Here is a 115343-nt window from a genome sequence, read left to right as displayed (position 1 = left end):
TGCTTTTGTATTTTTGGCAGCTCAACCAGTTTGGGCACAAATTAGTCAAGTTACTGATGTCCAGTTAAATCCAGTTAATGGTGGAATTAACGTCGCTTTGAAAACTTCTTCCGGATCGCGCCCCCAAGTTTTCACTACAAAAAGAGGCAAGGCTTTAGTCGCTGATGTTATCAACACTCAATTACGATTACCACAAGGTAATAGCTTTCGTCAAGATAACCCAGCACCAGGAATTGCCTCTGTTGAGGTTAGTCAGCTTGATGCTAATAGTATTCGGGTGACGGTAACTGGGAGCAACAATGCACCTGGCAGTCAACCCGTGATGCGATCGCCAAATGGAATTACACTCAGCTTTAGCCCTTCAACAGGCTCTACAGCATCAGTGCCAACGCCAACAGCCCCAACAACCCCAACATCCACAGCACCACCTGTTACAACTCCAGCCCAACCTGGTCAAAATCCAGGTGTTCTCGTTCCTAACCCGGAAGTCACCATTGACGGACAACCTGCACAAGCTGCTGGGCCAGGTCAACCTGTGAGTCAGGCTCCACCGTTCTTACCTCGAGCCGTCGCCCCACCAGTGGGAGATATTGCTATTTCTGCTACTGATGCTTCTCCTAGTACCGTTGACTTAGCAACTCAGGAACGTGTACCTCGTCTAGTACTGCGAGATGCCCCAGTACGTGAGGTTTTATCATTGCTTGCTCGTGCTGCTGGTTTGAACCTGGCTTACGTCGGAGGTGAGCAAGGTGGTGGAGGTCAGCCAGGTGGCGGTGCTAATGCACCAGCAGTTTCTCAAACTATTTCTTTAGACATAGAAAATGAGCCAGTGCAAGATGTATTTAACTACGTTTTGCGCTTGAGTGGTTTAGAAGCTAACCGTAGTGGTCGTACAGTTTTTGTCGGAGCTAAATTACCTAATGCAACGCGTGACATGGTTATGCGTAGTGTGCGACTCAATCAGGTAACGGTGGGAACCGCACTAAATTTTTTGGTTGGCTTAGGAGCAGAAAGTGCCGTCAGCCGCGAACGACAAGTTACCAGTGTTAGTGCAGTAGCCGTGGGTAATACGGCTGCTCCCATCACTCAAACTCAGACGACCACGGAAACCAAACTGGAAACTCAACGCGCTGATTTTAAAGACTCTAGCCCATTACTAAGAGGTTTACAGGCATTAGGAGACGAGCGCACCAATTCCCTAACCTTAATTGGTCCTCCTAGACTAATTGAGATTGCGATGGCTCAACTAACTCAGCTTGATATCCGCCGTCGTCAAGTGGTAGTCAACGTCAAGATTATTGATGTCAACCTCTCGAACATTCAAGACTACAACACTAGCTTTTCTTTTGGGGTTGGTAACAACTACTTTAGCAATGATGGTGGTATCGCCTCTCTGAATTTTGGAGGTAAAAGACCAGCTACTAGTGATGAAGTAAGAACTAGCTTGACTAGTACACCGATCGTGAATGATGTCTTTAGCACTGTTGCAAAGCCAATAACATTTACTAAAAGTCTTCTCGCTAGCTTGCAGGCTCAAGTGACAAATGGCAATGCCAAGATTTTGACCGACCCAACCTTAATTGTGCAAGAAGGTCAGCAGGCTCTGGTGAATCTGACTCAAGAAGTAGTGGGAAATATAACCCTGGAAACAACGGATACTTCTGGTGGTTCTAGAACAGAAAGAACAATTGAGAAACAAAAAGTTGGCTTAACCTTGAGTGTCAAAATTGAGCGGATTGACGATAATGGGTTCGTTTCTTTATCGGTTGCTCCTACTGTCAGCGCTCCTTCCGCCTCAGAAAATACAGGAAATGGACAAATTATTTTAGTGTCTGAGCGCTCTCTTACTTCTGGCTTAATTCGCTTACGAGATGGTCAGACACTAATCCTAAGTGGTATTATTCAAGACCAAGATCGGACAGCTGTCTCCAAAATTCCTATCTTAGGCGATCTTCCGCTGATTGGTTCGTTATTTAGAAGTACAAACCGACAAAACCAGCGTCAAGAGGTGATTGTGTTGCTTACACCTCAGATTATGGATGACTCTGAGAACTCCTCTTACGGCTATAACTACGCCCCTAGCCCAGAGGTGCGGCAAATCCTTGAGCGTCGTGGGTTGAAGGTTCCTGGTAGATAAGGAGCAGGTAAGTTATCTCTGACAAAAACTCAGATCCCCGACTTCTTTAAGAAGTCGGGGATCTTCTTATTCATAAATAGGATTTTAAATGTCATTTTAGAATAAGAATACTCAATCACAATAAAAGTAGTAATACTAGTGGGTGAATACTAATGAGTCCAGAACAAGAGTTATTAACAAAATGGCGTTCTCTTCACAAGACAAACAAGAGGAAGTTTTAAAATGTCCTCAAACTATTTCCGGGGAAAATGTTTTACCTGATTTTGTACTCAATATAATATAACGAATTTGGTAATAGGTTCGTAGGGATACGGTACTGGAAAAAGTTTTGTTGCAAAGAAATGAACTATGGTGGCAATAACAACATCCGCAGAAAATAGGGTTTTACTTCAAAATATCAGCTGGCAGACATTTAAAACCATGTTGGCTGAAATGGGTTCGGATCGTAACTCCCGACTGGCTTATGACAATAGAACCGTAGAAATTATGACCCCACAAATGCCGCATGAGAACTCAAATCGCTTAATAGAGGTTTTTGTTGGCGTGTTGTGCGAGGAGTTGGGCTGGGAAATTAGACGCGCTGGTTCATTAACTTTAATGCGGGATGATTTGCAGCGGGGAGCCGAACCAGATAGTAGCTATTACATCCAAAATGAAGCGCTAGTTCGAGATAAAGAAAATATTGACATAGCTATCGACCCGCCCCCTGACCTAGTGCTGGAAGTGGAATATTCTAGGTCTGCAATAGACAAGCTGAGGCTTTATGCTGCGATGGAAGTCCCTGAATTTTGGCGCTATAACGGCAGTGTGTTGCGAGTCTACACGCTTGCAGATGGGCAATACTCAGAAGTCGAAACCAGCCCTACTTTTGCACCTGTGTCGGTCAAGGAGATTCCTCGGTTTATCCAAGAAGCTAAGAAGAATGGGGAAATTGATACTACCCGTGCTTTTCGGGCTTGGGTGCAACAGAAAATTTCTGCTAAGGAATAGGTTTGTTCAGTGCCTACGTTCGTTGTACCCCTACGGTAAGCTACGCGTAACGGATGCACCAGAAAAAGTTTTTGCAGCGTAGTTTACCGCCGTAGGCATCGCCCCATAAATGTTAAGAAACATGTAACTAATGGATAGCCTTCTAGGGGAGAAGTTTTAATTTTTCCCTCTTCGCTACTAAAGAAGCTTGCTATGGGGTTAAATTTCGCATTGGATTTTCCACATCAGATAAAAAGTGAGCAAAATCTGCGACTTTTTAGAGAAATTGGGAATCTGAGCCTTCAATTTCCATAAAAATTGGTTAATCTCAGCAATAACTCTTCAACATCGTTAATCAATGCCAACAAACATTGACCATCTTCCACCTCCTACTCCCCTGTTTTCTTTGCAATTGCGGGATTTACTAAGTATTTTTTCCTACTTTTGGGGTGGTTTTTAGTGAAACAAGTACCCTAAAATTACAAAAAATCCTGAAATCTATATAAATTAATGGTTTCATCTATCCACATCAGGCTACTACACCTTAGAATGATTCATTGAAAAGTCGAGCCGATGGGATGTACAGCCGTTTTGAGAAAAAATACTCCCAAAGGATGATTTTTGTATTTCCGCAAACACAGATTTCAGTACGGATGTATTAATGTGTATCCGTACTGAAATCTCAAGTAAACCTTCAGGAGTTTGACATGAACAAAGGTGAATTAGTTGATGCCGTAGCTGAAAAGGCTAGTGTTACCAAGAAACAAGCGGATGCAGTCTTAACTGCTGCTCTAGAAACGATTATTGAAGCGGTTTCCTCTGGTGATAAGGTGACATTGGTGGGATTTGGCTCATTTGAATCACGGGAACGTAAAGCTCGTGAAGGTCGCAACCCGAAAACAAATGAAAAAATGGAAATTCCAGCGACGAGGGTTCCTGCCTTCTCCGCAGGAAAACTGTTTAGAGAAAAGGTAGCACCCCCAAAAGCATAGGTTCTGTCTTCGGGAACCCTTTTTTAATGCGGCAACCTGCACACGGGGGAAATTTAGCCTGGGCAGCAGCACTGGCTGGCTGTCCCCCTGATGCTATTCTGGATTTTTCTGCTAGCATCAGCCCGTTGGGGCCTCCAAACAGCGCGATCGCTGCTATTAAGTCCCAAATTGGTAATCTTAAGCACTATCCAGACTCAAACTATAGTGAACTGAGACTAGCTCTCAGTCACTTCCATCAATTGCCGTCAGAGTGGATTCTGCCGGGTAACGGCTCCGCAGAATTACTCACTCTAATCGGTAGGGAATTAGCTCAATTAGCCGCAACAATTTTGATTACTCCAGCCTTTGGCGATTACTACCGAACCTTGGCAGCGTACAACGCTAATGTGCTGGAGTGTCCTTTGTCATTGGTCATTGACAAAGGACATAGACGCCCCAGCGGCTTCCCGCAGGGTAGGACGAAGGACAAAGGACTATTGCTGAATAATCCGCACAACCCAACCGGAAAACTATTTTCACGGGAGTCTATTTTGCCCTACCTGGAGCAATTTGCTTTGGTTGTGGTGGATGAAGCATTTATGGATTTTGTGCCGCCCAATGAGGAACAAAGCCTGATTCCGGTGGTGCAGGAATATCCGAATTTAGTAGTGTTGCGATCGCTGACCAAATTTTACAGTCTCCCAGGACTGCGATTGGGATATGCGATCGCACACCCCGACTGCCTAGCTAAGTGGCAGCTATGGCGTGACCCTTGGCCTGTAAACACGCTAGCGGCAGCAGCGGCAATTGCGGCACTCCAAGATACGGAGTTTCAGCAGCAAACCTGGGCATGGCTACCACCTGCACGAAACCAACTGTTTCAGGGTTTAGCTGAAATCCCAGGATTGCAACCCCAAGCAAGTGCTGCTAACTTTTTACTGGTTGAGTCCCAAGAATCTACTTCCCATTTACAGCAACAATTACTTAAGTATCACCAGATTTTAATCCGCGATTGCCTTAGTTTTAAAGAACTAGGCGATCGCTTTTTCCGGGTTGCTGTACGTCAAGAGTCTGATAACCAACGCTTACTAACAGCGCTAAAAGAGAGTTAGGAGTTATAAGTTATAAGTTAGGAGTTATAACTTATAAAAGGTTTTAATTCTTAACTGTTAATTCCTAACTCTTAACTCCTAACTCCTAATTCTTAACTCCTAACTCTTAACTCCTAACTCTAATCTAAATTCACGTGACCGTTGACTACGATGTTGTAATTATTGGTGGCAGTCTTGCTGGATACTATGCTGCACTTGCTGCAACCCAACTACATGCTACAGTTGCCCTGGTACAACCCAAAGTAGACTACGGGTTTACTCATCACCATGCTCTTACCGAAATTGGTAAACTAGCGCAGAAGTTGAAGGATGCGGCTGGTTTTGGTATTCATGCCACACACACTGATACCTCACAAGAATGCCAAATATCTATGGCATGGCAAGAAGCGATGCTGTATGCTCAATGCGTCGCTTCAAATCTCCAAGAACAGTATTCCCCAGCCATTCTAGCTGCGCAGGGAGTCGATGCGATCGTTGGCAGTGGTCAGTTTCAATCTTCACCTCAATTGGCATTTGCCGTTAACAATCGCCTACTACGCGCCCGTACTTATTTGCTAGCCAGTGGTTCGCGTCCAGAAATTCCAGAGATTGAAGGATTACAAGCCACTGGCTATCTAACCCTTTCTAATATTTGGCAATCGTTCCAGGGAACGACATTACCCAAAAATTGGGTAATTATCGGTGGAATTCCCCAAAGCATTGAAATTGCTCAAACTTTAGCAAGGTTTGGTTGCAGTGTGACGCTGGTAGTCAAGCATCCTTATGTTCTTCCATATCTAGACCCTGAGATAGCTACATTGCTTCAGGCGCAGCTAGAAGTCGAAGGTGTGCGCGTACTCACCGAAAAACCAGTAACTCAGGTGAGGGTAATTGAAAATAAAAAGTGGATTCAAGCAGGAGATAAGGCCATTGAAACTGATGAAATTTTAGTGGCGACTGGCCAACAGCCGAATCTTGAATTTCTAAATTTGGCAACAGTAGGTGTGAAATGGCATCGGCGTAGCTTAGTAGTAAATGATAAACTGCAAACCACTAACCACCGCATTTATGCTTGTGGTGATGTAATTGGTGGTTACGACTTTGCCAATATCGCTAATTATGAAGCAAAAATTGCCCTGAACAATGCACTATTTTTCCCTAGATTACGAGTAAATTATTCCTCAATTCCTTGGGCGATATTTTCTGCGCCGATGCTGGCGCAAGTGGGTTTGACAGAGGCACAGGCAAAACGCCAATTTCGTCGAGATGAAGTTTTAGTTTTGCGACAGTATTTTAAAACAGTGGCAGCAGCCCAACTTCGGGATGAAACCACTGGTATGTGTAAATTAATTGTGCTACGCAATGGAGAAATTTTAGGGGCTTCGATATTGGGGGCAGAAGCTGGAGAATTAATTAATTTGATTGCCTTGGCAATATCACAAAAAATTAAAGTTAAACACCTAGCAAATTTATCTCCTGCCTATCCCAGTTTCTCAGAAATTCTGGAACAAACTGCAAGAGAGTGGAGTAAGCAAAAGTTAAATACCAACATTCCTTTGCAAGAGTTTTTAGAAGGCTTCTTCCATGTCCGTCGCAATTGGAATTAGCACTTACGTACGGAGTTGTCACTATAATAACTTAAACAAGGTATTGATATAGGACTCCAATTTAATTTCTGAAAACATTTTGAAACTGAAAACCCCGTTTTCTAAGGGTTTTATCTAAAATATCGTTCAAAAATCAGATATTAGTCCTATATCATTACTGACTTTGCAGTTCTCGCTGCCTTTGCTAATATTGACAGCACCTCGATCGCAGACCAACCTCATCAGAATTGGGGAGCATTCCTCAAAATTGAGCTTATTATTTTTGTTGAAGTGTAAATTTGAAATCTGTCAACTCTAATTCTCCTCCGGTTGTTGTTAATACTAAATTAATGCCTAAAACACTTTTTCCTGTAGTTGTATAGTTAGTTGGAAGTATTTGCTTGGTCAAATCAAAATTTATAGTACTTTCATATCTTATTTGATATGGAGTTGGTTTATCGCCAAGTAAAAACGATGTGATAGCTACTTGTGCTGGTGCTTTCTTGACTACACCTTTTACAGCTAAAGGCACGAGTCTAAATTGCTTTTGAGTATTAGAGGTATCAATTCTAATGATACATCTAGCCCTTGACGATTGTGCCTTTACAGTTATAGGAGCGCGAAGCGTAAACTGATTTATTTGCGGATTGAAGCTTATATTACATCCTCTGTTAACCGAAAATCGCGGCTGGTCGTTTACTGGAGCAGCAGTGCTAGATGAATTGGCATCATAACAGAAAAAAAACAAGCACATTAATATGAAAAAATTACGTGCATTACTCAATCTCAACATAACTTCGTCTCCATGAACAGAAATTTGTAATTTTAAAGAAGAATACATTCGGTAGATTCAATGAGTGGGGGATTTAGACTCACCACTCATTGAAGACCACTAAATTTGGAATTTGGTGCGTGTATCACCATCTATCCCCAGAATCGCTAAAAGCAACTATTAACAACGCTTTAGGTCAAAAGAAAGTATCACATCTCCAGCATTGAGATCGGCTGTATCAACAAAAATAGAACTTCCTGCTGAGGATTGTGCAGTCAGATTAATACCTAATAATCCTTGTCCACCACCACTACATAAACCTGTAGCAGCTAAAACAGTAATCTCATCTTGCTCTGCAAATGCCTTACTAGATGTAAACTTGCTAGTTTTAGGGGAAGCTACGGCTTGACCAAGAGCACCACCACTAAAGCTATAAGTTCTGCTTAAGCTGGTACCTTTACTCTTGCTATTAATATCAGTAGTTCCTTGGTACAGTACTTGTACATTTTGGATGATGAAACCACTTGGAATAAAACTTTGAACGCGTAAAATACACTTTTTACGGTCACCACTGAATGCACTAAAGTTATCCAAGATGAGCGATAAGGTTCTACCATCCTCTCCAACAAGCTGATCGGCAACCTTACATCCACCAGACCCGATTGCATCTCCAAAAGTAATACTAGGCTCATCAGCCAAAGCTTTGTTCGCGATCGCGTTGATTCCAAGAATTGTAGATAGAGACAGTAATACACCAAATTGTTTAAAGTTCATATTGATTGTACCTATGTTGCTAGAGTTGTTTTTTGATGAAAAATGCATTCAGAAGCTAGAAGGTACGAGATATGAAGGCATTTCTGCTTTAATCCCACCCTTAAAAGCATGAGATTGAAGCAAGGATGCTTTGTGTCTGTGTTATATCTCGACACAATTTTGTTCTAGTAATGGGCAATCACCCACAACTAAAGTTTTGATTGATACTTACAGGCTTCTGCCTTCTTCAATTGTGGGAAATCCTTTCAGGTATGCTTTGACAATTTCTGCTAAATCAGAAAATGAAGCATAACAGTGTATCGCTGGAGTTAAGAGAAACAAGATGGAAATCAGGCTACAAGATGTATTCTTGCTGTATTGCCCATGTGGGGAAGATCATATAGTTGTCTCAATCAAAAAATATGTGTTCTCGATCACAGATATCTTGTGTTTACGAACACTGCCAATTTCAAAATAGTAGTATTGTAGTATGAAGTAGCAGTACTCCAAAGTTAGGTGCTAAAAATTAGGGGTATAAATCGCCGAATTAATAGTGCGATACCGATAGCGCAGCGTTAGTGAGCCGTCAAGCGTCACAGCCCGCCGCAGATATCGCACTGAAATAGCTATTTTTATTGAGAATCTATATTATGAGTGGCTGAAATTCTAGTTGTAGATTGGGAACGAAGTAATTAAAAGTGCCTTAAAAACCCTGCATGAAAATCCAAACTACTCCCGCCGCTGTTAGAGGTACGCTGAGGTTATCTGTGCCGTGGGGCGAGACTGCCTCTGCTAAGGTTGCAAAAGTAGCAGTTATCACCGCCGTCAACAATGCCCATCCGAAACTTAAAGGCTTTGCTAGGGGACTTAGCAAAGAACCAGGTAGCAGTAACAGCACCAAGAAAATCACTACTGTACTCGCTACAAACATTGCTGCTGAACCTTCCCAGGAACGCACAGAACTTCCCACTTGGTATTTATGCTGCCCAAAACGTTTACCGATTAATGCTGCTAGTGCGTCACCCCAGGTCATTGCCATTATCCCAGCTACGGCGATCGCAACGCTATCTACTGGCCCATCTGGTCGCCACAGTAGCCCGAACAGTAGTGTCACTGAGATAGCAAAATAAACCGTACCAGGTGAGCTATCCTGAGTATCCATTGCGCCGATGATTCGGTAGCGGTAAAACAAGTAGTTCAGTCCGATAAAGGTAGCAAAAGGTATAATTCCGATTTCCCAATTCTTAAACAGTAGCAGAACTCCGAAAGCCCACATCCCTGCACCAATATGGATTACTTTGCGGGTCAAATCCGGCTTTACACCAAACAGCCTACGTAGTCCCTCGCCAATCACAAGCAGACTGATAGCGTAAACATAAGAAATTGCTAGTCCGATAAAATCATTTGTCATTTGTCATTTGTCATTTGTCATTGGGCACTTGTACTGAGCGAAGTCGAAGTATTGGGCATTGGGCATTGGGCATTGAGTTATTTCCCTTGTCCCCTCCTTCTCATCTTTGCCTGCTGGTTCACTTAGATCGATCGCTATTTCGTCTAAAGTTCTTTTCTACTGACGAAACGCTACCAATACCTTGAAGAATACCACGACCGATTAAACCTAAACCCCGACCAACTATTTGGGTAAGGATAAAAACTATACCGCTACCGAAAACTGCTAATAGTGATTTTAAACGCGGTGCGATCGCATCACTAAATTCTAGGAGCAATGTCACTACTAAGGGAATATTAGAAAGTTTTACTAACTCCTGATTTCGAGGGGCATAAACTGAAGTATTAGCAATGCCACGAGACGCAATTACAAATAGCTCATAACGACTTTCAAAAATGGCTTTTGGTTCATTGATATAATTTCTTAATCTATATTTCCACGACAGATCATTTCTAAATCGTTCAATTTCTCTTGTAGAAATCAATTGGCGTCCATAAAATTTTTGCTTAATCTCTTCTACATCTGCTAAATAATTTAAGAGTGGTTGCACTACTCCATTCGCGACCTGAATCAATAGGTTCTCTAAAATCATTAATGCTTGGGACTTAGCTTCGGCACTTACTACTGGATAGGAGGTATTATCAATGTTTAATTCTGTTTGAAATAAAAGATAAGAATAAAACTCACAAACCAGCGGAATTTGATTGAGAATATCTCTTTGCACAATCTCTGTATTTTGCAACAACAAATTAACAATTTCTATTTTTTGATTAGTTATTTTTAGCCGAGAGAATTTTCCAAAAAAATCTGTAATTGCTGCTTGCCATAAATCACATAGCAAAGTATTTTGTAGTTCATATAATTGATTTATCTCTATTTGAGAAGTACGCAGTTCATCCAACTGTTCAGCTAATTTTTGTAGGATTAGATAAAGTAATTCTCGTTTTTTATCTTCACGAAAGATATCAATTTCTAAAGGTATATCTGTGATATTTCGTAAAGGAAATTGAAGTTTAGCAACACAAGATGTAAACAAGGCAGATTGTAGGGTTCCCGGACTCAGTAAAGGTAATACAGTTTGCCTTTTCTGAATGTCACCACTTAATAAAGGAGTTAAAGGTGGCTCATCTGCAAGCGGAATCTGTTCCTCTTGCCTTTCTTGTGATGAAACCAACAACCGATTTAGCAACCAACGAGCCGCTAACAGTTCTCGCCGCTGTCCAGCTAGAGTGGCTCGATCTAGTAATGGCAGTCCAGGAGTTTGTAATTGTGCTGTTACTGCGGCTAGGGTAGCATCAATGTTAGCGATTCCTGACAAACGTAAATTATTTCGCAGTTTAAAGAAGGGGAGTGAGGAGTAGGGAGTAGAGACGCGATTAATCGCGTCTGTACAGGAGTTAGGAGTTATTACTGCTTCTGTGTCCTGGAACCAATAAGAACCACCATCTGCAACTTCTTGGATGGCGGCGATTAACTCAGGAAGTGGTGTACCTTTGGAGCAGTAGCCATTGATACCAAGAGATTTCGCAGCTAATAGCAGTCCTTGTTCTTGAATAGAACTGAGGAGCAGGATTGGTAGGTTGGGATATAAGGCTCTGAGTTGCCGACAGAATTGTAAACCTAGCTGTTGACTGGTGGTAGAGCGACCATTGCCAAATTCTAAAACTATCAAATTTACCTGGTTAGGGTCTTTTTCGGCAATTTCTGCTAGAATCTGCAAGGCAATGGTATCAGTTTCTACAACTGCGATCGCTTCCAGGTTAGGAATCGCTTCCAGAGCTACCCGTAATCCCAGACGAAAAATCGGGTCTTGGTCGATTAACAATAATTTTAAAGGGCGATCGCTCATAATCCACTCAATTAGATCGGCACTGTTTTTTACCAATCAGAAAACAACTTTGATATAAAACTTTGTCTTCCCCATTGTCATCTGTTTTCGCAAACTGATAAATCGATCGTAATTGCCATAAACAGCTTTCACTGTGTGATTAAATGAACCTGAGTATTCGGCACTGGTTGGCAGAACGCCATATTGCAATCAATCAAATCAGAGAGTTTTCTGAGGGGCAATTGGCAGGTATTGCCTACCGTATTGTTCAGGATATGGAACTCAAAAGCCTGATGCCTTTTGATATCTGTATCTTGGTAGAGGTTTTAGAACTGCCCTTAAGTATTGTTTGGGAAGAAATTAGTGTCATTTCCCAGTTGACAGAAAAACTGTTGCGTAGCCTCAGCCAAAAAAAACCGTTAAAACGTAACGAAGGGACATGGCTAGCGTTTCAAATTGCCTATCTCCAAGCTTTGCAAGCAATTCTAGAGCAGGAAGCAAGCCTACAAAAACCGTGGTTAGACCGAGCAATTATACCCATACAAGCACACATACTTAAAGAAGATGTGGGTAAACTCATTTTCCAAGATTCGCAACTACAAGGATTGCTAAAAACTCTCAGCCCAGGTAAATTGACTGATACTCAAGCTGAACAAGCACTGTCTTCGGTTGCAGATTCATTACTAGTGCAACAAATAAATAATGCTACTATCGCTTGGTTAGTTGCCAATGGTGCAGAGGAACCGGAAGCAAAACTTCTAACACAGCGTTTAGTCAACTCACTTCCTGGTGACATACTAGTAGTCGTCACTGAGAATGCTGCACCTTTAGCCCAACTGCAAAAATTTTTCCGTTTGGGGATCTCATTATCTCCCAGTTTCATTACCCCAGAAGTTGGTTCTACAGTCAGTGAAAAAATTGATTTGCACCGAGAACATTACCGTGCAAGTTTGATTAAAAACCTCAGTATCCCTTTACTGATGGAATCCTTTGCTCTTAAGGATATCTATGTGCCACAAAAAGGCTTACCAATAGAAGAAAATATTTCTGAACAAGATAAAAAAGCTGTTAAACCAGTTGATTTAAAAACATGGGCGCAGCAACAGTTAACTGATTTAGAAACGATCGCTGTTATTGAGTCAGAACCAGGTTATGGAAAAACTAGTTTTTGCCAACTTTGGGCAGCACAGGTAGCACAGGAATTTTACCCTACTTGGATGCCTATAGTAATTAGGTTGCGAGATGTAAAATACGGTAAAACTTTAATCGAAACTCTAACTTCTGCCTTTGGTGTTAATCTTTCAACTTGGTTAGAGCAAGAAAATCTCCCTTGTCTGTTGCTGCTGGATGGTTTGGATGAACTGCCCCATTCTGTCCAGGGTATCAGGGCACAAGCAATTTTTATTCAGCAATTACTAAACCTTCAATCTCAGCACCGCCACAAAATTGTGTTGACAAGTCGCTCAACGACTTTACCAGAAATCGTCTCGGAACTACCGCTATTGTTGAAGCGAATTATTATTCAGCCATTGGATGTAGACGAATTCAAGCAATGGTTTCAACAGTGGGCAAAAGTGCAATCATTACCCATTGCTCAAAATTTATTTACATTATTAAAACAGGCAGGGTTATTTAATAGCCAATCAAAGTTAAGCGAATTATCTCCCCTTATCCGTCAACCCCTAATGCTGCATTTATTGGGCCTCTTGCACCGCGAGGGATTGCTAGATGATGAACTATTGCAGTTAGCAGCTAATACCCAAAAGTCTTTTCTGTTATGGGAAATTCATCATCGTCTGAGTCGATGGTTGTTGGGTTATCCGTTAATTGGTGGGATCAAGACGATGTTACTGCGTTCGGGTACAGCTCATATTCATCGGACTCCAGAAGCGATCGCTAATCTACTCGCTAATCGTCATCCCCAAGATTTACTCGATCGGATGCAAGCGATCGCTCTCAAAATTTTACACTCGCAACGTCATCAAATTAATCTAACTGGTGAATTTAATACTTTACCAGCGTTTTATTTTAAAATTTGGGATGTAAAAAGCTCAGGTGAAAGCGCAGCGAAAAGTAGTTTAATTGAGTTTTCGCATCTTAAGTTAGGAGAATCTCTTTGTGCAGATGCTATTGTTGCCCAACTTAAACTTCTGACTCAGTACCAAGATGAGGCTTATGGTACGCACACTTTTGTACTTGATTCCAGTAGCGTAGCTCAGAATATTTATAATTTATTAGGTTACGGGATACTTAGCCAAGAAATAGAAGAACTAGCGATCGCCGGATTGCGTCGCCAGCAAAAGCACAAATTTTCGTTTGAAGTTTTATTTCAACGTCTTTTATCTTTCTGGCGTGCTTACTGTCAAGGACGTTGGTTAGATGAGGGGATAGCGCACAACGCTTTGACTAATTTTCATGCACTGCAAAACCCTGTGAATGTTGAACAGGTGAATGCTGCGGTGGGACTGAATGTATTTTTATTGCTTTGTGCTTGCTACCGAGAAACAAAAGTTCCATTTTGGCCTTGTGGGAATCCAGTCAATTTGACAGAATTCAATCCAGAAGTGTTGAGTGTGCTAATTGCTAGGACAACGGTTTTACATAAAAGTGCTTTCGCAACCCGAATCAAGTCTCTGGCTGGACTGAATTTATCGGGAGCCTCTTTATTGCAAGTGATGTTAACTGGGGTAAATCTTGAGCAAACAAATTTATCTAATGCGGAGTTAACAGGGGTGAATTTGGCTGGAGCCAATTTGCAACAGGCGAACCTCGCAGGTGCTAACTTACAACACGCAAACCTTGCAGGTGCGAATTTACAACAGGCAAATCTCACAGGCGCAAACCTGCAACAGGCAAACCTGATGGGGACAAATCTTAATTCTGCCGATCTCACCAACGCCTGCTTATTTGACGCTATCCTTGCTGCGACTGACAAAAAATTGGCTGCTGATAATGGAGCCTTGTTCTCTAAAGAGTTGTTTCAAAAACTGAAACATTTGCGTAGTTTACCGCCGCAGGCATCGCAGCAGCGCTTTTTAAACACTGTGAAAATCACGCCAAACACAAACGTTAATTGGAACGAAACCCCTGCGATCGGACTAATTGAAAGCTGTGAAGGCGCAATTTTATCAGTAGATTTAGATGATGATGATGCCGATGATGAGACAGTTTTTGGTAAGAATTCAATTGGAGAATAGGGTATGGGGCATTGGGCATTGGGCATTGGGCATGAAGAAGAGACAAAAGAAACAAGGGAGAGATTTTCAATAATTCCTGCTTGCCCCCCTGCTCCCTGCTCCCCTGCTCCCTGCTCCCTAGACCTCTTGCGGATTGCGGTAGCCAAAAAAGTTAATACTGTACTCAGTAATCCGCACTCCTGTTTCTTCTTCAATTTTGCGGATCAAATCTTCTGGTAGTTCCACATGAACATCAAGAATTTGATTTGTATCCACACAGTTTATGTGACTGTGAGAGTCACTAATGTTGCCGTACAAACGTCCATCACAGCGTTCAATACACTCAATAATGCCTTGACTGGATAGTGCTTCTAAATTTTGATAAACAGAGGTATGACCGATCTCTTTGCCTTGTTGGTTCAAGCGATCGTAAATCTCTCTTGCAGCAAGATGTTCATTTGCTTGCCAAAGTAATTCCAGAATAAAGCGACGCTGACGACTGACGCGCATACCCAGGATTTGACAGCGCTCAAGTGCATCTTCTAAGGAACGAATTGGTTTTGTAGTAATTGTTTGTTTTTGCATATTACAGCTTGTTAACTGTTGGGGGGAATTTTCCCGTCTAAATGTTTATTGGTTATTTAATATATGCAATGATATTGCACACCGCTGTCTCACCTGTACTTATGTTTTGGCTTTTGATGCTGTGAAAGTGACAGGTGGCGATTATGATTTTTTTTGCTTGTTGACGGCTACTTTGTCAGACCTTAATCTAAAACAAACTCATTACAACTTTAACTTAAAATTGCTGTAAATGTCCACCTTGGGGCAGCCATTGCCTTGCCCAAGTAGGCTAATTCTAATGGCGTACCATATTAATCGTGTAGTAATTATTTAATTAGATGCGAGTAATTATAGCAATGATAAAAGTAACATTTAATTTTAGTAAAAATCAGTGAAGTGAATAGCGATAGCCAGTGGCTCATATCAAAGCTAGTAACTAAATGTATATTTGTTATAATCACCGAAAATTAAGCAAAAGTATCAAATAAATTTGATCGAGGTCAGACTTGTGTTTAAACCTTGTATGGGTTGACGAAATTATCAGCAAAAAGTATCAGTAAATACTAATTTATTTATGAAAAAGACATTGTGCGATCAAAAGTCAATGTAGCGTCAATCCCTGAAAGCTGCTACTGTATATTCTCGATCCTACAGTTGAGCATCAAGAAAGTGGCTGCTAAATCAATGACAATTGCGATCGCACTCAATAATGACTTCATTAACAATCTGGATCTGTCCCCTGCATCAACGGTGATTGAAAAAATGCTGCAAGATGGGGTTGTATCCCACGAACAGCAGCTACGCTTTGATGTCAATTACGATCTCCAGCCTGGAGACCCACGGGAACTCTCAGAAATTCCAGAGGTGCGCCTGTGGTTTGTGCGTCTAGATGCCAAATATCCCTGGTTGCCATTTTTACTAGATTGGAAAGCTGGGGAATTTGCTCGTTATGCCGCCATGCTTGTACCACACCAGTTTAGTTCTCAAGAAGGTATTCAGTACAATCCTGAAGCCTTAGAGATATTTTTGATGCACAAAATCTTTATTTTAGGTGATTGGCTGAAACAACAAAACATACCCAGCCTCTCGCGCCTAAAGTCTATGGCGCAAATTCTAGGTTATGAATTAGATGATGCTTTTTTTGAAATATTTTAAATAGCTAATAGGTGATGGAAGAGTTTTGAGAAAATGTTCTTTGTTTTAGTAAACTGTGTGAGGTTATTCTGATATTGCAATATCGTTCAGTTAAACCCTAAATCTTCTGTAGAGAAGCGTTAGCGCATTGACCGACACGAAGTATAATTTCGCGCCTCTATTTGCCGAAATCAATACCAGAAACTTAATTGAATCGTATTGAACTATAGTATATTTTTAAGGATTTTGGGTTTAACTCAACTTTATTGTGGTATAACGCACTAGAATACGATTTGTCTAAATAAAAACTGAAAGCCGTTGTCACAAGTTGGCAACGGCTGAGTGATAAATTATAGAGCTTTTCATTTGTATGCATTATATATTCACCTCTCTCTTTCCAGGAGAGAGGTTTTGAGGCTTACTGTCTGTTCTAGGTATCTAAGTTTGGGAAAACTACTGGTTTAGCCACCCCAAATTTTCTCTAAAACTGTGTTTGGTGAAATATCCGCCGTTTTTCCCGTAAGGGATTCAATAGCTAGGAATTTATCGTTTTTCGGCAACAACTTAGCTGGATTGCTGGGCCCAAAGATGGCAATGGTATAAGTTTGAACTGCAACACTCAGTTGTAGGGCCGCGCTATCAGTAGATAACATCAAATTTGCCCCAGCAATTATGGCAGTTAACTTACCAATATCATCTGGGGCAGTCACCTTGATATCTGGAGAAGACTCCAGAAGCGATCGCACAAACAGCTCATCATCAAGCCCCTTAATAAGCACCACAGGTAAATCCGGCTGCTTTTGTTGGAAGGCTTGAATAATTTGTTGCCAATTCTCGACAGGGTAGATTTTATCCAGTTCTTTAGCCTGGGATAACTGGCCAGAACCCCCATGAATCAAGATATAGCCTGTTTCATGAACCCCTAAACGTTTTTGTTCCTTTTGTGCCCATTCAATATCTGGTTTTGGTACATTTACTGCTAACTCTGGGACAGGGCTATTTATTTCCAACGGTTGCAGCAAGTCGTGATAAACTGCTGCGACATATTGGGATGATTTCAACGGCACAGTATGGGTAAGAAAACCCGATCCTTTGCCTTGGTAGCCAATGCGTATAGGAATTCCCGTCAACCAGAGTAAAAGACCCACCAACCAATTTTGCTTAACAGCAATGGCAACATCGTATTCGCGATCGCGAATTGTCCCAACTAAATTACCCCAATCTGCCAGACTGTTACGGTCATTAAAATCAAAGTTCAGCACCTCGTGAACTGACTTGCTCACTCGGTAGGCAGCCTTTGACCGGGGTTCAACAACGACATCTATCTGAGCATCAGGGTAATGGCGCTTCAGGTCATCTAGAGTCGGAAAGAAGAGAATTTGGTCGCCAATTCCGCCAGGTACAAGGGCTACTACTCGCATAATATTTATTGACGCTTACTCGCTCCCTATTTTAGGGGAAAATATATAGCTTAAAGATTGAGGAATTCTGTGTATTTACTAATTCCAGCTGCGGGAATCGGAAAAAGAATGGGTAGTAACCGCAATAAACTCCTGCTAAGAGTGCGATCGCAACCAATTATTGCTTGGACTTTATTAGCCGCAGAAGCCGCCAGTACAATCAGTTGGATCGGGATCATTTCTCAGTCTAGCGATTGGCCAGAGTTCAATGCAATTCTCGCCGATCTGAAGCTGACTAAACCAGTAGAATTGATTCAAGGCGGCTCCACTCGCCAAGAATCTGTTTACAATGGCTTGCAATCTCTGCCAATAGCCGCAGAACAAGTGTTGATTCACGATGGTGCTAGATGCCTGGTAACATCAGATTTATTTAACTCTTGTGCCGAGGCCATTCGCCACTGTCCCGGTTTAATTGCTGGTGTACCCGTCAAAGACACCATCAAAATTGTCAACGAACAAGGCATAATTCAAGAAACACCCGACAGACGACAACTATGGGCAGCACAAACTCCCCAAGGATTTGATGTCAAGTTGTTGAAACAGTGCCATGCTGAAGGAGTCCGTCAAGGTTGGGAAGTAACTGACGATGCTGCTTTATTTGAAAAGTGCGGCATTGAAGTCCGAATTATCGAGGGAGAAGAGACAAATTTAAAAGTGACCACTCCCCAAGATTTAGCGATCGCAGAATTTATTCTCACAAATAGAGGGACTGGGGATTAGGGACTGGGGACTGGGGGAGCAAGGGAGCAGAGGAGCAGGGGGAGAATAACTCCTAACTCAGCACTCATTACTCATTACTCAACACTGTTTTGCCCAATGCCCAATGCCCAATTTTAAAAAATACTTTGACAATTTACGATATAATGCCACACACTTGTTGATTGTTAGTTGTCATGTACTAATGACCAATGACTAATGACCAATGACAAACGACTAATGACTAAATGATTACAGCCACAGCGACGAAGATAGAAGCAATTCTCTATTTAAAGGGTAAACCCTTGTCGCTCGGCGAAATCGCCGAGTATGCCGCGTGCGATCGCGCCACTGTCAAAGAAGGCATAATTGAACTAATGGACAACTATGCCCACCGAGATAGTGCCCTAGAGGTAGTAGAAACTCCAGATGGTTACAGTTTGCAACTCCGGTCTGATTTTCATGACTTAGTGCAAACGATGATACCAGTAGAATTGGGTGTAGGTGCATTGCGAACTTTGGCAGCGATCGCCCTTAATAGTCCCATACTCCAAAGCGACTTGATTAACCTACGCGGTTCAGGAGTATATCAGCACGTCCCAGAACTCGTTGAACTTGGTTTCATCCGCAAACGCCGAGACAGCGATTCTCGCTCTTACTCACTCCAAGTAACCCCAAAATTCCATCAGTATTTCCAAATCGAACAACTTCCACAAATACTTTCTACAAATCAGAAGGAAGAACAACTAGAACTAGAACTAGAACTAGAACTAAAGGCAGTGGCGAGTGGGGAGTAAAGAAGGGAATAGGGTACAGGTTACAGCGTACAAATTATTCCCTATAACCTGTCATCTGTCATCTCTCCCCTAATCACACTCCCCTTCTCTTGACTTATACCCGTGGTGAATGCGCTACTCTTGTTCTATGGTTTAGAGTAGAGTTAGCAATTAAGCTAAATAAAACTGCCAATGGTGTTTAATCCTGACTTTTTGAATGACAACTCCGAGGAACACCCTAATCAACTTGTTTCCGACCACTCTGAGGAATACCCTAATCAGTTACTCAAATATCTACAGCATCAGTCTCCTGATGTTTTAGCTAGGGTTGCTCAGTCCGCCAGCCCCGAAATTAAACAAATCATCTCGCAAAATGTCCAAGGGCTAGTGGGAATGCTCCCGGCAGAAAATTTCAACGTGCAAATCACAACAGATCGGGAGAATTTAGCTGGACTTCTAGCGTCGGCCATGATGACGGGGTATTTTCTGCGCCAGATGGAACAAAGAATGCAGTTAGAGCATTTGTCTAATGGCCAATAGTTAATAGTCGCTAGTCAAACATTCTGGGACTATTGACCAAATAATCACTAATTCGTAATTCGGAATGACCCTCTCTAGAAATTACGAATCATTTTGACTAGTTCTTTTCAGGATAAGCTCCTGATTGGACTTTGAAGGTTTGAACTTTACCACTGCGGTTGACTTCGATCGCTATTATGTCTCCAACTTTGCTCGACTCTACCAGCCTCTGAACTTGGGCTGAAGTTTTGACTGGTTTCCCGTTAATTTTTTGAATCACGTCTCCAGGAAGCAGTCCTCCACGCTTGGCTGGGGAATCATCTGTGACTCCTTTAATCACAATTCCAGCATCCTGCTGAATATTCAGTTGATTTTCTTGATTAATCTGCTGTTTTCTGATGGGAGACAGGTCTGCCATTTCAACACCCAAGAAGGGATGTTCTACACGCCCTTTAGTAAAAAGTTCATTAGCAATGCGGGCGGCGGTTTCAATGGGGATGGCAAAACCGAGTCCTTGAGCATCAGCGCGGATGGCTGTGTTAATACCAATCACCTCGCCTTGAGCGTTTAATAAGGGGCCACCAGAATTACCAGGGTTAATAGCGGCATCAGTTTGGATAAAGCTGACTCGCTTATCGGGGACACCAACTTGAGTGCTAGTGCGATCCGTAGCGCTGATGATACCGATAGTGACAGTATTATCTAAACCCAAAGGATTGCCAATAGCGATCGCCCATTGCCCTGGAATCAGGTTTTGCGAATTGCCCAGTTTTACTGTCGGCAAATCATTCGCTTTTATTTTCACTACCGCCACATCTGTCACAGAATCAACTCCTACCACTTTCCCCTCTAAACTGCGACCATCTTTGAGGGTAACTTGCACTGTATCTGTATCTGCTACTACATGAGCGTTGGTGAGTAATTCTCCATCATCGCTCAAAATAAATCCCGATCCTGTACCGCGCTCAATGCGTTCTTGAGGAATTGGTTGGTCATCCTCTCCGAAGAATCGCCGCAAGATCGGATTTTTCAAAGCGTCAGAGATAGGATTGGCTACTTTGCGAGTCGCATTAATTCGCACTACAGCCGGGCCAACTTTTTGCACTGCCGTCGCAATAAAATTCACGTTATCGCCACCAGTAGCCCCAATAGCTCCGTTAGGAGAATTCGGAACTATGGATTCTGGAGGCGAAGCCATTGTTACATTTTTTAGCTGTTGGAACGAGCGATTTTGGGGAATGAGATAGCGACTGCCAAACAAACCTGCACCACCGCCAATTACCAGTAAAAACACATAAACCGCCAGTTGCTTTAAGGATAACTTCATAATTGTTTTGCTCAAGAACAGCAATGCAGTTGCTAATTTCTAAGTGTAGTCAAGCGAACGGCAAGTGGACAGATCAATTTACGAGAAATTAGGGATTGGGCATTTGTCATTGGGGATTGGGCATTGGGGATTGGGCATTGGGAATTGGGCATTGGGCATGGAGAAGAGACAAAAAAGACAAGAAAGAAGGGGAGACTTGGGAGAGATTTTCAATAATTCGCCCTTGTCCCCTTGTCCCCCTTGTCTCCCCTGCTCCTCTGCTCCCCTGCTCCCCAATTCCCATTCTTCCCATCTAAAATCTAAAGTTAATGCGCTATTGACCTTTATACATGACTTTACCCTTTCGTCAACTATTTCTCTGTAGCTTAAGCGCCTTGGGCCTAGTAAGCATACTGCCATACTCAAACAGTGCTAACGCTGCTGTAAGTGGTTGCTCAACTCCAGCCCTATCTCGCTTCCAACGCCATAAAGTTGTTCGTGGCGAAACTTTGGAGAGCATAGCGCAGCGCTACAATCTCATTCCGACAACTATTATTGGCATGAATCCAGCTTTGCAGAATGGTGCAGCTGCCGCTGTTGGCAGTGTGCTTCAGATTCCTCCCTACAATGGGATTGTAGTCGAAGTGCCTCGCGGTCAAACTTGGCGACAAGTGGCAGCACAATACAAAGTTCGCGCTGATAGCCTGTTTGAGGTGAATGGCTGCCAACAAAACCCCAGAATCGTGTTTGTTCCGGGGGTAAATTGGTCGCCCAATGGTGTTGTAACTAAGTCCCCTTTACCTACTGATGCAGGTACACCAAACCGTGCTTCTTTGTCGGGATATCCCTTAGCGCAAATAGCAACTGTAGGATTAGCTTACGGCTGGCAAATAGATCCGGCGACAGGTGAAGTTTTCTTCCACAGTGGTGTTGACTTATTATCACCAGTTGGTAGTAATGTGGTAGCGATCGCACCTGGAACTGTAGCCTTTGCCAGCGATCGAGGTTCTTATGGCAAATTGGTCATTATTAACCACAGTGGCGGACTCCAAACCCGCTACGCCCAGCTTGACAGTATCAAAGTTACTGTCGGTCAACAAGTGAAAAAAGGAGACTCACTGGGAACAGTAGGCACTAGTGGAAAACCAAGTTCCAGTCAACCGCATCTCCATTTTGAAGTGCGCTCTAGTTCATCTCTGGGTTGGGTAGCAGAAGATCCAAAGGGCTATTTGAAAAAATGAAGTTAGTTTTGAAACGCAGAGGAAATCTCTGTGTTCCTCTGCGAAACCTTTGCGATCCTTTGCGTTAAAAAAAAGATGCTATATTTTCGCTAGATTTTACGATGTGCATTCCTGCTTCTGCAAACCTTTTAAATGCTGCATCTGCCTGTTCTGTGTAGTCCACAACACCAGGAACAACAACAGGAGAAGTGCAATCTTCTAGCAAATAGATTTTTTGAGCAAGGGCAGCATCTACCTGTTTAATTTCTGTTAATAAATCGTCAATTGTCCAGGCGACGCAATGACTTTTAGCTTGACCACCAATAATAACAGTATCAAATTCTAAAAGTTGCTGAATCAGTTGCGTGTTTTTTTGACCAAGTGGACGTTGCTCAAAATCTTCCAACACCTCTGGACGCAAAATAGAGTAATTTTCTGTTAAGGGATTCTCACCTTTGATTTCAAATTGCGTCTGACTCTGACGAGCAATACCGTGAAAAAATATCGCTTCTTCTACCGATGGAACTAAAGCATGACCAATACCACCCAACATAGAATGATAAGGCCAAACTGTGAGGGGATATTTACCGTCTTGACTTAGTTGCTTAACATAATGGTAAGTATGTTTTTCTAATAATTCATAATTGCCATTAGTAACAGTGTCAGCAACTGCTGGATTGACTTTCCAAATACCTTGTTCAATATCTGCTGGTGTAATGCTAGTCGCGGCTGGGGTGGGATGTTGTCCCGCAGCGTTCACCCAAAAGATCGGATGGAAGATTTGGGTTGCTGTGTGGGTATCTAGAGTAGGTACAATTTTTGTAATTACTCCCAAGTTGCGATAGATAAACTCACATAATCTGACATTATCATCCACCGCTCCTTTCCCAGATTTTCCACCTACAAATAGTTCAAATCCAGGGATGCAGAAGGTGTTTTGGACATCAATTAATAGTAGGCAAATACGAGTTTTATCTAAAGATGCAGGTTTGATATCGTGTTGTTTTGCCCAGATTTCAGCTTCGGCGGCACGTTCTTGGTAAGGTACGCGCCAGACTTCGCCGACTTCTTCAGGATTAAAATGTGGGGGAATTGGTAGTTGGGGTGTTATTTGGGTGTTCATAATTACAGCCGCTTTTATTCTGTAATAACATCTATGATTTCAATCCCCCAATTTTCTCAAGTCTAGCGTTACCTTAGTAAACATCATCATGAGAACCTAAGGTCAACAAAGAAATTACTAATTCCCCAGAATCGGGATGAGGAACAAACTCAAATAGAATCCGATTATTGTAGTCTATCGAACAAGCCCATGTACCCAATAAATCCCCTTTAAGTTTATGAGTACGCAAACCAGCGTAAAACGGATCTTCGGCAAGTTGCTGTAATCTTTGCTCAACTACAGAGCGTAATTCTGGATTTCGACGGGCTAAACGCTTAAAATCTCGAATAAATCTTGCACTCCATAGCAGTTGCATCAATCATCTAACTCCGCCATTAAATCAGCAACAGTTCCACTACGTACTTCCCCTTTAGCATAGGCTTCACGAGCTTCTGCAACCGCCTTTAATAAGTCATCCCGCCGCTGTTGTTTGAGGCGTTTTTGGATAATATCTACAAGAATAGCCTGAGCTTCTGGATCTAATGCTTCTACGGCTTCTATGGCTTTCTGGAATGTAGATGTTTTTTCTAGCATGGGCGTCAAAGAATTTGATGATAAGTCTAATTTAGCTGCTAGTAGGAGCGATCGCTCCTCATCCTCTTTACTTAATAGTATATTTGTATTACTAAATAAATTTAGCGATCGCTGTCATCCAAGCTTCGCAACATCACCAACCGTTGATTTAACCACTCATCTGTAAACCAACCATAAGGGAAAATATTTATATTCGAGGCAGCTACAGGTATGCAGGAAATTTGGACAAGAATAGAATTCTGGCTCAAAGCTAATACTCCACAAGTTCTTGATACATTGAACCCTGGAGCATCAGAGAGTCAGATCGAGGCAGTAGAAGATGCTCTGCTGATACAGTTTCCTGATGATGTCAAGAGTTCTTACCGTATCCATAATGGACAATTAGCTTACGATTATGGGCTGATTAATGGACGAGAATTTCTATCTCTTGAACGCATTCAAGATGAATGGCAAGTTTGGAAGGAACTTCTAGATGGAGGTAATTTCGATGATTCTGAAAGTCAGCCAGAACCAGGAATAGGAATTTGTACAGATTGGTGGAGTCCGTTATGGATACCACTAACCTATGACGGTGCTGGCAATCACGATTGTCTAGACTTAGCTCCTGCTAAAGGTGGCAAAATTGGACAAATTATTCAGATGTGGCACGATGACGCCAAGAGAAAACTCGTCGCTTCAAGTTTTCAGAACTGGCTAGAGGAATATGCCACTGGTTTAGAATCTGGTCAATATGTTTTCTCCCATGAATATGGAGGTATAGTCAAAGCGGATAGTATCTGGTGTCTGTAAATTTAGGAGCAACGCAACTTAGTCAGGTTAAAGCGATCGCACTCAAGCTACTCAGTTAAAAGAATTTTTCAGCAATATATCTTTAATAAATGAGCAAAACCTTTGAATTGCTCTTTATTTCTTTGCCTGTCTTATTTTCCTTTTTTTCTACCTAATCGCCCAAAGAGCCACCACCTGTGGCAATCTGGGAAACAGAGATTTATCAAATCTGATATTTTAACCACAGCAAATTTACCTAATCAGGTTATGCAAACTCTGCCCATAGTAGATACTTCAAATACTACATCCAGCCAACCTACCTTTGATACAACTATCAAGCGGCGCAAAACCCGTCCCGTAAAGGTGGGAAATGTCACCATTGGCGGTGGCTACCCCGTTGTAGTACAGTCAATGATTAACGAAGACACCCTTGATATTGATGGTTCCGTGGCTGGTATTCGTCGTCTGCACGAAATAGGCTGCGAAATTGTCCGCGTCACAGTGCCGAGTATGGCTCATGCTAAAGCTTTAGGGGAAATTAAACAAAAATTAATAAAAACTTACCAAGACGTACCCATTGTGGCTGATGTCCATCACAATGGGCTGAAAATCGCCGTGGAAGTTGCCAAGCACATAGAGAAAGTACGGATTAATCCAGGCTTGTATGTGTTTGAAAAGCCAAACATTAATCGCACTGAGTATACTAAAAGCGAATTTGACGAAATTGGCGATAAAATCCGCGAAACCTTAGAACCTCTAGTAGTTTCTTTGCGCGATCAAGGAAAATCGATGCGAATTGGGGTAAATCACGGTTCTCTGGCTGAAAGAATGCTATTTACTTACGGTGACACCCCCGAAGGAATGGTGGAATCTGCCATAGAATTCATCCGCATTTGTGAATCTTTGGATTTCCGCAACTTGGTAGTTTCCATGAAAGCCTCACGAGTCCCGGTGATGGTAGCCGCCTATCGCCTGATAGCCAAGCGCATGGATGAACTGGGTATGGATTACCCGTTACATTTAGGCGTTACGGAAGCCGGTGATGGCGAATACGGGCGAATTAAATCTACGGCTGGTATTGCTACCTTACTTGCTGATGGCATTGGCGATACAATTCGTGTCTCACTAACAGAAGCACCGGAAAAAGAAATTCCCGTCTGTTACAGCATTCTCCAAGCTTTGGGATTGCGAAAAACGATGGTGGAGTACGTCGCTTGTCCTTCCTGTGGGCGCACTTTGTTTAATCTAGAGGAAGTACTGCACAAAGTCCGGGAAGCCACTAAACACTTAACTGGACTAGATATTGCAGTGATGGGTTGTATTGTCAATGGCCCCGGAGAAATGGCAGATGCCGACTATGGGTATGTTGGCAAAACACCTGGTTATATTTCTTTGTATCGTGGTCGAGAAGAAATTAAAAAAGTCCCAGAAGATAAAGGTGTAGAGGAATTAATTAACCTCATTAAGGCAGATGAACGCTGGGTAGAACCTTAAAGGGAGCAGGGGAGCAGGGGAGGCAAGGGGGGACAACAGGGAATTATTGAACAAGTCTCTCCTTATCTTCCCCTTCTTCCTTGTCTACCTTGTCTCTTCTCAATGCCCAATGCCCAATGCCCAATGCCCCATACCCAATCCCCAAAAACTTTGTATCTTTTAACCATCAAGGTCGCCGGATTGTCAAGTATTTTGTTTAAATTAAGGATACATACTCGGTCTGTACAGTGGTAGCCTGTGTTAGATTGAGCATACTGACTATATTATTTTCCCTCTGACGCAGCTGTCATTATGGTGATTACAAAAAATAGGCTTGTTTTGGGTGCTACGGCAGTTACACTCTCCACGATCGCTGTTACTAGCCTTGGCATTCATTCGCGAGGTCAGGCTTTATTTAAAGCAAGTCCTAAAGAATTAGTAGATGAAGTTTGGCAAATTGTTCAGCGCCAATATGTCGACGGTACTTTTAATCAGGTAGATTGGCAAGCTGTTCGTAAGGAATACTTGAGCAAGTCCTACAGTAATCCGCAGGATGCATATAAGTCCATTCGGGAAATGCTGAAAAAGCTAGATGACCCATACACCCGGTTTATGAGTCCAGAGGAATTCAAGAATATGCAGGTGGATACCTCTGGAGAATTGACAGGGATTGGGATCACCATTAGTCAGGATGAAAAAACCAAGCAATTGGTTGTAATTGCGCCAATCGAAGATACACCAGCCTTTAAAGCTGGTGTTTTGGCAAAAGATATCATCCTCAAAATTGACGGCAAAGATACCAAGGGGATGGATACTAACCAGGCAGTATCCTTGATTAGAGGTGAAGCAGGATCGAAAGTCAACTTGACTATTCAACGCGACAAGCAGATAAAACAATTTGATATTACACGGGCGCGAATTGAAATCCATCCAGTTAAGTTTTCTGAAAAGAAAACTCCAGCAGGCAATCTTGGTTACATCCGTTTGAACCAGTTCAGTGCCAATGCTGGTAAAGAAATGCAAACCGCTATCAAAAATTTAGAAAGCAAAAAGGTAGCTGGATATATTCTCGATCTGCGTGGTAATCCAGGCGGCTTACTCTTCTCCAGTGTCGATATTGCTCGGATGTGGATAGATAAAGGTAAGATTGTCTCCACTGTTGAACGCCAAGGAGAGGCAGAAAAGGAAGAGGCAAACGGAAAAGCCTTGACAAATAAACCGTTGGTGGTGCTGGTAGATAAAGGTTCCGCTAGTGCCAGTGAAATCCTCTCAGGGGCTTTGCAAGATAATAAGCGTGCTACTTTGGTCGGTACTCAAACCTTTGGTAAGGGACTAGTGCAATCAGTGCGTCCCCTGGAAGATGGTTCAGGATTAGCGGTGACAATTGCTCATTACTATACCCCCAATGGTACGGATATCAATCACAAAGGCATTTCGCCAGATGTGAAAGTGGATTTGAGCAAAAAGCAGATGGAGGATTTGTGGCTGCATGAACGTGACAAACTCGCGACTCTTGCAGACCCTCAATTCGCTAAAGCGGTGGAAGTGATAGGTAAAAAAATTGCTGTTCAGGGCACATCTACAGCAGAAAAATGAAGAGTTAGGAATAAAGTTAGGAGTGAATAGTGAGGAGTTAGGAATAAAGACCGTCACTATCAACTTCTAACTACTAACTTAAACTGGTTGGCACTTCCCAGCCCTAATGAGTCCGACACGTCGGGCGATCGCTTCTTCTTGCGAACTAAAAGGCCCCCATTGTTCTATAATTTCTAAATTATCGCCGCCAACTTGGTCGCTGGAGATAATTTCACAGTTTCCAGCAGAACGCTTGACAATGTACCAAGTTTGTGAATTGCTCATATTTTAAATAAAAATCTTGTTTTTATAGTAAGAATTTTATGCCATACAGAAAATATCTTCGCACTTGCTGAATCTGGGATTTAGCAAATGTAATCGTATAATTAGTTTTTTTCGGATCAATAATATCTTAGATGCTTGAGTGTAGTTTCTGTAGCTAACTCTACACCCAAAAGATTTTCTCTGTTAATTCGCTATCTTTTGGGCTTTATATTAGCTGGGCAAAATGAAGAAATAGAGCTAGAAATTACACCAGATGGTAGTACAGAACCATGAATAAGGTAAACTATGCAGCAATGAGCGACCAAGAGCTAAAAAGTTACTTTATCACCCACAAGGATGATAAGGAAGCCTTTTATGCTTACATGGATAGACGAAAATCTCGTCATCGTGATGCTGCAATACAATTAAACGATCCGGCTTGGGAAGAAAAAATAATTGCTGTAATTCAGAAACAATTAGGTTCTGATTGATAACTTAATAATTTCATATTTTTAATCGAGGTGAACAAAATTTTTGTAATCACCTCGATTTCTCATATAAATTTACCTTTGGCTAATACTTCCGCTCTTTTGGCTCAAACATATTAATCGCTACCGGTCGATATTGAATATCAATTCCGGCTGGTGAATAGTAAGCCATTGTGTGTTTGAGAAAGTTAGTATCATCTCGCTGGGAATAATCTTCGCGGAAATGAGCGCCACGACTTTCTTGGCGATTTAAAGCTGATGCCAAAATAGTCTGTCCTACTACCATCAAACTTCTCAATTCCAAAGCTTCCACGAGTTCCGTATTCCAGCAACTACCTTTGTCATCTAAATAAATTTGCGGGTATTTTTGTTGTATTTCTTCTAATTTCTGCAAACCTTCAGTCATTAATGCCTCAGTGCGGAAAACACCGCAATAATCAGTCATACAATCCTGAAAAGCTTCACGGACTTGGTTAATGCGGTACTGTCCTGGTTGTTCTAGCAAAGCTTGAATTTGTTGCTGGGCTTCTGTTAGATACCGTTGCTCATCTACAGAAGGTAACTTCCGTTTTTGCACAAATTTGGCGATCGCAGCTCCAGTTCTCTTACCATAAACTACACACTCCAGCAGTGAATTACTCCCCAAACGATTTGCACCATGTACGGAAACACAAGATGTTTCACCCGCAGCAAAGAAAGCATCAACTAAACCATCACCACTACTGCGAACTTGACCATCGGTATTAACTGGGATACCACCCATACAATAGTGAATTGTCGGGCGGACTGGCATCGGTTGAGTTACTGCGTCAACACCTACTAAACGATGGGCTTCTTCCCAACAAAAGGGAACGCGACTCATAATTTTTTCTTTGCCCAGATGGCGCAGATCCAGATAGACAAAGGGGCCACCAGCACTGCCATTGAGATGAATACCACGTCCGGCGCGAATTTCGTAAGCGATCGCTCGTGAGGTAATATCACGAGGAGCTAGTTCCATGCGACTAGGAGCATAATTCGCCATAAAGCGATCGCCTTCACTGTTAATCAGATACGCCCCTTCTCCCCGTACCGCTTCCGAAATCAGTACCCCTACAGGATATAAACCAGTGGGATGAAACTGCACAAATTCCATATCTTCGAGGGGCAAACCTGCGATCGCAGTCATTGCCAAACCATCACCCGAAGAAGCGTAATCATTGGACGTAGTGTTATAAACGCGACCATAGCCCCCGGTGGCAAACATCACCGCCTTAGCCCGCACCACCTCTATATGTCCATCCAAAAGATGGAACATGACCACACCCTTAGCCTCATTTTCTTCCAAAATGAGACGCATCACGTACCACTCTTCATAAACTTGCACCCCATAACGCCGCAAATTGTTAACCAATTCGTGCAAAATCGCATGACCGGTTTTGTCAGCAGCGTAACAAGTGCGGTTGTGAGAATGTCCGCCAAAAGCCCTTTGGGCAATGCGCCCATCGGGTAAGCGAGAGAACAAAACGCCGAGATGTTCCAAGTCAATCACCACATCCGGCGCTTCTTGGGCGAGAATCGCTACAGCGTCTTGGTCTGCCAAGTAATCAGAACCCTTGACAGTATCAAAGGCGTGTGCTTCCCAACTATCTTCGGAATCAACATTTTTCAGCGATGCAGCCATACCACCTTGAGCCGCCACCGAGTGAGAACGAATTGGGTGGGTTTTGGCAACCACAGCAATATTTAAACTAGGGTCAGTGCGGGCAATTTCTACAGCAGCGCGACATCCTGCCAATCCGCCCCCGACAATAATCACATCGTGTTCCAGCATAATTAGCCCCCTGATTGCAAACCACTGCTGTTCTATTGTAGAGATGTGATTAATCAGCTAGTGGGTTGTAACAGTAGCATCTCTACAAAAAAATTCCCTGCTTCTATACAGGGAGGTTGTAACAAATTTTGAAATTAGGAGTGAAAAGTTAAAAACAAAGAGTTATGGCACAGATAGAGTGGCTCATAACTCCTGTACAGACGCGATTAATCGCGTCTCTACTCATAACTCCTAACTCTTTAACTAGTTGCTTGTACAGGTTGTTGCTGAGAGACATTACCTGGTATGGGTTCCATTTTAGTTCCTGGCCCTACAGGACTGACTTCAATATGATTTAACAAGGTAGTGACAAACGCGAACAACAAGAAAGGTAGCGATAGCAGAACAACGAGACCCGCTGTTGCTAAAGCGTACACGGGTCGCTTGGCACCCATTAACGCCAAGGCTGATGCCAAACTTAGGGTAATTGTAATCAACCAAACAATTATTTGACCGTAGATATCACCGAAAGTCAGGGTACAGACAAACCGGTACTTTTGAATATTATTTTCGCTCATCACATTTGCCTCAAGTCTCTCCTAATAGGTTCTACGTTAGAACTATGTTTGCCTTGTAGGCAATTTCTAAATATTTTTGCAAGCTTTGTAATATCACTTCACAATCTAGCTACCTTTAATGGCAAGGCAGTTATGTTAACAAACTTCTTTCGTTTATGGATATAGATGACAATCGCGTTGGCGCAGCCCGCTGTAGGCATTGCCTCCTTAATAAACACTATCTTGATTTTAAGCAAAAAGACTATTTGTCATCTATCAAATTCAGGATATTTCAAATAAATATATCAATTCTATTTAATTTGTGAAAATTGCAACCCACAAATCCCCAATTTTGTAAAAGTTGTTGGGTATCTTGTTTCTCGCGAGTGATTCAGGATTACTATAGAATTTAATTTTTTGCTAGTAAATATTAACTAGAGAAATCAAGGAAATTCAGGATGTAAAACCGATTTTTTGGTGTTAAATTTTGAGTATTGCCGGAATTTGTTGACTGAAATCAACAAAAACCTTTATTTTTCGTGGTGACATTGTTTTAGGAGTGAACGTGAATACTATTTTTCTTCGTAAAGGTGTTTTTTGGTTGCCAAGTATAGCTGCTCTTACATTTCTCAGTAGCGGCTTATCTGCAAGTGCCCAGACAGTAGACAAATTGAGCGATCGACCATTAACTGAACCTTCCGCAACCGTAGCGTCTCCCAACGAGTTTAGCCAAAACCTCTCTACAGAAACAACTGAAACTTTTACAGTCACAAATTTAACTAAGGTAGAGCAATCGCCTAACGCTGCGATACACAAAAACGCTAGTTTAACACCTACACCTGTTCCAGGCACAGTGGCGACCTCATCTGCAACGCTAACCTCTGAACCTGTACAACCGACTTCTCAAACTCCTGCTCAACCATCTGCTACCAAAGTGGCGCAATCAGATATTGATTTAGGTAGAACTACCAGTGGTGGTAGTAGCTATCTGGGCGTCGCTGCTAACATTGGTTTGAGTGGTGGTGACACGTCTTTGGGCGACGGTAACTTTGCGGTAGTTAGTAAAATCGGACTGACAAATTCTATATCAATACGACCCTCAGCCATATTTGGGGATAACACCACAGTTCTACTTCCGATCACCTACGATTTTACCTTTAAACCAGCAGATGCTTTTAGCGAACCATTAGCGATCGCACCTTACGTCGGAGTAGGTGCAGCTTATAAAACTGGTGATGATTCGCAATTTGCCTTTTTGGTGTCTGGTGGGATAGATGTGCCTCTAACTTCTCAATTTACGGCAACAGCTGCTATCAATGCCGGATTCTTCGATCAAACTGATGTGGGCTTGTTATTAGGAGTTGGTTACAACTTCAGTGGGCTTTAAAAGTTAAGAGTTAGGAGTTATGAGTTAGAAGTTAAGAGTTCGTAATGTTTCACTTATAACTCATAACTCTTCACTCCTAACTCCTAATTCTTAATTCATAACTCATAACTCTTCACTCTTGACTCTTGACTCCTAACTTCTACTTAGGGGTAACTTTGTCAATCACCTTAATTGTGCCATCGTCTCCTACTGTCCAAACATCGTATACACCAACGACATCGCCGTTAGCATCAACATCTACATTGCCGCTAGCTCCTTGGTAGTTAATCTTTTTACCATCTTTAAGTAACTTTAGTCCCTTGCAGACATCAGTAACTTCTGTGCCAGGGCCATCAGCAACTTCCCGAATTTTGCTGGCTATACCAACGCCTGTATTTTCCTTAGCAGCTTGCGCCGCCAATGTTAATAAAGCAGCTGCATCCCAAGCTTGAGGAGCGTATTCCCCTGGCGCACCACCTTTTTTATCCTTCCACAGTTTGTTGAAAGCTTCTAGTGCTTTACCATCGGAACCCGGTACTGTACCGATCGCTCCAGTTAAAATATATTTACCATCATCGCCCTTGCCAACTTGTTCGGGAAAAGTAGGTGATTTTACCCCATCTGTCAGCAGAATCTGTACTCCCTTCGCCACACCTTGCTGATAGGCGGCTTTCAAGAACAGACTACCAGTTTCCGCATACATTACAGCTAGGACTGCATCTGGCTTCCCAGCAAAAGCAGCAGCCGCTTCTGTATCAAATGTCTGGGCTTTTGGATCGTAGCGGACAGGCTTATCTTTATTAACGATAGTTCCACCCAATTTTTCAAAAGTTTGCACGAATGCTTTTTCAAACCCTACGCCATAATCGTTATTAATCACGACTGTAGAAACTCGCTTGAAACCTTTTTTGTTAGCAAGTTGGGCTAAGGCTAGTGCTTGGTAGGTATCGGGGGGAGCTGTACGTGCCCAAAAGCCTTTATAGTCGCCTTTTTGTGCCTTTTCGGTAAACACGGTACTGGTACTACCAGGAGAAACCAGCATGACTTTATTCGGTGTGGCAATGGAGACTGCTGCACTAGAAACGCTACTGGCAAAGGAGCCAACGACACCTGCAACTTTATCTAAAGTTGCTAGTTTGGTCATACCGGCAGCTCCAGCTTTCGGGTCGGTTTGGTCATCTACTTGCACTAAAGTAACAGGTTCGCCATTTACCCCACCGCAAGCGTTGACCGTATCGACCAGTAAAGGTATAGAACCTAACATTTGCTGTCCTACAGAAGCCAAGTCGCCTGTCGTCGGTAACAGGGAACCAATTTTTAGTCCTTTAGCACTGCTTGTAGTAGTTGAGTTTGCCGCTGGAGTTGCGGTACTTCCGTTGTTAGCTGTGCCGTTGGGGTTACTGTTATCACCACAAGCCCCAAGTAGAAACCCAGCCGCAAGGGTAGCTATACTTAAACTTAAGGCGGCACTAATTTTTCTCATAAATTACTTTCACTCCTCAAAACACTTAGGAGCCTAAAAATAAAATCCAAACTAGATTTGTAACTTAGCTGGATCTTATCAAGATTCCAAAAGATAGATCATATCATCTATCTTTAGGAGTAGAAATATTTACGCCGATATTAGTATTTCCTTTTTAGACAGAATATACTCTGTGTATCAAAAGCTGAAAAACGGAGAGGGAGGGATTCGAACCCTCGGTACGGAGTTGCCTGCCGTACAACAGATTAGCAATCTGCCGCTTTCGACCACTCAGCCACCTCTCCTGACTCACGAATATCAATGTTACCAGACTTGCTCTTAAGAGTCAATAGTCATTTGTCATTGGTCATTCGTCGTTGGTTATCTATAAAACACTGATGACTAAAGACTAGGGACAAATGACTAATTTTTTAAAGGACTTGCGATCGCATCCAAGCTATGGGCAAGGTGCGTAACTTTTTCCACTGGGGAACGAAAGCCCGCTGACTGAATACATCGTAATCGTTGCCTTCAATCGCCTCCAAAATTTGACCGTACAGCATTGATGCTGCCCATACAGGCCAACGGGCATCGGATGCTAAATAAGTAATTCCCTGGTCGGATGTGGTGTAAAATTGACGGGCGCGGTCAATTTGAAAGCGCATCAATGCCCGCCAACGCTCATCTACCACACCTTTGAAGAAGTCTTGCTCGGTATAGTTGAATTTTGCCAAGTCTTCTAGGGGAATGTAAATCCGTCCGCGTTTGGCATCTTCTCCCACATCCCGCAAGATGTTGGTGAGTTGATTGGCAATTCCGAGAGCGATCGCTTCTTCTATGGGAATATAAGGTTGTTTGTTCTGTTGCCACGGTGCTGCATATATGGTGTTATCCACACCCATAACTGATGTTGACATTAAGCCAACAGTGCCAGCAACGCGGTAACAGTAGAGGTATAAATCCTCAAAGGTTTCATAACGACTGCGATATAAGTCCATGCGCTGACCGGCAATCATATCCCGAAATGGCTGAATGTCCATCGGAAAGCGCTGGAGGGTATCAACTAAAGCTACATCGTAATTTTCTAATGGACGCCCCGCAAAAATCGATTCCAGCTGCTGTTCCCATAGGTCTAGGGTTTCTGGCGTGGTAATAGCAGATGCGGGGCCATCCACCAATTCATCTGTACGGCGACACCAAGCGTAAATTGACCAAATAGATTGACGTTTTACCGGACTCATAAGCAAAGTACCCAGGTAAAAAGTCTTGGCATACTTTGCTGTGAGATGCCGACAAAGTTTGTATGACTCGTCTACAGAGACCAGCGTTTTCATGCGCGGCGGGGAATCAGGCAGTTGCAGCATTCGTTGCGGGCGGTCGGGTGAGCGTTTGCAGGTTTGAGGAATTTGCTACCGGGAGGGCCTCAGAAATCGCCTGCGCTGTCAGCTTACCAGAAAGTACGGCACCTTCCATACTGGCTAAGTAGCGTTGCATGGTGTAATCCCCGCTAAGATAGAAGTTACTAATGGGGGTTGTTTGCGAGGGACGGTACTGTTGACGACCAGGGGTCGCTTTGTAAACTGAACGGGGCGTTTTCACCACATGAGATTTCAGCAATGTTGCTGGATTGTCTCCCCCAAAGTGGTCGGGGAAGAGTTTTTCTAACTCGGCAATAGTTGCAGCCACAATCTCCTCATCGGATTTGGCAATCCAATCTTTTGCCGGGGCTAGAACTAATTCCAGCATCGAGCGTTCGGGGTTGGCGTATTCACGGCAGGTATTGCTCATATCAGCATAAACGCTTAGGAGGGGCGATCGCGAGAATAGCAAGTGATCAATTTGCGTAAGTTTACGATCGAACCACAAATGCACGTTAATCACAGGTACGCCTTCCAACCCGTCTAGCTTTTGGAAAAACTCCATTTCTTTCCAAGGTGCTGGCAAAATCACCTTCAGAGGGTCAACCGGCATGGCAGATACATACAAATCCGCCGTGAAAACTTCATCTTCCTCTCCATTCAACCCCCGCATCAAGTAACCTTTGACGCTACCATCGGCGTTTAGCAAAATCTCTTTTAAAGGGGCATTCAAACGGACTTCTCCACCGCGTTCGGTGATGTAATCCACTAGAGGCTGACACAATCGTTCTGTTGGCGAACCATCCAGAAAGGCCATTTTCGAGCCTTTTTTTTCTTGGAGGAAACGATTGAGGGCAGTTAAAAGAATGGTTGCCGAAATTTCATCTGGCCCGATGAAGTTCAGCGACTTGGCCATAGCAATAAAAACTTCTTTATTGACCCGTTCTGGTATGTTGTGTTTACGCAGCCAATCTGTCCAGGAATATTTGTCCATTTCTTCAACGTACTTTTGCCCCTGAATCATGGCCGGCAATAATCCGATGCCAAAGCGGATTTTTTCTGGCCATGTCAGCATGTCGTTGTTTCGCAGAATCGCCACTATACCATTAATTGGTGCTGGCAAATCTGGGAAATCAAAGCGGCTGTAAGTACCTGGTGCATCTGGCTGGTTGAAGATCATTGTGTGTTCTTTCCACTGCAATCGATCTTCAATGTCCAGTTCTTTGAATAACTGCAACATATTCGGATATGCGCCAAAAAAGATGTGCAGACCTGTTTCGTACCAGTCTCCATCAGCATCTTTCCACGCGGCCACTTTACCGCCTAGAACGTCTCGACGTTCCAAGACAATGGGTGTGTGACCTGCGTCTGTAAGATATTTCGCGCAGGAAAGTCCTGCTAGTCCCGCTCCCGCGATCGCTACTCGCATGTAACCCTACTGCTCTTCAATATTTCTTAACCGTTTTATCGTTTTCATTATACGTTGCAATCCGTTACATTTGGCAGTTATTGTGCGATCGCTTCCCCAAAAAACTTTTGCCAAAGGGAATTTTACCTATGCGCACCTGTCCAAACAAATTGCCAATACCATTGTTGGCAATAGCTTTGCGGCGTGCACTTTATCTATATTTACATGCAAGTGATTTCGGGAAACAAAAGTATTTCCTTTGACTGAAAATAGCTAATTTTAAAAGTTGTCCTCAAGTAGTTGATTTCTTGGCTAATTTGTGTATTTGCTATTAGGAAATATCAGGGGCATTACTTAAAGAAAACTTTCCTCTCTCTATAAGGGTGTAGGATAAATGTTTATGTTCTCTAGGTTGAACAGGTAAAAGATTATGGCTGTATCGCAGGAGCTAAGGCGCTTTGGACATCACTTAATTTTAGGTATTTCCGGCACTACATTAAGCGATGACGATAAACGCGCACTCAATGAATTAAAACCGATTGGGGCGATCTTTTTTGCTAAGAACTTTTTGGATGGCACCCCATATCAGGTTTGGCTGGAAAGCTTCAAAGATTTGAATAACCAGATACGAGAATATACTGAACGTGATTCCATGTTCCTCACTCTCGATCATGAAGGAGGTCGTGTAATTCGTACACCATCGCCAATTACCCGCTTTCCTCACGCTTTTTTGCTGCGATCGCACGCTTATGAAGTAGCAAAAGCCACAGCAGTAGAACTAAAATCACTGGGAATAAATTTATCTTGGGCACCTGTAGCAGATATTTTTTCCCATCCCGACAACCCCGTGATTGGGCCTCGCGCCTTTGGTAACACTCCCGAAACTGCTACTCAAGGTGCCCGTGACTATTACCTTGGACTTCGAGATTCAGGAATTTTAGGATGCGCCAAACACTTTCCCGGACATGGAGACACCAGCAAGGACTCTCACATTGAGCTACCAATACTGAATTTAACTCTAGAAGACCTGCGACTACGAGAACTTATACCCTTCAGAGCTTTAATCGAAGTACAGATTCCTTTGATTATGACTGTCCATATCTTATTTCCCAAAATAGATCCTGATGTCCCAGGAACGCTTTCTCAGACTATCCTCAAAACCATACTTAGAGAGGAACTTGGCTTTGAGGGAGTAGTTGTATCTGATGATTTGGATATGAAAGCGATCTCAGATATGTTTATGAAAGCTGGTACTGTGGCGCGGTCATTTAATGCAGGCTGCGATCTGTTTATTGTGTCGCGTAATATTAATTCATCATCTCTTGAAAGAACTTATCGGATTGCTGAAGATTTTGCTGATTCGCTCAGTAACGGTAGCTTAGATGAAGCAGTCGTAGAAGCAGCCAGAGAAAGAATTGAGAAACTACTGGCAGTAACACCGCAATATCCCGTACATACTTTGGATAAAGATGTCTTATTGCAACATGCTCAACTAGCGATCGCTAGTTGCTATTCATAACCCAAGTACATTCAAGTTGCATGTTAGCGATTGCCAAAAGGCTAACTAAAGATTGCATTTCTTAATTTTGAATTTTAAATTTTAAATTTTTAATTGTTTAGTGGGTGGTATAGGGGTCGAACCTATTTCTGCGGGTTAAAAGCCCGCTGCACAGCCGGTATGCCAACCACCCTAGTTAATTTGAAAAAGAAATGAGCAAGTGCGATTTGTAATACCAACATTAGATATAAATCCACCAGGGAGGTACTGCCCCTCCTATTTCTGTGTTATCAGCACAGCGCCTCGCTTTTCGGCTCCAGGTGGAAAAAGAGGAAGATGGAGGAATCGAACCCCTACAGTTGCCCATACCCTGGTTTTCAAGACCAGTTGCCGTCCATTCAGCGGCATCTTCCATTCAAGGGTGTCTGACGGGGCTTGAACCCGCTTTGACTGGTTCCACAAACCAGCGCCTCGACCACTTTGGCTTCAGACACCATCAGTGGAATCAATGGGAATTGAACCCATAACCTCCTGCTTGCAAGGCAGGTGCTCTAGCCATTTGAGCTATGACCCCATAAAAATTCAAAATTCAAAATTCAAAATTCAAAATTAAAGACATTTTCAAGCGGGAGTGGTAGGACTTGAACCCACAACTTTCGAGGTAGAAGCTCGAAGCTCTATTCCATTGAGCTACACTCCCAAGATTTGGTAGTCCTGGCAGGATTTGAACCTGCAACCTCTTGCTTGTAAGGCACTTGCTCTACCGTTGAAGCTACAGGACTACGCAAGCGAGTGGAGGGACTTGAACCCACGCGCTGAGTATGGCGCACTCAGATGCTACCGATTACATCACACCCGCAAGTTCGAGCGGACGGCGAGATTTGTAGCTTGCTTCCCGCAGGGTACTCGCACGAAGACGGTGGAAACGTCTCATGCTGCCGTTACATCACACCCGCATCAAGCTGGTAACAGGAATTGAACCTGCAACCTACTGATTACAAGTCAGTTGCTCTACCAATTGAGCTACACCAGCACTGTTTTGGTGACGGGGGCAGGAGTTGAACCTGCCGATGTTCAGGTTATGAGCCTGACGAGCCACCGTTGCTCTATCCCCGCATATTCACCAATACCCCTGACTGGATTTGAACCTGCAAAATCTGGACTCTGATTCCAGCACGTATGCCAGTTCCGTCACAGAGGCATATCGGGATGGCAGGATTTGAACCTGCGACTCCATGCTCCCAAAGCATGGCTTCTGGCCACTGAATTACATCCCGTTGGTACTCCTGGTGGGAGTCGAACCCACAACCAAACAGATTTTAAGTCTGTCACCTCTTCCAATTGGGCTACAGGAGCAAATTTTGGTACTCTTGGTGGGAATCGAACCCACAACATACCGTTTTTGAGACGGCAGCCTCTTCCAGTTGGGCTACAAGAGCAAGTTTGGCAGCCCCACCAGGACTCGAACCTGGAATCTTCGCCTTCAAAGGGCGCTATGTTGCCAATTACACCACAGGGCTTTATTGCCAGGGCAGGGTTTGAACCTGCAACCTCATCGTTCAGAGCGATGCGACTTACCAATTCGTCCACCCGGCAATGAATGGCTGCCTCAGTAGGACTCGAACCTACAACCGCGCGGTTAACAGCCGCTTGCTCTGCCATTGAGCTATGAGGCAACGAAGCCCCCCAGGTCGGAATCGAACCGACGACCTCCTGTTCTTCAGACAGGCGCTAACTACCAAACTGAGCTACCAGGGGATAAGAAATAAGAAGGAGAGATAGGTTTTACCCAATGGACTGGTTTAATTCAACTCGAATCAGCCACTCCATCATCTCTCCCATGTAACGAGAGTGGAGGGATTTGAACCCTCACGTCTTCAGTTTCGTAGACTGAGATGTTATCCAGTTACACCACACTCTCAAAACGGAGAGAACAGGATTTGAACCTGCGACGGATATTAACTACCCGTTTCCTCTTAGCAGGAGGACGCTTTGAGCCACTCAGCCACCTCTCCATAGTGGGTCGAGCAGGATTTGAACCTGCGCGCAAAAAAGAACAGTTTTACAGACTGTCGCCTTCAACCAGACTCGGCCACCGACCCATAATCATTCCCTCGACGAGAATTGAACTCGCATCTGTGCTTTGAAAGAACACTGACTTAACCATTTGTCCACGAGGGCAGAATTGAGAGAATTTTAGATTTTAAATTTTGAATTTTAGATTAAAAAATTTAATCCAAAATCTATAATCCAAAATCTAAAATTCTCTGACGCAGGGACTAGGATTTGAACCTAGAACATCGGATTTGGAGTCACGAGGTGTTACCGTTACACCATCCCTGCATTTGGTAGCAGTGGCGGGACTTGAACCCGCATCGACCCGGTTATGAGCCGGGGGCTTTACGTTAAGCTACACTGCGGCACCAAAGGCTGAGGTGAGATTTGAACTCACGATGTCGGTTTTGCAGACCGATGCCTTCGACCACTTGGCTACTCAGCCATTTGGGAGTCCCGACGAGATTCGCACTCGCAATCTTCAGCTTGAGAAACTGACGGCTTAAACTATTCGCCTACGGGACTACAACCAGGGTGACGGGATTTGAACCCGCAACATTTCCGCAGACAACGGAACGCTCTAGCCTGTTGAGCTACACCCCGATTTTTGAGAATCTGTGCTTAAACTTTGAGGTTTTTAGGCACAGATTTTATTGGTGAACTTGCCCATTTCTTATTTAGTTTTCAAGGTTCAGATAATTGACTTTTAACTGTTAGGAAAACAACCGAAATTCTAGGTAGCAAGCCTGTTGTGTATTACGGATGTATTCAGTGGTTTTGATGAGTGCAAACTTAGAACTTTTTTCGTTTCTTGCTTCTACTGCCGATGGTTTGCAAGTAGAAACAGCTTTATTGACTGAGGACTTTGGTTTATTCCAACGCCTGTCCTTTAGTTGGATGTAGAACATAACTTTGACTCTTGAGAAGCTTTGTCTTTCGCCTCACTACAAATATACTACAAAATACTACAAGAGGTGTCAAGGGGTTTTAGAAAAAACTTTTAAAATTGTCTAGAAAAGCTTCTACGCTTAGGTTTGAACTTAACTAACCACTCTGAAAAGTAAAACTACAGTTATGCTTGGTTGAGTTTTTGAAAGCCTGACGTGACAAACAACTCCTTCAAGCGACAACAGATAATTAGTTTTGTCGCGATCGCCTCTAGTATTACAGCTTGTAGTATTGCTCCAACTATTTCCCCACAATTGGGGTTGAACCAGCCAGTAAGCAAAATCCATACTGCACTTCAAGATCCAGCAAAGGGCCAAATTAATGCCCAGGTACCGCCATCAGCCAAAGTAGAAAATCCTACCTTTACAGTCCCAGCTAAATTTCAGGGAAAAACTGTTTATAAGGTGCAACCCAGCAACAATGAAAAGGTTATTGCTCTCAGCATTGATGATGGGCCCTGGCCAAAGACAACCCTAGAAATGCTGGATATCTTGAAGCAAAATGATGTTAAAGCCACATTCTTTTGGGTAGGACAAGCTTTACAAGCAAATCCAGACTTAGCCAAGCGTGAAGTAGCCGAGGGACACGCCATTGGCAACCATACTTGGCATCATTGGTATCGGCGAATGGATGAAGCCACAGCCAAAAGTGAAATCGATCGCACAGCGGATCTGATATACAAAATTACAGGAGTCAAAACTTCTCTGTTTCGTCCTCCTGGAGGCTTCTTAAATAACGGACTAGCTGCTTACGCCAAAAGCCAGAAAGATACTGTAATTATGTGGTCGCTAACTTCCGCTGATACCGATCCTCATGCCAAACCGCAGGCATTTGTAAATAATGTCCTCAAAGGCGCGAAACCTGGTTTTATTGTTTTAATGCATGATGGTGGTGGCGATCGCCAAAGAACTGTAGAAGCTTTGCCACAAATCATCAGCGGACTCAAACAGCAAGGTTACCGATTTGTGACAATTCCTGAACTACTAAAAATGACGCAATAAAGGGTGAGAAATTCTCCTCACCTGATTTTAGATTTTAAATTTGGGATTTTGGATTGAGTAATCCGAAATCCCAAAATGTTTGTTCTCGCAGGTCTCCAAGAGTTACCCCCGAATTTCAACGTGAGAACAAATCTAAAATCTAAAATCCAAAATCCAAAATTGAGTCACCCGACTATTTGGTTTATTCGCTCATGACAGAAGCACAAGATTGAGCTTCCTGCCAAAGTTTGTGCAAAAAGAACTCAGCGCGATCGCTCATAGTGGTGACAAACACACCGACAGAATCCTTAGAACTAGCTGATAGCCAAGAACCCCGCAGGGTGACTTCCATATATTCGGCATCGCACGCACAGAGGGCAATGATTTCTCTGTCATCTCTTTTTACCTCAGCCCTGAGTACTTCTACTCCTGGTAAATCAACAGGAAGCAAAAAGGAAGCGGTACTGGGTTCAATGCACAAACTTTGCCCAACTCGCAGGGCTAAAATCACTCGTTGCGCTACCCATTCTTCTAGCGACAGAGTGACACATTCCAAATCAAAACTGCTTTCAGTGTAAGTTAATTTCAGCATTCCTTATGCTCTCCTGTTATTCCAGGTTTGCTTGCATATCTATCCAAAACTGTTCAGCAAAAGAAATCGCGGGGTGGATTGGCGCTTTTGGTTTGGTACGCAGTTGCATACCAGCTTCAAACAGGGTGCGATCGCCTTTACAGGAGTTACATCTTTCACAAGCTGCGACTACGTTATCCCAAGTGTGAGAACCGCCTTTAGAACGTGGCATCACATGATCTAGTGTTAGATGTTTGCTGCTGCCACAATATTGGCAACTGTGATGGTCTCGTCGCAATACTTCTCGCCGATTCACTGGCGGAACTTTCCACATCCGCTCATTAGAAGTGATTGTCAAGCGAATATGTTTTGGCACATCAATTACCAAACTGGGTGAGTGAACTTGCCATCCGCTTTCTGTGGTAAAACCCAGCGGTTGCGCCTTGTTGGTTACTAACAGCACAATTGCCCGCTTGATATTGACCCGACATAGTGGCAAGTAATTTTGAGAAAACACCACCACAGATTGTTCTAACACTTGCATTGCGTTCGCGCCGCGCATGGAAGATATCGTCACAGCTTAACTCCTTATAAAAAAACCCCCGCTTCAAGTTTTCGGTGAAGCGGGGGTTAGAATTGACCGGAAAATTTTCTGGTCTCATATCGGTACAGGATTCCTTCGCCCGTACCCCCCGCTTTTTTGATTTAGTTGTGGTTTTGCAAATAGTGCACTAATGGCTACATACTTATAATCATCATTACCTTCTGTGATTTGCCTATGATTTCGGCTACTATCGCCCATAAATAAATACTCCACTTCCATAGCAGCTGATTCCCAATTGGTTCGGCAATTGGTGGCACACAAAATTGAAGTAGAGATGGGGTAGATTGATTTCACAGAAAATTTCACCTATTGAACATTCCTTTAAACATACTACACTTGTATTACTATCCTGTCTATACCTTTAAGGAGAAAAACTGATGCATACGATCGCTCGCACCCCAACCACCGATATGGAAGTTACCAGCATTCGCCTAGAACGGGAACTCAAAGATAAACTCAAAGAAATAGCTGGGAATCAGGGATATCAAGCTCTGATCCGAGATATCCTTTGGAATTATGTCCAGCAAAAATCAGGTGAGTGGAAGCCTCGATTTTCGCGATCCGACATTCGAGCTAGCATAGCTGCCACAGCTCAACAAGAAGAACGCTGTGTGCTTACAGGTCAACTAATTCAACCCCAAGAACCGATGTTGTTAGGACTAACGAGGAATGGCGATATGGTTCCTCTGAGTGTCGAGAGCTTGGCTGGATAAACTTCGTCTATTTTGAAACCTGGTGTGGGGAGGGCATCTAGCCCGCCCTACCAGCAGGGAGTACAAAATGCTGTTACTACTTTAAAAAATATAGTTCTGAAAATAGATGTAGTTTTTTATATTCAGACGAATGCAGCCTAGTTATTTTTACTAATAACTGGGCTGCATTCACCATTTAGCCAGAACAGCTGCAATCTCTAGCGAGCAAGAATTTATTTATATTTAAGCTCTACTCCAAATTTCTGCCATAAGTTGGGAACAAGACGCTTATGAACTCGCTACCATAGTTACGCTATCAGTGTAGATCGGGTCTGAACACGAGTGCGTCTCGTTGATGCAGCCTTTTTTAGAGAAGAGAAGCCTACACTGCAAGAACAAGCTCCTCGTGCCTCCTTTACTTTTGTTGATATTTTACTGAGAGTTACGGAGATCGAGGAGTAGCTTGTTAAACCTACCAGTTTTTTCAAGGAATGTAATAAAGCTTTATAAAGCAAGTTACGTAATTTTACGCGCTTAAAAGGGGAATTTTGCTGTAATTCCAGAGAAATTACGGTTTATGTATACTTACAGACAGGATAAAGTTAGTAAATTATTTCCAGACAGTGCAGTTAAAAATAAGCTAACTTAAGCATTTATAGGATATTTTGAGTATTTTATTACTTATGTTCCAATGTAGCAATTTGCTTGATGTGGTGGAAATTTGGCCATCTGATATAGAAAAGGGCTATAACAGGTGAGAGAAAGTATTCACACAAAATTTGTCAATTATCAGGGTATAGCAACACAACTAACGGTGAAGAATATGCCAAGAGGTTGGGTGCAAGAACAATGGGGTTACTATCCGAGGGCGTGCCAGAAATGAAAAAGCCTTTATCATCGCTGCCACATTACGTAGATGACATAGATCGACTACAACCTTATCAAGTCAAGCTGATGCAGCATCAGGAAGAACCTGCCCGCGAGTTGGTACAAAAGATTAACCAAATCATTGCTAATAACTCTGCTACGGCTTTGATGCTGCAAGAGATTGCCCAATTGCTAGGAGTTGCTTTTCAAGTGGATTGCTGCTGCTTGGTTTCTGTGGCGGGTGAGACATCAGACGAAACAACTACGACTAATTGGTGTGCTGATGAGTATCTAGGGTTGCCACACCCAGAAGAAATGTTTTCGATGGAACAGTTGCTTATGCACTCGCCAGTGCTACAATGTGCTGCCCAACCATTGACTATTGAAGACATTTCCATAATTCAAAATAGTCTGGTAGTTGGGTGTCAATATTTACCACTACCGATAAAAGCGGTTTTGGCAATTCCGACTCGGTTTGGTGGCAATAATAATGGAGTGATTAATCTGATTAAATTCCAACCTTATGAATGGAGTGAATCAGAAAAACAATTGCTCAAAGAAGTGGAGTCGGCTTGCGCGATCGCTTTTTCTGGAGTGGCACAAGCTCAACAAATTACTCATCAAGAGCAGTCCCTGCAAAAAAGCAAGCACCATCAAAGCTTGATCAAGCAATTAACCATATTGAGTCGTAGCAACTTGGAGCTAAATCAAATGCTTCAGTTAGTTATCGCCTCAACAGCCGAATCTCTACAGGCAGATCGGGGTTTGCTCATCTTACTAAAATATACAGATCCACTATTTAAGACTCAAGCTAAAAAACAAATCCCCAAAGCGAAAGCTAGTGTAATCGCCCAATGGGCTAGAGAAACACAAAATTCTAGCACTAGTAAACTAGACACCTTAACTGAGTCTTTCTTGATTTCAGACTGTGGTTTATGCCAGCGTGCCTTCATGGATTCTGGAAAACCAGTAATCTTCGATGACTATACAGATCAAAACGATACCTTAACAGCTGCTCCATTATTTGCGATAGAGAAATTGCCTGCGGTACTTTTAGTGCCATTGGAAAGTCAAGGTAAAATTTTAGGCTTCTTGGTGCTACAGCAAGCTGTGATTCGCAATTGGCAACCAGAAGAATTAAATCTTGTGGAAATGGTTTGCGCTCAAATGAGTAACGCCATCATTCAGTCACAGACATTGCGTCAAGTGCAAACTTTGGTAGACGATCGGACGGCGAAACTCCAGAGTAGTATAGAACTCCAAGCGAAATTGCATGAAAGAACCCGGCAGTATGTCGAGCAGCTGCGGAAACTTAATGAACTCAAAGATGAATTTTTGAGTAATATGAGCGATCGCCTACGCTATCCTTTGACAAATATGCTGATGTCAATAAAAAACTTGCGTTTGCCAGGAATAGCGCCAGAGCGTCAGGGTAGATATCTAGATATTCTTGAGCAGGAATGTTCAAAAGAAATCAACTTGATTAATGACTTGTTGACACTCCAAAAGCTAGAGTCGCCTCACGAAGCCCCGCAATTAGAATCTATAGATTTAAATACTAGAATTCAAGATATAGCAGCATCTTTTGAAAAAAAACTTGGCGAAAAAGGATTAAAAATTTCTATAGATTTGCCGGAGGAATCGCTCAAACTGCAAACTGAACTGGAGAGTTTTGACCGTATCCTGCAAGAATTATTAACTAATGCCTGTAAATATTCAGAGTCTGATACAATAGTTCGCCTTGAAGCGTCTCACCGAGTCGATCAGCAAATCGATCAAGTTATCATGAAGGTGACGAATACAGGACGTGCCATCTCTGAAGAAGAAGCGACCTACATCTTTGATAAGTTCCGCCGTGGGAAAGGTCGCTGGACTCCAGGGACTGGCTTGGGACTTGCTTTAGTCAAGTCTTTAGTGCAGCATTTAGATGGAGCGATCGCTGTTGAAAGTCTCCCAATATCGGATTCTGAACAGAGCGAAATTTGCTTCACCTTGACTCTGCCCCAATTTTCTGACGAAAGCAAACCATAATTCTGAAAGTGACTAAAAAACAGAACACAACAGAGAACCCTGATTTGCAGTCTTCTACTGATGACACTAACCTAGAAGAGGATTTGCTTGCTCAGGTAGAAGTTCAAATTGAGAAAATAGCAGAGCGGCAGCGGCAAATCAGCGCTAAAGTCCAAATTCCCCATCCAGTGGAGCAAATCTGGAAGGTTTTGACAAATTATGAAGCCTTACCAGACTTCCTCCCCAACCTGGCCAAGAGTTGTTTAATCGAGCATCCCGATGGTGGAATTCGACTGGAGCAAGTAGGCTCCCAACGCTTACTGAATTTCAACTTTTGTGCGCGGGTAGTTCTAGATTTGGAAGAATGCTTCCCTAAAACAATTAATTTCCGCATGGTAGAGGGAGATTTTAAAGGCTTTTCTGGTAGCTGGTGCTTAGAGCCTTATTCTTTCGGTGAGTCTTTAGGAACAAATCTGTCCTACACAATTCAAGTTTGGCCTAAACTCACTATGCCAGTGGGAATTATTGAAAATCGTCTGAGCAAAGATTTGCGGTTAAATCTTTTGGCTATTCACCAACGTGTAGAAGAACTAGCCAGCAAAGAACCGTATGCATAACAACAATAAAACATCATTCAGATGTATTCCTGAATGATGGTTTTTATTGCTAAATTTCAAATAAAAAAGCTTTTGCTTTTTATTCTTTTTAAGTACCCCCAGGGGAATTCGAATCCCCGTTACCTCCGTGAAAGGGAGGTGTCCTAGGCCTCTAGACGATGGGGGCATCGGACTCAGACCTTTTATAAGTTAACCAATTTCCTTGCCTTTGTCAACAGGTTTTGCCAAAAAAAGTTTGTGGCAGCTAAACTGGGTGGAAGCAAAAGCTTGAAGAAGATACAAAGATATGGAGACAGATAAAAAAGTTCGTAGATGCTTCTGCGGTCAGCCGCAGGGTGTGTCAGCATTGGGCGCCGGGATTTTCGGAGCATACACATCTCTAAAAAACACTGAAGACAGCAAGGAACAAAGGGTATGATGTTGTACCCTGTAGAGTTAATATCTACGGTTTTTTACAAGAGATTTTGAAATAAATCGCTCAAAATCTACAATATGGAAGCATCTTTTGAAATCACCATACAGATGGCGATCGCTGTCTTTGCAGGCATTAGCGCCCAAGTGCTGGCTGCATACCTTCGTGTACCCAGCATCGTCTTGTTATTGCTGTTGGGCATTTTGTTTGGCTCTGATGGTATAGGGCTATTGCATCCCCATTCGCTAGGCACTGGACTGGAAGTTATAGTTGCCCTCGCAACGGCAATCATTTTGTTTGAAGGCGGACTTAACTTGGATCTGCGTGAGTTAGGTAGAGTTTCAGTCAGCCTACAATTGCTCGTCACTCAAGGAACGCTAATCACCCTGCTTGGCGGGAGTATGGCTGCTCACTGGCTGGGTGAATTTCCCTGGAACATAGCTTTTCTCTATGCTTCCATAGTCGTGGTGACAGGGCCAACCGTCGTTGGGCCATTGCTCAAACAAATCAATGTAGATCGACAAGTGGCAACACTTTTGGAAGGAGAAGGGGTTTTAATTGACCCTGTAGGGGCTATCCTCGCCTTCGTTGTCCTCGATACGATTTTGAACGGCGATGCTGACCCGATTAATGCGATCGTCGGCTTACTGATGCGTCTGGGTGTGGGAGCAGCAATTGGTGGTGCTGGCGGTTATCTGATGAGTTTGATTTTCAAACGCGCCAGTTTTCTGTCATTTGAGCTAAAAAACTTAGTGGTGTTGGCGATACTTTGGAGCTTGTTTACCTTATCGCAGATGATCCGCAGTGAATCGGGAGTCATGACAACAGTAGTTGCAGGAGCAGTCTTTGCTAACTCCTCAGTCCCGGAAGAACGTCTGTTACGCAGCTTTAAAGGTCAGCTGACAATTCTCAGCGTCTCGGTGCTATTTATCTTATTAGCTGCTGACCTATCCATTGCCAGTGTGTTTGCTTTGGGTTGGGGTAGTTTATTCACCGTTTTGGTACTAATGTTTGTCGTTCGCCCGATCAATATTCTCTTGTGTACCTGGAACAGTGACCTCAACTGGCGACAAAAACTGTTTTTAAGCTGGGTTGCTCCGAGAGGAATTGTTGCTGCCTCTGTAGCTTCTTTTTTTGCGATTTCACTGACACAGCGAGGCATTAACGGTGGTGATTCCATCAAAGCTTTAGTTTTCCTGACAATTATCATGACTGTTGTCTGCCAAGGGCTAACAGCTGGCTGGGTTGCCAAATGGCTGCAAATCACCTCCAAGGACGTAACTGGGGCAGTGATTGTGGGTTGTAATCCCTTGAGTCTTCTGATTGCCCGCTTCTTTCAAGAACGGGGAGAAAACGTGGTGATGATTGATACTGACCCCGAATGTCTTGTACAAGCCGAGGCGCAAAATCTCCGGGTTATTGCCAGTAGTGCTCTAGATGCTGCGGTTTTAGAAGAGGCCGGACTTGCCTCTATAGGTACCTTTTTGGCTATGACAAGTAATGGCGAGGTGAATTTTGTTTTGGCTCAACGAGCAGCTGAGGAGTTTAAACCCCCACGCGTCTTAGCTGTTTTTCCCCGCGATCCGCAAGCGAGTACCTCGACTAGTAATAAAGTTAATCAAGCTTTTATTCCAGACTTAGCAATTAAAACTTGGAATGAATATTTGAATGATGGACGAGTGAAATTAGGGACAACTACGCTAGATGAGTTAGAGTTTTCGACTCAATACGATCGCATCCAAGAAAAGATTCGGACTGGGGATTTGATACCGCTATTGGTAGAACGAGCAGAACGCTTACAAGTAATGCCAGCGAACCAAGATTGGGAAATTGGCGATCGCATTATTTATCTATTGCATGACCCCAGACCTAGCCTTTTAAAACGCTTATCTGGTGCCACCCAATCCACTCCCCTCTCTCTAGAAAAGTTACCAGAGGTTGAAGACCTATCCCTTGCTCAATTATCTCAACTTTCTACTAGTGAGGCTTCTGGGGGATGAGGGGATTGGGGCAGAGGGGCAGGGGAGCGGGGGAGCAGAGGAGCAGGGGAAGTAAGGGGACAAGGGGGACAAGGGGAAATTATTGAACAAGTCTCCCCCATTTACCTTGTCTCTTCCTTATACCCACAGCCCCTTTTACTCTTCTTTGACTCTTTATTAGCCTTGAGAAGGAATAAATTCGCTTTCTGGTTTTGGCGCTTCTTGATACATTTGCCATTCCTGCCAGAGTAAAGCAGACAAATGTACTATGGCGAGAATTAGCGTCGTTACCGAAATCAGATAACTGTGGATTGTATAAAGGTGTTCGACGGTAATTGTGTTAATGGCTCCACCACCAGTCAGGATTTCGCGCAGTTGCCCACCAATCAAAGGAATGGCTTCGATGGTTCCTAGCTCAATGCTAAAACGCCAGTACCCTTCCTGAGTCCAATCTAAAATCATCGCTGTCCAATCCAGCCCGATCGCACTTAGGGTTAACAAAATCACACTAATCCAAGCAGCCAGCCAACTCTTACGAAATTGCCGACCTAAAAACATCACCACAATCTGAATCAGAGCGATCGCAATTACCGCGTTACCAGCAATATCATGCGCTCTCCAAAACAACCAACCGTATGGCAGTTGTGTATTAATCATCTTTAAGGAGTTATAAGCTCCGCCTGCTGTCGGTTCATAGTAAAAAGAAAGCAAAATTCCGGTAGAGATATAAATTAAACACAGAGTCAAAATCACGACTGATAATATCGTCGCTATTCGTCGCAAAATCTTATCGAACTGGGTGCTTTGCATAGCTCACCCCTCCTGTTCTTAACTAAGTATTTATTCTTATTACGATTTTAGCTAAGAAATTTTAATAGTTTTTACTTTTCTTATATAAAAATAAAGTTTTTTAAATCAAATACTGTACCCAAGCTTTTAAGGCTTCTGGTGAGCCATACCAAATCCCAGGACTTTTGGGAGAATGCTTGACACCTTCAATCACCAGATTTTCTGCCCCCTCTAAATGAGCAACTTCAATGGGCGTAATCCCATCTCCCCAAGTGTTACCCTTACCACAGGTTAATTGGTAACTACTGTAAGCTAACCAACTACCAGGCCGCCTTTTCCCAAAGATAGTTTTGCCAGCCACACAAACGTAACGAACGTTTTTGTAAAAAGCTCCAGGGTAGTTATTGGTAACAAAATCCAGATTGGAGCGTGTCCAGCGTTCTTGGCTAATATGGGGTGTACCCAAGGTGACGAAAGTAGCAACCAAGGGATGCCCTTGCCAGAGAAATGGTTTGACATCACCGCGCGCTAAATAGGGCTTTTCTCCCATATAAATGCGGGATATCCAACCTCCGGCTGAATGACCAATTAAGTTAATTTGAGTAGCATTATGTTCACGTAATATATGCTTGATTGTGTAATCGAGATGTTGCAGAATCAGTATTACAGGTGTTACTCCCAAAGTGGGGAGCCAGTCACGCCGTCGCAGTGGGACTGTAACCGTGGGAAAATTCAACTGCTGTAAAGATTGTTCTAGTTGGCGATAAGCGATCGCACTTTCTAGATATCCAGGCAAAATAACTGTCGGTAACGGCATTTTAAATTTTGGATGCAATGATTGAGGGTTTGAACTTTTTTGACGAAGAAGTAGTCATATTCAAGAGCTAGAATTGCGATCGCCTGACTCACTCCTTGAAGAAAAAAGCAATAGCCTTGGTGACATTTAAGGCTAAAATGTCAATAAAATTGTACAATTTGCAACAGTTTGAGGAGCTGCTGATGTGGTAGTATTCTTAAATAAGGCCCAGTCTCGGACAAACACATGTGTCATCTGTTACAGAAGTGTAGTTGACTGAAAAACAGTTGAAAAAACAAGGTCACTTCGGCAGATGTTTTGATGTATTCAAACTTGTGCATTTACTTAAAGTTTAATAAAACTCCCAGATATTAATTTTAATTGTGTGCGTCATAAGAATAAAAAATCAAAAGTAGTAATTTTTCAAATAACTCTTTAGCAAGCTCGAATTTTGAAAATATGATGCAGCGTCATTGATTAATTAAAAACTTGAATAAATGGCAATTTTGGCGTTTTGATTGCCAGCAGAGGAAGTTATCATTTCCTTATGAATAACGCATATATTGCAAGATATTGCAATGTCGGAAAGATAAAATCGCTAGTCAACTGTAACTGAGTGAGTGAACGATAACAGCCATGTCTTACGTCTCCCTGCTGAAAAATATACCAGAAATCTTAAGCCAGCCAATTGGGATAGCAGCTATAGCCTCCCTTGGTATCCACGGTGCGATCGCCATGATCGTACCATTGATGCCGATGGAGTCTGACAAGCCTAAAGAAACAGCATCATCCAAAACAGTTGGACTTTTGGAATTGAGCCAAGCCGACCAAAACCGTTTGCCGCAAAGCACACCCAAAATTGGTTTACAACAATTACCTCCAGTCGCCCCACTTGCGGCGCCAAACTTTAGCCTCCAACCGGGATTAACCCCATTAGCGCCATCACCATCCAGTCAGCTAGTATTACCTCCGCTACCAGCATCATCGAATAACTATCGAGTCTCTTCCTTGCCTACAAAGCAGTCTTTGCGGATGATTCCGAGTGATAATTTGCGGTTTGACGCGTCTAAATTTGATAGTTCTAAATTTAATACCAGCGCCAGATTCTCTCGACCAGTTCCTCGGGTGAATGTGAGTGAGAGCGTCGCCAAATACGAGCCACCTAAGCCGCTACCTGTAAATAGGTTGCCAGAATTGCAGTCACAGCAAATACCTGCCGATCTTCTGCGGAATCCCCAGCCTCCAATCTTATCTGACAGTACACCCATTGCAACAGCACAGGTAAATACAGCACAGCTAAATACGACTTCGCAAATGACGCAACCAATTCCAAATGCGTCGTCTACAATTGCTCAAAATCCGCTAATAAATTCTCTAAAACAAGCTCCAACGAATGGGGGTACTTTAATTGGAACTAGGGGAAGCACATTACAAGCAACGGATTTATCAACGAAGGGAACTCAACAGGCAATTGCACAGCTAGACTCTTACGCCAACCTGAGAAAGGAAGTCCAGCGACAATACCCCAACGCTGAACAAAAACCAGTCATCCGCCAAACATTATCCACGAATAAGTCAAATCTTGAAGGTGCTGTTTTGGGAGTATTGGTTGTAGATCCTGATGGTAAAGTCTTAGATATCAAATTTCAAGACAAGTTAATTTCCCCAGAATTGCAATTAAAAGCAAGACAATACTTCAACAAGCAATCCCCCAAGGGTGATAAACAGATTAGTTCCTATCCATTTAACCTACGTTTCCAAAACAGCACGAGCAATCTTACTGGGACTACTCAAGAGCAAAACCCCTCGTCATTATCTACACCGGGAATCAATAACAATCAGCTTACTCCCTCACCAGCAGCTACTTTTAAACCATTACCTAATTTACAAATCAGAAATAACCCGCCTACATCCTCACCAACAGGTACTCTCAAACCATTAACTACACCAGCAGCTACTCCCAAACCATTATCTGAATTGCAAATTAAAAATAATCAGTCTACGCCTTCATCGGCAGCTACTACTTCTGAACCTTTATTGTTGCCGAAAATCAATCAGGGTCAGTCTACATCTGCTCCTGAATCGGATAAAAAATTAGTAGAACGGTTGCGCGAAGTCAAGGAAAACAGACAAAAGTCTAATCCAGAAAAATAATTGCCCGTTGATAATTTCGGATTCAGGTAGGGATAATTTATCTAGACGCATTTGCAGCGTCTTGTTTAAAATACAATCCGTTTGAGTTAAGGGTTATTGATGTAGAGACGCGATAAATTGCGTCTCTACATCAGGATTTTGGATTTAAAATATTGTTTTTGGTAGTTGACAAATTAGCGATCGCTAGTTCGTCATACATAACACTTAACTTAGAAGTTCGTTAAAAGGTTCCAAGAAGGAAATGTACTGAGGGATTTCCAACAAATAAATTCTCCAATGTTTTGGGGGTGAGCGTCTAGCTATGTAACTAAAGATAGGCAAACGCTCACCCCAAAAAAACTATACGGTATAGCTACTTTACCAACCTTGTTCTGCATTTTGAAAAACGTAAGCAGCTACCTCCACGATTTCCTCAGAACTTAACTTGCTTTTAAAGGCAGGCATAGCATTTTTACCATTTTGCACTTGGTGGATAATCGCCTCGATTGAGTCTTGATTGTAATTTTCTAGGTACTTTGACAATGCTTCCTTTTTTAAAGTTTTCTGGTTGATAAGGATGTTACCGCCACCTATATGGCAAGAAGCGCAGTTAGCCTCGAAAATTTTAGCACCGTTGGATGTTTCGGCAGCTAGTGCTGGACTAATGAATGTGAATTTGAATAGGGCGATCGCCGACAGTAGAATTAATAAAAGTATTCTCAACAGTATTTCCTCGCAACAAGCCTCCAGCAAGAGTATAAACGCGATTAATCCCTGATTAAGTCAAATTTGATCAAAATTGGCGGTAACAAGTTCACTCCTCGATCGCTACAGATTGTTTAGCGTCTTAGGTAAGGATAGAACTCGTTACCGCCATTTCTGCATTTTATGCGTCACTCTAGGAGTGTAGCGTGTGGCGATGAGCTAATTTCATTGAGTAATCATCTCGTGTCAAACGCTGGTGTTTCTAGCCTTGGACAGTAATTGTACCAACCATGCCAGCACCACGATGAGGTTCACAGTAGAAGGTGTAGTCACCAGCAGGAGCGTCTGCTGCAAAGGTGGTTGTTTCCTTTTGGCCAGGACTCATGAGCAACTTCTTATGAGACAGAGATTTAGCTAAATCAGCGCTCTTAGAGGGGTTTTTGACCGCATCAAACACAACATTATGGGGAGGAACTTTATTGTTCACCCATTCAATAGTGTCACCTGGTTTGATGGTCAACTTTTTCGGTTCAAATGCTAGCAGTCCTTTATCGCTACCCAATTTCACCTGGTAGGTTTCAGCCGAAGCACTGGGAGTAAAAACAGCAAAGCTGCTAACAACTAAAAGGATTGTCAACACAGCTAAACTAAGGCGTCGCCAGCTTGCCGAAATTAATTTCATAGCTCTCTCCTAACAAACAATTTTTTTCCCTTTCTCATTTTAAATAAAATCAACACCAAATATGACAATCTGTCATAGATCAATTTTTTTTTAAGAATGGAGAGCAATTTATTGCAAAAAGCTGTCCAATAATTAGTCAATGGGGAATGGGGAATTAGGAGTAGGGACTGAATTCTTCCCAATTCTCTATTCCCAATGCCCAATACCCTATTCCCAATGACTCAACTCCAGGATTTAGTAATAGATTTTTCCGCCTCCCCACTTAGTACCAACGATTTTGGGTTGTAAGAGAATATGACCGGCGATCGCTTCCAAGTCATCATCCGTCAGATTTCGCACTGCTGTGAAAATATCTGCGCTTTTGAGACTGGGGTGTATTTCGGAAATCTCTTCTTCACCGTCGTAAGTAGTGGGATTTTTCAGGTAATCTACTAAACCTTCAATGTTGTTACGGTTAGGTGTTGCCAGTGCCAAGTCCTCTGGAGTGAGTCCCACGTTTTGGTTTGTCTTGGTAACTCCACCAGCATGACATTGGGCGCAAGCGTAATTAAATAAGCGTTTGCCTTCTTTGACTTGTTTAAGGCTGAGTACAACGGTATCACCTTGAGCATTTAATGGCACTGTTCGGGTAGCTTTGTCCAGTTCCACTGCTGTCGCGCTACCGACAATCAACTGAAACGAGAGTAAAACAGTAGCCACAACAACGCCAATTAGTCTTATAAACATGTTTCCCCTTAAAGATTTTGACGCTCAACACAGCTAAAAACGCGATTCTCAATCTCCAAGCTGCTAATTGCTAATGACTTATTAGTTTTTTATCATTAGCTATCAGTTATTAGCGAAAGTTCTGAGATAACCCTTCAGGGGACTTCGCGATCGCTCACCAAGTCGTTAGTACCTTTGGGGCGTATTTCAGAGGATATTTGGGAAATAATTGCCCTTGCATCTTCTAACGCCAAACGGGTCTTTTGGTGTTTGTAGGCGATTCCCAGTTGGTTGCACAGAGAAAACACTTGTTCTACAGGAATGCTGTAGTCGGCTGCTATCTCTGCGATCGATAGGTCTGCAAAACCCATAATGCTTGTTTACTGATAGATAGAGATTGAGTCGCTGTAATACCAATATCACGTTAGGAGTGCAATTTGTTGCCCAAAATACTGTTTGGGGAATAGGGTATGGGGAATCGAGCATGGGAAACAGAGAGAGCAAAGGAGAATAATTAACGCCCAATGCCCAATGCCCAATGCCCAATGCCTATTAACCTTTTCCCCCGGTAAAGGTGACGCTTTGAATAAAGTAACGATTAAAAAAGGCATAAATGCCTAAAGCTGGCAGAGTAAAGACCATAGAAGCCGCCATAATGTAGTTCCAATAGCTGATGTATTGACCTTTGAAGGTGTTCAGTCCCAAAGGAAGAGTAAACATTTCTGGATCAAATAGGATAACTATAGGCAGTAAAAAATTATTCCAACTCCCCATGAACACAAAAACTGCCTGCGCTGCTAGTGCTGGTTTTGCCAAAGGTAAGACAATGTGTCGAAAAATTCCAAAGGTATTTAAGCCATCGAGTTGAGCTGCTTCTTCTAGTTCTTTAGGAAAATTAACAAAAAATTGCCGCATCATAAAGATGAAAGTGGCATTAACCATGCTAGGAACAATCATGCCTTGATAAGAATTCAGCCAGCCGATCGCTTTTAAAATCAAAAATGTCGGAATCAGGGTGATTTGCGTCGGTACTGCTAGTACTGCCAAAATGAGGAAGAACCAAAAGCGCTTGCCTACAAAGCGCAATCTTGCCAAGGCATAACCAGCCATTGAATTTAACAACAAGTTTAAAAGCGTGACGCTGAGTGCGATCGCTACACTATTGAACAACCAGCGCCAAAATAGCGGTTCTTGGAGAAAGATTTGCCTGTAGTTGTCAAGAGTAAAATTCTTGGGGAGAAAGTTGGGTTCACCACTGACAATCTCTGTTAGTGGCTTAAATGATGCTGAAAGTGCCCAGAGAAAGGGAATTAGAGTAATGATGGCATAAAGTGTCAGTAAGACGTACAACAGGGCTTTGAGCCAGGATAAGCCAGAGGTGTTAGTCAAATCCGTTCGCCTCCGAAAAGTCGCTGCTGAATCAAAGTGATGGCAACGATCGCAGCTGCTAATAAAAATGCGATCGCAGCTGCATATCCCATTTGTAAATTCCGAAACACAGCTTGATAAATCAGCAGCACCACCGTTAAGGTAGCGTTGTTTGGGCCGCCAGTACCGCCAGAAAAGATGTAAGACTGGTCAAAAAGCTGAAAAGTCCCAATCACCCCCATTGTTACCACAAAGAAGGTTACAGGCTTAAGCAAGGGAAGAGTAATGTGGATAAATTGCTGCCATCCATTTGCGCCATCAAGTTCTGCGGCCTCGTAAAGTGTTTGGGGTATATCTTGCAACGCCGCCAGATAAATCACCATGAAAAACGGCGCGGTTGACCAAATGTTCATGATCGTAATGCCTTTGAGCGCAACTGCTGGATCGCCCAACCAGTTATAAGTAGGTAGCCCCACAAAAGCGAGAAAATCGTTTAGTAGCCCATCAGTGTTATAAATCCACATAAATATGAGTGTCAGCACTGCTGAAGAAGTAACTGTCGGCAAAAAATAGAGGATACGCCACCAGTTTTTACCGCGAATCCCAGAATTCAGAGTTACCGCCAAAATTAAAGCCAGGATAGTTTGAGTTGGCACAACAATAACTACATATTCGACTGTGTTTCTCAAAGCAATCCAAACTCTTTCATCTTCAGTTAATCGCGCGAAGTTGCGAAAACCGATGAATTCGTACTCAATACCGCCGAGAAGTTGGACTTTTTGCAGGGAAAGAAAAACGGCGTAGAGAATAGGTAAGACTACAAAAGTTCCCAAAACTAGAATAGTGGGCATCATGAACATATACCCAGCCAAGTCTTCAGTGATGTTCCACCTGGAGTTTCTGCGCCGCCTGTTAATTTCAAACACTACTGAACCTCCACTTAATCCCGCACTAACCCGACTGTAGCGATGGGTTGTGCATGATTATTTATCGTACTTCTGTCACAAAAGCATTCAATCCTCATTTTGTAAAGAAAAAATTATTCTGCTTTGGGAAAAGGTTAGAAAATTGTTGAAAAAATTGCTTAACTTAGCTCTTGTTCTCTTTTTGGGCTATGCACCGGAGTGGAATTTTTATCTTTAGAGTAGGTTTCTGTATATCATCTGATAAAAAAATGCCAATTTGATCAAAGGATTATTCATTGTAACTGCTTCTTAGGTATTGTAAACTCCCTGTGAAAATAGGTACTTTGTAAAAGTGGAGATTTTAAATGATGCTTCATTCACTCAGAATGTGGATTGTTCCACTAGTTTTGACCTCAGTTAGTCTTTGCTCAAATGTAAGCAGAGCAACAGCAAAGACCATTTATCCATTTATTGGCAATTATCGGACAACAGTCAATATTACGCCTATTTCAGGCAACGTTTCGCAGGTATTTGAGGTTGGTTTGAGTGATGATGCCCCCTATGATTTAGAATTATACAAAGGTTTGACATACTCCGTGATTGATGACAAAGGAAATCTCACTTTTAACAATAATCCAGAAGTATTTGGTGTTCAAGGTTTCCCATTAGGCTACATCGTGTTTGGCAACGGTGATAACAAGTTATTTGGAACTAGTGATGCCAGTGCTTCAGTTAATTTTGATAATCTGACAGCGAAAGGTTCTGGCATTGTGAATATCACTGGCGGTAAGGGCATATTCAAAAATGGTATAAGCACACTATTGTTCTCCGAAGAAGACATAGTTAATTTGGGATCAATTATTACCTTGAATGGTCTGGCTTTAGTAAGTGGTTCTATCGAAGTTCCTCAAGAAGTTCCAGAACCAACAACCATCATGGGGACAGTAGTAGCGTTTGGGGGATTAGCTGTTAGTTCGTTTGCAAAGCGAAAGAGAACTGCTAGAAAACAACATTAGTGGCAAACATTAAAGTATTCATAAACGCTTTAATTCTTATTATGGATGCTTTAATGTTTACAATATCGGAACTTCGTACTCAGAACTCGGAACTTTGAGAATTCGAGAATAAGTGAAGAGTTAGGTTTAAGGAATATGAGACTCAATTTACAATCTCAACTTTATAAGGCTGTTTCGACACGATTTAAAAAGTCGTCTAAGACTTGTAAAAATCTTTCTGTCTCTTCTAGATGAAGCATGTGTGAACTGTTTTCAAATAGTACCCACTCGGAGTCAGAAATACCCTGATGAACTGTTTTTCGAGGGCAGAAGTATTAGACATGGCACAAAAATTATTTGACATTATAATAGTCGACTATACGTAGAAAATAATTACATCTGATAAAGAGATAGGAAATTTCTACTCAGAAGTGATTTGGTAGAGGTAAGAAAGATTACTTACTCCATCGTCTTAATCTGCTGATTAGCTTCATTTTCTGCCTTCAGCATCGCTTGCTTTAATGGTTGTTGTCCCAACAAGGCGCTGACAAACTGGTTATCAAAATTATTCACGATGCCTACAGCGGGCTACGCCTACGCACTTGGATATTGACCCACCTGCCACGGTGTAGCATAATTAACTCCTGCAACTAATGGCGATCGCAGTGGGTCTTGGTCATAGCCGGGAAATAGCAAGTGAAAACCAATGCTATACCCTATTACAATATGACTATAGTCATGACTATGGTTATTATGAAATCAATTTCCAAAAGTAAACTCAAATCTCAACTTCTTGAGTTCTTGCGACTGGTAGAGTCAGAAGGTGAAGAAATTGTAGTTACCGATCGCGGTAAACCAGTCGTGAAAATTTCCAAATATGCACAAGCACCTTCAACAGAAGAGTTATTTGGAGAAATGCGCGGTAAAGTGCAGTATTTTGAAGATTTAACTACACCAACCACTGAGGAATGGGTGCAATTGTGAAGATAGTCCTTGACACTTGTGCCCTAATCTGGTGGAGTTTAGATCCAACCAAACTTTCTGAACCAGCCAAAGAAGCGTGCAACTACATGGAAAGGGATAAAAATGGTCTTGTCCCGTCCATAGCTATATGGGAAATTGCTATAAAAATCAAAAATAAAAAACTAGATTTAGGAGTCAATCTTAACGAGTACGTAGTAACGCTAAAAAAGTCTAGTACTGTTCAGATTGTACCTATTGATGAAAATATTTGGATGGAAAGTGTCAATTTAGAATGGGGTCATCGAGATCCAGTAGATCGAGTTGTCGTTGCACTAGCCAGAAGTAATCAAGCTGCAATAATTACCTCAGATAAAGAAATAGCAAATTTTTACTCAAACGTGATTTGGTGAAGTTAAGAAAGATCGCTTACTCCATCGTCTTAATTTGCTGATTAGCTTTATTCTCTGCCTTCCGCATCGCTTCTTTTAATGGTTGTTGCCCAAGTAAAGCGCTGATAAACTGATTTTCAAAGTTATTGACGATCGCACTTGGATATTGACCCACCTGCCACGGTGTAGCATAACTAACTCCCGCGACTAATGGCGATCGCAACGGGTCTTGGTCATAACCCAAATTCTTTGCCACTGATTTACGTGTTGCCAAAGCAAACCCTGTTCCTGTCCACTTTTGCATTCCTTCTTTACCCGTGAGATAAGAAATCAATTTCCAAGCTTCGGCTTTGTGTTGTGCTTGCTTATTCATCACGTAGGCAACTGTAAACACCATCGTGCCTTTTTTATCATTAATTGTAGGTACTGGTGCAGTAGCAAACTCTACTTGGGGAAAGGTTTCAGTTAGATAGGGAATTGCCCAGTTACCTTCAATCGCCATTGCTACTTTACTCTGACCAAACATTTCACTACCTGAGTTTGTCCCTACATCAGATTTTTGGGCAGAGGAGCGGTCTTTTTGATATTGGTTTACTACCAACTCTAAACCCTGTAAACCTGACTCACTGGCAAAAGTAGCATAACCATTTTTATCTACGAGTTGTCCACCAAAGGCTTTAATTTTATAAGCCTGACGCGCCAATTCAGGAATTTCGCCAAACCCGTATTTGTTAATTTTGCCTGTCAGTTGCTTCGAGTAGTTACATAATTCCTCCCAAGTCGCTGGCGGATTACTCAAGCCTGCGGCAGCGAAGGCTTTTTTGTTATAAAACAGGGCCAGGGTTGAATAGTCTTTGGGAAGACCGTAAATATGATTCTGGTATTTGAAACTGTCGAGTAGGGTATCCTCAAAATCCGCGAGGTCAAATTTGGGGGTAATGTAACCTTCTAACGGTTCTAAGACATTCTGACTCATTAAGAAAGGAGCTTCGAGCGCATCCAGATAAAAAACATCGGGCGCAGCTTCCCCAACCAAACGAGTTTTGATTACATCCATGTATTGGTCGGAAATTACCTCATATTTGACCTTAATAGTTGGATGTTGTGCTTCAAAGTCTTGCAGTACTTGTCTTAATAGTTTTTGCTCAATGGGAGAGCCTCCCCATCCACTAAGTTTGATGGTGACTGCGGTAGATACTAACGGTTTGCTTGGCAATTGTAGGCTTTGACAAGCAATAATAGCGATCGCGATCGCTATCACCAATGCCAAAAAATTAAATAATCCTTTAGTGTTCACAAACAAATAATATTCTCTTTCCCCGCTTATACCTTGTGTTATTAAGGAATGATATTTTACTTATTTGAAATTTTGGCTGAAAATTGCAAGCTAAAATAACGAAAAATTATCAGCAATGCTAATTCAAGCATACTGAGTTCCTTTCCAACCTGATTTGTCCGAGGATACTTCACCCATAATTTATGTTGATGGATTCTGTTCAGATTGAAACAACTGCGCCACTGACTCTGGAATTTACCCAGATTGCCTTACCACCAACAGCAATCTCTTCAAACTCTCGAATTTCTAAGGATACTATTCGCACCAGTTTAAAAGCCTCCACTGGGGATGCTGTCTTAGCATCGGTTTACTCTCTTGGAACTGGCGGGATTTTACTCAGCAATTTATTAGTGGAGTTGGGTGCTAGTCCAGTGGTATTTGGGATGCTGTCTTCTATTCCCATGTTGGTCAATCTCATTCAGCCGTTGGGTGCTTACTTGTCGGAACGCAGCACCAGCCGCTTTCAATATTTGCTTCGGACACACGGAATTGGTCGGCTGATATGGCTGATTTTAGTAATTGGTATTGTCAGCGCCAGCTTGGGAGTGATTGATGCTCACCAGTTAGTCATATTGACACTCTTGATTGTTCTATTCAGCAATCTTTTGGGAGGACTAGGAAGCGCATCGTGGCTCAGTTGGGTAGCAATGATAGTTCCCCGGCAATTACGAGGCAGGTTTTTTGGGACACGCAATAGTGCTGCTAACCTTAGCACTTTAGTTTGCGTACCAATTGCCGGTCTAGTTGTATCACATTGGTATGGGGGATCTCTACAAGGCTATGGGATAGTTCTACTGGTAAGCGTTGTGTTTGGGATTATAGGATTAGGATGTCAGTATTTCCAGGTGGATATGAATCCGCGATCGCAAAACACTTATTATGGCCAGTTAACCCCAAGTGAGATTCAATCAGAGGTTGCAAAAGATGAATCTTCTAAAGTCCTTCAATCAATTCATCCACCACAAGACCAGTCAATTAACAGCATCTGGAAAAACTCTAACTTTTTGATTTTTCTGCTGTATTTCAGCTTTTGGACGCTTGCTGTTAACCTCAGCAGTCCTTTTTTTAACCTTTATATGCTCGATACGCTGGATTTGAATGTGAGCTACGTGACTATCTACAACAGCTTTCAGGCGGGGGCGACTTTGCTGATGTTTATCCTGTGGGGAAAATTAGCAGACAAGATAGGCAATCGTCCCATCCTCATCTCTATTGGGATTTTGGTTGCAGCTACACCATTTCTGTGGCTGGGGATTAGTGTTAATCGCCTTGACATCTGGCTGTGGTTGCCACTGTTACACATCTTGATTGGAGGGACTTGGGCGGCAATTGACTTGTGCAACAACAATATACAATTGGCGATCGCACCAACTAAAAATCAGTCTATCTATTTTGCGATCGCAGCTGCCGTTGCTGGAGTAAGTGGCGCTTTGGGCACAACTATAGGCAGTTTCATCGTCCAATTTTCCCAGTCTGGAGGTTTACTAAGCTTGTTTGTCCTCTCTGGTGTATTCCGACTAGTAGCCCTTGTTCCGCTCATGTTTCTCCAAGAGCAAAGAGGTTAGGGAGTGGGCAGTGGGGAGCAGGGGAGCGGGGAGATGAGGGGACAAGGGGACAAGGAGATAAACAAAACTCCTTCCTAACTCTTAACTCTTAACTCTTAACTCCTAACTCAGCACGGGCTAAACCTTAGCTTTCCGCTAACAGCACTCCTAATGCCCAATGCCCAATGCCCAATCCCCAATGCCCCAAACTTTATTCTGCCGCGGTAGAAGTCAAGGACATTGTTTCCCACAACACCATGTGAGGTGTTGTTAATACAGGCTGATGTAGAGCAATCAGCTGGGCTAGGGTGTTCTTTAATTGGGTACGGGGTACGATATCATCAACAAAACCATGCTGGAGCAAATCTTCAGCAGTCTGGAAATTTTCGGGTAGTTTTTCCCGCAGGGTTTGCTCAATCACTCGCCGACCAGCAAAACCAATGGTTGCCTTGGGTTCTGCCAAAATTATATCGCCCAACATTGCAAAACTAGCGGTAACGCCGCCCGTTGTCGGATTGGTCAAAACTGGAATATATAATAGTCGCGCGTCTTTATGGCGCTGTAAGGCTGCGGAGATTTTCGCCATCTGCATCAAAGAGAGCATACCTTCTTGCATTCTCGCGCCACCGGAGGTGCAGACGATAACTACAGGATAGCGTCGTTGAGTGGCTTGCTCAATCATCCGGGTGAGTCTTTCTCCCACGACGGAACCCATACTACCACCCATGAAGCGGAAGTCCATAACCCCAAGGGCAATGGGCAAACTATTGATTTGACCTAAACCAGTTCTAACTGCATCTATTAAGCCAATTTTATCTTGTGTTTCCCGCAAGCGATCGCTGTAGAGTTTGCGATCGCGAAATTCTAGCGGGTCAGTTGGACGCAAATGCTCATCCAGCGGTTTCCACGTATTGTTATCTATCAATTGACGGATGCGCTCATCACTATCTACCCGATTGTGATGACCACATTCGACACAAACCATCTGATTGGCTTTCAGGTCTTTTGTATATGCCAACACGCCACATTTAGAACATTTATGCCACAAACCATCAGCAATTTCACGCTCTTGGCGTTCGAGGCTGGTAGATCCTGACTTCCTTCGATTTGCAAACCAATCAAATAGAGACTTTAAACCACGTGATTCTTCGTTGTTAGCCATTTTTTATTTTATTTTAAGTGGGTATGAGGTCGAAAACATGTCAAACCGTATTGGGTTGTGCTTAGTCATAAGTCATTTGTCTTTACTAATGACTTATGAATACATCGTTAAACTACGTTTTTAAGCAATTCAGACCTTAATTTTTGTCTTTGGTTGCCAGCTTAACGAAAATACTTATACCAATACAAGTCTCTTGCTCTTTTTTTCAGCAGACTTAATTATATGGACGTAGTGACAAAACCATGAGAATACCAACCTCCAAATAAGATGCTCTCCCCCTCCCACCCTAATCAATTATTTGTATTGCTGGGTTCTGAACAATCAGCATCTGTTGCACTAGTTGTACTTGCCAACGGTTAATCGTCGTTAAGAGGGTAATACAAGTCACAAGCTGAATATTATCAAAATGTGAAGGGCAGATGGGGTAATGTTGGTTACAGTCACGAATTATAAATATTTTTTATGAAAGGGGATTGGGCATGGGGGATTGGGCATGGGGGATTGGGCATTGGGCATGGTTATTCCTTTATCCCCTTGTCTTCCTTATCTTCCCTGCTCCTCTGCTCCTCTGCTCCCTACTTCAATTCAAGACGCTGGAAAAAATAACCGCAGGTAGCTAGACAAAATGGCTTCGCCGCTAAACAGCGTAATCACAGATCCTAAAGCCAGAAAAGGCCCGAAAGGTATCTTTTGTCCTAATTTTTGTCGCGATCGCTGCATAATCAAAATACCGATACCAATTAATGCTCCCAACGCACAGGCAATAAAACTAGCCAAGAGCAAATATTTCCAGCCTAACCAGGCTCCCATCATGGATGCTAACTTGGCGTCACCTGCACCCATTGCAGTTTTACCAAAGGTAATTGAACTCAATAGGGCGATCGCCTCAAACAGCCATAAGCCTAATACTGCGCCAACTATAGCGATCATAAGGTGATTTACCAATGCCACAAAACTACCCTCTGGTAGAAAACCAACTACCATTTGAAACAAAATTCCCACCACTAAACCCGACTTAGTAAGTGGATTGGGTAGGGTCATTGTATCTAAGTCGATGAGTGATAGCGCCAATAACCAACTGCAAAAAGCCCAATAGCCTATTGTTAAAGTTGAAACTTGAAATACCCAAAAAATTAGTAAAAAAATTATGCCCGTTACCCCTTCTACCACAGGATAACGGACAGAAATTTTGCTTTTGCAATATCGACACCGCCCTCTTAAGGAAATCCAGCCAAATACTGGTACGTTGTCGTAAGCTTTTAGCTGGTTTAAGCATTTAGGACAACGGGAAGGCGGCCAAAGAATTGACAACCCAGCAGGTAGGCGATAAACAATAACATTGAGAAAACTACCAATAGATGCACCCAAAGCAAAGACCATTACACTCGCCGGGATGGCGAACAAAATGTCCATACAGTCATTTGTCCTTTGTCATTTGTCCTTTGTCATTTGTCCTTTGTCATTTGTCCTTTGTCAATAACTAATAACCAATGACCAATGACCAATGACTAATGACTAATACATGTGGGATTCAATTTGACTTAAGGGCACAAAACACTCTTGAGGTAAAAGAACTGGCTGGTTAGTAAAAATAACCTTGCCTCGATGAGTCACACGATTAATTGCTACACCGGAAGGTTGCCCAGCTATTTCGGGATGGACTTCACAGTGAGTATAGTATATCTGCCCAGCAGCTCTGATTACAGAGGGATCAATCAAAGGCGATTGGTTCTTGGGGGCGGTAAAATTTACTTGACCTTGTCGTAATGCGTACACTATCGACTGTTATTTGATTGCTAGATTTCCCTTTAGTCTACCCGAAACTTATAGCAAAGGTTGCCAAATTGCCCAAGTTGCTATATAAAATTATTTTTGTTCCATAGCTTTGATGAGTGAGTCTCCCATAGTGCGGCAACCAAGGAGATTTTTTCCTGGAGAAATTATATCCCCGGTGCGATCGCCTTGTTCTAAAACTTGCAATACGGCTTGTTCGATGCGATCTGCTGCTTTTGGTTGGTCTAAACCGTAGCGTAACATCATCGCCACACTCAAAACCTGTGCTAAAGGATTTGCCTTATCCTGTCCAGCAATATCTGGGGCGGAACCATGAACTGGTTCAAATACACCAGGGCCAGAAGCACCCAAACTAGCTGAGGGTAACATCCCAATACTACCTGTGAGCATGGCAGCAGCATCAGAGAGAATATCACCAAACAAATTGCCTGTAACAATAGTGTCGAACTGTTTGGGAGCGCGTACTAACTGCATAGCAGCATTATCTACATATAAATGAGAGAGTTCGATATCTGGATATTCCTGAGAAAGTTGGGTGATGCGATCGCGCCACAACTGAGATACTTCTAATACGTTCGCCTTATCTACTGAACAAAGTTTTCCACCGCGTTTTTGGGCTGTTTCAAAGGCCACTCGCCCAATGCGTTCAATTTCTGATTCGGTGTAAACCATTGTATTTACACCGCGTTTCTCACCGATTTCTGTAGCAAAAATCCCTTTAGGTTTACCAAAGTAAATCCCACCAGTGAGTTCGCGCACCACCATAATATCCACGCCTTCGACAATTTCGCGTTTCAAAGTTGAGGCGTCGATTAGCTGGGGCAAAATTTTCGCTGGGCGCAAATTGGCAAATAATCCTAAACCTGCACGCAGTCCTAACAAACCTGCTTCTGGGCGTAAATCGGATGGCAGAGAATCCCACTTATAACCACCAATCGCTGCGAGTAATACAGCATCACTATTACGGCAAGTCTCTAGAGTGGCAGATGGTAGGGGTTCGCCTGTGGCATCAATTGCTGCACCACCGATGAGAGCTTCTTGGAATTCAAACTTCAGATCGAATTGCTTCCCTACGACTTTCAGCACATCTACCGCCACTGCCATAATTTCAGGGCCAATGCCATCGCCGGGGAGTAGAGTAATGCGGTAGTTCTGGGTCATAGCTGATTATTACTAAGTAAATGCTTGCAGATCAAATATCATACCTAGTAAAATGTACTGATGGAGTTTTTAATTTATTTGGGTGTAGCTCTAACCTAATCATCTGGCATTGGATGAAACTACCAAAAAAGTCCTATATCCCTAGTTGAGCGGATCGAAACGCTGCAAGATGAGAGCTATAAATACCACTGGCAAACCTACACCCATACAAATAAGAGCTTGGATAAATGTCAAAGGTGTGGTGTCAAACACTTGATTCATCATGCTCCACTGACTAAACAGACATTGTAAAATCACCACAGCCACAATTCCGATCGCAGGTGCATAGGCTACAGGTGTGCGTTTACCTTGGATTCTCACGACTAGAGATGGTAAAAACTGGGTAATGCTTAACAGGTAAAAGACTTCTGCTGCCACCAATCCATTAATCGCCATTGTGCGAGCTAAGGCTTCATTGCCTGTAGTTTGCAGTATCCATTGAAACACCCCAAAAATTACCACCCAATTGAAAACAGAAATCGCTAATATGCGTTTAAGTAAACTGCCTGATAAAAGCTTTTCTCTAGGGTTGCGTGGTGGTTGCTCCATCACCTGTCCAGATTTTGGCTCAAAAGCGAGGGGAACAATCAACCCTACTGAACTAACCATGTTCAACCAAAGAATTTGGATTGGTAAGATGGGAAGCACAGTTGCCAGGAGAATGGCAATCAAAATTGTCATGGATTCGCCAACATTGATCGGCAGCAAGAAGGCGATCGCTTTTCGTAAGTTGCGGTAAACACCACGTCCTTCCTCCACAGCAGCTTCTATTGAAGCGAAGTTATCGTCAGTTAAAAGCATATCCGCCGATTCTTTGGCAACCTCTGCCCCGGCTATGCCCATCGCTACACCAATATCTGCCTGTTTGAGAGCGGGAGCATCATTGACACCATCTCCAGTCATGGCAACAATTTCACCCTGAGACTGCAATGCTTTTACCAGATGCAATTTTTGTTCTGGAGCAACTCGCGCAAAAACCATACCTTCCTCAGCCGCTTGGGTGAATTCATTTTCATCCATCTGAGCTAATTGCTGTCCGGTGAAAACTTGTGCTTCAGTCGAGCAAATTCCCATTTGACGGGCGATCGCAGCTGCTGTTAGCGCATGATCCCCAGTGATCATCTTCACCTGAATCCCCGCAGATTGACAAGCTTTTACTGCGGCGATCGCTTCCTCACGAGGCGGATCGATAATGCCTTGAAGTCCTAGAAACACCAGTCCTCGATCGATATCATTGCGATCCAAGGATCGCTTACTGGCAACTTCTTTGCTGGCAAAAGCTAGCACTCGTAACCCTTGGTTTGCCATGCCAGCAACTTCCTGTTCCACTGCGGCAGGATTGAGACGAGCGAGTTGTCCTTGAGCATCGAACATGCGATCGCATCGTTGGAGAATTGCCTCTACAGAACCTTTGAGATAAATCACATTCAGCGATCGCTTTGCATCTAATTCATGCAAAGTCGCCATGTATTGGAATTGAGACTCAAAAGGAATGGTGTCTATTCTGGATAATTGCTCTAGATTCGCTTGCGTCAATCCCGCTTTATTGGCAGCCGTAATCAATGCTCCCTCAGTTGGGGTTCCTACTAAGTTCCACTGTCTGTCTCCCCATTCGATATGAGAATCATTGCAGAGCAATCCTGCTTCCAAGGATTCCCAAAGAGCAATATGTCCATCTGCATTGAAATCAACAGGTTGTTGATCGATCAGGATTTCACCGTCTGGGGCATAACCAATACCGCTAACGGTGTAGTGTTGTCCACCTGCATAAATCTTTTGAACCGTCATCTGATTCTCAGTTAAAGTCCCAGTTTTGTCAGAACAAATAACAGTGGTACTTCCCAAGGTTTCCACAGCAGGTAGCTTGCGAATAATCGCCTTACGTCGTGCCATCCGGGAAACTCCGATCGCCAACGTGACTGTAACAATCGCAGGTAATCCTTCGGGAATCGCGCTGACTACCAAAGCTACACTCGCTTTAAAAACGTCAATCCAAGATTCGCCCTGTCCTAATCCGACTGCAAATGTCAGGGCAGCTAAACCTAAAATGACATACAACAAGCTTTTGCTAAACTTGTCAATATTTCGTGTTAACGGTGTTTTCAGATTTGTGCTGCTTTCAATTAACTGCGAGATCCGACCGGTTTCGGTGGCATCTGCGATCGCTACTACAATCCCTTCTGCCTGTCCAAAGGTGACGAAACTTCCGGCATAGACCATATTGCTGCGTTCGGCTAACGGTGTCTCGACATCCAACGATGCCGTTACTTTCTCCACCGGAACGGATTCGCCTGTTAAGGCAGACTCGTCAACTTGCAAGCCACGCACAGTTAATAGCCGCAGATCCGCAGGCACTTTATCCCCAGATGCCAGTAATACCAAATCACCCAGAACAAGTTCAGTCGAAGCCAAACGAGTTTTTTGACTATTGCGAATCACAGTTGCTTCAGTGGTGACAGCTTTGGATAAAGCAGCGATCGCACCTTCTGCTTTCGATTCTTGAATGTAGCCAATGATAACGTTAATCAGGGTGACACCAAAAATTACTCCCGCATCTATCCAATCTTTGAGCAGCAGTGTCACCAGTCCCGCCGTCAGCAAAATATATAGTAGTGGTTGATTAAATTGCTCTAAAAATCGTAGCCAAGGACTTTTTCCACTTTTAGCAGTCAGTTGATTTGCACCCATCTGCTGGTGTCGGGTGGTAGCTTCTTCATGGCTCAAACCCGCTTCAGGATGGCTGGCTAAGGTTTGCACAACCTTTTGTTCACCCAGAGTATGCCATTCATAGTTGAGTAAATCTTCTGTTGTCTGAGCAAAAGTATTTGTAGCGATCGTATTTGCTGTCATCTGTGTCTCCAAAAACTAATTCGTAATTCGTAATTAAGATTCATCAGATTTATATGGATTTATCTGTTTGAATCTGTACTTTTCTTTTTTCAAATTGGTGTGATTACGAGAATCTTTTGCTAAGTTCATAAATATGCCATTGCTGCACACCCCAATAACTGAGAATCGATTCTGCTTGCCAGATTTCATCTGTTGTTCCCTCTACCTTCACCAAAAATTTTTCTTGGCAGGTGGCTGACTCACAGAGTCTAGGTTGCCTTTCGGGAGCAAACCAACCTTGAAATGCACCATAAACACTGCCAAAAATCGCACTTGCTCCACCCGCGAGCAGTGTACCCAGCACAGATTCAACCGCTAATGCTGGGCCAAAACCAGGAATAACTAATACGCCAAGTCCGGCTGTTAGCGCCAAGAAGCCCCCGGTTGTTCCTCCTGTAATTGCGCCTGCTTTAGCACCTTCGATCGGAGTTATGAGATGTTTACCCGCATTAGCATCCTCGTACAACTTTTCGTCTTCAGAGTCTAAAGTGAATACAGAAATTTTCTGCATGGGAAAGTCAATCGCTCTGAGTTCATCAAGCGCCTGCGTTGCAGCCTGACGGGTAGAAATGATTCCGATTGCATTTTTAACTGGACTAAAATTCATCACAACATCTCCTATCAAAATCAATAAGTTTAAAACGAAGCTTTATAGCGGTTATCGCTTGGGTGAAGTACAGTTTTGACCTCTCTCCAAACCTCTCTTCTACAAGGAGAGAGGCTTTGAATCTTACTCCCCTTCCCTTGTAGGGAAGGGGTTAGGGGTTAGGTCTGTATTGAACTCAACTGCAAGCCGCTATATTAATCTCCAAATAGTAAAAACTATAGTTTTATAGTTTGAGCATGAACCGTATTAGGTAAGAGATTCGTTTTAAATCTCAGTTAGCTTAGTTTCGTTTCTCTGCTTCTTTTCCAGGATTGCTGATAAATGTGAACGAAAAGTGAATAAATCATTTATCTACCTAATTTCACTTTTAAATCACATTTGTCCCTCAAGCTAAAAGACAACAAATGAGAATGAAGTAATTGATTATTGGAGTTGGATATGAGCTTTAAAAAGATTTTAGTGGCGGTCGATGATTCACCTGCGACTGCAACAGTGTTTATAAAAGCGCTGGAGTTAGCCCAAAGAGATGCTGCTCAGTTAATGATTGGTCACAGCATTGAGCTAGCAACTTCTAGTCAACTCACTGTGAACTTAGTAGACCTGGAAATAGAAACACAACAGGCACAAAGTTTACTTCAGTTGTACTATCAGAAAGCGAAAACACTAGGCATTATGGCAGAATCCAGTTATCAAACAGGAGATCCTGGCACTAATATCTGTGATTTAGCCCGGAGTTGGGGAGCAGATTTGATTGTGCTTGGTCGTAGAGGACTTAATGGATTTGCCGAACTTTTAGCAGGAAGTGTGAGCAATCACGTAGTTCATCACGCTCCATGTTCCGTTTTGGTTGTTCAAGGTCAGTAGTTTCTTGACAACTGTCTACCAACCGCCAGAATTTTGCTGTTAAAACACGAGTTTTCTATGAATAGTATTCATTATGCTTTGCAATAAACAATCTAGTTTACTCGTAGTCCATCAAAGAGACTTTGCAGAGTTTATTTTATGGTAAGCAAATCAAGTTATTTTCTTTCTTTGCTCCCCCTGCTTTATCTGCCTGTCTTCACCCGTAATTTTTGGATTGGTCGAGTACTAGGACGACAATACATTGGGTTATTTTTAGCAGGAATAACCCTTTTAATTCTGGTTTTTCTATCAACTCTTACCCATGAAAATCTACACTGAAATTGAAATTCAGGCATCTGATAAGCAAGTCTGGAACTTACTTACTGATTTTGCCAGTTTTCCACATTGGAATCTGTTTATTCGTCAAATTAGTGGTTCGCTCAGTAAAGGAGCACAGCTAACCGTTCACTTTCAGCCTCCGGGTAGAGATATTGTGACCTTTCGACCTACGGTGATTACGGTAGAACCTAATCGCAAACTGCGCTGGTTATGGCACTTTTTGATACCAGGGTTATTTGACGTTGAACATAGCTTTATCATTGAACCGTTAGCAAGCGATGTCTACGACGGACTACGCCTACGCGTCCGCTTCATTCAGCAAGAATCTTTCCAGGGTTTACTAGTACCTCTGCTAGCTCGTCGATTAAATATTGACGTTCGCCAAGGGTTTGAAGCCATGAATCAAACATTAAAAACCAAGGCAGAACGCATTAATCAAACTACGACTAATTCATTAAATACACAAGTTTAGCCTGAATCCCAGATATGAATGATGAAAAATCTGACAAGGCATAGATTAGAATTAATGCCTAAATAATGTTAATCAGGGATTTGCTTATAAAATTGGGCGCAAATAAGAAATAAAAATAAGCAAAGAAATTTCTAATTCGCTCAAAGCTTTATTTATAAGGTTTTGCATCAGCCAGTACTGTATACCTTTCTTGCCCAGTATTGACAACTTTACCTCTATACATGGATATCATCTTTGGAATTAATTATTTAATTTTGCTCCAAAGTCTCTTGAAACGTTCTTCTTGGCTAGATCCAGCATCAATATTACTTGCCGGAATAAGGCCTGCTTGATGGCAAGTTTGAACATATCCAGTAACCGCATTACGCAGCCAACGAATAATCAGATGAGTTCCAAAGCCAATAGTAACTCTACCGCTACCGTCAAGTGACCAATAATACATACTTTTTTCCCCTCTAGCAAAACCATGCGTCCGATTTGAATTAGTAGCAGCATGAACTAAAGGACAGCGATAAAGAGAGTATAGAATAGCCCCATACTCATACTCTTCAGCTAAGGCTAAAAGGTTAAGGTTGGCTGCAAGTTCTGGGCATTCTCTAGCAAGTTCATCACGAGGAACATCAAGGTAGGCTCTAGGTGGTTCATGCCCGAAGAATACATCATTAGGATCTTTATTAACACGTTTATTAATAATCAGGTCAGCTACGTGAGCATCCTGTGGACGGTAATGTTTCCAATCTTCAGCAAAACAGACAACAGCAACTTTATTAACATCTGGATCATTCGGAATAAACTGCTTTAAAAACCTAGCCAATCTAATAGATGCTGGAATTGTACCACCAACTTCTTTTTCCAACTTTTTCTTAGCGTCAGGAAAATCGTGCAGCCAAATCTCTGCAAGTGCATCCAGAGAAGATGTGGCTAATGTATTCGCAGCAGTGACAGACCATGCTTCTTCTAGCCATTGAGCATATTTATAGAAAAAATGCTCAAAAGGGTCTGTTGTTAATGGTGTACACTTCATTTTAAGGTAATGCAAAATGTATTATATTGTAATATGTAAGTAGTAAGAAGGGCAAGGAAGATGAGGAAGGCGATCGCCTCACTTACTTTCATTGAACGAGTTTAGCGATCGCCTCTCGCAAACGCTAGGAAGAAATCGCCATCATCCAACTCCTTTCTCTTCTAGCTGTTGACATACAGCTTTCTTTTTTAACCTGAAATCGGATCAATGTTATTCCACAACTTCATAGCGTACTAACTTTCTAACATCCTCGCGGGGTAGACCTAGTTCTTGGGCAATTGTCGCTTCTATTTGGCTGAATTCTATTGTTGGAAGTTCTAATTCCAATCGCTTCAAGATGGGGTCTGCTGTTTCCACTTCTACCTGGGTAATTTTTTTAGTTCGGTTGACGGCGGCGTTAATGAGCAACACATTGACTGATACCTGTGCTTCAAGCTGAGTATCTGACTGAAGTTTTTTCTCGGTGGAGTAGGGTCGGCTTAACTCTTGAGCAGCTAGGAAATTACAGCCAAGCCAAAACACAACCGCTACCAGTGGTAGAGGCAACCAAAACTCTAATCCCAACCCTTGCAGCCAACGTTTACTAATACACCACACCACTACACCTGCTTCTGATTTTGCTAGCTCCCACTTCATCTATATCCTAATGGGCTAGACAATCCTCTGAAATCTTACTGATGAAAGACGTTGAGATTGCTTCAATAGATTATTCTAAACAAGCACAAGTGTATAAAGGTGATGAAAATCTTACTGGTAGAGGATGATCCAAAGCAATTAATGCCGCTGCAAATGGTTCTCTCTCAGGCTGGACACAGCGTCGATGGTGTCAAGGATGGTGAAACCGCTCAATGGCTTTTGGCTGAAAAAGAATACGATCTGCTGATTTTAGATTGGATGTTACCTCGAATTAGTGGAGTGAGTTTGTGTCAACAGTATCGGGCGGCGGGAAAAACTGCCCCCGTATTAATGATCACGGCAAAAGATACCACACCTGATAAAGTCATAGGATTAGATGCCGGAGCAGATGATTACCTCGTCAAACCGATTGATATCGTGGAGTTCATGGCGCGAGTGCGGGCATTGAGAAGGCGATCGCCCCTTTGGCAAGGAGACACCCTCTGCTTGGCAGACCTCGAACTTCATCTTGATACACTAATTTTGGAGCGCCAAGGAGCGACTGTATCCCTTTCCAGCCAAGAATTTCAGTTGCTAGAGTATTTCATGCGTCATCCTAAGCAAGTTTTGACTCGCCACCAAATTGAGCAAGCCGTATGGGAGTGGGGTAGTGAGCCAGAAAGCAATGCAATCACCGTTTTAGTTCGTAAACTTCGCCAACGTTTGCAAACATTAGCAGCAGCCGATTGGATTGAAACTGTCTATGGTATGGGCTATCGCCTCAACCCTCCAGAACCATCTTGAAACTTGATAATGACTGAGACGCAGAGTAGGGAGTAGTGTAGTTCAATTACTTGAAAAGTCTTGTAATTACGTTAGCGTAGCGGTAGCGAGTCCGCGAGCGTCATTACGAATTACGAATTACGAATTAGCATAAGTTGTGTTTAACCGCAGTCGTCGTAACTTAGCTCGTTGGTTTACCCTTTCAATGGGGTGCATTCTCATTCTCTTTGCTGGAGTGATTTACAATCTTGAGGTAAAAGACAAGCTCAAAGCATTAGATCAACTGCTTTATAAAAGAGCAGAGTTAATGGCAGCCAGTTCGCAGTATCGGCTGTATCAAGGACAAAAAGAAGTCGATCTGAGCAATATACCGCTATTGGGTAGTGGTTCTCACCCCGCTGATATTGAATTGGTCTATGTTCGCTGGTATGACCCCAACGGCAAACTCAAGCGGTTTTTTGGTACTCCACCTCCAGAAAAGTTGGGAATAGCATCTGAGTTTCTCACGATTAAGTCCGTTGACCAGTTTACAGGTGAGACGCTTTGGCTTCGTCAAGTCACCCTACCTGTTCAAGGAGGAAATTCGGTCATCGGTTATCTGCAAGTTGGTATCCCACTGACAGAAACTCAAAACGATCTCAGAGAATTTCAGTTAATGTTGACCCTTGCTGTGCCTATAGCACTGGGGTTAATTGGACTTACAGGTTGGGTACTTGGCGGCATAGCTATGCAACCCGTTCAGCAAGCCTATAATCAACTACAACGCTTTACATCAGATGCTTCTCATGAGTTGCGATCGCCCTTGTCTGCGATTTTAACCAATGCCCAAGTTGGGTTACTAATGGCAGCAGACCGTCCCCAAATCCATCCCTCAATAGAGAACATCATCGATAGCGCCAAGTCGATGAGTACCTTGGTCAATAACCTACTGCTGTTGGCTCGGCATCAGGGAAAATTAACTCCCGAATCTCTCAAAAAGGTTAATCTTAATAGCTTGCTAGAGAATTTAGCTATTTATTACAATACTGTTGCTGCAAAAGCGTCGCTCGAGTTGATCGGCCATTTACCAGAACAACCCATTGAGTTGTGGGCTGACCCCGATTTGCTGCGCCTAGCTGTGGAAAACTTGCTTAACAACGCCTGTAATTATACTCCATCTGGTGGAACTGTCTGGTTACGCTTAGAACCTCACCCAGATCGGGCAGTAATTCAGGTTATTGATACTGGAATTGGAATTCCAGAGGCAGATTTACCTTATATTTTCGATCGCTTTTACCGAGTTGATACAGAACGTACCAGAGAAAGCGGCGGATTTGGGTTAGGATTAGCGATCGCTCAACAAATTGTCCAGGCTCACGGCGGTCACATTCATGTGATGAGCAATGAGGGTAAAGGCTCGACGTTCCAGATAAAGTTACCACTTATGAGCCATTCCTAAATCATTTTTAAAAGATGATTCATAATGAAAATCTAAAGCAAACGATCTGCTAACAGAGAAGGCACTGTTTGCAAATTCAAGTTAAATTAACGTGAATTCGACGAGTGCTATTTTGACCTCTCCCCCAGCCCCTCTCCAACACGGAGAGGGGAGCCAAAACCCTAATTTATCATTGCTCCTCCCTTTTCCCGTGGGAGAGGGAGGTTGGGAGGGAGAGGTTCATCGAATTCAAGTTAAATTAATCCAAACGTGGACTATTACAAAAACATTTTAGAGTTGAGCAAAGCTTCTTCAAAGGCGTAGCCGTCGATTGTTTGATAGGTAGTAGATTACTTCGATGCCTATAGCTACTCCTACCATCAACACTAAAACCCAGACGGTTTGTGGATCTGTTTGCAAAGCAAACCAAATCAACATTCCTAGTGCTACTAAACATATTCCAGTCCCTAGAAGTGAAATCCACTGCTTGCTTTTCGTATAACGATGCATACGAGCGTTAGCTAAATTAACCGCAGCAAATATTAGGAGAAACCCAGCACTACCCATCGTTGAGATCCGACTTATATCACAAAAATTGGCGATTATTAGAGTAATACCACTAGTAATAAATAAGCCAATTGAAGATTGCTCTATGCCATTTATTTGGCTGCCATCAAACCCCCTAGATTTAGCAATCACAGTGCTAAAACGAGCGGAACCGTAGAGTGTGGCGTTACTAGCCGAGATAGTTGAGAAAAGAGCAGCAACAGTAATCAAAACAGATCCAAATTGCCCCATAATTGGTTTGGCAACTTCAGCCAAAGCATAGTCTTTTACTGCCAAAATCTGTTCTATTGGTTCTGCTCCCAATGTAACCAGTGCTATTAAAACGTAAAGCAAAATAACGAACCCGATTACAGAGTAATAAACTCGTGGCAAAGTATGCTTGGGATTGACAAGATCCTCTGCTGCATTGGCGATTAGCTCAAAGCCTTCATAAGATAAGAAAATCACCATTGCTCCGGCGAAAATTGACTGTAGCGACGATATTGAGACTGGTTCTAGACGGGAAATGTCGATATGATTACTTCCCATAGTAATGAACAGGAGCAAAATCCCCAGTTTGAAGCTGACAATCCAGATTTGAGATTTACCAATATGATTGGCAGTTAGTAGATTTAATCCAGTTGTCCCTAAAATTGCCAAGCTAATCAGTAAATGCTTCCAATCTCGATCGAATGAGGCACATCCTCAAAGTTAAAAGGGTTTATATATGAAGTCTAGCTATACTTCACCAACATAGGAAGCGCTATAAAAGCCTTGACTAAAGAACTTGGCCCTGCTGGCATAGCGCGATTTATGCAGAAATTTGAGATAGGGAGCAAAGATTGATACGCCAGACAAGGATTAAATCTTGGAAAATCCCAGTATTTATGACATCTTTACTTGAATTAAGGAGTAAAAAAACAGCAACAAGCCAAAAAGTAGATAATGCCGCAAGAAAAGATTTATTTATATTTGCCCAAAACTGTTCAGACATCCTCCGAGAACAGTTTCCTATCTACTGCACATTACAGCAAAAATTAAAAAAAAGTATTGATATATCATTTTGATTTAATTTCTTGTATGTTTATTGTATTTAATATTCACAGACAAAAATTATGGATTTTAGACAAATTAGCTTAGTTGCTAGCCAACTTTTAACTCAGTTTGGGTTGAAAATTTTAGGTGCGATCGCACTGTGGCTGATTGCTCAACGCTTGATTGATTTTGGATTGAAGCTAGTACGACGTGCTTTCCGAGGTCAACACGTCGATCCAACACTCATTAACTATCTTCTGAATATCATTGGTGTCACACTGAGAATTATTCTAGTTGTGGCAATTCTCGGCTTCTTTGGGGTTGAAACAACTTCCTTTGCTGCATTGCTAGCAGGAGCAGGCATTGCAATTGGTGCAGCATGGGGGGGTTTACTAGCCAACTTTGCAGCCGGAGCATTTTTAATTGTTTTTCGACCTTTCAAAGTTGGTGATTTCATTACCACCGCAGGCGTGACAGGCACTGTTACAGAAATTGGACTGTTCACAACAAATATCAATACGCCTGATAACGTGTTGACAATTGTCGCTAATAATAAAATCTTTGCTGATAACATCCAGAATTATTCTGCCAACCCTTACCGTCGGGTTGATCTAGTGGCTCAACTTCATCATGATGTGAAACACAACGAAGCGATCGCACTTTTGAAAGCGAAAATTAGCCAAATTCCTAATGTTCTCCAAAATCCAGCACCGGATGTGGAAATTCAGAATTTCAACTTTGCAGGGCCTGTACTAGCAGTACGTCCTTATTGCAATAACGATCACTATTGGCAAGTTTACTTCGACACTAATAAAGCTATCCGTGAAACCTTTGGTGAGGCTGGATATCCAGTTCCCGAATACCGTTATGCAATTAGCGGCTCATCTGGTAATGGGGTTAATAACGTTATCCCACCACTATCAGAAATAACTTGACACTAAAGAAAAAAGTCAAGGCTTTATTTGCAAATATTTCATAAATAGCAGAATCAGAATTAATAAGTAGGTAGGGCGTATGTCTTACCTACTTTTGCTAAGTTTATGACCTATTCCAGTGAAAATACCATTGCCTACTGAGCAAGCGGTTGACTCTAATATCATCAGGTTTGCAATATTAGTACTAGAGATTTCTAGCTTTAGTATTCCCCTTAGCAAAAATTAATAGTTGGTATTATTTAAAACTTTAGTGAAAATAGGGTAAATAATGCCCAGAACTCAAAGCAGCTTTAAATAAAGCTAGTTTCAATTTTGGAAACCATCCTGACAAAAGCTGTAAAAAAAGTTAGGTTAGCGGTTAATCACAAGCCGCACTCTAGCAGCGATGGTAAAAGAATTAACAATTTGCACCCGTGGACTCACTAAGCAATTTGACCGACATGTTGCTGTCAATGATGTTGATTTAGAAATCCAGGCGGGAGAAGTATATGGACTGATTGGGCCGAATGGCGCGGGTAAAACAACTCTCATCCGAATGTTGGCGACTGCTGAGGAAGCAACTACAGGTGAGATTTATATTAATGGCGATCGCCTCATCCGTGACAACAGTAATCTCAAACTTAAGCGTCATCTTGGCTATTTACCCGATGACTACCCACTATATGAAGATTTGACAGTCTGGGATTACTTAGATTACTTTGCGCGTTTATATCGTTTGCGAGAACCGCGCCGCACTAAACGCTTACATGAAGTTTTAGAACTTATTCAACTTGGTAATAAACGCAATAGTCAGATTTCTACTCTGTCGAGGGGAATGAAACAGCGTTTAAGTTTAGCGCGAACTATTATCCACGAACCAATTTTACTATTACTAGATGAGCCTGTTTCTGGACTCGATCCGATTGCGAGGATGCACTTTCGCGAAATTATTAAGGCTTTGCAAGAAGCTGGAATGACTGTTATCATTTCCTCCCACGTTCTCAGCGATTTAGCGGAAATTTGTACTTCTGTAGGAATTATGGAACTTGGCTTTTTAGTAGAAAGTACTTCCCTACAGCAACTTTATCAACGTCTAGCCCATCAGCAAATTGTGTTATCAACTCTAGGGAACTTAGAGACACTTTTGAACGAGCTTAAACACCATCCTTTAGTAGAAGAATGGGAGGTGATATCAGGAAAAAACAGCGTGCGGGTGAATTTTTCGGGCAAAGATGAAGATAGTGCCGAGTTATTGCGATCGCTAATCAAAATCGGCATTCCTTTAACTGATTTTCACTGCACGCAAGAAGACTTAGAAAGCATTTTTTTAAAATTAGGTCACAAACAAGCATCTTGATTCATCAATAAATCTCACTCACTATTTTGGAAGGATTTTTTCAGACTATGCTTAATTTAATTGACAAAATCGGCGATTGGAATCCGCAATTATTTCGCGAACTCAAAGGGCAATTTAAATTTATTAATGTAGCGATCGCAGTTGTGACATCTTTCCTATTGCAACTGGTAGTTATTTTATATCATTTAAGTAATCCTCCTGGTAATAAATACTCCCTAACTGGTACATACTGTCGTTTACGTCAAATATATCAACCGCAACAAACACAGGTTCTCAAAGAATCAAATCAAACTAAAATTGATGAATTAAATAATTTTTTTTCAAAGAATTTTTGTCCCCAAATTCAAATTGATTGGCAAATGTGGTGGCGAGATCGTTGGGAATATATATTCTTAACATTTAGTGTAATTTTTCTATTTACACTACTAGTTGCAGGAACTTATTTGCTAATTAACGATTTCGCTAAAGAAGAAACTCGCGGCACACTAAACTTTATCCGTCTTAGTCCCCAATCAGAAACAAGTATATTGACTGGCAAGTTGCTAGGAGTTCCGAGTTTAATTTATCTCCTGATTTTAGTAGCAGTTCCTTTACATTTATGGGCTGGGCTTTCTGCCAAAATTGCTTTTAGTTACATTTTGGCTTACTACACAATTCTTGCTACTAGCTGTATTTTCTTCTACAGTGCGGCACTACTACTTAGCTTACTTAGCCGTTCATTTAGTGGTTCTCAGCCTTTGTTGGGTTTATTAGTTAGTGGTGTAATTTTTATGTTTTTGTTTATAACGATGTTACTCGCATCGTCTTATAACCACAGTTTGAATAGTTCAACTGCTTGGTTTAGACTTTTTAATCCTTGGGATACAACTAATTATTTATTTCCTAACTTGTTTAATCTATCCAATGACTCGGATATTAAAAAACTGCAATTTTTCTATCTCCCATTAGGGAGAAATATTATTAGTATTCTTGGCTTTCATTTATTAAACTTGGGATTGTGCAGTTACGGAATTTTGCACATTCTTAAACGTTGCTTCCGTAATCCTCAAGCCTCAATAATTAGCAAGAAGCAAAGTTATTTATTAGTAGCGTTTTGCCAGTTGATGATCTGGGGTTTCACTTTACAAATTGGTGAAAATAGTTACACATTAGATCAACAATTTGGGGGAAATTACATTTTGCTAGCATCGTACAACTTGGTGTTGATTTTAAGTTTAATTGCAGTTCTTTCCCCTCACCGTCAAGATGTACAAGATTGGGCAAGATATCGACATCAGGGAGTTTCTAGCCACAAGAGTATTTGGCAGGATCTAATTTGGGCCGAAAAAAGCCCTGCACTCGTGGCGATCGCAATTAATCTTACAATTGTTACTATCCCCTGGCTAGTCTGGATTTCATTTACATCTGTTTTTGATACTAACAATGACCAAACTTGGCTGGTTAAAGATGTTGACAGGTTTAAAGTACTTTTAGCTATAGCTTTGTCTATCAGCGTAATCATGATTTACGCTACTATCGCCCAATTGCTACTTTTGCTGAAAACTCCCAAACGTTCTTTCTGGGCAATTCGGATTATAGGTGCAGCAGTGTTTCTACCACCGATAATTTTAGAATTTATCGGCATCACATCACAGGTGTCTACTGTGGTGTCTACTGTCTGGCTGTTTTCAACTTTTCCTTGGGTTGGTATACAAGGCTCTAGTACAACAACAATTTTTATGGCATTCCTCGCTGAGTTAACTTTTCTAGGATGGTTAAATTTGCAGTTGACAAGGCAAGTGAGATTAGCAGGCGAATCTACTACGAAAGCATTATTAGCATAACATTAGCTCGGTAGTTATCAATAAACTTAGAACCTCAATTTCTCAAAGAAATTGGGGTTTTTGTTTTTTATGAATGCTTGAAGACTGCTATATTATCTATTATTTGTTATTTTTTTATTCGCACAAGTATCACAACAATCTGAAAATAATGTTAAATATCTCTACTCAAGACCTACGCTACACAGCCATCCAGTTTTTAGAACAAAGTCCCTCACAGCGTCTACAAATTCTTAAGCAACTGGGCATCGCTCGTTATGAATTTTTAACTAAAATTCAACTAAATGAAGCCAATATAATTTGTATAATGCGATTTTTTAAATATCCAAGTCAGCTAAAGTTTCCTAATCTGATGGGAGCAGATTTATCTGGTTTAATTTTAGATGGTGTCAACTTCATCCGAGGAAATTTGTCAGAAGCAAATCTCCAAGGTAGTAGTTTAGTAAATGCAGACCTTTTATTTGTAAATTTTACGAAAGCCGACTTGAGAAATGCAGATTTACGAGGTGCAACTCTGAACGAGACTATTTGGTTAGAGACTCTAGTAGATAAGTGTCAGTTTGGCGTAGGTATTGGTTTAAATCATCTACAACGTCAAGATTTAGAATTACGCAAAGCGATATTTAATTCTTGAAAAGTTAGTAATGAAAACACAAAAAATTATAAGATGATTGAATTGATATTGACTTGGATAAGTTAATGAGTATTAAGTTGCCCCAAAAATTGATGTTGCTGGGTTCAGGAGAACTAGGCAAAGAATTTGCGATCGCTGCTCAACGTCTTGGTAATTATGTGATTGCCGTTGACCGCTATACCAATGCTCCAGCGATGCAGGTTGCTGATGCTTATGAAGTTATTTCTATGCTCAGTGCTGATGATTTAGAAGCTGTAGTGACAAAACATCAGCCAAATATTATTATACCAGAAATTGAAGCAATCCGAACCGAAAAACTCATCGAATTTGAACAGCGAGGGATTACAGTTATTCCGACTGCGGCTGCTACTAACTATACAATGAACCGCGATCGAATTCGGGAACTGGCGCATCAACAATTGGGCATCAGAACGGCTAAATATGGTTATGCAACAACTTTAGAAGAATTGATTGCAGTTTCGGATAAAATTGGCTTTCCCAATGTTGTTAAACCGGTGATGTCATCATCAGGGAAAGGTCAATCTGTAGTGCAGGATAAGAGTGAAGTTGAGAAAGCTTGGAATTATGCGATCGCTAATTCTAGAGGAGACAGTCAAAAGGTCATCGTAGAAGAATTTATTAACTTTGAAATTGAGATAACTTTACTGACAATTAAACAGTGGAATGCACCGACAATTTTCTGCTCTCCCATTGGTCATCGCCAAGAAAGAGGCGATTATCAAGAATCGTGGCAACCCGCAGAAATTTATGAAGATAAAATATCAAAATCCCAAGAAATAGCTATAAAAGTCACTGATGCTTTAGGAGGAGCCGGAATTTTTGGCGTTGAATTTTTCATTACTAAAGATGAAGTGATTTTTTCCGAACTTTCTCCCAGGCCCCACGATACGGGAATGGTGACATTAATCTCACAAAATCTTAACGAATTTGAACTACATCTGCGAGCTATTTTAGGCTTGCCAATTCCTCATATTGAACAGCTAGGAGCATCAGCTAGTGCAGTAATTTTAGCCTCAGAAAAATCTGATTCTATTGCTTTTAGTGGTGTCGCCGATGCTTTATCAGAAAAAGATGTAGATATTAAATTATTTGGTAAACCTAATGCTCATCTATATCGGCGAATGGGCGTAGCTTTGGCGAAAGGTGTGAATGTCCAAGAGGCTAGGGAAAAGGCTACTAGAGCTGCAAGTAAAATCACAATTATCTAAATTTAGCCTGCTTTAGCACAATTGTTTATTAGCCATAGGTTTGAACCTATGGCGGACTGACTTATGGCATAGGATGAAAGAGAAGGTCTGGGAAAATGAAATTAAAAATCGCCCAGGTAGAAAAGGCAATTGATATCGAAAGAACAGCAAGAACGGGTGCTAGGGAAAGATACTTAAGGAAATATGTTTGTTGGTTGTTTGATTTCTGCATATAATGCTCCTAAAAACTTTCCGAACTGCAACTATTTGGGGTTGCATTGTTGCACTTACTAAAGATATTGTGATACTTCAAGACTTCTCACTTTGGACGGAATGACAATGCCATAATAACCATTTAAGAGATATTTATATCTGAAATATCACTTTTCATCTCTTTTTCAAGTATTGGCAAGATAATTAGATAATAACTAAAATATCTCCAACATACTTGCTTTGTTTTTAATTTTAAAAAAGCTCCTAAAAAATATTTTTAGGAGCTTTAAAAATTAAACCATGAGTATGAAATAGCACCTAATTTAAATTTAACTTTGCGAATTATTTTTATCCTCTATCTAAAGAAATAACAGGATATTAAGCTAATTTGTTATTTTAAATACGTAAATTATGTGTGAAAAATATGAATTGATTGTAGTACACACAAGTCGAATTACCCCCCTTAACCCCCCGATGCATTGGGGTAAAAAAAGAAATCTAGTTCCCTCACTTTTGCAAGTTTTGTAACAGAAACTCAAAACACTTAAATTTTAGGCAAGAAAGAAATCTAATTCTCTCCCCAATACATACGGGGAGGGTTAGGGTGGGGTAAAACCTTGGGTTTTTCAGCCATTTCAGACTTGTGTGTACAGCGTAGGTTCGCGGTGAAAGTAGATTTTGTCGCTAGATAAAAGTGGGATGGGGTTGCAAGGGTATAATTAGTAATTGAGTGGACTTGATATAAGGCTATTGCAAAGGTTTCACGTTAAGTTGACACCTATGATAGCTATGCGCCCCTAGCAATATCTATTTTGAACTGCTATTTCGCAACACTATTAAGCGAATCAACCGCAGCAACTGGATTCGGCTGATTCAGATAATTGTAAACTAATTGGGAAACTTGACGGATAAAGTCTCTCCCTCTTGTGTCTTTATAAGGACGGGTAACGAAGATAGCCGCCAGGTAACGCTTACCATTGGGCATAGTCACAAATCCCGCATCGCCAATAAGAAACCCAATATCTCCGGTTTTGTTGGCGATAACTGCACCTTTCCCCAAACCGGCGGGAAGCAGTGTATGAATTGTGGTGTGACGCAGAATATCTAAGGCTTGCTCCCGACTTTGGGGCGAAACTAACTTGTTATTCACAACTAAAGCCAGCACCCGCGCCATATCTTGAGAACTTGTGGTGTTGGTTCCTCTCAAATCAGCTAAAAGATGGCGAATTACCGTGTCTTTCAGTCCCCAACTACGGAAACGCTGATTTAGTTTCGCCGCTCCACCTAAGCGATCGATAATCATGTTGGTGGCAGTATTATCACTAATGGTAATCATCTTAGTGATGGTTTCCAAAGCTGTGTACTTCTTGCCAACTCGCTCATATTGCATACTTCCAGAACCATTGGTAACTAAGTCACGCCGCATCGTCAGGTTTTCCTGAAGGGTGACTTTACCAGCATCTAAATCTTGGAAAAAAGCGATAAGTATTGGCAGTTTAATTGTACTAGCAGCCGGGAAAACGCGATCGCCTCCAATATCCAAATAATCCCCAGTATCCAAATCCAGAAAAAACATTCCTGTTTTCAGAAAGCTGTAGCGATTCATCAAGGCTTTAATTTGAGGTTCCAGCGCTTTCATCGGTGAATGCATTGGAACCACGCCAGCAAAGAGAGTGCTATTATCATTCACTCTTGGAGAAATACTCGGAGTTATTTCTAAATATTGCGGCTGGGTTGCAGTCAATCGTATGGGTTTGGGTAACTGCACAGACCAATGATTGGGGGATTCCTCTTGCAGTTGCACCTGTGCTAAATCAAAGGTGTAACCGGGTGCTAAAGTAACTACCATGCGGGTAGTCTCTGCGTTAAACTGCTCGATGCGAATGTCTTTAATTACTAATCCCACTCTTTGACTAGCCTGTGGATATCCTAATGTAACTCCAGGTAAATCAATTACCAGACGAGTCGGGCTGGTAAGTAATTGTACTTTCGGTTGAACATTTTCATCTGTGGTGAAGTCCAGATGATTGCGATTGCTATCAAAATGCCAATTAGCCATCGCTACGCCCGCCGCAGGCATCGCACCATTAGCTTTAACAGTAGAGCCAAGCAGGATTAAGCTTAAGAAGCTGGGTAGAAGCCAACTGAATTTTACAATGTTTTCTTTGTGTGTGAGTAGCATCAGCGATCGCGTTGTGTGTGAGGAAAATTCTTGAACGAACAAAAGCCGCCCACCATTAAAGCACAATTATGAAAAGTTTAGTAAATTGCAGTGAAAAGGCATGGTAAAGAACCAACCGAACCGATTTTGAGCGTGGCGTAATCTATTGCATCCACGCACGAATGCGTTTGCGTATCGCCGCTGATGACTATTTCTCCGGCGTGAGCTGTAATGCCTCAATTGTGTCACTGAAAGCTTTTATTGCGAAATCTACATTAGATATTCGATAGACATACCACATAAACATGACTGTTATCCTGACATAGCATTGACATCAAAATGACATATCTAAAAAATATATAATCAACTATAGTTTTAACAAATCACTATATCTCAAATACAATATTGAAACAAGAAAATTAATGCTATGATTCTGTTTCAATATATCTGCTTGATCCAACAGCAATAGCAATTTCCCAAAATCTGTCTATAGGTACTTTTATCTATTTTTCTACCTAAAAGTATACATATATAGCTGAAACTTGAGTTATTGATTTAGAGAAATCAGTACTGCAAGTAAACTGTCCATGTTTTCCCAAGATAAACCAAATCCAAAAGATTCACCGCAAGTACCATCTTCAGCACCTTGCCAAACCATTTTGCCCACTGCCCCATTGCCGGAAGCGATTAGTCAAAATATCGAGACTATTATTGACCTGCACAGACGTTATGAGAAAGACGTACCTCAACATCAACGGTTTGTAGAAACGGTAACAGCCTTTTTTGGTCGTCCGGTATTCCTGTATAGCATCCTGTTAGGAATTATTCTGTGGGTAACACCCAATGTTTTACCACGACGTTTAGGCATATCAAGATTCGATCCCCCGCCATTTTCTTGGCTACAATTTTCACTGACCGCAGGTTCCCTGTTAGTAACAACAGGGGTGTTGATAAAACAAGAGCGTCAGGAAAAATTAGCAGAGCAACGGGCGCAACTTAGCCTTCAGCTTAACCTGCTCTCTGAGCAGAAAATCGCAAAACTTATCGCTTTAGTTGAAGAATTACGCCAAGATATTCCCAATGTCAAAAATCGCTCCGATCCGCAGGCCCAAATAATGAAGGAAGCTGTTGATCCCCAAGCGATTCTAGATGCATTAGAAGAGACTTTAGCATCAGAGTTAGCTAATTTTCGGAACCAAAAAATACCAGACCAAGAGTAACAACACTTACTATTGTGTTAGCAAAAGTACTAAAATTAGTAACTTTTTGATTGTATTTGCTACCCATCTCAATACGGTTTAGATAAGCTGGGAAGGTGGTTTGGAGGCACTTAAAGTGAAGAGATTAAATTTAAATACTCTTGCTTCCCCAACACTTTCTTCTACCTTCGCTCAAAGAACTCGTTTTAACAGATAACTTTCTTAACCAAAACGTATTGAGAGTTACTCAGATTGTTGGGGTAGCTACCAGCTTCACTAGTAACACTATCCGCTTACTAGGTTTTTTGCGGAGGCTGTATCTGTAGTTAAAATCCTAAATCTACGGCAATACGGTGGGCGCAAGCAAATCCAGAAAAAGCAACTGCATTCAAACCTTGACCTGGAAAAGTGCTATCTCCTACACAATAAAGTCCTGATATAGCTGTGCGATTAAAGGGCATATTCAATAACCCCCACAATTTACGTCGGGGAATTGGCCCATAAGTGCCATCTTCACGACCCAAAAAGCGGCGATGTGTGCGCGGTGTCCCCACTTCTAAATAATCCAATCCGGCATCTAAACCCGGAAAAAGCTTCTCTAGGCGGTCAATAATTCGCCAAGCTGCCTTTTCTTTTTTTGCTTCGTACTCACTTGGAGAAAGTTCTTGCCAATCATCAATCCAGTGAGGCGTGAAGGCATGAATGATATGATATCCATTTGGTGCTAAATCTGGGTCAAGCAATGTCGGAATCGAAACAAAAACTGTGCCTTCTGCTGCTGTCATCTTTTCCCAGTCTTCCAGCAAAATATGGTGACACTCTGTCCCCGCAGGTAAAACTGACTCCTTTACCCCGATGTGCAAACTCAAAAAGCTTGGAGATTTTTGGTAGTTTTGTTGCCATTTTTTCTCATTATCTGGCATTGCTTCTACTGGTAATAATTGTGTAAATGTATCCCAGCGTGTAGCATTAGAAACTATGCGTTTACCCCGATATACTTTACCATTAGCCAGTTGCACACCTACCGCTTTTCCTTGTTCTGTAAGAATTTTGGTGACTCTAGCTTGGTACTGAATTTGACCTCCAGCCTTTTCTAGACCTTCCACCAGTTTTTGGGCAATTTGTCCGACTCCGCCTTTGGGATAGTTAACTCCGCCATAATGCCTGTCAGAAAAGACCATTCCAGCATTAATCATTGGTGTCATATCTGATGGAACCACCGACCAGCAATAACATTCCATGTCGATAAACTTCAATAATTGCGGGTCTTTGATGTAACGCCGCGCCACATCCCCGGCATTTTGCGGCAGATACTTGGCTAAACCGAGACACGCCAAAGGATGCTGGAAAAATACGCGCAGTAAATACCGAGGTTCTTCCAGCGACAGCAAATCCATGCTGTTGAGACACTTGAATACTTTTTGGCATTCGTCATAAAAGTGACGAATCCCTTGTTCTTCATGGGGAAAATAAGCAGTAAGATTTTGCAAAAATGTTTCATAAACCCGGTCAACCTTCAGGTCTAAACCTTGGGGTAGATGATAGTGAATCTGTACCGGATCTGCGATCGCTTCTTGGCTGACATTTACACTTGATAATGCACGGGTGAGTAAGTTGGTTGTACCGTTCTGTCCCAGCCCAAAAATCATTGACGCACCAACATCAAATCGATAGCCTTGGCGTTCAAAATAACCAGCGCTACCGCCAGGAATCAAATAACGTTCCAGTACCAGCACTTTCGCTCCCTTCGCCGCTAACTGGGTCGCTGTCACTAATCCGCCAATCCCAGACCCAATTACGATTGCGTCATTTGTCATTTGTCATTTGTCCTCTGTCCTCTGTCCTCTGTCCTCTGTCTAGAGTCCCTTGTCCTTTGTCTAGAGTCAATCAATATTTACTAATGACTTGACCAATGCCCCATGCCCCATGCCCAATGCCCAATGCCCAATGCCCAATCAAAAAAAAGAGGGACGAGCCTGCTACTGCTGGCTAATCCCGTCTGCCGATCCTTAAAAGAGAGGAGAACACTGTATATGAATATAGCCTTGATTGAGAATTAATGTCAACTACTAATGAAAATATTTATCAATAAACTTGAGATTGCTAATTTTAAGCTGTCAGCCGGATGCAGGAAAGAGTATTATGGTGTTTCAGTTCTTATACAATCAAAAGGCGCCTATTTCTGGCTATGACGCTACAATTGCGCGTTTATGTTCCACCCCATCCCCTGATCAAACACTGGCTGGCAGTTGCCCGTGATGCAGGCACGCCTTCAGTATTATTCCGCAGTGCCATGACTGAGTTGGGAAGATGGCTGACTTATGAAGCTGCACGAGACTGGTTGCCGACCCAAGAAACAACAGTACAGAGTCCCTTAGATACCTGTGCAGCAACGGTAATCGATCCGCAAGTGCCTATGGCAGTAGTGCCGATTCTGCGGGCTGGGCTAGGATTACTAGAGGGGGCGCAGACTTTATTGCCTTTAGCATCGATTTACCACCTTGGTTTGGCGCGAGATGAAGAGACACTGCAACCTCATTGTTATTTGAACAAGTTACCAGAAAAATTTGACCCCCAAACACGAGTGTTAGTTACCGATCCAATGTTGGCAACCGGAGGATCGATTATGGCAGCAATGGCAGAATTGATACAACGGGGTGCTGACCCTGCCCTGACGCGGATTGTTTGTGTAGTAGCAGCTCCACCAGCTTTGCAAAAATTGAGTGAAGCTTATCCAGGTTTAATAATTTACACGGCTACTATTGACGAAAAACTAGACAATAAGGGATATATTGTACCGGGATTAGGAGATGCAGGCGATCGCATCTTTGGGACTTAAGCTAGTATGCAGCTAGGGCAGGAAAATAGCATAACTACTGTAAAAGTTGCAAGGTTTGTTGAAGGCGGTAAAGATATGAGTCAGCGAGATGGTTTTGGCAGTGGTTTTGTAGCAGGGGCGTTTGTTGGTGGCGTATTTGGCGGTGTTATCGGGGCACTGATTGCTTCTCGCCGCGAACCAGAATTGCTAATAGAAGAGGAGACAGAACTGACAGATAGTCAAGCCGAAGCGAAAAAAATAGCAGCAAAGCGGCGTCAGATGAAAGCCTCAGAAAGTGAGAGTGCTGGTATAGAGACGGCCAGGCGATCGCTAGAAGATAAAATTGCCCAGCTAAATGCCACAATTGATGAAGTGCGAAAGCAACTGGGAAATGTTAATGGCGGTTCACCCCAAGCAACCAATGACCGCTCCCTCACTAAAGACTCCTGAAGTTTGTTCAGGCGTGGTGAAAGTGTCAAGTGTGGTAAACGTGAAATCCGCAAACACTTTTGACTTTGGACTAAATTAAAATTAAAACATAAGACCGCGTTTGACACCTAGTAGGAAACAAAGCTATCCATGAGTTTACTGATTACGACACTAATTACCTTTGTCACCTTTTATAGCTATTTGCTAATTATCCGGGTTTTGCTAACCTGGTTCCCGACAATCAACTGGTATAACCAGCCATTTGCCGCTTTAGCCCAGATAACCGATCCTTATCTGAATCTATTCCGCTCAATTATTCCCCCATTGGGCGGTATGGATTTTTCGCCGATCTTAGCTTTCTTAGCACTCAATGTAGTTAGTAGTCTTCTGAGTGCCATTCCAGCTAGCCTGCCCTTATAGAAGGATTTTGATTACTACCTTGGTAAAGAATTGTGTAGAGACGTTAAGTATACAAGCGTCTCTACGATTTTTTACACGGTTTCTAATTAGCTAGCCGTACTAAGAATTACGAATTACGAATTACGAATTACGAATTACGAATTACGAATTACTTACGCACTTGACCGCTAAACCCCGCAGCCTTGAACTGTTTTAGCTTCAACGGAGTAGGCTGATTCGCAGCTACAGAAATTCTCAATTCAAAATCGCTAATACCTGGTGGCACCTCGGTAATAGAGCCTAAGCGAGTGCGGTTTTGCATCACCGAGTCATTATTAGCATCATAGATGCGTCCAAAAATATCTGCGTCGTAGACTGTTTTATTAGTGCCATTTTCGGCTTTGCCAACGACAAGAAAACAATTGGCAGCAGCGCTACCACTACTGATAACAGCCCCTTGTGCTAGTTCTGGTGGACAATCTTTATAAGAGACATCAAATAGTTTAATCTGTGTCAGGGCTACAGCTGGGGGAATAATCACCCACGATAGAAAAGTAATGAGACATGAAATAAAAACCACCGTGAGTGAACGCAACCGCATAAAAGACCCCGTGAGTTAATTTAGCAAACAATATTTAACTTACAACCTCAGCTTACCTGAATTTAACTACAGGGTGATTGGAGACTTGAATTTAACATTTGTAATAATTAGGGGAATAACCCCTCAATTGCTATGAACTTATGACTCCAGATGAGATTGAAGTAGCTATGTTCGCAGCCTTTAATGATTGTGATGCAGCAAGCTGTCCTCTCACTGACACGCAGAAACAGATATTACTGCAAGTGGTTGAGCAAATTCAGGGAAATTCTACGTCTGGGATGTCAAATATTGCTAATCCTCTAGACGAACTTACCCCAGAAGAGTTAGAAGCATTTTTAAAATTTGTTAAGGAGGAAGAACAACGCAACCGCACTTGGAAAGTGCAATTACTCAACGACTGGTTGCTGGAAAAGGATTCTGGAACGGTACAATTTATTCGCCAACGCTATGGTTTACAGTGGCTGAATCGGGTTGAGTCATATCATTTTGACAAGTATTCTTATTTTGAGGATGCATTAAAGTTAAGAGTAGGCGATCGCATTGAAGTTTCCAATGCACTATGGGAATGGGTGCAAGAAGATGGCCCTTGTAAGCGGGAATGGTTCCCCTGTATGGTAATTAAGGTTGAGGAAATTAGCGATGTCTACGACGGGCGTAGATGCAGCGATGATTCCTCTACTAATTGTGTCATCCGCTTTTTGAACGGCGCTGAGTATGAAATTCAAGGAATGTATCAATGGAATCGCTATAACTGGCGCTGGCCTCAAAAGGAGTAAGGAGTGCTGAGTTTTTAATACTTGTGAATAAGTCTGCGAATCAAATCATTGCTTTAACAACGCCCAAGCCAAAAATCTCTCAGTATAATACAACGCTAATTGATTGCTCACACCGTTGAAAACAGCATCAAAAGCGTGTTCTGCCCAAGGAATTTCGAGAAAAACCGCAGTATTGCCAGAATTATGTAAACGTTCATACATCTGTCTGCCAAATCGCGCTTGCACCAAATGGTCGCGACTGCCGTAAATTAATAAAGTTGGCGGTAAAGGGTGCGTTAGGTAATTTATCGGTGAAGCAATTTTATACCGATTAGGCAATTCTTCTAAAGAACCACCAAGAAATGCTTTTAAAACAGCGCGAGAATTTATAGGATCGGGATTTGGTGGTGTTTTATATCCTTCAGTTAAGTTAACAGGCCCGTAATAGTTCACCACAGCATGAATGGGTGGTGCATCGGGTTGATAAGCCGCTAGCATTGCTAAATGTGCCCCAGCAGAACGTCCTAAAAGTACCATACGTTCTGAATCGGCTTCATATTCAGCTGCATGTTTGCGAATAAAATTTAGGGCTGTACGCACATCATCTAACTGAGATGGAAACTGATATTTAGGTGCGTGTCGATAGTCGATCGCAAATACTGTATATCCATGATTAGCAATATATTGATTAAACTCGGTATTGGCATGAGTATTGCCATATTGCCAAGCTCCACCATAAATTACTACCACTGCTGGATATTTTCCTACCTCTGGGGGTTGGTAAACTTCCATTTTTAAAGGCACTCCCCCAGGAGAAGCAAAGAGAATATCTTTTTGATGACGCGTTTTACCTAATGGAATACCCCGAAAGAAATTAATTAAGTTAAAAGGATGGGTTTGCATATTAGCCCTTACTTGGACTGGAATTTGCTCTAGATAATTTGCTCCCAACCCTTGTTTCATCGCTTTAGCCATCTGCATTTGAGTTAGTGGGATATTCACTAGCACCCATCCACAAATTAGCAATCCGATTAAACTGAAAATGCAAACTAAACGTTGGAGTTGACGGCGACGGATATAGAATAAAGACAGCAATAAAAAGAGCAAATTTAATAAAAATAACCAAGGACTGACTTCTGGCGCTCCTACTGCTAGTGTGAGTAAAAACATATTTGGAGCAGGAAGAATAATCCAAGCGCTAAGAAATAGGCTTGCAAAACTGAGTAATAATGCAAGCGATGATAAAAATATTTTTGGTTTAACAAACATAAATAAAAATGCGGTAGTAATGACTTCAAAGAAACCAATCTCACGCTTTTATCTAGCACTATCTTTATGTTTTAGTTCCAGAAAATCTTTAGTTACTTTAACTATAAAATCTCCATTTATATAATTTGAAGTATAATTGGGCGTTAATAGTAGATTATCACCCAATTCTAGTATTAAAATAACCCGAAAAAAGTATTCGCCTATACTAGTATCAATCCGTTCAAGCTTAATACCAGTAATTTCGTTCAAAGAATATTGAAAAACTGTTTTTCCTAACGTTCCAAACCACCTGTAACGACTAAGCTTTACAGTATTTGTTTCCTTGTCAAAATTACAAGTGATAAATAAACCTAGTGACGCTACTAGCAACGCTAATATTCCACAGAATACAGTAATCATGACAGAAATGTAACCCGTAAAAGTCTCATCAAGTATAACTGCTAAATTATTCTCTATAGGGTTTTTCAAAAAATTATTAATTCTTGATACTATTAATTGCAATTTTTCAAGGTTAAATTTTGGATATCCTGCGCGTGAAAAAGGAAAACTATCTCTATCATTTAATAGTAAAATGTTATATTTATAATACTTAGCCTGACCATCAGTATCAATCTGGGTTTCCAATTTAGCCTCTAGTAACTCAGAAACTAGCGTTTGACTCTGTTCTCGACCTAACCAATTATTTTTTGTTAACTTACACATCACTGTTAGAGTATTTTGTCCCGCACTCAAATCAATATTTGAAGTAGATATATTGTTTGGATAACGATTGCAGACAAGTTGTGTAATAGGTGTAAATACAATAGACGCAAATAAAAATAAAACAAACAATTGACTAAAAAATATTCCCAAACCTAAAAATACTTTTGGTCGAATAATAAAAATAAGTTTAGTTGATGTTTGCTCTGAGACTTTTAGAGGATTAGCTAGAGTCAAATAACATCCAGCACCTAAGTTAATTGCCAACAGGATGGCAAATAATAAAACAGTCATTTTATTTGTAGCTCCATAACCGCTTTAGCAGATAAAAATATTACGCGTTTACTAATTAGATAATAAACCAAAAAAGAAGAACCTCAACTACTCTTCTATATCTAGCGCTATTGAATATGCCAGTATTAATCTACTCTCTACCCCTCACACTCCTTCATTTGATCTAGTTATAGTTCACCGTTCGCATAATCGAGAATGAGTTTGATGAAATAAGGGTCTTGCAAGACGCAATAAATCGCATCTCTACATCTGGGTTTTTGGCTTATAACGTATTTAATTCTACTTAAATTAGAGACTTGGCTTGTGTACTTCACTAACTTGAAACCCGGTGTATGTTGTGAATTCTGGTGACAGCATAAGTTATTGCTGTTGTATCTGTTTTTGTACCCAAAGACGAAAAGCTTTGAGCGTTGCATTTCTGCCTGCTGTTGTACTTTGCTCTAGATATTGGGGAATTGCTTCAATTACTGAGAATAGAGGAAAATTTAGGCTTTGTTGAGATTCTATATAGTGTCCGTCTTGCAGAACATTAATTTGGAGCTTACCTCGATCAAAACGCCAAAGCTCAGGTACTTTTAGCGCTTCATAAATATTAGGATGAGTGCGAGAAGTAATATCAATTTCTAGAGCTAAATCTGGAGGAGGATCTACTGCTAAATCTAGCCGCTTTTTGCCGCGAATTTTAGATTCATTTTTTATATAGAAACACTGGTCGGGTTCTATACCTTGAGCCATTGCTTGGTTTTTGAAAGTGGTAGAACCAAGGCATCTAAACTCAATGTCTAATTCTTCCAAAAGAGCTTTGACTAAATCGCTAATAATTTCTTTGTCATATTCATGTTCTGGCAGTGGTGCCATAATCTCCAGCATTCCCCTATCATAAACAATTCGTGCAGCACGGTGTTCCCCTAAATCTTCTAGAATTGTTTCCAATTCCTGCCAGGTTACATCTCGCAGTAGCACTCTTTGTCCTGGTGGAACATGGATGCGCTTTAATTCCAACAACATCATCTCCACTCCCGATAGTTAAAACCTAAATTTAGCTTACTCTAGTTGACCTGATAGGGGCGACAATTTTACTGCTTCATAGAAGTGTATGCTGGAGCGATCGCTTCTATAAAGATGAGTAGAGAAAAACCTCTGGAGTTCCCAGAGGTTTTGGTTCCTGATTTAGTTTCTACTTGTTACTCCAATTTGTCCTTAGTCGTTTCCTGATAATGGAGAAAATTATTTTAAAAACAAGATCCCCGATTTCTTAGACAATCGGGGATCTGAGTCTTGCGATTTTATTTGGATACTTAGTATCTACCCATCTACGCGATTAATTCTTTGCCTGTGGCTGCGAACCAGGAATCGTTACATCTATTGGTGTCACCTGTTTTGCTAACTGTGTCAATGGCGGTTGAATAGCAGTTTGATTCCCCACTACTAGAGTTACAATCTTTTCTGGTTTGAGATATTCTCGTGCTACCCGTTGGACATCGGCTGCTGTGGTGGCGGCGACGGCTTTTTGATAGCGAAAGAGAAAATCAGCAGGATAGCCGTAATATTCGTATCGCATCAACCGTGATAAGGTTTGGCTGGGGTCTTGAAAGTTGAATACAAAGGAGTTGAGTGTAGACTCTTTGGCATAAGCGAGTTCTTTTGCCGTTACTCTTTGAGTCTGGGTGCGCTTGATTTGGGCTTGTAAGGCTTTGACAAACTGGACAGTAGCATCCGATCGCGTTTCTCCACCAGCGATAAATATGCCAGGATAATCGAAACGGGGACTCCACTGGCCGTAGACAGAGTAAGCTAAACCTTGACGCGATCGCAATTCATTAAATAAGCGTCCACCAAATCCATTTAACACTCCATTCAATACATCCAGCGCTGCATAATCGGGATTGTCGAAACGTCCGCCCAAATGCCCGATAAGCACACTACTTTGCGTCAGTTGGGGCTGATTGACAAAAAAGACTCCACCTGTATTAGCTGGTGAAACCTTTGGTAATGTGGGTTTAGCAATACCTGGGTTACGCTGCCAATCGCCAAACTTAGCTTGAATGAGCGATCGCATTTTCTTACTCTCAAAATCGCCCACAATTCCCAAAATCATATTATTGGGGTGGAAATATTGTTGATAAAACTTGAGCAAATCCTCACGCTCAACTTTATCCACCGTTGCATACTCTATGGTGCGAGCATAAGGACTATCTTTGCCATAGATTAATTTTTTAAATTCCCGATTAGCAATCCCATCTGGATTGTCATTTCGACGGGCAATGCCACCTTTGGCTTGAGTTTTCGCTAAGTCTAGCTTTTCTTGAGCAAATACAGGCGATCGCAGCACCTCAGCAAACAGCCCAAACACTGTTTCTAAATCTTCACTGAGGGCGTCAAAGCTAGCACTCCCAGAAGTTTCACCAATACCAACTTCCACAGATGCCGCCCGTTGTTCTAATATCTCGTTGAGTTCATCAGGCGAATGCTGCTTAGTTCCTCCAGTTCGCATTACTGCGCCTGTAAAACCAGCCAACCCAACTTTCTCCATTGGTTCCAAGCGATTCCCTGTCCGCACAAACGCCGTACCATTCACCAACGGTAATTCGCGATCTTCCATCAAATAGACAACCAAGCCATTTTGCAGCACAAACCGCTCATACTTGGGTAACTTAATCTCAGGTAGCGGTGGTAGCTGCAATTCTGTGTAATGTTTTGCCTCAGCCGTCGCCGCCAGAGAAAAATTACAAGTTAAAAGTAAGCACGCAAAAACAGCAACCAAAGCATAAATCAACCCTTTGCTATTTTGAATTTTCAACGCTATCTGCCTTTTAGCTTTCACCTTGTACTTCTGCATATCTATTTTCCTGTGCGCCCTTTGCGGTTTGTTGTTCATGCTGCTTTCGACAACAGCTTCCCAATCGTGCGATTTTTCGGCGTAAAAGTTTCCTTTGCCACCCGTTGAATATCAGCCGTCGTCACTGCTGAAATGTCATCCAACTGCTTAAACAAATTCCGCCAAGAGCCAGTTTTCACTTCATATTCCAACAATTGTTGAGCCATACCCATATTGGAATCGAGAGTACGTAACAAACCTGCCCGTGCTTGGGTTTTCACTCGTTGCAAATCAACCGCCGCCACAGGCTCAGTTTTTAATTTGTCAATTTCTTGACGTAAAGCCACCGCCAACTCATCAACTGTATGACCAGGAGCTGTGAGAGCATAGAAAAATATCAAGTTTGGGTATTTATCTCCAGGAAATCCACTGTAACCTTGAGCATTTAGCGCCAAACGTTGCTTTTCTACCAAAGACTTATATAGCCGCGATGTGCGCCCATCACTTAATAAACTACCAATGATTTCATAGATGGCATTATCTGGATGAGTAATTGCCGGACGATGATAACCTTCTAAATACCAGGGTTGAGAAGGTAGCTGTAAAGTAACTTCCCGTGTTTGTTGTTGTGGCGGTTCTACTGGGATTTGTTCAACAGCTTTGGTTTTGGCTTGAAAGCGGCCAAAATAAGTTTGCGCCAGTTTTTTCACCTGAGTGGGATTGACATCTCCGACAATAGCGATCGCTAAATTACTTGGTACGTAGTGAGTATCAAAAAACTTTTGGACATCTTCTGGTGTCAGATTGCGGATATCTTCGTCATAACCAATCACCGGACGCCTGTAGGGATGGGCTTTATAAGCAGTATCGATAAACTTTTCCACCATCAGTCCAATAGGTGAATTCTCTATCCGCATCCGTCGTTCTTCTAAAATTACATCTTTCTCTTTATAAAACTCACGACGAATTACCGGATCGAGAAATCGTTCTGACTCCAACGACATCCAAAGTTCTAGCTTATTGGCAGGAAAGCTGTAAAAATAACGAGTCGCTTCGGTTGAAGTATTGGCATTTAAACCCACGCCTCCCGCTTGTTCGACAATTTGCCCCAATTCATTTTGCTTGACTAGCTTGCCTGCTTGCGATTCCACTTGCTCAAACTCAGTTTGTAACCGAATAACCTCAGCTTTTCTGCCATTGGCTTTCGCTGTTTTAATTTGAGCATTCAACTGCTCTAAGGTATCTAGTAGCGGTTTTTCTTTTTTGTAGTCTTGTGTACCAATGCGCGTTGTGCCTTTAAATGCCAAATGTTCTAGAAAGTGAGCTACACCAGTTTTGCCATTTGGCTCATCCACACCACCCACATTCGCATAAGTGAGAAAAGAAACCACGGGCGCTTGATGTCGTTCCAAGACAATGAATTTCAAACCATTGTCGAGGCGAAACTCCGTTAACTGCTTAATAACTCGATCGAGATAAGGTTGGATTGAAGTTTCAACTGGCGGAGTTTGAGTTTTAGTTTCTTGAGGAGGTGCTGTCTGAGTTTGAGCTAGAGCAACTTCAGGCAGCAATCCCCACGAGAAGATAATTAAAGTCAACAAAGTAACAAACAACCGCCGCAATATGACAGATACATTATCAATGAAGGCAGGAGGAAAATTTGACCAGAAAAAGCAAGGTGAAGGAGAGTTCAATGGTTTCAAATCAGTAGGGGGCGACGAATCCACAACTGAAAAGCTTCTCCTGCCTCCTGCTGCCTCCTGCTTCCTGCCTCTTTCAACTGACCAATCCAAAATCGTTCGACTGAGCGTTCGCGTAGCGTCTCGGAGAGAAGTCGAAGTCCCCAATCGTTCGACTGAGCGTAGCCGAAGTCTAAAATCTAAAATTGACCGACTGCTCTGGTTCATAAGCGAGAAGTAAGATAAAGTTACATTACCTAAATAACAGGATACTTAGCAAAAGAGCGTTAATCTTGTATTAAGCTTTCAGTGGCTCTTTCACTTGATGTTAGACAATAATGCTACAAGTCTTGTTACGGATATCTAACCATAACTGTTATGCGAGTTTTTAATTCTTCCCCGCCCTCAGAGGCTCAGACGCGCACCCGGATTTTACAGGCAGCGCAACGGTTGTTTGCCTCTCAGGGATTTGACGGCACTACCACCCGCGACTTAGCACAAACGGCAGGTATAGCTGAAGGTACTCTATTTCGTCATTTTCCGAATAAAAAAGCAATTTTGGTAGAAGTAGCCACGAATGGCTGGGTAGAGATTCTTACAGATTTGCTCACAGAATTGAGTGAAATGGGCAGCTATAAAGCCGTCGCTCAAGTGATGCGCCGTCGGATGTGGAATTTTCAAAAAAATGCCGATTTGATGCGGGTTTGTTTTATGGAGGTGCAATTTCACCCCGATTTGCGCGATCGCATTCAATTAGAAGTCATTACTAAAATGACTGATGTCGGCGAAGCATTCTTTCAAACAGCAATGGATAAAGGTATTTATCGTCAAGGGGACGCAAAGTTAGTTGCGAAAGTTTTCTTAGGAATGTTTGCGATCGCAGGTTTTTCCAACAACACCCTCATGGAACCTGATGCCTCTCCCCAACAAATGCAGGAAATGGCCGAAGGACTCGCTGATATTTTTCTTAATGGTGTTTTAGCTAAAGAGTGAAGAGTTATGAGTTATGAGTTATGAGTTTTAACTCCTCACTCCTAACTCCTAACTCCTAACTAATGATTGTTTTCGCTTGCTGACTCCACTGTTGTACTAGCTCAAGTGCTGGACACAAATCTCGGCGCTGCATTGTTGCTACCTGCAAGCGCATGATTTGTTGGTGCAATCTGTGAGTGGGAGTTTGAGCTAACTGCATTACAGAACCAATACCCGCATGAAGCAATAAACCACAATATTGTGTCCCGACACTGGGAATACGTGCCAAGTCAGCTAAAGCCATCCATTTATTTACATACTGAAGATGAATCTGTAGTTTATTTGCTAACGCTAGTCTTGACTCTAAAGTTTTCCCTTGTTTGACTAAAGCTGCTGTGCTAGTAATCCCACAACTTTGGAGTTGAGATTGTTCCTCATAGCTCAGTCCAGGTAATTGCTCAATTGGCCAATCACGAGATTGGATACTAGTTCTACTATCTTTGTGTTTAGCAGACATTTTTGAAATTAAAATATAGGCTTGTTTAAATATTGTGACAGTTGCTTCTTCGCAAAAGAACGCTTTTGCGGTTTAGTGTTTGTATTGATGTGCAATTTTAAGCCAACCTTCTGCAATGCGATTATTTGCCCTAACAAACAAAAAAGATGCGATCGTTTTGTTGACGTTAAAATGGGCGTACAGTATCTCCAATTTAGCTAGTATACGGTAGATTGCAAAAAGCTCATGACCCAGATTCCGAAAAGTGCAGCCCAGTTGTATGAAACAGACTTTGCAGCATGGACAGAAAAAACTGTACAACTCATTCGTGCTGGACAATTTAGAGAAGTAGACTGGAATGCTGTGATTGAGGAGATTGAAAGCTTGGGACGGTCAGAACGACGAGAGTTGAAAAGCCGCTTGGAAGTATTATTACAGCATTTGCTCAAGTGGCAATATCAATCTAGTTTGCGGAGTGGCTCTTGGCGAAATACGATTGATGAGCAGCGCTATAAAATTGCAGATTTACTGCAAGAGAGTCCCAGCCTCAAGTCTTATCCCGAAGAAGTTTTAGCCCAGTGCTATCATCGGGGATTGAAAGCTGCTAGTAATGAAACTGAACTACCAATAGATACGTTTCCAGTGGAATGTCCTTATTCCATTGTCCAAGTTTTTGATAGTGAGTTTTTGCCAGATATTATTGATTTTTAATATTAGGTTGATGCGGTAAATAACTCCCCTCGCATCACAGTTACCGCTTGTCCAGCGAGAAAGACGCGATCGCCTCCGTCATAATACACCTTCACCACGCCACCACGACTAGATGCTTGATAAGCCAAAAACTCATTTTTGTGCAAGCGATCGCGCCAGAACCAAGCGAGACAGCAATGAGCCGCTCCTGTAACTGGGTCTTCATTAATACCTAATCCTGGTGCAAAGAAGCGAGAGACGAAATTATATTCAGAATCAGAGTTAGTCTGGCTGGTGACAATGACATTAGGAATCAGTAAGGTTTTTAGCAGTTGAAAATTAGGCTGTATTTGCCGCACCAATTCTTCAGATTCCAATTCCACTAGATAACCTATTGAATTCTGCAAGACAGATTTGTAGGGTACACCCAAAGCTTGCTTGAGTTCTGGAGGTGCGATCGCAGCTTGTGAGTGATTTACAGGAAAATCTAACTCAATCCACTCACCTTGTAACTTCGCAATTAGCACTCCACTTTTAGTATAAAAATGTGCAACTTCATCAGGTGACAAATGTCCCTCTGACCAAAGTACATGGGCACTAGCTAAAGTTGCGTGACCACAAAGCGGCACTTCCACCGTAGGCGTAAACCAACGCAGATTAAAGCCATCATCCTGCTTAACTAAAAAAGCTGTTTCAGATAAATTCATCTCCTGCGCCAAGTTTTGCATCCAGCGATCGTTTTGGTAAGTAGGCAAAACACAGACAGCAGCAGGATTACCTGCGAAAGGTTTATTAGTAAAAGCATCAACTTGAGTAATGATTTGTCTCATTAGAGTCGCCTTGAAAATTAGACAGCAATATATTATTTATCAGGAGTGCGTTAGAAATTTATGCTGACCGTTGCGATTACATATCGTGCGCTCTACCCTGTGTTAATCCAAATGAGAACCACTATATACAGTACCTTAGAAATTAGGAATACAATCTCCAAAAACTAGAATCAATGTTAAAGCAAACCGAAAACGTGAGGATAAAAATCTTCAGAAGCATCTTTGCTGCTGTCAACTTAGCGCTAATTTCTGGAGGATTAGTTAGTTGTGTTGTTGAAGCCCCGCAGCCACTTGCACCAATTGAGCAACAAAAACCAGAGTTACAACCTAACCAGAACGACAAAGATGACGACCACAAAGATGACGATCGCAAAAACGATCAAAAAGATGGCGATCGCAAAAATAATAAACAAGATGACGATAAAGACGATAACGACTAAATACAGCCAAAACTATCACCTTTATCCTTTTCTTTGAGTTTACATTTATGCTTATCCCACAAACTTCTACTTCCCTCGCCGATACTTTACGCCACCGACGGCAACAACTAGCCAAGCTGATTGATTTTCCGGCAATTCTGTGGTCGGGTAGCAATAATCCGCGCAATTTTCCGGCAAATTCCTTTCCATTTCGGGCTAACAGTCATTTCCTTTATTTCGCCGGACTGCCATTACCAAAAGCGGCAATTCGTCTAGAAGCGGGAAAACTAGAACTATTCATCGACGATCCGTCACCCAGTAGCGCCCTTTGGCATGGAGAAATGCCAACGCGCGAGGAAATAGCCGAGAAGATTGGGGCAGATGTGGCAAGGCCAATGGCAGAATTAGAGTCTTGGCTAGAAGATGCCGCTACACTTGCCGTCCAAGATGCTGCTACTTGGACGCAGCAATCGCAGCTATTAAATAGATGGGTTTTACCACAAAGTCCTCCCCAAGGAATTGACTTGGAGTTAGCGAAGGCGATCGTTTCACTCCGCCTCACCCACGATGATGGTGCATTAACCGAGTTGAGAAAAGCTGCGGCTGTCACTGTCAAAGCTCACAAAGCCGGGATGGCAGCAACACCCCAAGCCAAATTAGAAGCAGAAGTTCGGGCAGCGATGGAAGGGGTGATTATTGCCCACAATATGACTACCTCTTACAACAGTATTGTCACCGTTCACGGTGAAGTTTTGCATAACGAGCAGTATCACCATAGTTTGCAACCAGGTGATTTACTGCTTGCTGATGTTGGTGCTGAGACTGAAACTGGTTGGGCGGGTGATGTAACTCGCACTTGGCCAGTTTCGGGTAAGTTTTCATCTACCCAAAGAGATATTTATAATGTAGTGTTGGCAGCCCACGATGCTTGCATAGCCAAAATCCAGCCTGGTGTAGAGTATGGGGATATTCACCTACTAGCGGCTACAGCGATCGCTGAAGGTTTAGTAGAGTTAGGCATTTTACAAGGAAATCCCCAAGATTTAGTAGAAATCGATGCCCACGCGCTGTTTTTTCCTCATGGTATCGGTCATCTACTGGGTTTAGATGTGCATGATATGGAAGATTTGGGCGATTTAGCCGGGTATGAAGAAGGACGCCAAAGGAGCGATCGCTTTGGCTTAAGCTATCTCCGTTTAAATCGTCCCCTGCGCCCAGGAATGTTAGTCACAATTGAGCCTGGTTTTTATCAAGTACCAGCAATTTTAAATGATGCCAATGTGCGTTCAAAATATCAGAATGTGGTGAATTGGCAGCGTTTATCTGAATTCGCCGATGTCCGAGGAATTCGCATTGAAGATGATGTTTTAGTTACTACAGAAGGCAGCGAAGTTTTAACAGCTGCATTACCAAATGATGCTGATTCTATAGAAAATCTAGTTAATGGCTAAGTTCATACTCACAGGCATCTTTTGTAAATATTTGCAGTGTGATGCTGCGTACTACTATGGTTTTTCTGAATTACTGGATCGATCTTTAATCCAGTTAAGCATTTGATATCATGTCCGCTTGATTACTTACTAAACCCCAAGAACCCCACCCCGCCAAAGCTACGCTTTGTCTCCCCTCCCCGCAGGCGGGGAGGGGCTGGGGGTGGGGTGCAATGACTGTGGGTATCATAACTAATTACCCCGACTTGATATGATTTCGCACACCACGTTCAGATCGTGAATCCAGCAAGATCGCTAACATAGAGGCATCGCGCCGATCGTCAGTGTTAGAGTACTGGGCTGGATCTCGATTTACTTGCACTTCTGCAATCTTTACGGTTTCTGCAATCACCTCAAAACGCACTTTGAAAATGCAAAAACCAGTCCAACTACGATGCAAATATAGCCAAGGAGCCTCATAGAAAATGAACCACTTATCTTCCATCTGCTCTGGAATTACTCCAGCAGCAATTCGGTCGAATTCTTCCTGCGAGTAAACTTTTTCTAGCGTTATATTTTTGCATACAGAAGGCATAGGTTCTGTTTTCCAATCATTGCGTTTGGCTATTCGCATAGTTTTGATATCATTCTATTACCATTGTGAAAAAGGGTATTTTACTAAATTGCTGTTGAAATATCTAGAGTCATCAGAAACTTCTTGTCCAATCCAGTTTGGTAATTCAATTTGTTGATTTTCATCAGTGAGTTCAACTTCTGCTAATATCAGTCCTTTATTAACACCATCAAACTCATCTATTTCCCAAATCAAACCACCCGACTCTATTTTATATCTAGTTTTTTCTATAAAGGGACGTTGACATAATGTCTCAAGTATTTCTTGAGCATCTTGAACAGGAATAGGATACTCAAACTCTAATCTCGAATATTTTATATTGGGGCCTTTAATGGTCAAATAACTTTTTTCCCCTATTATACGTATGCGTACAGTTGCTTTATCTTGTGTAGCAATATATCCTTGACGATATACACTACCTTCAGCTAATCCTCTCCAGCTATTTCCTCTCACTAAATATTTACGCTCTATTTCTTTTGCCATTTTATTTACCAAATTATTTGCTTTTATATATCACAAATAATAGAGTAATCCGAAATTTTTTCACAAAAATGTGTGCGCAATGATTACAAATCAGAGTCAAGTTGTTGAAGTATTCATATTAACTAATTGATAATTAGCGATCGCTTCTACTGTAGTCCGATAATTTACATACTGATGACGATTTGATGCTATCTGCAATAAACAATTGCAAGTAGCAGTAAATTCGTGATTTTTATCTCACTTATTTCAAGGCGCAATGAATTTTAAAGACTTTTAATTCTCCATACCTATGCTCAATAACTAACCCGTAATTAAAACATTTGTTATATGTAAGAACTCACCAAACTTTCTTGTTTAATTTGTTCTTTTGCTAAAGCCAATGCTTGACGAGCATTTTTAAACTTTATTTCATCTGTAAATTTATGCTCAAAATTCTTTAAATAAGCTTCCAAATATCGAATACGTAAGTGTGGATCGGCAGGATTCTGAAGAAAAGGGAGGTCAGCTTCAACCATGAACCGAATAGCCAACAATGGGATAGGGCTACGAAGTGGACGAAAGTTTGGGTTGTGTAGACCAGGACTTTCATTACGTTTATGAAATTCTCCTATCATTAATCCTGACTCAACAAACAAAGGTTTAAGTTTTTGTTGAACACTATCTACTACATTAGTAGCGTCTTCTATATAGATGTCAGGAAAAATAAGTAAAAAAGCTTTATTAATTGCTAATTCCTGCTCTTGAGGATCTATTTGCAGAAACATATCTCGATAGCGTCCAACAATCTCTTCTAATTCTTCTGGATACAAATCTTTTGTGTGAATAACTGCTAGACGAATACTGTTTGATTTGAGAGAGAAAGGTACAAAAGGGCAAACTGCGCCGGGTCTACCTAAGCCAGGATGAGGCCTTCCTAAAAAGTTTTTCACCCACTCCATAATTTCAATTAAGGTAGAAAGGTCTTCGTGTTGCTGGAGTTGTTCAATTTCACGAGTTGTATAGAGTTGCATAAGCTTGAGTTAAATGGAATAATTGTTTAATTCTGAATCCCAAATTAGTTTACATACAGGTATATTGTAAAACTAATTATTTAAGTAAATAAAACAAGCTCTTTGTTGTTGATTTTTGGTTAATCGGTAGCTTGCAGAAGATAACAATGCTCTCTCATTTAGTTCTGTGGACTTCAAGTAAGTTACTTCAAAACATACACAAACATATTTCACATCAAATAACTTGTTTTCATTTGTTTTGAAATTAGTTTGTAATATTTAGCTTCAGAACTAATATTTGAATCTTGAAATATTTGTAAGATATGCTACATTTTGGTAGCACACTCTACAATTAATTGACAGATTTTTTCAAAAAGAATTTACGATTTTTATAGGATACGTATGTACCATCATTCGGCATCTACTCCTAGTTGTTTACACTGTTAAACTTCTGTTATTTTTACGAATACATTATAAATTTTATGTGTAAATAGTTATTTTTACTGTAAAAATTTAGTGTAGTTTTAACAGCAACTTTAGGGCTATTATCAAGGCAGTATACTTATAGCAAGTAAAAAGTTTACACAGAATTGGTATAAGTCAATTTTATAAGTTTTATAATACTTACAGCGAATTACAAATTAATAAAGTACACTCTCCCAAATAGATTGGGGAAAATGCTTGATAGGGTGGGATAGTTAATCCACTTAGATGAAAAGTACTATATTCTCTATTGGTCGATCTCAACGTCAGGTATTTGTAGCGAATATCAGTATTTTAGGCTTTATTTGGTCTCAAAATAAAAATAGTAGGGATAGTTAGAATAAGCGGCGACTTCTACCGTTCCCCATACCCCTATTCTTAAGTAAGCTACTCACAAAATTAAATATTTTAGGACTTCCGGTACTATACCAATTAACCATAATATGCTTTAGGTCAAATTTATATTTCAGGTGCTGATTGCAACCCCGATTTTGCTGCATATTTACTGTTCTGGGTATTAGAAATGGTTCAAAAACCCAAAATTAGTATAGTCAATATGTATGATACGTAAGTCCTATATAGGACTCATATTTGATTTCTGAAAAAACTCAGTACACTCCTAAATCCCTTTTTTCCAGTTAAGAGTTCCCTCCCTACGCAAATATGTTCATTAATCAAATCGGATTCCTATATTTGTTTAATTGAAAGTCCATTATTTATCAACAAATTCTTTCACCACTGCCATAGCATCAGGAGGAATCTGGGTAATTAGACGGAAGGGAAATGCCGCAGTTGAAGCAAACTGAGCATAGTCTGGTGTCAGGAAGATAGCATAGTTTTTAGCTTCTGGAGTCATCTGGAAAGCAAAGGCCAAAGTTATAGCTTTAACATACTTGCGAACATCTGCTGCTTGTTCGCCGACAACTTCACCGCCACTAATCGGTGTATTTGGTTGTCCAACCTGATCTAATGTAGTGCTGGGGTCTTTTACACTGAGATGAGTAGCCCCAATAATACCAACTAGCGATTTTGGGGATGGAATTTTGTCAAATCCCACAATCTGTTCAGTTAAAGCTGGGGTGGTTTTATCGGCGGAACCTGCTAACACTATTGTAGGAACTTGTATCTTAGTTAACCCAGTTTCGCCAAAAATTAGAGAAGTTGTCGGATTGAAAGCGATCGCTTGTTTGATTCTGGGATCTCGTAGTTGATAACTATTTTCTGGTAGTTCTTGAGCGATGCACTGGATATTTTCTCCCAAACTTAAGATAGTCAGGTTCTTTTTACAGCGTTGTTTGAGATGTTCTAGTTGCAACTCGGCTCCAGCAAGTGCTAAAGCTGTACCACCACCAAGAGAATAGCCAACAACCATCGCGTTTGTAGTTGCAAGTTTCCCTTGTAGGGGATAATTAGCTGTTTGGTTGAGTTTTGCTAATTCGTCGAGGACAAAACTAATATCTTGAGGGCGATTTAAAAACTCTTGAGGCTTCATGACTCTGGTTTTGCCTTGTAATGCTAAATCAATATTTGCCGCATTACTACCGGGATGTTCTAAAGCTGCTACTACATAACCGTGGGATGCTAAATGTTCTGCTAAGTAACGCAAGTCCGTGCGGACTGACGCGAAACCGTGAGAAAAGACAATTACGGGTTTGTCGGGAGTTGCAGCAGTTGACCAGTAAATATCAACTGGAATTTTGCGATCGCGCTTTTGATCGTTGAGACTTAAATTGAGTACTTTTACTTGGGCGCTTCCTGGTTGGCTGGGATCGAAAGGGAAAGCAATCTGCGGTGTTCTCGGATGTGCTGTTATAGGGTCGAGTTGGGGAGCGATCGCTAACATAAATTGCTGGGTACGCCAAAAAGCTGTATTTAAGTTTTTTGTAACAACCCAAGCCTTTGGTAAATCAATTTCTAAGCGTTTACTGGGATAAGCAGCAATAAAACTCAGTATAGAAAGACCTTGCGGTGCAGTAGAACCTAATACCAAGCCCGATCTGAGCGCTTGTACCCCAGCTTTGTCCTTTCGGGCTAAGGCTGTAGCAAAGTCACTGAGAATACTTGTACCAATCTGGGTATTAATTAACTTATCAAGTGTGACAACATTCATCGGTATATTCATACCCAGCGCCCCCAAGAAGAAGCGGCGTTGTTCTTCAGATAAAGACTGTAAACTCCCAGGCAATTTTCCTGTTTTTACAGCCTTTTGCAACTCAGTAAGAGAGATGGATTCTGTAAATAAACCCAAACGCACAACAACCGTGTCAGCAGCAATGGCTGAAGTATTTACCCCGAACTGTGTAAGTGCGATGCCTACGGCGGGCAAAGCCAACGCGCTAAATAAACCCGCAACTGTCTTAAGACTTCTCCAATTTCCCATAAATTTTTATACCAACTGTTACTTACGGGAATATAACGGATATTTGTGTATTTGACTACCCCAATAATTGATTAGAAATAAAAGTAAATTTTTTCTTAACTTGATGGCTACGCCTATGCTCTAATCTCCTCAAAGCATCTGCTGATGCAAACAGAGCCATATTAGAAGGATAACAAAAGTAACAAATTGTAGAATTCATCACAGCCAAAAATTTGAGCATAAATCAGTGTTAACAGCCACAAAAGCTCGATTGTTTCTCAGCTAGGTTTAAGACTGTAACGGAGCTACTAGAACAGGGAAAGCGATGCCTGCGGCGGTAAACTACGCATCTACAATCTGCATTTTTTTTTCACAGAAAAATTTAACCGACTGCTTAATGTTTTGTCTTTGCTGTTTCAAACGTTTTGCAGAGGTGTTGCAGGTGAATAGTCTGATTGCTGTAGCTGCACAATCGTTACTGATCAAATTCCCCCAGCCGCGTCAACAATTTTTCTTGGCTTTATGCGTCGCAGACTACCCTATATTTTAATTTTTCTGCTCTCTTTGAGTATTATTACACTGTGGTGGCCTGTGAATGATTCTGATTGCAATTTTGAGGCTTTTATCGCATCAAAAACTACAAAATTTCAAGTACATGCTACTAAGGTTAGTATTCAGCCGTGGCGTGGTCGTCATCATGTATATGGCATCTTTATGATTCCTGATGAATACAAACAATCTCCATTTTTTGTGTTAACAGTCCAAGGTGCTGGCAGTTATTGTTCAAAACAATTTGGTTATAAACAAAACTTTGATGATATCTTTGCTGAACCAGGAACTTATCTGGTAAAGAAGCCTATTAGAACTCGAAAAACTCTGCGGCTCATTCTTCAAGGTTTATATTCTCAGGTCAATAATAAAAATAATTGGACATTGACTTTCCCTGAACCAAAAGCTAGTCAAAATAATTCGTAATTCGTAATTCGTAATTCGTAGTTACAATTAGTGTGGGCTTTAACCTACCACTGTCTTGTTGACCACTAAATCTGCATATTTAGTGGGGGTCTGTACCCTCTTTAATTACGAATTAGTAATTATTTTGTCAAGATAATTCATAAGTTAGCTTGGTGGTTGAGTTTCCAAAATCTGGTTTTTCTCTAATAAAGCACTAGTTGCATTAACTACAATTTGTGCTGCTCCGGTGAAGAACGATCGCTCGATAGTCGCTGGTACATCGCTAGGTTGATGATAGTGCGGAGTGCGTAAATTTGCGGTATCTGTCACCAGCACAGCACCCACACCTTGGTACCAAAACGGTGCATGATCGCTGCGTAAGGTGTCTGGTGTCAGTAAACCTTTAAAAGGAATTGGTAATGTTAGAACTGCTGGCATTGATTCCTGTTTATTCAGGGCGGTTGAGGGGGTATTTTGTGAGTTTTGAAAGGCATTCAGTAAAGACAAATGTTCTGTATCACCGACTACTGCCAAAAAATCGCCCTTGTCGCTAGGTGGCGTAACAGGCAATCCGGTAGGGTATTTCTGACATCCAGAAGTGTAACAAGCGTAACCTACCATATCCATAACGATCGCTCCGCCTAAATTTTGCAAGCGTGCTGTCTTACTCACAAAAGCCTGACTACCCAAAAGTCCTGCTTCCTCTTGGTCAAAAAAAGCTATCTGTAACGTTCGTGGCGTAGAACGAGAACCGAGCAACCGAGCGACTTCCAGCACTACAGCAACACCACTGGCATTATCATCAGCACCAGGGGAAGAGGCAACAGTATCGTAATGCGCTGCTACGAGAATTGCTTTCGCGGCTTTGTTAGTTCCTGGACGTTCGGCAAAAATATTCACACCGTCAGAGAACTTTTCTAATTTAGGTTTCCAGCCGAATTTTTTCAGTTCCGTTGTAATATAAGTGCGAGTAAGCGATCGCTCTTTTGTGGTGTAGCGCTGAAAATTCAACTTTTGGATATGGTTTAACAGCTTCTCAGTAGACACTTGGGGGGTAATATCAACTTCCCTTGATGGCTGTGAATCGAGTGTTTCCATCGGAATCCGCTCAACAATTGTCGGTGAGGGACGCTGTTCAAAAAACGTGCTACCTCTGCTACCCAACACGGCAACTGTCATCACCACCAACAGCATCAGCCAAATCCATTTTCTCATCTGATTTATCCTTGGCTTCCTGACTTAGGGTAGCGCAAATCCCCAAGCATCACTTTCCAGGATTGCTTCGGTTAAGGTTTTTTGATGAAAATTCTAGCGAGCGATCGCAAAGACGCGATAAATCTGATTAAGCTAAGAAACATCTAATTTGCATAATTGAATTAAATATAACTCTTGTGGGGTGGGCATCTTGCCATTGGTGTCAACTTAACGTGAAACCGCTTGTCCGCCGGGAATTGAAATTCCCGTCTCATAGCTAAAGTCATCTGAAGATGACTAAATATCGCCAAAAATCTCCAGTCTACTTCAGTAGACTTAAGCCTAAAAGCCAAAGAAATTTATTTCCGGGCGGGCATGGAAGCTAACAGTTAAGCTATTTCCAGCTTAAGTTGACACCAATGGCATCTTGCCCGCCCAGCTTATGCAATTTAAATGTGGAACAGCTTATTAGACCTGCCTTGAAAATAGAGGCTGAAACAACGCAAAATCGTTCCAAGATCATTTTCATTGTTCCTTGTGAGCGCAGCTCATGGAGTCTCTTGCAAAAGTCTCTAACACCCCACCCCCAACCCCTCCCCGCTTCCGGGGCTACCGTGTACACACAAGTCGAATTTCTTCTTAAATCCCAAAGATTACCTACTTAATCGCAGTGATGGTTAGGGTGGGGTAAAACTAAAGCTAAAACCTTAGTAAATCAGTTTTCAGGTGAGGTTTTGAGAATTTATGCAATAAATATATTGAATTCAGGTGGTCGTTTATTGAATTTGGGTGGTCGTTTATTGAATTCGGGTGGTCGTTTATTGAATTCGGGTGGTCGTTTATTGAATTCGGGTGGTCGTTTATTGAATTTGGGTAGTCGTTTATTGAATTCGGGTAGTCGTTTATTGAATTCGGGTAGTCGTTTATTGAATTCGGGTGGTCGTTCATTGAATTCAAGCAGTGGTTAGGGTGGAGTAAAACCCAGATTTTTGAACAACTTCAGACTTGTGTGTACACCGTAGGCTTGCGGGGAGGGGAACGTTTGTGTTAGCAAATGCGGGGTGGGGTTCTTTGTTTTTTATTTATGCAAGAGGTCTATTGTCGAGACGGCGATTCATCGCCTCTCTTGCTTGCGTTAACCTAACATTTGTCTTTTAACAACAGCATGGCCAGATTGCACATCAAACCAGTGAATATCTTCAGGGGGCAATGCGAGTATAATATCCTCATTACTCCAATTTTGGTCTGTTGGCAACAAAGCACGTACCGTAATCGCTCCGGTTTGTGAACCCTCAATCCTGACACTGACCAAATAGTGCATACCCAAATTTTCCACTAAAAATACTCGCCCTTGAATAGTCTGGGTATCACCTGGTTGAGCAATGCGGACATTTTCTGGGCGGATTCCCAGAACAATCTGCGGTGGTACAGTTGGTATATCTGGGAGAAGTATTTGGAAATTACCCAGGAGCGCGTATTTTCCCTTACAAGGTAGAGTCAGCAAATTCATTTGCGGACTACCAACAAATCCAGCCACAAATAGATTAGCAGGATGGTTATAGATACGGTCAGGCGGATCGAGTTGCTGGACATAGCCATCGTTGAGCAAGGCAACTTTCGTGGAGAGCGTCATCGCTTCGGTTTGGTCGTGGGTGACGTAAACAACTGGCACTTTTTGAGCGGCAAAAATTTGCTTGATATCGGCTCGGACTCGTTCCCGCAGGAGTGCATCCAGGTTACTTAAAGGTTCATCCAGCAGGTAGACATCGGCATTACGCACCAAAGCACGACCGACAGCAACCCGTTGCCGTTGACCTCCAGACATTTGACCAGGCTTACGGTTCATTAACTCTGCTAATCCTAAAACTTCTGCCACTTCTGCCACTCGCTGTTTAATTTCTGTCGGTGGTACTTTTTTCAGCTTCAGTCCAGAAGCGAGGTTTTCGTACACCGTCATGTGGGGATAGAGTGCATAGCTTTGGAATACCATTGCAATATTGCGATCGGCTGCTCGCTTATAGGTGACATCTACATCCCCGATTTCGATCTGACCGCGAGTCGGTTCTTCAAGACCCGCAATCATCCGTAGAACGGTGGATTTACCACAGCCAGAAGGGCCAAGTAAAGTGAGAAACTCATGGTTATCTACAGTTAAACTAACGTCTTTGACAGGGACGACTTTAGGACTGTAGGTTTTATTCAAGTTTTTAAGTTCGAGTTTAGCCATTTTTCATTTTTCATTTGTCATTTGTCATTTGTCATTTGTCATTTGTCATTTGTCATTTGTCATTTGTCATTGGTCAGAAATTATTATTCTCTCCTCTGCTTCCCCTGCTCCCCTGCTCCTCGGTCACTGAGCGACTTGCCTTGAGTGAAGTCGAAAGGAGTCGAAGTGCTGCTCCTCCTTGTCCCCTTATCCTTTGACAGCACCAGCGGTAAGACCTTGGACAATCCGGCGCTGGAAAAACAAAACTAGTAAAATTAAGGGTAATGTTCCGATGACAGTTGCAGCAGCGATCGGGCCATAGGGAATTTCATATATTGTCGCACCACCCAACTGAGCCGCAGCAACGGGAATTGTTTTTAACTCTTCACGCGTCATAAACGTGAGAGCAAAAATAAACTCGTTCCAAGCAAAAATAAAAGTGAGGATTCCAGTAGTTACTAACGCGGGAAGGGTCATGGGTAGCACGATTTGCCACAGTAGTTGAAAAGTGTTGTAGCCATCGACCCTAGCAGAATCTTCCAAGTCTTTTGGTAATTGTTCAAAAAAGCTTTTAAGTACTAAAATTGTTAGCGGCAAATTGATCGCAGTATAGGGTATAATCAGCGCCAGATAATTATTGCCCAATTTCAGCGCTTGGATAATTTCTAATAGTCCTAAGAACAAGAGAATTCCAGGAAATAAGGTAACAATTAAAATGCTGGCGAGGATAACTTTTTCACCCCAAGGGCGTAACCGTGCCAGAGCATAAGCCGCAGGTGCGCCGATCGCTAAAGCTACAGCAGTAGAAGTAATCGATACAAAGGCGCTGTTGAAGATGTAGCGCCAAAATGGGCGACGAGTAAATAACTCAATGTAGTGATTGAAAGTGAATCTTGTGGGGAAATAGACGGTAGGAACGGCGGCAATATCGTCATTTACTTTAAACGAAGTCAGCAATTGCCATAAAGCTGGTGCTAGGCTAAATAGCACTATTAATACAACTATGATGCCCAGCAAGATTTTTTTCAGAGAAAACTTGGTTCCCCCTGTTCGTTTTGGAGTCGTTGGCACTGCTTGGGGAGTTACACTCATCGGTTAAATGGCTCCTGATGTTTTGGCACGATATTTGTTAAGCAAGAAACTAGCGATCGCTACCGCCGCAATTAATATTAAAAATGTCACTACTACCAGGGCTGCTCCATAACCAAAATCTAAGTAGCGCATCACTGTGGAGTAAATGTACAATGACACCACTTCTGTAGCGCCACCAGGGCCACCCCCAGTCATCACAGCAATCAAGTCAAAAATTCCGAAAGCTTGAGCAAACCGAAATAGCACTGCAATTAATATCTGCGGCAGCAGTAATGGCAGGGTAATATTGCGGAAACTTTGCCAAGCAGTTGCTCCATCAACCGAGTAAGCTTCATAGAGGTCTTTTGATATCGACTGCAACCCAGCCAGCAACAGGATACTAATAAACGGCGTAGTTTTCCAAACATCAGCAAAAACCACTGCGATCGTCGCCAGCGTTGGCTCTCCTAACCAATTAATCCCAGTCTTAATCAGCCCCAAGCGCAGCAGAATATCATTCACAACCCCAAACTGATCGTTAAAAATCCAAGACCACGCCAGACCAATCAAAGCAGTAGGCAAAGCCCAAGGGATAATGGCAGTTGTACGCACTATGCCCCGACCAACAAACGCCTGATTGAGAACTAAGGCAATCCCCAGTCCTAGCAACAGTTCTGAGATTACTGATGCTGTTGTGAACACGGTTGTCGCCCACAAACTCTGCCAGAAACGACCATCCCCCGCCATCCGCACATAATTCTCCAAACCAGAGAATACGGGTTGTAACTCTGTTCCCAAATTTCTAGTAAATACGCTTAACCAAAATGCTCGTAAAATCGGGTAGGCAAATACAAACAACAACAGCAGCAATGCTGGTGTTAGTAAGATCCAGGCTGTCTGTTGTTCTCGATTTCTGAGTGTATGTAAATTTGTCATTTGTCATTTGTCATTTGTCATTTGTCATTTGTCATTTGTCATTTGT

The 115343-nt window shown here is 42.1% G+C and carries 103 protein-coding genes, 28 tRNA genes and 2 pseudogenes (1 of these 133 running past the window's edge); 49 read left to right on the top strand and 84 right to left on the bottom strand.

The annotated features are described in order from the left end of the window. The 5 genes from RMY64_RS12860 to RMY64_RS12840 form a co-directional block, all read left to right on the top strand. Window positions 1-2137, top strand: partial view of an AMIN domain-containing protein gene (locus RMY64_RS12860; protein ID WP_322700220.1) — the 3' portion only. 41 nt of this gene lie to the left of the window's left edge; the window shows 2137 of its 2178 coding nt (coding positions 42-2178); its start codon lies off the left edge, out of view; the stop codon is at window positions 2135-2137. Window positions 2138-2485: 348 nt separating this feature from the next. After that, window positions 2486-3127 (top strand): Uma2 family endonuclease, encoded by a 642-nt coding sequence (locus RMY64_RS12855; protein WP_322686327.1) that lies wholly within the window; start codon window positions 2486-2488, stop codon window positions 3125-3127. A gap of 686 nt (window positions 3128-3813) precedes the next feature. Next, complete coding sequence (locus RMY64_RS12850; RefSeq protein ID WP_010998076.1) at window positions 3814-4098, top strand: HU family DNA-binding protein; 285 nt, start codon at window positions 3814-3816, stop codon at window positions 4096-4098. Between the two features lie 26 nt (window positions 4099-4124). Next, complete coding sequence (cobD, locus tag RMY64_RS12845) at window positions 4125-5189, top strand: threonine-phosphate decarboxylase CobD (protein WP_322686328.1); 1065 nt, start codon at window positions 4125-4127, stop codon at window positions 5187-5189. A gap of 134 nt (window positions 5190-5323) precedes the next feature. After that, window positions 5324-6775, top strand: coding sequence for an NAD(P)/FAD-dependent oxidoreductase (locus tag RMY64_RS12840; RefSeq protein WP_322671754.1), 1452 nt, complete (start codon window positions 5324-5326; stop codon window positions 6773-6775). Window positions 6776-7031: 256 nt separating this feature from the next. On the opposite strand, the gene RMY64_RS12835 is transcribed toward RMY64_RS12840, so the two are convergent. From RMY64_RS12835 to RMY64_RS12820, 4 genes are all read right to left on the bottom strand, one after another. Beyond that, the gene (locus RMY64_RS12835) at window positions 7032-7595 is read right to left on the bottom strand and encodes a hypothetical protein (protein ID WP_322671755.1); all 564 of its coding nucleotides are present in this window, start codon (window positions 7593-7595) and stop codon (window positions 7032-7034) included. Window positions 7596-7706: 111 nt separating this feature from the next. Beyond that, window positions 7707-8300, bottom strand: coding sequence for a DUF4360 domain-containing protein (locus RMY64_RS12830; RefSeq protein WP_322671756.1), 594 nt, complete (start codon window positions 8298-8300; stop codon window positions 7707-7709). 682 nt (window positions 8301-8982) lie between these two features. Then, window positions 8983-9690 carry a phosphatidate cytidylyltransferase gene (locus RMY64_RS12825; protein WP_322700219.1) on the bottom strand — a complete coding sequence of 236 codons (708 nt, stop codon included), beginning with the start codon at window positions 9688-9690 and terminating at the stop codon, window positions 8983-8985. A gap of 118 nt (window positions 9691-9808) precedes the next feature. Next, a complete protein-coding gene (locus RMY64_RS12820; protein WP_322700229.1) occupies window positions 9809-11578 on the bottom strand; it encodes a DUF3685 domain-containing protein in 1770 nt (589 codons plus the stop codon). Window positions 11579-11721: 143 nt separating this feature from the next. On the opposite strand from RMY64_RS12820, the gene RMY64_RS12815 reads away from it, so the two are divergent. Beyond that, a complete protein-coding gene (locus RMY64_RS12815; protein ID WP_322700218.1) occupies window positions 11722-14754 on the top strand; it encodes a pentapeptide repeat-containing protein in 3033 nt (1010 codons plus the stop codon). A gap of 117 nt (window positions 14755-14871) precedes the next feature. On the opposite strand, the gene RMY64_RS12810 is transcribed toward RMY64_RS12815, so the two are convergent. Continuing rightward, window positions 14872-15318 carry a Fur family transcriptional regulator gene (locus RMY64_RS12810; RefSeq protein ID WP_322700217.1) on the bottom strand — a complete coding sequence of 149 codons (447 nt, stop codon included), beginning with the start codon at window positions 15316-15318 and terminating at the stop codon, window positions 14872-14874. 663 nt (window positions 15319-15981) lie between these two features. Between RMY64_RS12810 and RMY64_RS12805 the strand changes: the two genes are divergently transcribed. Then, window positions 15982-16452: a CRR6 family NdhI maturation factor gene (locus tag RMY64_RS12805; protein WP_322686381.1), complete on the top strand. Its 471-nt coding sequence runs from the start codon at window positions 15982-15984 to the stop codon at window positions 16450-16452. A 440-nt stretch (window positions 16453-16892) separates the two neighbouring features. Here the strand turns inward: RMY64_RS12805 and RMY64_RS12800 are convergent, their stop codons facing one another. Beyond that, entirely contained in the window at window positions 16893-17852 is a 960-nt protein-coding gene (locus RMY64_RS12800; RefSeq protein ID WP_322671760.1) for a glycosyltransferase family 9 protein, read from the bottom strand. Between the two features lie 69 nt (window positions 17853-17921). Here RMY64_RS12800 and ispD point away from each other — a divergent pair, with 69 nt between their 5' ends. The 3 genes from ispD (at window position 17922) to RMY64_RS12785 (ending at window position 19903) form a co-directional block, all read left to right on the top strand. Then, entirely contained in the window at window positions 17922-18611 is a 690-nt protein-coding gene (gene ispD / locus RMY64_RS12795) for a 2-C-methyl-D-erythritol 4-phosphate cytidylyltransferase (protein ID WP_322686333.1), read from the top strand. 224 nt (window positions 18612-18835) lie between these two features. Continuing rightward, a complete protein-coding gene (scpB, locus tag RMY64_RS12790; protein WP_322686334.1) occupies window positions 18836-19384 on the top strand; it encodes an SMC-Scp complex subunit ScpB in 549 nt (182 codons plus the stop codon). A 171-nt stretch (window positions 19385-19555) separates the two neighbouring features. Further along, window positions 19556-19903 (top strand): DUF760 domain-containing protein, encoded by a 348-nt coding sequence (locus tag RMY64_RS12785; protein ID WP_322671763.1) that lies wholly within the window; start codon window positions 19556-19558, stop codon window positions 19901-19903. A 97-nt stretch (window positions 19904-20000) separates the two neighbouring features. On the opposite strand, the gene RMY64_RS12780 is transcribed toward RMY64_RS12785, so the two are convergent. Then, window positions 20001-21209 carry an HhoA/HhoB/HtrA family serine endopeptidase gene (locus RMY64_RS12780; protein WP_322671764.1) on the bottom strand — a complete coding sequence of 403 codons (1209 nt, stop codon included), beginning with the start codon at window positions 21207-21209 and terminating at the stop codon, window positions 20001-20003. A 329-nt stretch (window positions 21210-21538) separates the two neighbouring features. Here RMY64_RS12780 and RMY64_RS12775 point away from each other — a divergent pair, with 329 nt between their 5' ends. Beyond that, the gene (locus RMY64_RS12775; protein WP_322671765.1) at window positions 21539-22429 is read left to right on the top strand and encodes a M23 family metallopeptidase; all 891 of its coding nucleotides are present in this window, start codon (window positions 21539-21541) and stop codon (window positions 22427-22429) included. Window positions 22430-22493: 64 nt separating this feature from the next. On the opposite strand, the gene RMY64_RS12770 is transcribed toward RMY64_RS12775, so the two are convergent. The 3 genes from RMY64_RS12770 to RMY64_RS12760 form a co-directional block, all read right to left on the bottom strand. After that, on the bottom strand, window positions 22494-23531 hold the full coding sequence (locus RMY64_RS12770) for an isochorismatase (protein WP_322671766.1): 1038 nt from the start codon (window positions 23529-23531) through the stop codon (window positions 22494-22496). Window positions 23532-23604: 73 nt separating this feature from the next. Continuing rightward, a complete protein-coding gene (locus tag RMY64_RS12765) occupies window positions 23605-23886 on the bottom strand; it encodes a type II toxin-antitoxin system mRNA interferase toxin, RelE/StbE family (protein ID WP_322671767.1) in 282 nt (93 codons plus the stop codon). After that, a complete protein-coding gene (locus RMY64_RS12760) occupies window positions 23886-24104 on the bottom strand; it encodes a hypothetical protein (RefSeq protein WP_190955524.1) in 219 nt (72 codons plus the stop codon). Before RMY64_RS12760 ends, RMY64_RS12765 begins: the two co-directional genes overlap by 1 nt. Here RMY64_RS12760 and RMY64_RS12755 point away from each other — a divergent pair. The 4 genes from RMY64_RS12755 (at window position 24103) to ctpC (ending at window position 27941) form a co-directional block, all read left to right on the top strand. Beyond that, entirely contained in the window at window positions 24103-24270 is a 168-nt protein-coding gene (locus tag RMY64_RS12755; protein ID WP_322671768.1) for a hypothetical protein, read from the top strand. The genes RMY64_RS12760 and RMY64_RS12755 overlap by 2 nt on opposite strands. A gap of 44 nt (window positions 24271-24314) precedes the next feature. After that, window positions 24315-24893 carry an SMI1/KNR4 family protein gene (locus tag RMY64_RS12750; RefSeq protein WP_322671769.1) on the top strand — a complete coding sequence of 193 codons (579 nt, stop codon included), beginning with the start codon at window positions 24315-24317 and terminating at the stop codon, window positions 24891-24893. Window positions 24894-25139: 246 nt separating this feature from the next. Then, entirely contained in the window at window positions 25140-26366 is a 1227-nt protein-coding gene (ispG, locus tag RMY64_RS12745) for a (E)-4-hydroxy-3-methylbut-2-enyl-diphosphate synthase (protein WP_322671770.1), read from the top strand. 291 nt (window positions 26367-26657) lie between these two features. After that, window positions 26658-27941 carry a carboxyl-terminal processing protease CtpC gene (gene ctpC / locus RMY64_RS12740; RefSeq protein ID WP_322700216.1) on the top strand — a complete coding sequence of 428 codons (1284 nt, stop codon included), beginning with the start codon at window positions 26658-26660 and terminating at the stop codon, window positions 27939-27941. A 78-nt stretch (window positions 27942-28019) separates the two neighbouring features. On the opposite strand, the gene RMY64_RS12735 is transcribed toward ctpC, so the two are convergent. Further along, window positions 28020-28205 carry a DDE transposase family protein gene (locus tag RMY64_RS12735; protein WP_322700215.1) on the bottom strand — a complete coding sequence of 62 codons (186 nt, stop codon included), beginning with the start codon at window positions 28203-28205 and terminating at the stop codon, window positions 28020-28022. A 135-nt stretch (window positions 28206-28340) separates the two neighbouring features. Here RMY64_RS12735 and RMY64_RS12730 point away from each other — a divergent pair, with 135 nt between their 5' ends. Both RMY64_RS12730 and RMY64_RS12725 read left to right on the top strand, forming a co-directional pair. After that, the gene (locus RMY64_RS12730) at window positions 28341-28478 is read left to right on the top strand and encodes a hypothetical protein (protein ID WP_322700214.1); all 138 of its coding nucleotides are present in this window, start codon (window positions 28341-28343) and stop codon (window positions 28476-28478) included. Then, the gene (locus RMY64_RS12725) at window positions 28475-28675 is read left to right on the top strand and encodes a DUF6887 family protein (protein WP_322689459.1); all 201 of its coding nucleotides are present in this window, start codon (window positions 28475-28477) and stop codon (window positions 28673-28675) included. Before RMY64_RS12730 ends, RMY64_RS12725 begins: the two co-directional genes overlap by 4 nt. An 82-nt stretch (window positions 28676-28757) precedes the next feature. Here RMY64_RS12725 and RMY64_RS12720 read toward each other — a convergent pair whose 3' ends face one another. Together RMY64_RS12720 and RMY64_RS12715 are read right to left on the bottom strand one after the other, a co-directional pair. Beyond that, window positions 28758-30485, bottom strand: a complete 1728-nt coding sequence (locus RMY64_RS12720) for a succinate dehydrogenase/fumarate reductase flavoprotein subunit (RefSeq protein WP_322700213.1) — start codon at window positions 30483-30485, stop codon at window positions 28758-28760. Between the two features lie 239 nt (window positions 30486-30724). Beyond that, the gene (locus RMY64_RS12715; protein ID WP_099102821.1) at window positions 30725-31042 is read right to left on the bottom strand and encodes a hypothetical protein; all 318 of its coding nucleotides are present in this window, start codon (window positions 31040-31042) and stop codon (window positions 30725-30727) included. Between the two features lie 544 nt (window positions 31043-31586). Between RMY64_RS12715 and RMY64_RS12710 the strand changes: the two genes are divergently transcribed. Next, entirely contained in the window at window positions 31587-32408 is an 822-nt protein-coding gene (locus tag RMY64_RS12710; protein ID WP_322700212.1) for a hypothetical protein, read from the top strand. Between the two features lie 139 nt (window positions 32409-32547). Here RMY64_RS12710 and RMY64_RS12705 read toward each other — a convergent pair whose 3' ends face one another. The 4 genes from RMY64_RS12705 to pds all read right to left on the bottom strand — a co-directional run bounded on the left by RMY64_RS12705 (window position 32548) and on the right by pds (window position 36636). Further along, complete coding sequence (locus RMY64_RS12705; protein ID WP_322700211.1) at window positions 32548-33870, bottom strand: ABC transporter substrate-binding protein; 1323 nt, start codon at window positions 33868-33870, stop codon at window positions 32548-32550. Window positions 33871-34062: 192 nt separating this feature from the next. Continuing rightward, a tRNA-Ser gene (locus RMY64_RS12700) sits at window positions 34063-34154 on the bottom strand. A gap of 126 nt (window positions 34155-34280) precedes the next feature. Next, a complete protein-coding gene (gene crtB / locus RMY64_RS12695) occupies window positions 34281-35213 on the bottom strand; it encodes a 15-cis-phytoene synthase CrtB (RefSeq protein ID WP_322671778.1) in 933 nt (310 codons plus the stop codon). Next, entirely contained in the window at window positions 35197-36636 is a 1440-nt protein-coding gene (pds, locus tag RMY64_RS12690) for a 15-cis-phytoene desaturase (RefSeq protein ID WP_322700210.1), read from the bottom strand. Before pds ends, crtB begins: the two co-directional genes overlap by 17 nt. 409 nt (window positions 36637-37045) lie before the next feature. Between pds and RMY64_RS12685 the strand changes: the two genes are divergently transcribed. Further along, window positions 37046-38134 (top strand): glycoside hydrolase family 3 protein, encoded by a 1089-nt coding sequence (locus tag RMY64_RS12685; RefSeq protein ID WP_322700209.1) that lies wholly within the window; start codon window positions 37046-37048, stop codon window positions 38132-38134. A 101-nt stretch (window positions 38135-38235) separates the two neighbouring features. Here RMY64_RS12685 and RMY64_RS12680 read toward each other — a convergent pair. The 26 genes from RMY64_RS12680 to RMY64_RS12555 all read right to left on the bottom strand — a co-directional run bounded on the left by RMY64_RS12680 (window position 38236) and on the right by RMY64_RS12555 (window position 40771). Then, window positions 38236-38306: transfer RNA gene (locus RMY64_RS12680), tRNA-Lys, on the bottom strand. 137 nt (window positions 38307-38443) lie between these two features. Further along, window positions 38444-38526: transfer RNA gene (locus tag RMY64_RS12675), tRNA-OTHER, on the bottom strand. 7 nt (window positions 38527-38533) lie between these two features. After that, window positions 38534-38607: transfer RNA gene (locus RMY64_RS12670), tRNA-His, on the bottom strand. 6 nt (window positions 38608-38613) lie between these two features. Then, window positions 38614-38687: transfer RNA gene (locus RMY64_RS12665), tRNA-Ala, on the bottom strand. Window positions 38688-38739: 52 nt separating this feature from the next. Then, window positions 38740-38813, bottom strand: a tRNA-Arg gene (locus RMY64_RS12660). 6 nt (window positions 38814-38819) lie between these two features. After that, a tRNA-Val gene (locus RMY64_RS12655) sits at window positions 38820-38895 on the bottom strand. A 5-nt stretch (window positions 38896-38900) separates the two neighbouring features. Continuing rightward, window positions 38901-38972, bottom strand: a tRNA-Gly gene (locus RMY64_RS12650). Between the two features lie 101 nt (window positions 38973-39073). Beyond that, window positions 39074-39146: transfer RNA gene (locus RMY64_RS12645), tRNA-Thr, on the bottom strand. 7 nt (window positions 39147-39153) lie between these two features. Continuing rightward, a tRNA-Met gene (locus tag RMY64_RS12640) sits at window positions 39154-39230 on the bottom strand. A gap of 10 nt (window positions 39231-39240) precedes the next feature. Beyond that, window positions 39241-39314: transfer RNA gene (locus tag RMY64_RS12635), tRNA-Leu, on the bottom strand. A 3-nt stretch (window positions 39315-39317) separates the two neighbouring features. Next, window positions 39318-39390: transfer RNA gene (locus RMY64_RS12630), tRNA-Pro, on the bottom strand. 1 nt (window position 39391) lies between these two features. Further along, window positions 39392-39469: transfer RNA gene (locus tag RMY64_RS12625), tRNA-Leu, on the bottom strand. Window positions 39470-39475: 6 nt separating this feature from the next. Beyond that, window positions 39476-39552: transfer RNA gene (locus RMY64_RS12620), tRNA-Leu, on the bottom strand. 5 nt (window positions 39553-39557) lie between these two features. Continuing rightward, a tRNA-Gln gene (locus tag RMY64_RS12615) sits at window positions 39558-39633 on the bottom strand. Window positions 39634-39636: 3 nt separating this feature from the next. Then, window positions 39637-39709, bottom strand: a tRNA-Gln gene (locus RMY64_RS12610). A 5-nt stretch (window positions 39710-39714) separates the two neighbouring features. Beyond that, window positions 39715-39789, bottom strand: a tRNA-Asn gene (locus tag RMY64_RS12605). A gap of 6 nt (window positions 39790-39795) precedes the next feature. Continuing rightward, window positions 39796-39871: transfer RNA gene (locus tag RMY64_RS12600), tRNA-Phe, on the bottom strand. Between the two features lie 88 nt (window positions 39872-39959). Beyond that, window positions 39960-40034: transfer RNA gene (locus RMY64_RS12595), tRNA-Arg, on the bottom strand. Window positions 40035-40038: 4 nt separating this feature from the next. Continuing rightward, window positions 40039-40128 (bottom strand) — tRNA-Ser (locus tag RMY64_RS12590). Window positions 40129-40132: 4 nt separating this feature from the next. Beyond that, a tRNA-Tyr gene (locus RMY64_RS12585) sits at window positions 40133-40215 on the bottom strand. 7 nt (window positions 40216-40222) lie between these two features. Then, window positions 40223-40293, bottom strand: a tRNA-Glu gene (locus RMY64_RS12580). 91 nt (window positions 40294-40384) lie between these two features. Continuing rightward, window positions 40385-40456: transfer RNA gene (locus RMY64_RS12575), tRNA-Trp, on the bottom strand. 3 nt (window positions 40457-40459) lie between these two features. Further along, window positions 40460-40533 (bottom strand) — tRNA-Ile (locus RMY64_RS12570). 7 nt (window positions 40534-40540) lie between these two features. Then, a tRNA-Cys gene (locus tag RMY64_RS12565) sits at window positions 40541-40613 on the bottom strand. Window positions 40614-40616: 3 nt separating this feature from the next. Further along, window positions 40617-40693: transfer RNA gene (locus RMY64_RS12560), tRNA-Glu, on the bottom strand. A gap of 4 nt (window positions 40694-40697) precedes the next feature. After that, window positions 40698-40771, bottom strand: a tRNA-Asp gene (locus RMY64_RS12555). A gap of 177 nt (window positions 40772-40948) precedes the next feature. Here RMY64_RS12555 and RMY64_RS12550 point away from each other — a divergent pair. Together RMY64_RS12550 and RMY64_RS12545 are read left to right on the top strand one after the other, a co-directional pair. Further along, window positions 40949-41071, top strand: coding sequence for a hypothetical protein (locus RMY64_RS12550; protein WP_322660210.1), 123 nt, complete (start codon window positions 40949-40951; stop codon window positions 41069-41071). Window positions 41072-41271: 200 nt separating this feature from the next. Then, on the top strand, window positions 41272-42117 hold the full coding sequence (locus RMY64_RS12545; RefSeq protein WP_322671781.1) for a polysaccharide deacetylase family protein: 846 nt from the start codon (window positions 41272-41274) through the stop codon (window positions 42115-42117). A 181-nt stretch (window positions 42118-42298) separates the two neighbouring features. Here RMY64_RS12545 and RMY64_RS12540 read toward each other — a convergent pair whose 3' ends face one another. Together RMY64_RS12540 and RMY64_RS12535 are read right to left on the bottom strand one after the other, a co-directional pair. After that, entirely contained in the window at window positions 42299-42688 is a 390-nt protein-coding gene (locus RMY64_RS12540; protein ID WP_322671782.1) for an alr0857 family protein, read from the bottom strand. 16 nt (window positions 42689-42704) lie between these two features. Then, window positions 42705-43211, bottom strand: a complete 507-nt coding sequence (locus tag RMY64_RS12535) for an HNH endonuclease (protein WP_292785521.1) — start codon at window positions 43209-43211, stop codon at window positions 42705-42707. A 437-nt stretch (window positions 43212-43648) separates the two neighbouring features. Between RMY64_RS12535 and RMY64_RS12530 the strand changes: the two genes are divergently transcribed. From RMY64_RS12530 to RMY64_RS12520, 3 genes are all read left to right on the top strand, one after another. After that, window positions 43649-43984 carry a hypothetical protein gene (locus tag RMY64_RS12530; RefSeq protein WP_094347436.1) on the top strand — a complete coding sequence of 112 codons (336 nt, stop codon included), beginning with the start codon at window positions 43649-43651 and terminating at the stop codon, window positions 43982-43984. 828 nt (window positions 43985-44812) lie between these two features. Next, window positions 44813-46861, top strand: a complete 2049-nt coding sequence (locus tag RMY64_RS12525; protein WP_322700208.1) for a GAF domain-containing sensor histidine kinase — start codon at window positions 44813-44815, stop codon at window positions 46859-46861. 8 nt (window positions 46862-46869) lie between these two features. After that, window positions 46870-47457 carry an SRPBCC family protein gene (locus RMY64_RS12520; protein WP_322671785.1) on the top strand — a complete coding sequence of 196 codons (588 nt, stop codon included), beginning with the start codon at window positions 46870-46872 and terminating at the stop codon, window positions 47455-47457. A 93-nt stretch (window positions 47458-47550) separates the two neighbouring features. On the opposite strand, the gene RMY64_RS12515 is transcribed toward RMY64_RS12520, so the two are convergent. Further along, window positions 47551-47623, bottom strand: a tRNA-Glu gene (locus RMY64_RS12515). A 326-nt stretch (window positions 47624-47949) separates the two neighbouring features. On the opposite strand from RMY64_RS12515, the gene RMY64_RS12510 reads away from it, so the two are divergent. Then, window positions 47950-49869, top strand: a complete 1920-nt coding sequence (locus RMY64_RS12510; RefSeq protein WP_322671786.1) for a cation:proton antiporter — start codon at window positions 47950-47952, stop codon at window positions 49867-49869. Window positions 49870-50025: 156 nt separating this feature from the next. Here RMY64_RS12510 and RMY64_RS12505 read toward each other — a convergent pair whose 3' ends face one another. After that, complete coding sequence (locus RMY64_RS12505; protein WP_322671787.1) at window positions 50026-50658, bottom strand: cytochrome b N-terminal domain-containing protein; 633 nt, start codon at window positions 50656-50658, stop codon at window positions 50026-50028. A 100-nt stretch (window positions 50659-50758) separates the two neighbouring features. Beyond that, window positions 50759-51454: a lipase gene (locus RMY64_RS12500; protein WP_322700207.1), complete on the bottom strand. Its 696-nt coding sequence runs from the start codon at window positions 51452-51454 to the stop codon at window positions 50759-50761. Window positions 51455-52069: 615 nt separating this feature from the next. Between RMY64_RS12500 and RMY64_RS12495 the strand changes: the two genes are divergently transcribed. Beyond that, window positions 52070-53587, top strand: coding sequence for a hypothetical protein (locus RMY64_RS12495; protein ID WP_322689452.1), 1518 nt, complete (start codon window positions 52070-52072; stop codon window positions 53585-53587). Window positions 53588-53944: 357 nt separating this feature from the next. On the opposite strand, the gene petJ is transcribed toward RMY64_RS12495, so the two are convergent. The 6 genes from petJ to RMY64_RS12465 all read right to left on the bottom strand — a co-directional run bounded on the left by petJ (window position 53945) and on the right by RMY64_RS12465 (window position 57952). After that, window positions 53945-54289, bottom strand: a complete 345-nt coding sequence (gene petJ / locus RMY64_RS12490; RefSeq protein ID WP_322671790.1) for a cytochrome c6 PetJ — start codon at window positions 54287-54289, stop codon at window positions 53945-53947. 244 nt (window positions 54290-54533) lie between these two features. Further along, on the bottom strand, window positions 54534-54953 hold the full coding sequence (gene petE / locus RMY64_RS12485) for a plastocyanin (RefSeq protein ID WP_322700206.1): 420 nt from the start codon (window positions 54951-54953) through the stop codon (window positions 54534-54536). Between the two features lie 234 nt (window positions 54954-55187). Beyond that, window positions 55188-55679, bottom strand: coding sequence for a photosystem II cytochrome c-550 (psbV, locus tag RMY64_RS12480; protein ID WP_322671792.1), 492 nt, complete (start codon window positions 55677-55679; stop codon window positions 55188-55190). A gap of 134 nt (window positions 55680-55813) precedes the next feature. After that, complete coding sequence (locus tag RMY64_RS12475; RefSeq protein ID WP_322671793.1) at window positions 55814-56029, bottom strand: hypothetical protein; 216 nt, start codon at window positions 56027-56029, stop codon at window positions 55814-55816. A gap of 181 nt (window positions 56030-56210) precedes the next feature. Beyond that, on the bottom strand, window positions 56211-57047 hold the full coding sequence (locus RMY64_RS12470) for a carbohydrate ABC transporter permease (protein WP_322671794.1): 837 nt from the start codon (window positions 57045-57047) through the stop codon (window positions 56211-56213). After that, entirely contained in the window at window positions 57044-57952 is a 909-nt protein-coding gene (locus RMY64_RS12465; protein ID WP_322700205.1) for a sugar ABC transporter permease, read from the bottom strand. Before RMY64_RS12465 ends, RMY64_RS12470 begins: the two co-directional genes overlap by 4 nt. A gap of 344 nt (window positions 57953-58296) precedes the next feature. On the opposite strand from RMY64_RS12465, the gene RMY64_RS12460 reads away from it, so the two are divergent. Then, window positions 58297-58947 carry a PEP-CTERM sorting domain-containing protein gene (locus RMY64_RS12460; RefSeq protein WP_322686355.1) on the top strand — a complete coding sequence of 217 codons (651 nt, stop codon included), beginning with the start codon at window positions 58297-58299 and terminating at the stop codon, window positions 58945-58947. 438 nt (window positions 58948-59385) lie between these two features. Here the strand turns inward: RMY64_RS12460 and RMY64_RS12455 are convergent. Beyond that, window positions 59386-59610: pseudogene (locus tag RMY64_RS12455) on the bottom strand (ABC transporter substrate-binding protein); the annotation flags it as partial. A 69-nt stretch (window positions 59611-59679) separates the two neighbouring features. Between RMY64_RS12455 and RMY64_RS12450 the strand changes: the two are divergent. After that, a complete protein-coding gene (locus RMY64_RS12450) occupies window positions 59680-59910 on the top strand; it encodes a type II toxin-antitoxin system prevent-host-death family antitoxin (RefSeq protein ID WP_322671797.1) in 231 nt (76 codons plus the stop codon). Further along, window positions 59895-60299: a type II toxin-antitoxin system VapC family toxin gene (locus RMY64_RS12445; protein ID WP_322700204.1), complete on the top strand. Its 405-nt coding sequence runs from the start codon at window positions 59895-59897 to the stop codon at window positions 60297-60299. The genes RMY64_RS12450 and RMY64_RS12445 overlap by 16 nt, the downstream gene beginning before the upstream one ends. 16 nt (window positions 60300-60315) lie before the next feature. Here RMY64_RS12445 and RMY64_RS12440 read toward each other — a convergent pair whose 3' ends face one another. Continuing rightward, the gene (locus tag RMY64_RS12440) at window positions 60316-61539 is read right to left on the bottom strand and encodes an ABC transporter substrate-binding protein (protein ID WP_416212143.1); all 1224 of its coding nucleotides are present in this window, start codon (window positions 61537-61539) and stop codon (window positions 60316-60318) included. A 224-nt stretch (window positions 61540-61763) separates the two neighbouring features. On the opposite strand from RMY64_RS12440, the gene RMY64_RS12435 reads away from it, so the two are divergent. Next, window positions 61764-63179, top strand: coding sequence for an MFS transporter (locus RMY64_RS12435; protein WP_322671800.1), 1416 nt, complete (start codon window positions 61764-61766; stop codon window positions 63177-63179). 190 nt (window positions 63180-63369) lie between these two features. Here RMY64_RS12435 and accD read toward each other — a convergent pair whose 3' ends face one another. The 6 genes from accD to RMY64_RS12405 form a co-directional block, all read right to left on the bottom strand. Then, window positions 63370-64320 (bottom strand): acetyl-CoA carboxylase, carboxyltransferase subunit beta, encoded by a 951-nt coding sequence (gene accD, locus RMY64_RS12430; RefSeq protein WP_292817165.1) that lies wholly within the window; start codon window positions 64318-64320, stop codon window positions 63370-63372. A 585-nt stretch (window positions 64321-64905) separates the two neighbouring features. Next, entirely contained in the window at window positions 64906-65733 is an 828-nt protein-coding gene (locus RMY64_RS12425; RefSeq protein ID WP_322700202.1) for a prepilin peptidase, read from the bottom strand. 102 nt (window positions 65734-65835) lie between these two features. Continuing rightward, window positions 65836-66096: a hypothetical protein gene (locus RMY64_RS12420; RefSeq protein WP_094347451.1), complete on the bottom strand. Its 261-nt coding sequence runs from the start codon at window positions 66094-66096 to the stop codon at window positions 65836-65838. A gap of 90 nt (window positions 66097-66186) precedes the next feature. Further along, window positions 66187-67275 (bottom strand): 3-isopropylmalate dehydrogenase, encoded by a 1089-nt coding sequence (gene leuB, locus RMY64_RS12415; RefSeq protein ID WP_322700201.1) that lies wholly within the window; start codon window positions 67273-67275, stop codon window positions 66187-66189. Window positions 67276-67416: 141 nt separating this feature from the next. Next, window positions 67417-70164: an HAD-IC family P-type ATPase gene (locus RMY64_RS12410; RefSeq protein ID WP_322700200.1), complete on the bottom strand. Its 2748-nt coding sequence runs from the start codon at window positions 70162-70164 to the stop codon at window positions 67417-67419. Window positions 70165-70267: 103 nt separating this feature from the next. Continuing rightward, window positions 70268-70810 (bottom strand): hypothetical protein, encoded by a 543-nt coding sequence (locus RMY64_RS12405; RefSeq protein WP_322700199.1) that lies wholly within the window; start codon window positions 70808-70810, stop codon window positions 70268-70270. Window positions 70811-71248: 438 nt separating this feature from the next. On the opposite strand from RMY64_RS12405, the gene RMY64_RS12400 reads away from it, so the two are divergent. Both RMY64_RS12400 and RMY64_RS12395 read left to right on the top strand, forming a co-directional pair. After that, complete coding sequence (locus RMY64_RS12400; RefSeq protein WP_322671806.1) at window positions 71249-71674, top strand: universal stress protein; 426 nt, start codon at window positions 71249-71251, stop codon at window positions 71672-71674. A 301-nt stretch (window positions 71675-71975) separates the two neighbouring features. Next, window positions 71976-72464, top strand: coding sequence for an SRPBCC domain-containing protein (locus tag RMY64_RS12395; RefSeq protein WP_322700198.1), 489 nt, complete (start codon window positions 71976-71978; stop codon window positions 72462-72464). Between the two features lie 244 nt (window positions 72465-72708). Here RMY64_RS12395 and RMY64_RS12390 read toward each other — a convergent pair whose 3' ends face one another. Together RMY64_RS12390 and RMY64_RS12385 are read right to left on the bottom strand one after the other, a co-directional pair. Then, complete coding sequence (locus tag RMY64_RS12390; RefSeq protein WP_322700197.1) at window positions 72709-73488, bottom strand: hypothetical protein; 780 nt, start codon at window positions 73486-73488, stop codon at window positions 72709-72711. A 210-nt stretch (window positions 73489-73698) separates the two neighbouring features. Further along, window positions 73699-74124: a hypothetical protein gene (locus RMY64_RS12385; RefSeq protein WP_322700196.1), complete on the bottom strand. Its 426-nt coding sequence runs from the start codon at window positions 74122-74124 to the stop codon at window positions 73699-73701. Between the two features lie 102 nt (window positions 74125-74226). On the opposite strand from RMY64_RS12385, the gene rppA reads away from it, so the two are divergent. Together rppA and RMY64_RS12375 are read left to right on the top strand one after the other, a co-directional pair. Then, entirely contained in the window at window positions 74227-74907 is a 681-nt protein-coding gene (rppA, locus tag RMY64_RS12380) for a two-component system response regulator RppA (protein WP_322671844.1), read from the top strand. Between the two features lie 136 nt (window positions 74908-75043). Continuing rightward, the gene (locus RMY64_RS12375) at window positions 75044-76324 is read left to right on the top strand and encodes a HAMP domain-containing sensor histidine kinase (protein WP_322689439.1); all 1281 of its coding nucleotides are present in this window, start codon (window positions 75044-75046) and stop codon (window positions 76322-76324) included. A gap of 291 nt (window positions 76325-76615) precedes the next feature. On the opposite strand, the pseudogene RMY64_RS12370 reads toward RMY64_RS12375, so the two are convergent. Continuing rightward, window positions 76616-77521: pseudogene (locus tag RMY64_RS12370) on the bottom strand (APC family permease); the annotation flags it as partial. Window positions 77522-77964: 443 nt separating this feature from the next. On the opposite strand from RMY64_RS12370, the gene RMY64_RS12365 reads away from it, so the two are divergent. The 5 genes from RMY64_RS12365 to purT all read left to right on the top strand — a co-directional run bounded on the left by RMY64_RS12365 (window position 77965) and on the right by purT (window position 83838). Continuing rightward, window positions 77965-78819, top strand: coding sequence for a mechanosensitive ion channel family protein (locus tag RMY64_RS12365; protein WP_322686371.1), 855 nt, complete (start codon window positions 77965-77967; stop codon window positions 78817-78819). 385 nt (window positions 78820-79204) lie between these two features. Continuing rightward, window positions 79205-80155: an ABC transporter ATP-binding protein gene (locus RMY64_RS12360; RefSeq protein WP_322686372.1), complete on the top strand. Its 951-nt coding sequence runs from the start codon at window positions 79205-79207 to the stop codon at window positions 80153-80155. 47 nt (window positions 80156-80202) lie between these two features. Beyond that, window positions 80203-81978, top strand: a complete 1776-nt coding sequence (locus tag RMY64_RS12355) for an ABC transporter permease subunit (protein ID WP_322700195.1) — start codon at window positions 80203-80205, stop codon at window positions 81976-81978. A gap of 148 nt (window positions 81979-82126) precedes the next feature. Continuing rightward, window positions 82127-82609, top strand: coding sequence for a pentapeptide repeat-containing protein (locus RMY64_RS12350; protein WP_322686374.1), 483 nt, complete (start codon window positions 82127-82129; stop codon window positions 82607-82609). Between the two features lie 65 nt (window positions 82610-82674). Then, window positions 82675-83838 (top strand): formate-dependent phosphoribosylglycinamide formyltransferase, encoded by a 1164-nt coding sequence (gene purT / locus RMY64_RS12345; RefSeq protein ID WP_322671816.1) that lies wholly within the window; start codon window positions 82675-82677, stop codon window positions 83836-83838. 61 nt (window positions 83839-83899) lie between these two features. Here the strand turns inward: purT and RMY64_RS12340 are convergent, their stop codons facing one another. Together RMY64_RS12340 and RMY64_RS12335 are read right to left on the bottom strand one after the other, a co-directional pair. Next, window positions 83900-84049 carry a PsaJ protein gene (locus tag RMY64_RS12340; protein WP_322671817.1) on the bottom strand — a complete coding sequence of 50 codons (150 nt, stop codon included), beginning with the start codon at window positions 84047-84049 and terminating at the stop codon, window positions 83900-83902. 801 nt (window positions 84050-84850) lie between these two features. Then, entirely contained in the window at window positions 84851-86212 is a 1362-nt protein-coding gene (locus RMY64_RS12335; RefSeq protein WP_416211812.1) for a serine hydrolase, read from the bottom strand. A gap of 566 nt (window positions 86213-86778) precedes the next feature. Between RMY64_RS12335 and RMY64_RS12330 the strand changes: the two genes are divergently transcribed. Next, on the top strand, window positions 86779-87411 hold the full coding sequence (locus RMY64_RS12330) for a DUF1003 domain-containing protein (protein WP_322686377.1): 633 nt from the start codon (window positions 86779-86781) through the stop codon (window positions 87409-87411). A gap of 305 nt (window positions 87412-87716) precedes the next feature. On the opposite strand, the gene crtH is transcribed toward RMY64_RS12330, so the two are convergent. Continuing rightward, window positions 87717-89207 carry a carotenoid isomerase gene (gene crtH, locus RMY64_RS12325; RefSeq protein WP_322671820.1) on the bottom strand — a complete coding sequence of 497 codons (1491 nt, stop codon included), beginning with the start codon at window positions 89205-89207 and terminating at the stop codon, window positions 87717-87719. A gap of 371 nt (window positions 89208-89578) precedes the next feature. Here crtH and upp point away from each other — a divergent pair, with 371 nt between their 5' ends. The 3 genes from upp (at window position 89579) to RMY64_RS12310 (ending at window position 91057) form a co-directional block, all read left to right on the top strand. Next, the gene (gene upp / locus RMY64_RS12320; protein WP_322700194.1) at window positions 89579-90229 is read left to right on the top strand and encodes a uracil phosphoribosyltransferase; all 651 of its coding nucleotides are present in this window, start codon (window positions 89579-89581) and stop codon (window positions 90227-90229) included. Window positions 90230-90304: 75 nt separating this feature from the next. Further along, window positions 90305-90658, top strand: a complete 354-nt coding sequence (locus RMY64_RS12315) for a hypothetical protein (RefSeq protein ID WP_322685561.1) — start codon at window positions 90305-90307, stop codon at window positions 90656-90658. Between the two features lie 129 nt (window positions 90659-90787). After that, on the top strand, window positions 90788-91057 hold the full coding sequence (locus RMY64_RS12310) for a YggT family protein (protein ID WP_322700193.1): 270 nt from the start codon (window positions 90788-90790) through the stop codon (window positions 91055-91057). A 148-nt stretch (window positions 91058-91205) separates the two neighbouring features. On the opposite strand, the gene RMY64_RS12305 is transcribed toward RMY64_RS12310, so the two are convergent. Then, a complete protein-coding gene (locus RMY64_RS12305) occupies window positions 91206-91637 on the bottom strand; it encodes a biotin carboxylase (protein WP_322671823.1) in 432 nt (143 codons plus the stop codon). Window positions 91638-91777: 140 nt separating this feature from the next. On the opposite strand from RMY64_RS12305, the gene RMY64_RS12300 reads away from it, so the two are divergent. Beyond that, on the top strand, window positions 91778-92413 hold the full coding sequence (locus tag RMY64_RS12300; RefSeq protein ID WP_322671824.1) for a hypothetical protein: 636 nt from the start codon (window positions 91778-91780) through the stop codon (window positions 92411-92413). A 45-nt stretch (window positions 92414-92458) separates the two neighbouring features. On the opposite strand, the gene RMY64_RS12295 is transcribed toward RMY64_RS12300, so the two are convergent. The 5 genes from RMY64_RS12295 to RMY64_RS12275 form a co-directional block, all read right to left on the bottom strand. After that, window positions 92459-93661 (bottom strand): alpha/beta hydrolase, encoded by a 1203-nt coding sequence (locus RMY64_RS12295; protein ID WP_322671825.1) that lies wholly within the window; start codon window positions 93659-93661, stop codon window positions 92459-92461. Between the two features lie 48 nt (window positions 93662-93709). Continuing rightward, on the bottom strand, window positions 93710-94654 hold the full coding sequence (locus RMY64_RS12290; RefSeq protein ID WP_322689429.1) for a hypothetical protein: 945 nt from the start codon (window positions 94652-94654) through the stop codon (window positions 93710-93712). A gap of 360 nt (window positions 94655-95014) precedes the next feature. Further along, window positions 95015-95662 carry a Uma2 family endonuclease gene (locus RMY64_RS12285; protein ID WP_322689469.1) on the bottom strand — a complete coding sequence of 216 codons (648 nt, stop codon included), beginning with the start codon at window positions 95660-95662 and terminating at the stop codon, window positions 95015-95017. A gap of 313 nt (window positions 95663-95975) precedes the next feature. After that, window positions 95976-97493, bottom strand: a complete 1518-nt coding sequence (locus RMY64_RS12280) for a pitrilysin family protein (RefSeq protein WP_322671827.1) — start codon at window positions 97491-97493, stop codon at window positions 95976-95978. 35 nt (window positions 97494-97528) lie between these two features. Further along, window positions 97529-99379, bottom strand: coding sequence for a M16 family metallopeptidase (locus tag RMY64_RS12275; protein ID WP_416212142.1), 1851 nt, complete (start codon window positions 99377-99379; stop codon window positions 97529-97531). Window positions 99380-99529: 150 nt separating this feature from the next. Between RMY64_RS12275 and RMY64_RS12270 the strand changes: the two genes are divergently transcribed. Further along, window positions 99530-100144, top strand: a complete 615-nt coding sequence (locus RMY64_RS12270) for a TetR/AcrR family transcriptional regulator (RefSeq protein WP_322671828.1) — start codon at window positions 99530-99532, stop codon at window positions 100142-100144. 55 nt (window positions 100145-100199) lie between these two features. Here the strand turns inward: RMY64_RS12270 and RMY64_RS12265 are convergent, their stop codons facing one another. Continuing rightward, window positions 100200-100640, bottom strand: a complete 441-nt coding sequence (locus RMY64_RS12265; RefSeq protein WP_322700192.1) for a DUF4332 domain-containing protein — start codon at window positions 100638-100640, stop codon at window positions 100200-100202. A 225-nt stretch (window positions 100641-100865) separates the two neighbouring features. On the opposite strand from RMY64_RS12265, the gene RMY64_RS12260 reads away from it, so the two are divergent. Then, window positions 100866-101330, top strand: coding sequence for a DUF29 domain-containing protein (locus RMY64_RS12260; protein ID WP_322689425.1), 465 nt, complete (start codon window positions 100866-100868; stop codon window positions 101328-101330). A gap of 2 nt (window positions 101331-101332) precedes the next feature. Here the strand turns inward: RMY64_RS12260 and RMY64_RS12255 are convergent, their stop codons facing one another. After that, window positions 101333-102139: a PhzF family phenazine biosynthesis protein gene (locus RMY64_RS12255; RefSeq protein ID WP_322700191.1), complete on the bottom strand. Its 807-nt coding sequence runs from the start codon at window positions 102137-102139 to the stop codon at window positions 101333-101335. A gap of 173 nt (window positions 102140-102312) precedes the next feature. On the opposite strand from RMY64_RS12255, the gene RMY64_RS12250 reads away from it, so the two are divergent. Continuing rightward, window positions 102313-102579 carry a hypothetical protein gene (locus RMY64_RS12250; protein WP_322689423.1) on the top strand — a complete coding sequence of 89 codons (267 nt, stop codon included), beginning with the start codon at window positions 102313-102315 and terminating at the stop codon, window positions 102577-102579. Window positions 102580-102626: 47 nt separating this feature from the next. Continuing rightward, window positions 102627-104009 (top strand): aminopeptidase P family protein, encoded by a 1383-nt coding sequence (locus RMY64_RS12245; protein WP_322700190.1) that lies wholly within the window; start codon window positions 102627-102629, stop codon window positions 104007-104009. Between the two features lie 235 nt (window positions 104010-104244). On the opposite strand, the gene RMY64_RS12240 is transcribed toward RMY64_RS12245, so the two are convergent. The 4 genes from RMY64_RS12240 to RMY64_RS12225 form a co-directional block, all read right to left on the bottom strand. Continuing rightward, window positions 104245-104622 carry a hypothetical protein gene (locus tag RMY64_RS12240; protein WP_322685474.1) on the bottom strand — a complete coding sequence of 126 codons (378 nt, stop codon included), beginning with the start codon at window positions 104620-104622 and terminating at the stop codon, window positions 104245-104247. An 18-nt stretch (window positions 104623-104640) separates the two neighbouring features. Next, window positions 104641-105105 carry a CYTH domain-containing protein gene (locus RMY64_RS12235; RefSeq protein WP_322700189.1) on the bottom strand — a complete coding sequence of 155 codons (465 nt, stop codon included), beginning with the start codon at window positions 105103-105105 and terminating at the stop codon, window positions 104641-104643. Between the two features lie 323 nt (window positions 105106-105428). Further along, window positions 105429-106115 carry a DUF6875 domain-containing protein gene (locus tag RMY64_RS12230; RefSeq protein WP_322700188.1) on the bottom strand — a complete coding sequence of 229 codons (687 nt, stop codon included), beginning with the start codon at window positions 106113-106115 and terminating at the stop codon, window positions 105429-105431. 1174 nt (window positions 106116-107289) lie between these two features. Continuing rightward, window positions 107290-108957, bottom strand: a complete 1668-nt coding sequence (locus RMY64_RS12225; RefSeq protein ID WP_322700187.1) for an alpha/beta hydrolase — start codon at window positions 108955-108957, stop codon at window positions 107290-107292. Window positions 108958-109458: 501 nt separating this feature from the next. On the opposite strand from RMY64_RS12225, the gene RMY64_RS12220 reads away from it, so the two are divergent. After that, window positions 109459-109911, top strand: a complete 453-nt coding sequence (locus RMY64_RS12220) for a hypothetical protein (RefSeq protein WP_322700186.1) — start codon at window positions 109459-109461, stop codon at window positions 109909-109911. A 144-nt stretch (window positions 109912-110055) separates the two neighbouring features. Here the strand turns inward: RMY64_RS12220 and RMY64_RS12215 are convergent, their stop codons facing one another. The 4 genes from RMY64_RS12215 to RMY64_RS12200 form a co-directional block, all read right to left on the bottom strand. Next, on the bottom strand, window positions 110056-111105 hold the full coding sequence (locus RMY64_RS12215; RefSeq protein ID WP_322700185.1) for a M28 family peptidase: 1050 nt from the start codon (window positions 111103-111105) through the stop codon (window positions 110056-110058). A gap of 1114 nt (window positions 111106-112219) precedes the next feature. Next, window positions 112220-113311 (bottom strand): ABC transporter ATP-binding protein, encoded by a 1092-nt coding sequence (locus RMY64_RS12210; RefSeq protein ID WP_322700184.1) that lies wholly within the window; start codon window positions 113309-113311, stop codon window positions 112220-112222. A 186-nt stretch (window positions 113312-113497) separates the two neighbouring features. Beyond that, a complete protein-coding gene (locus tag RMY64_RS12205; protein WP_322685480.1) occupies window positions 113498-114382 on the bottom strand; it encodes a carbohydrate ABC transporter permease in 885 nt (294 codons plus the stop codon). Window positions 114383-114385: 3 nt separating this feature from the next. After that, window positions 114386-115297: a sugar ABC transporter permease gene (locus tag RMY64_RS12200; RefSeq protein ID WP_322700183.1), complete on the bottom strand. Its 912-nt coding sequence runs from the start codon at window positions 115295-115297 to the stop codon at window positions 114386-114388. Window positions 115298-115343: the final 46 nt, after the last annotated feature.

The organism is Nostoc sp. DedQUE08, assembly GCF_034530895.1.
Classification (GTDB): domain Bacteria; phylum Cyanobacteriota; class Cyanobacteriia; order Cyanobacteriales; family Nostocaceae; genus Nostoc.
Note: the sequence above shows the minus strand (reverse complement) of the source record. Positions and strands in the feature narration are given on the sequence as shown.

Coding starts and splice junctions, on each gene's coding strand:
- pds (WP_322700210.1), bottom strand. CDS start 36,636: ATGCGAGTAGCGATCGCGGGAGCGGGACTAGCAGGACTTTCCTGCGCG.
- RMY64_RS12495 (WP_322689452.1), top strand. CDS start 52,070: ATGTCTTACGTCTCCCTGCTGAAAAATATACCAGAAATCTTAAGCCAG.
- RMY64_RS12760 (WP_190955524.1), bottom strand. CDS start 24,104: ATGCTAGAAAAAACATCTACATTCCAGAAAGCCATAGAAGCCGTAGAA.
- RMY64_RS12295 (WP_322671825.1), bottom strand. CDS start 93,661: ATGTTTGTTAAACCAAAAATATTTTTATCATCGCTTGCATTATTACTC.
- RMY64_RS12705 (WP_322700211.1), bottom strand. CDS start 33,870: ATGAGAAAAATTAGTGCCGCCTTAAGTTTAAGTATAGCTACCCTTGCG.
- RMY64_RS12425 (WP_322700202.1), bottom strand. CDS start 65,733: ATGGACATTTTGTTCGCCATCCCGGCGAGTGTAATGGTCTTTGCTTTG.
- RMY64_RS12460 (WP_322686355.1), top strand. CDS start 58,297: ATGATGCTTCATTCACTCAGAATGTGGATTGTTCCACTAGTTTTGACC.
- RMY64_RS12800 (WP_322671760.1), bottom strand. CDS start 17,852: ATGCGAGTAGTAGCCCTTGTACCTGGCGGAATTGGCGACCAAATTCTC.
- RMY64_RS12540 (WP_322671782.1), bottom strand. CDS start 42,688: ATGCTGAAATTAACTTACACTGAAAGCAGTTTTGATTTGGAATGTGTC.
- RMY64_RS12290 (WP_322689429.1), bottom strand. CDS start 94,654: ATGACTGTTTTATTATTTGCCATCCTGTTGGCAATTAACTTAGGTGCT.
- scpB (WP_322686334.1), top strand. CDS start 18,836: ATGATTACAGCCACAGCGACGAAGATAGAAGCAATTCTCTATTTAAAG.
- RMY64_RS12390 (WP_322700197.1), bottom strand. CDS start 73,488: ATGAAGTGTACACCATTAACAACAGACCCTTTTGAGCATTTTTTCTAT.
- RMY64_RS12410 (WP_322700200.1), bottom strand. CDS start 70,164: ATGACAGCAAATACGATCGCTACAAATACTTTTGCTCAGACAACAGAA.
- RMY64_RS12510 (WP_322671786.1), top strand. CDS start 47,950: ATGGAAGCATCTTTTGAAATCACCATACAGATGGCGATCGCTGTCTTT.
- RMY64_RS12220 (WP_322700186.1), top strand. CDS start 109,459: ATGCGTCGCAGACTACCCTATATTTTAATTTTTCTGCTCTCTTTGAGT.
- RMY64_RS12245 (WP_322700190.1), top strand. CDS start 102,627: ATGCTTATCCCACAAACTTCTACTTCCCTCGCCGATACTTTACGCCAC.
- petE (WP_322700206.1), bottom strand. CDS start 54,953: ATGAAATTAATTTCGGCAAGCTGGCGACGCCTTAGTTTAGCTGTGTTG.
- RMY64_RS12270 (WP_322671828.1), top strand. CDS start 99,530: ATGCGAGTTTTTAATTCTTCCCCGCCCTCAGAGGCTCAGACGCGCACC.
- RMY64_RS12275 (WP_416212142.1), bottom strand. CDS start 99,379: ATGAACCAGAGCAGTCGGTCAATTTTAGATTTTAGACTTCGGCTACGC.
- RMY64_RS12330 (WP_322686377.1), top strand. CDS start 86,779: ATGTTTTCCCAAGATAAACCAAATCCAAAAGATTCACCGCAAGTACCA.
- RMY64_RS12360 (WP_322686372.1), top strand. CDS start 79,205: ATGGTAAAAGAATTAACAATTTGCACCCGTGGACTCACTAAGCAATTT.
- RMY64_RS12445 (WP_322700204.1), top strand. CDS start 59,895: ATGGGTGCAATTGTGAAGATAGTCCTTGACACTTGTGCCCTAATCTGG.
- RMY64_RS12335 (WP_416211812.1), bottom strand. CDS start 86,212: ATGCTACTCACACACAAAGAAAACATTGTAAAATTCAGTTGGCTTCTA.
- rppA (WP_322671844.1), top strand. CDS start 74,227: ATGAAAATCTTACTGGTAGAGGATGATCCAAAGCAATTAATGCCGCTG.
- RMY64_RS12340 (WP_322671817.1), bottom strand. CDS start 84,049: ATGCAGAAATCAAACAACCAACAAACATATTTCCTTAAGTATCTTTCC.
- RMY64_RS12725 (WP_322689459.1), top strand. CDS start 28,475: ATGAATAAGGTAAACTATGCAGCAATGAGCGACCAAGAGCTAAAAAGT.
- RMY64_RS12850 (WP_010998076.1), top strand. CDS start 3,814: ATGAACAAAGGTGAATTAGTTGATGCCGTAGCTGAAAAGGCTAGTGTT.
- RMY64_RS12235 (WP_322700189.1), bottom strand. CDS start 105,105: ATGGCAAAAGAAATAGAGCGTAAATATTTAGTGAGAGGAAATAGCTGG.
- RMY64_RS12830 (WP_322671756.1), bottom strand. CDS start 8,300: ATGAACTTTAAACAATTTGGTGTATTACTGTCTCTATCTACAATTCTT.
- RMY64_RS12255 (WP_322700191.1), bottom strand. CDS start 102,139: ATGAGACAAATCATTACTCAAGTTGATGCTTTTACTAATAAACCTTTC.
- RMY64_RS12525 (WP_322700208.1), top strand. CDS start 44,813: ATGGGGTTACTATCCGAGGGCGTGCCAGAAATGAAAAAGCCTTTATCA.
- RMY64_RS12355 (WP_322700195.1), top strand. CDS start 80,203: ATGCTTAATTTAATTGACAAAATCGGCGATTGGAATCCGCAATTATTT.
- RMY64_RS12685 (WP_322700209.1), top strand. CDS start 37,046: ATGGCTGTATCGCAGGAGCTAAGGCGCTTTGGACATCACTTAATTTTA.
- RMY64_RS12810 (WP_322700217.1), bottom strand. CDS start 15,318: ATGCAAAAACAAACAATTACTACAAAACCAATTCGTTCCTTAGAAGAT.
- RMY64_RS12265 (WP_322700192.1), bottom strand. CDS start 100,640: ATGTCTGCTAAACACAAAGATAGTAGAACTAGTATCCAATCTCGTGAT.
- crtB (WP_322671778.1), bottom strand. CDS start 35,213: ATGCTGCAACTGCCTGATTCCCCGCCGCGCATGAAAACGCTGGTCTCT.
- RMY64_RS12385 (WP_322700196.1), bottom strand. CDS start 74,124: ATGAAGTGGGAGCTAGCAAAATCAGAAGCAGGTGTAGTGGTGTGGTGT.
- RMY64_RS12365 (WP_322686371.1), top strand. CDS start 77,965: ATGGATTTTAGACAAATTAGCTTAGTTGCTAGCCAACTTTTAACTCAG.
- RMY64_RS12225 (WP_322700187.1), bottom strand. CDS start 108,957: ATGGGAAATTGGAGAAGTCTTAAGACAGTTGCGGGTTTATTTAGCGCG.
- RMY64_RS12310 (WP_322700193.1), top strand. CDS start 90,788: ATGAGTTTACTGATTACGACACTAATTACCTTTGTCACCTTTTATAGC.
- RMY64_RS12535 (WP_292785521.1), bottom strand. CDS start 43,211: ATGCAAGTGTTAGAACAATCTGTGGTGGTGTTTTCTCAAAATTACTTG.
- RMY64_RS12285 (WP_322689469.1), bottom strand. CDS start 95,662: ATGTTGTTGGAATTAAAGCGCATCCATGTTCCACCAGGACAAAGAGTG.
- RMY64_RS12720 (WP_322700213.1), bottom strand. CDS start 30,485: ATGCTGGAACACGATGTGATTATTGTCGGGGGCGGATTGGCAGGATGT.
- RMY64_RS12505 (WP_322671787.1), bottom strand. CDS start 50,658: ATGCAAAGCACCCAGTTCGATAAGATTTTGCGACGAATAGCGACGATA.
- RMY64_RS12815 (WP_322700218.1), top strand. CDS start 11,722: ATGAACCTGAGTATTCGGCACTGGTTGGCAGAACGCCATATTGCAATC.
- RMY64_RS12820 (WP_322700229.1), bottom strand. CDS start 11,578: ATGAGCGATCGCCCTTTAAAATTATTGTTAATCGACCAAGACCCGATT.
- purT (WP_322671816.1), top strand. CDS start 82,675: ATGAGTATTAAGTTGCCCCAAAAATTGATGTTGCTGGGTTCAGGAGAA.
- upp (WP_322700194.1), top strand. CDS start 89,579: ATGACGCTACAATTGCGCGTTTATGTTCCACCCCATCCCCTGATCAAA.
- RMY64_RS12400 (WP_322671806.1), top strand. CDS start 71,249: ATGAGCTTTAAAAAGATTTTAGTGGCGGTCGATGATTCACCTGCGACT.
- ispG (WP_322671770.1), top strand. CDS start 25,140: ATGCAAACTCTGCCCATAGTAGATACTTCAAATACTACATCCAGCCAA.
- RMY64_RS12200 (WP_322700183.1), bottom strand. CDS start 115,297: ATGACAAATTTACATACACTCAGAAATCGAGAACAACAGACAGCCTGG.
- RMY64_RS12240 (WP_322685474.1), bottom strand. CDS start 104,622: ATGCGAATAGCCAAACGCAATGATTGGAAAACAGAACCTATGCCTTCT.
- accD (WP_292817165.1), bottom strand. CDS start 64,320: ATGGCTAACAACGAAGAATCACGTGGTTTAAAGTCTCTATTTGATTGG.
- RMY64_RS12805 (WP_322686381.1), top strand. CDS start 15,982: ATGACAATTGCGATCGCACTCAATAATGACTTCATTAACAATCTGGAT.
- RMY64_RS12775 (WP_322671765.1), top strand. CDS start 21,539: ATGACTTTACCCTTTCGTCAACTATTTCTCTGTAGCTTAAGCGCCTTG.
- RMY64_RS12405 (WP_322700199.1), bottom strand. CDS start 70,810: ATGAATTTTAGTCCAGTTAAAAATGCAATCGGAATCATTTCTACCCGT.
- leuB (WP_322700201.1), bottom strand. CDS start 67,275: ATGACCCAGAACTACCGCATTACTCTACTCCCCGGCGATGGCATTGGC.
- RMY64_RS12280 (WP_322671827.1), bottom strand. CDS start 97,493: ATGCAGAAGTACAAGGTGAAAGCTAAAAGGCAGATAGCGTTGAAAATT.
- RMY64_RS12475 (WP_322671793.1), bottom strand. CDS start 56,029: ATGGGTTTTGCAGACCTATCGATCGCAGAGATAGCAGCCGACTACAGC.
- RMY64_RS12835 (WP_322671755.1), bottom strand. CDS start 7,595: ATGTATTCTTCTTTAAAATTACAAATTTCTGTTCATGGAGACGAAGTT.
- RMY64_RS12500 (WP_322700207.1), bottom strand. CDS start 51,454: ATGCCGTTACCGACAGTTATTTTGCCTGGATATCTAGAAAGTGCGATC.
- RMY64_RS12435 (WP_322671800.1), top strand. CDS start 61,764: ATGGATTCTGTTCAGATTGAAACAACTGCGCCACTGACTCTGGAATTT.
- RMY64_RS12750 (WP_322671769.1), top strand. CDS start 24,315: ATGCAGGAAATTTGGACAAGAATAGAATTCTGGCTCAAAGCTAATACT.
- psbV (WP_322671792.1), bottom strand. CDS start 55,679: ATGTTTATAAGACTAATTGGCGTTGTTGTGGCTACTGTTTTACTCTCG.
- RMY64_RS12825 (WP_322700219.1), bottom strand. CDS start 9,690: ATGACAAATGATTTTATCGGACTAGCAATTTCTTATGTTTACGCTATC.
- crtH (WP_322671820.1), bottom strand. CDS start 89,207: ATGACAAATGACGCAATCGTAATTGGGTCTGGGATTGGCGGATTAGTG.
- RMY64_RS12780 (WP_322671764.1), bottom strand. CDS start 21,209: ATGAAGTTATCCTTAAAGCAACTGGCGGTTTATGTGTTTTTACTGGTA.
- RMY64_RS12350 (WP_322686374.1), top strand. CDS start 82,127: ATGTTAAATATCTCTACTCAAGACCTACGCTACACAGCCATCCAGTTT.
- RMY64_RS12305 (WP_322671823.1), bottom strand. CDS start 91,637: ATGCGGTTGCGTTCACTCACGGTGGTTTTTATTTCATGTCTCATTACT.
- RMY64_RS12855 (WP_322686327.1), top strand. CDS start 2,486: ATGGTGGCAATAACAACATCCGCAGAAAATAGGGTTTTACTTCAAAAT.
- RMY64_RS12450 (WP_322671797.1), top strand. CDS start 59,680: ATGAAATCAATTTCCAAAAGTAAACTCAAATCTCAACTTCTTGAGTTC.
- RMY64_RS12315 (WP_322685561.1), top strand. CDS start 90,305: ATGAGTCAGCGAGATGGTTTTGGCAGTGGTTTTGTAGCAGGGGCGTTT.
- RMY64_RS12530 (WP_094347436.1), top strand. CDS start 43,649: ATGCATACGATCGCTCGCACCCCAACCACCGATATGGAAGTTACCAGC.
- RMY64_RS12550 (WP_322660210.1), top strand. CDS start 40,949: ATGAGTGCAAACTTAGAACTTTTTTCGTTTCTTGCTTCTACTGCCGAT.
- RMY64_RS12765 (WP_322671767.1), bottom strand. CDS start 23,886: ATGCAACTGCTATGGAGTGCAAGATTTATTCGAGATTTTAAGCGTTTA.
- RMY64_RS12755 (WP_322671768.1), top strand. CDS start 24,103: ATGGGCGTCAAAGAATTTGATGATAAGTCTAATTTAGCTGCTAGTAGG.
- RMY64_RS12735 (WP_322700215.1), bottom strand. CDS start 28,205: ATGAGCAATTCACAAACTTGGTACATTGTCAAGCGTTCTGCTGGAAAC.
- RMY64_RS12210 (WP_322700184.1), bottom strand. CDS start 113,311: ATGGCTAAACTCGAACTTAAAAACTTGAATAAAACCTACAGTCCTAAA.
- RMY64_RS12260 (WP_322689425.1), top strand. CDS start 100,866: ATGACCCAGATTCCGAAAAGTGCAGCCCAGTTGTATGAAACAGACTTT.
- RMY64_RS12770 (WP_322671766.1), bottom strand. CDS start 23,531: ATGAACACCCAAATAACACCCCAACTACCAATTCCCCCACATTTTAAT.
- RMY64_RS12230 (WP_322700188.1), bottom strand. CDS start 106,115: ATGCAACTCTATACAACTCGTGAAATTGAACAACTCCAGCAACACGAA.
- ctpC (WP_322700216.1), top strand. CDS start 26,658: ATGGTGATTACAAAAAATAGGCTTGTTTTGGGTGCTACGGCAGTTACA.
- RMY64_RS12300 (WP_322671824.1), top strand. CDS start 91,778: ATGACTCCAGATGAGATTGAAGTAGCTATGTTCGCAGCCTTTAATGAT.
- RMY64_RS12205 (WP_322685480.1), bottom strand. CDS start 114,382: ATGAGTGTAACTCCCCAAGCAGTGCCAACGACTCCAAAACGAACAGGG.
- RMY64_RS12250 (WP_322689423.1), top strand. CDS start 102,313: ATGTTAAAGCAAACCGAAAACGTGAGGATAAAAATCTTCAGAAGCATC.
- cobD (WP_322686328.1), top strand. CDS start 4,125: ATGCGGCAACCTGCACACGGGGGAAATTTAGCCTGGGCAGCAGCACTG.
- RMY64_RS12395 (WP_322700198.1), top strand. CDS start 71,976: ATGAAAATCTACACTGAAATTGAAATTCAGGCATCTGATAAGCAAGTC.
- RMY64_RS12715 (WP_099102821.1), bottom strand. CDS start 31,042: ATGAGCGAAAATAATATTCAAAAGTACCGGTTTGTCTGTACCCTGACT.
- RMY64_RS12785 (WP_322671763.1), top strand. CDS start 19,556: ATGGTGTTTAATCCTGACTTTTTGAATGACAACTCCGAGGAACACCCT.
- RMY64_RS12215 (WP_322700185.1), bottom strand. CDS start 111,105: ATGAGAAAATGGATTTGGCTGATGCTGTTGGTGGTGATGACAGTTGCC.